The 115,343-nt window shown below is 45.6% G+C and carries 90 protein-coding genes and 2 pseudogenes (1 of these 92 only partly in view); 61 read left to right on the top strand and 31 right to left on the bottom strand.

The features are described from left to right. The 4 genes from pgi to HG547_RS13640 form a co-directional block, all read right to left on the bottom strand. Positions 1–469, bottom strand: the beginning of a protein-coding gene (pgi, locus tag HG547_RS13655) for a glucose-6-phosphate isomerase (protein WP_037429612.1). It extends 1,169 nt beyond the left edge of the window; the window shows 469 of its 1,638 coding nt (coding positions 1–469); the start codon lies at positions 467–469; the stop codon falls past the left edge of the window. A gap of 20 nt (positions 470–489) precedes the next feature. After that, entirely contained in the window at positions 490–1,446 is a 957-nt protein-coding gene (gene tal / locus HG547_RS13650) for a transaldolase (RefSeq protein WP_037421238.1), read from the bottom strand. Positions 1,447–1,694: 248 nt separating this feature from the next. After that, on the bottom strand, positions 1,695–2,819 hold the full coding sequence (locus HG547_RS13645; protein WP_169548118.1) for an OmpA family protein: 1,125 nt from the start codon (positions 2,817–2,819) through the stop codon (positions 1,695–1,697). 239 nt (positions 2,820–3,058) lie between these two features. Further along, on the bottom strand, positions 3,059–5,425 hold the full coding sequence (locus HG547_RS13640) for a phosphoketolase family protein (protein ID WP_169548117.1): 2,367 nt from the start codon (positions 5,423–5,425) through the stop codon (positions 3,059–3,061). Between the two features lie 430 nt (positions 5,426–5,855). Between HG547_RS13640 and HG547_RS13635 the strand changes: the two genes are divergently transcribed. Further along, the gene (locus HG547_RS13635) at positions 5,856–7,322 is read left to right on the top strand and encodes an alanine/glycine:cation symporter family protein (RefSeq protein ID WP_037421222.1); all 1,467 of its coding nucleotides are present in this window, start codon (positions 5,856–5,858) and stop codon (positions 7,320–7,322) included. A 109-nt stretch (positions 7,323–7,431) separates the two neighbouring features. After that, positions 7,432–8,205 carry a peroxide stress protein YaaA gene (gene yaaA / locus HG547_RS13630; RefSeq protein ID WP_169548116.1) on the top strand — a complete coding sequence of 258 codons (774 nt, stop codon included), beginning with the start codon at positions 7,432–7,434 and terminating at the stop codon, positions 8,203–8,205. A gap of 101 nt (positions 8,206–8,306) precedes the next feature. On the opposite strand, the gene HG547_RS13625 is transcribed toward yaaA, so the two are convergent. Further along, entirely contained in the window at positions 8,307–9,713 is a 1,407-nt protein-coding gene (locus tag HG547_RS13625) for a M28 family metallopeptidase (protein ID WP_037421215.1), read from the bottom strand. Positions 9,714–9,848: 135 nt separating this feature from the next. On the opposite strand from HG547_RS13625, the gene HG547_RS13620 reads away from it, so the two are divergent. Further along, positions 9,849–10,145 (top strand): metalloregulator ArsR/SmtB family transcription factor, encoded by a 297-nt coding sequence (locus tag HG547_RS13620; protein WP_006084975.1) that lies wholly within the window; start codon positions 9,849–9,851, stop codon positions 10,143–10,145. A gap of 60 nt (positions 10,146–10,205) precedes the next feature. Here HG547_RS13620 and rpsT read toward each other — a convergent pair whose 3' ends face one another. Then, positions 10,206–10,472 (bottom strand): 30S ribosomal protein S20, encoded by a 267-nt coding sequence (gene rpsT / locus HG547_RS13615; RefSeq protein WP_037421209.1) that lies wholly within the window; start codon positions 10,470–10,472, stop codon positions 10,206–10,208. 252 nt (positions 10,473–10,724) lie between these two features. On the opposite strand from rpsT, the gene murJ reads away from it, so the two are divergent. From murJ to HG547_RS13555, 12 genes are all read left to right on the top strand, one after another. Continuing rightward, a complete protein-coding gene (murJ, locus tag HG547_RS13610; RefSeq protein WP_047536861.1) occupies positions 10,725–12,284 on the top strand; it encodes a murein biosynthesis integral membrane protein MurJ in 1,560 nt (519 codons plus the stop codon). Positions 12,285–12,349: 65 nt separating this feature from the next. Then, the gene (ribF, locus tag HG547_RS13605) at positions 12,350–13,285 is read left to right on the top strand and encodes a bifunctional riboflavin kinase/FAD synthetase (RefSeq protein ID WP_169548133.1); all 936 of its coding nucleotides are present in this window, start codon (positions 12,350–12,352) and stop codon (positions 13,283–13,285) included. Between the two features lie 32 nt (positions 13,286–13,317). Beyond that, a complete protein-coding gene (gene ileS / locus HG547_RS13600; RefSeq protein WP_169548115.1) occupies positions 13,318–16,140 on the top strand; it encodes an isoleucine--tRNA ligase in 2,823 nt (940 codons plus the stop codon). A 9-nt stretch (positions 16,141–16,149) separates the two neighbouring features. Next, complete coding sequence (gene lspA / locus HG547_RS13595; RefSeq protein ID WP_037421196.1) at positions 16,150–16,662, top strand: signal peptidase II; 513 nt, start codon at positions 16,150–16,152, stop codon at positions 16,660–16,662. Then, positions 16,662–17,084 carry an FKBP-type peptidyl-prolyl cis-trans isomerase gene (gene fkpB / locus HG547_RS13590; RefSeq protein WP_169548114.1) on the top strand — a complete coding sequence of 141 codons (423 nt, stop codon included), beginning with the start codon at positions 16,662–16,664 and terminating at the stop codon, positions 17,082–17,084. Before lspA ends, fkpB begins: the two co-directional genes overlap by 1 nt. A gap of 1 nt (position 17,085) precedes the next feature. Continuing rightward, complete coding sequence (ispH, locus tag HG547_RS13585) at positions 17,086–18,042, top strand: 4-hydroxy-3-methylbut-2-enyl diphosphate reductase (protein WP_037421194.1); 957 nt, start codon at positions 17,086–17,088, stop codon at positions 18,040–18,042. 192 nt (positions 18,043–18,234) lie between these two features. After that, positions 18,235–18,822 carry a type IV pilus modification protein PilV gene (gene pilV / locus HG547_RS13580; protein WP_169548132.1) on the top strand — a complete coding sequence of 196 codons (588 nt, stop codon included), beginning with the start codon at positions 18,235–18,237 and terminating at the stop codon, positions 18,820–18,822. Positions 18,823–18,834: 12 nt separating this feature from the next. Next, on the top strand, positions 18,835–19,794 hold the full coding sequence (locus tag HG547_RS13575; protein ID WP_169548113.1) for a PilW family protein: 960 nt from the start codon (positions 18,835–18,837) through the stop codon (positions 19,792–19,794). Between the two features lie 11 nt (positions 19,795–19,805). Further along, positions 19,806–20,234, top strand: a complete 429-nt coding sequence (locus HG547_RS13570) for a pilus assembly PilX N-terminal domain-containing protein (RefSeq protein WP_169548112.1) — start codon at positions 19,806–19,808, stop codon at positions 20,232–20,234. A gap of 13 nt (positions 20,235–20,247) precedes the next feature. Next, positions 20,248–23,733: a PilC/PilY family type IV pilus protein gene (locus HG547_RS13565; RefSeq protein ID WP_169548111.1), complete on the top strand. Its 3,486-nt coding sequence runs from the start codon at positions 20,248–20,250 to the stop codon at positions 23,731–23,733. 6 nt (positions 23,734–23,739) lie between these two features. Further along, positions 23,740–24,132 carry a type IV pilin protein gene (locus tag HG547_RS13560; protein ID WP_047540417.1) on the top strand — a complete coding sequence of 131 codons (393 nt, stop codon included), beginning with the start codon at positions 23,740–23,742 and terminating at the stop codon, positions 24,130–24,132. Continuing rightward, positions 24,129–24,434 carry a TapY2 family type IVa secretion system protein gene (locus HG547_RS13555; RefSeq protein ID WP_169548110.1) on the top strand — a complete coding sequence of 102 codons (306 nt, stop codon included), beginning with the start codon at positions 24,129–24,131 and terminating at the stop codon, positions 24,432–24,434. The genes HG547_RS13560 and HG547_RS13555 overlap by 4 nt, the downstream gene beginning before the upstream one ends. Positions 24,435–24,584: 150 nt before the next feature. Here HG547_RS13555 and HG547_RS13550 read toward each other — a convergent pair whose 3' ends face one another. Together HG547_RS13550 and HG547_RS13545 are read right to left on the bottom strand one after the other, a co-directional pair. Beyond that, a complete protein-coding gene (locus HG547_RS13550) occupies positions 24,585–25,079 on the bottom strand; it encodes a GspH/FimT family pseudopilin (protein WP_144346248.1) in 495 nt (164 codons plus the stop codon). Between the two features lie 275 nt (positions 25,080–25,354). Then, positions 25,355–25,867 carry a GspH/FimT family pseudopilin gene (locus tag HG547_RS13545; protein ID WP_169548109.1) on the bottom strand — a complete coding sequence of 171 codons (513 nt, stop codon included), beginning with the start codon at positions 25,865–25,867 and terminating at the stop codon, positions 25,355–25,357. 244 nt (positions 25,868–26,111) lie between these two features. On the opposite strand from HG547_RS13545, the gene glnB reads away from it, so the two are divergent. Together glnB and HG547_RS13535 are read left to right on the top strand one after the other, a co-directional pair. Then, positions 26,112–26,450, top strand: a complete 339-nt coding sequence (gene glnB, locus HG547_RS13540) for a nitrogen regulatory protein P-II (protein ID WP_011073353.1) — start codon at positions 26,112–26,114, stop codon at positions 26,448–26,450. Positions 26,451–26,642: 192 nt separating this feature from the next. After that, entirely contained in the window at positions 26,643–27,932 is a 1,290-nt protein-coding gene (locus HG547_RS13535) for an NAD(P)/FAD-dependent oxidoreductase (RefSeq protein ID WP_037421015.1), read from the top strand. Positions 27,933–28,097: 165 nt separating this feature from the next. Here HG547_RS13535 and HG547_RS13530 read toward each other — a convergent pair whose 3' ends face one another. After that, positions 28,098–29,114, bottom strand: a complete 1,017-nt coding sequence (locus HG547_RS13530) for a LacI family DNA-binding transcriptional regulator (protein ID WP_037421020.1) — start codon at positions 29,112–29,114, stop codon at positions 28,098–28,100. A 426-nt stretch (positions 29,115–29,540) separates the two neighbouring features. Between HG547_RS13530 and HG547_RS13525 the strand changes: the two genes are divergently transcribed. The 3 genes from HG547_RS13525 to HG547_RS13515 all read left to right on the top strand — a co-directional run bounded on the left by HG547_RS13525 (position 29,541) and on the right by HG547_RS13515 (position 34,510). Further along, positions 29,541–32,165 carry a TonB-dependent receptor gene (locus HG547_RS13525; protein ID WP_037421023.1) on the top strand — a complete coding sequence of 875 codons (2,625 nt, stop codon included), beginning with the start codon at positions 29,541–29,543 and terminating at the stop codon, positions 32,163–32,165. A gap of 96 nt (positions 32,166–32,261) precedes the next feature. Next, complete coding sequence (locus HG547_RS13520; RefSeq protein WP_169548108.1) at positions 32,262–33,785, top strand: tryptophan halogenase family protein; 1,524 nt, start codon at positions 32,262–32,264, stop codon at positions 33,783–33,785. A 35-nt stretch (positions 33,786–33,820) separates the two neighbouring features. After that, entirely contained in the window at positions 33,821–34,510 is a 690-nt protein-coding gene (locus HG547_RS13515) for a SapC family protein (RefSeq protein ID WP_169548107.1), read from the top strand. A 60-nt stretch (positions 34,511–34,570) separates the two neighbouring features. On the opposite strand, the gene HG547_RS13510 is transcribed toward HG547_RS13515, so the two are convergent. Further along, positions 34,571–35,479, bottom strand: coding sequence for a sulfite exporter TauE/SafE family protein (locus HG547_RS13510; RefSeq protein ID WP_169548106.1), 909 nt, complete (start codon positions 35,477–35,479; stop codon positions 34,571–34,573). A 490-nt stretch (positions 35,480–35,969) separates the two neighbouring features. Between HG547_RS13510 and HG547_RS13505 the strand changes: the two genes are divergently transcribed. The 8 genes from HG547_RS13505 (at position 35,970) to HG547_RS13470 (ending at position 47,505) form a co-directional block, all read left to right on the top strand. Continuing rightward, positions 35,970–36,959, top strand: a complete 990-nt coding sequence (locus HG547_RS13505; protein ID WP_169548105.1) for a transporter substrate-binding domain-containing protein — start codon at positions 35,970–35,972, stop codon at positions 36,957–36,959. Continuing rightward, complete coding sequence (locus HG547_RS13500; RefSeq protein ID WP_169548104.1) at positions 36,959–38,446, top strand: methyl-accepting chemotaxis protein; 1,488 nt, start codon at positions 36,959–36,961, stop codon at positions 38,444–38,446. Before HG547_RS13505 ends, HG547_RS13500 begins: the two co-directional genes overlap by 1 nt. Before the next feature lie 28 nt (positions 38,447–38,474). Next, positions 38,475–41,165, top strand: a complete 2,691-nt coding sequence (locus tag HG547_RS13495; RefSeq protein WP_169548103.1) for a family 20 glycosylhydrolase — start codon at positions 38,475–38,477, stop codon at positions 41,163–41,165. A gap of 222 nt (positions 41,166–41,387) precedes the next feature. Then, the gene (locus HG547_RS13490) at positions 41,388–42,296 is read left to right on the top strand and encodes a BadF/BadG/BcrA/BcrD ATPase family protein (RefSeq protein ID WP_169548102.1); all 909 of its coding nucleotides are present in this window, start codon (positions 41,388–41,390) and stop codon (positions 42,294–42,296) included. A 58-nt stretch (positions 42,297–42,354) separates the two neighbouring features. After that, a complete protein-coding gene (locus HG547_RS13485; protein WP_169548101.1) occupies positions 42,355–43,353 on the top strand; it encodes an SIS domain-containing protein in 999 nt (332 codons plus the stop codon). Between the two features lie 42 nt (positions 43,354–43,395). After that, positions 43,396–44,532, top strand: a complete 1,137-nt coding sequence (nagA, locus tag HG547_RS13480; RefSeq protein ID WP_169548100.1) for an N-acetylglucosamine-6-phosphate deacetylase — start codon at positions 43,396–43,398, stop codon at positions 44,530–44,532. A gap of 138 nt (positions 44,533–44,670) precedes the next feature. Beyond that, the gene (locus tag HG547_RS13475) at positions 44,671–45,858 is read left to right on the top strand and encodes a DUF5009 domain-containing protein (RefSeq protein WP_211164648.1); all 1,188 of its coding nucleotides are present in this window, start codon (positions 44,671–44,673) and stop codon (positions 45,856–45,858) included. Between the two features lie 339 nt (positions 45,859–46,197). Further along, entirely contained in the window at positions 46,198–47,505 is a 1,308-nt protein-coding gene (locus HG547_RS13470; protein ID WP_169548130.1) for a sugar MFS transporter, read from the top strand. Positions 47,506–47,597: 92 nt separating this feature from the next. Here the strand turns inward: HG547_RS13470 and HG547_RS13465 are convergent, their stop codons facing one another. The 4 genes from HG547_RS13465 to HG547_RS13450 all read right to left on the bottom strand — a co-directional run bounded on the left by HG547_RS13465 (position 47,598) and on the right by HG547_RS13450 (position 51,767). After that, entirely contained in the window at positions 47,598–48,320 is a 723-nt protein-coding gene (locus HG547_RS13465; RefSeq protein ID WP_055648319.1) for a TorF family putative porin, read from the bottom strand. A 179-nt stretch (positions 48,321–48,499) separates the two neighbouring features. Next, positions 48,500–48,871, bottom strand: a complete 372-nt coding sequence (locus HG547_RS13460) for a cupin domain-containing protein (RefSeq protein WP_055648318.1) — start codon at positions 48,869–48,871, stop codon at positions 48,500–48,502. 13 nt (positions 48,872–48,884) lie between these two features. Next, on the bottom strand, positions 48,885–50,375 hold the full coding sequence (locus HG547_RS13455) for a CoA-acylating methylmalonate-semialdehyde dehydrogenase (RefSeq protein ID WP_169548099.1): 1,491 nt from the start codon (positions 50,373–50,375) through the stop codon (positions 48,885–48,887). 51 nt (positions 50,376–50,426) lie between these two features. After that, positions 50,427–51,767 (bottom strand): aspartate aminotransferase family protein, encoded by a 1,341-nt coding sequence (locus HG547_RS13450; RefSeq protein WP_169548098.1) that lies wholly within the window; start codon positions 51,765–51,767, stop codon positions 50,427–50,429. 281 nt (positions 51,768–52,048) lie between these two features. Here HG547_RS13450 and HG547_RS13445 point away from each other — a divergent pair, with 281 nt between their 5' ends. Both HG547_RS13445 and HG547_RS13440 read left to right on the top strand, forming a co-directional pair. After that, positions 52,049–53,545: an aldehyde dehydrogenase gene (locus HG547_RS13445; RefSeq protein ID WP_169548097.1), complete on the top strand. Its 1,497-nt coding sequence runs from the start codon at positions 52,049–52,051 to the stop codon at positions 53,543–53,545. 279 nt (positions 53,546–53,824) lie between these two features. After that, positions 53,825–54,253 (top strand): OsmC family protein, encoded by a 429-nt coding sequence (locus HG547_RS13440; protein WP_169548096.1) that lies wholly within the window; start codon positions 53,825–53,827, stop codon positions 54,251–54,253. A 92-nt stretch (positions 54,254–54,345) separates the two neighbouring features. Here HG547_RS13440 and HG547_RS13435 read toward each other — a convergent pair whose 3' ends face one another. Further along, positions 54,346–54,966 carry a TetR/AcrR family transcriptional regulator gene (locus tag HG547_RS13435; RefSeq protein WP_169548095.1) on the bottom strand — a complete coding sequence of 207 codons (621 nt, stop codon included), beginning with the start codon at positions 54,964–54,966 and terminating at the stop codon, positions 54,346–54,348. A gap of 624 nt (positions 54,967–55,590) precedes the next feature. Between HG547_RS13435 and HG547_RS13430 the strand changes: the two genes are divergently transcribed. The 3 genes from HG547_RS13430 to HG547_RS13420 all read left to right on the top strand — a co-directional run bounded on the left by HG547_RS13430 (position 55,591) and on the right by HG547_RS13420 (position 61,391). Beyond that, the gene (locus HG547_RS13430) at positions 55,591–56,829 is read left to right on the top strand and encodes an efflux RND transporter periplasmic adaptor subunit (protein ID WP_169548094.1); all 1,239 of its coding nucleotides are present in this window, start codon (positions 55,591–55,593) and stop codon (positions 56,827–56,829) included. Positions 56,830–56,842: 13 nt separating this feature from the next. Next, positions 56,843–59,986 carry a multidrug efflux RND transporter permease subunit gene (locus HG547_RS13425; protein ID WP_169548093.1) on the top strand — a complete coding sequence of 1,048 codons (3,144 nt, stop codon included), beginning with the start codon at positions 56,843–56,845 and terminating at the stop codon, positions 59,984–59,986. Between the two features lie 136 nt (positions 59,987–60,122). Beyond that, the gene (locus tag HG547_RS13420; protein ID WP_169548092.1) at positions 60,123–61,391 is read left to right on the top strand and encodes an HD-GYP domain-containing protein; all 1,269 of its coding nucleotides are present in this window, start codon (positions 60,123–60,125) and stop codon (positions 61,389–61,391) included. A 12-nt stretch (positions 61,392–61,403) separates the two neighbouring features. Here the strand turns inward: HG547_RS13420 and HG547_RS13415 are convergent, their stop codons facing one another. The 6 genes and pseudogenes from HG547_RS13415 to HG547_RS13390 all read right to left on the bottom strand — a co-directional run bounded on the left by HG547_RS13415 (position 61,404) and on the right by HG547_RS13390 (position 68,828). Then, complete coding sequence (locus tag HG547_RS13415; protein WP_055648309.1) at positions 61,404–61,877, bottom strand: NYN domain-containing protein; 474 nt, start codon at positions 61,875–61,877, stop codon at positions 61,404–61,406. A gap of 152 nt (positions 61,878–62,029) precedes the next feature. Beyond that, positions 62,030–62,101 (bottom strand): annotated as a pseudogene (locus tag HG547_RS20850) (AraC family transcriptional regulator); the annotation flags it as partial. 155 nt (positions 62,102–62,256) lie between these two features. Next, a complete protein-coding gene (locus HG547_RS13405; RefSeq protein WP_169548091.1) occupies positions 62,257–65,397 on the bottom strand; it encodes a multidrug efflux RND transporter permease subunit in 3,141 nt (1,046 codons plus the stop codon). Continuing rightward, entirely contained in the window at positions 65,397–66,506 is a 1,110-nt protein-coding gene (locus HG547_RS13400; protein ID WP_169548090.1) for an efflux RND transporter periplasmic adaptor subunit, read from the bottom strand. Before HG547_RS13400 ends, HG547_RS13405 begins: the two co-directional genes overlap by 1 nt. A 199-nt stretch (positions 66,507–66,705) precedes the next feature. Beyond that, complete coding sequence (locus HG547_RS13395) at positions 66,706–67,500, bottom strand: transporter substrate-binding domain-containing protein (RefSeq protein ID WP_055648307.1); 795 nt, start codon at positions 67,498–67,500, stop codon at positions 66,706–66,708. A gap of 173 nt (positions 67,501–67,673) precedes the next feature. After that, positions 67,674–68,828 carry a metallophosphoesterase gene (locus tag HG547_RS13390; protein WP_169548089.1) on the bottom strand — a complete coding sequence of 385 codons (1,155 nt, stop codon included), beginning with the start codon at positions 68,826–68,828 and terminating at the stop codon, positions 67,674–67,676. A gap of 542 nt (positions 68,829–69,370) precedes the next feature. Here HG547_RS13390 and HG547_RS13385 point away from each other — a divergent pair. Both HG547_RS13385 and HG547_RS13380 read left to right on the top strand, forming a co-directional pair. Next, the gene (locus tag HG547_RS13385; protein ID WP_248278747.1) at positions 69,371–73,003 is read left to right on the top strand and encodes a PilC/PilY family type IV pilus protein; all 3,633 of its coding nucleotides are present in this window, start codon (positions 69,371–69,373) and stop codon (positions 73,001–73,003) included. Positions 73,004–73,025: 22 nt separating this feature from the next. After that, a complete protein-coding gene (locus HG547_RS13380; RefSeq protein WP_169548087.1) occupies positions 73,026–73,361 on the top strand; it encodes a TapY2 family type IVa secretion system protein in 336 nt (111 codons plus the stop codon). Between the two features lie 154 nt (positions 73,362–73,515). Here HG547_RS13380 and HG547_RS13375 read toward each other — a convergent pair whose 3' ends face one another. Both HG547_RS13375 and HG547_RS13370 read right to left on the bottom strand, forming a co-directional pair. Further along, positions 73,516–74,169, bottom strand: coding sequence for a DsbA family protein (locus tag HG547_RS13375; RefSeq protein ID WP_169548086.1), 654 nt, complete (start codon positions 74,167–74,169; stop codon positions 73,516–73,518). A gap of 97 nt (positions 74,170–74,266) precedes the next feature. Then, a complete protein-coding gene (locus tag HG547_RS13370; RefSeq protein ID WP_169548085.1) occupies positions 74,267–75,166 on the bottom strand; it encodes an MBL fold metallo-hydrolase in 900 nt (299 codons plus the stop codon). A gap of 190 nt (positions 75,167–75,356) precedes the next feature. Here HG547_RS13370 and HG547_RS13365 point away from each other — a divergent pair, with 190 nt between their 5' ends. Continuing rightward, a complete protein-coding gene (locus HG547_RS13365) occupies positions 75,357–76,295 on the top strand; it encodes a LysR family transcriptional regulator (RefSeq protein WP_037421102.1) in 939 nt (312 codons plus the stop codon). A 114-nt stretch (positions 76,296–76,409) separates the two neighbouring features. Here HG547_RS13365 and ettA read toward each other — a convergent pair whose 3' ends face one another. After that, positions 76,410–78,077 (bottom strand): energy-dependent translational throttle protein EttA, encoded by a 1,668-nt coding sequence (ettA, locus tag HG547_RS13360; RefSeq protein WP_169548084.1) that lies wholly within the window; start codon positions 78,075–78,077, stop codon positions 76,410–76,412. Positions 78,078–78,267: 190 nt separating this feature from the next. Here ettA and glyA point away from each other — a divergent pair, with 190 nt between their 5' ends. The 9 genes from glyA (at position 78,268) to HG547_RS13315 (ending at position 85,813) form a co-directional block, all read left to right on the top strand. Then, positions 78,268–79,521: a serine hydroxymethyltransferase gene (glyA, locus tag HG547_RS13355; protein ID WP_169548083.1), complete on the top strand. Its 1,254-nt coding sequence runs from the start codon at positions 78,268–78,270 to the stop codon at positions 79,519–79,521. 210 nt (positions 79,522–79,731) lie between these two features. Further along, positions 79,732–80,181 (top strand): transcriptional regulator NrdR, encoded by a 450-nt coding sequence (gene nrdR, locus HG547_RS13350; protein WP_011073317.1) that lies wholly within the window; start codon positions 79,732–79,734, stop codon positions 80,179–80,181. Positions 80,182–80,267: 86 nt separating this feature from the next. Further along, entirely contained in the window at positions 80,268–81,413 is a 1,146-nt protein-coding gene (gene ribD / locus HG547_RS13345) for a bifunctional diaminohydroxyphosphoribosylaminopyrimidine deaminase/5-amino-6-(5-phosphoribosylamino)uracil reductase RibD (protein WP_169548082.1), read from the top strand. A gap of 7 nt (positions 81,414–81,420) precedes the next feature. Continuing rightward, positions 81,421–82,077: a riboflavin synthase gene (locus HG547_RS13340; protein ID WP_011716201.1), complete on the top strand. Its 657-nt coding sequence runs from the start codon at positions 81,421–81,423 to the stop codon at positions 82,075–82,077. 67 nt (positions 82,078–82,144) lie between these two features. After that, on the top strand, positions 82,145–83,248 hold the full coding sequence (ribBA, locus tag HG547_RS13335) for a bifunctional 3,4-dihydroxy-2-butanone-4-phosphate synthase/GTP cyclohydrolase II (RefSeq protein WP_047534781.1): 1,104 nt from the start codon (positions 82,145–82,147) through the stop codon (positions 83,246–83,248). Between the two features lie 140 nt (positions 83,249–83,388). Further along, positions 83,389–83,865 carry a 6,7-dimethyl-8-ribityllumazine synthase gene (gene ribE, locus HG547_RS13330; protein WP_011073313.1) on the top strand — a complete coding sequence of 159 codons (477 nt, stop codon included), beginning with the start codon at positions 83,389–83,391 and terminating at the stop codon, positions 83,863–83,865. 14 nt (positions 83,866–83,879) lie between these two features. Further along, complete coding sequence (nusB, locus tag HG547_RS13325; RefSeq protein ID WP_011073312.1) at positions 83,880–84,284, top strand: transcription antitermination factor NusB; 405 nt, start codon at positions 83,880–83,882, stop codon at positions 84,282–84,284. A 78-nt stretch (positions 84,285–84,362) separates the two neighbouring features. Beyond that, a complete protein-coding gene (gene thiL, locus HG547_RS13320) occupies positions 84,363–85,319 on the top strand; it encodes a thiamine-phosphate kinase (protein ID WP_169548081.1) in 957 nt (318 codons plus the stop codon). After that, on the top strand, positions 85,319–85,813 hold the full coding sequence (locus tag HG547_RS13315) for a phosphatidylglycerophosphatase A (protein WP_047534787.1): 495 nt from the start codon (positions 85,319–85,321) through the stop codon (positions 85,811–85,813). The genes thiL and HG547_RS13315 overlap by 1 nt, the downstream gene beginning before the upstream one ends. Before the next feature lie 116 nt (positions 85,814–85,929). Here HG547_RS13315 and recN read toward each other — a convergent pair whose 3' ends face one another. Next, on the bottom strand, positions 85,930–87,588 hold the full coding sequence (recN, locus tag HG547_RS13310) for a DNA repair protein RecN (protein WP_037421122.1): 1,659 nt from the start codon (positions 87,586–87,588) through the stop codon (positions 85,930–85,932). 129 nt (positions 87,589–87,717) lie between these two features. Beyond that, a complete protein-coding gene (locus HG547_RS13305) occupies positions 87,718–88,680 on the bottom strand; it encodes an AEC family transporter (protein WP_169548080.1) in 963 nt (320 codons plus the stop codon). Positions 88,681–88,932: 252 nt separating this feature from the next. Between HG547_RS13305 and lldR the strand changes: the two genes are divergently transcribed. Next, entirely contained in the window at positions 88,933–89,832 is a 900-nt protein-coding gene (gene lldR / locus HG547_RS13300) for a LysR family transcriptional regulator LldR (protein WP_037426242.1), read from the top strand. Between the two features lie 2 nt (positions 89,833–89,834). Here the strand turns inward: lldR and HG547_RS13295 are convergent, their stop codons facing one another. The 3 genes from HG547_RS13295 to barA all read right to left on the bottom strand — a co-directional run bounded on the left by HG547_RS13295 (position 89,835) and on the right by barA (position 93,592). Next, positions 89,835–90,068, bottom strand: a complete 234-nt coding sequence (locus HG547_RS13295) for a DUF3319 domain-containing protein (RefSeq protein ID WP_037421131.1) — start codon at positions 90,066–90,068, stop codon at positions 89,835–89,837. Between the two features lie 142 nt (positions 90,069–90,210). After that, a complete protein-coding gene (locus HG547_RS13290) occupies positions 90,211–90,810 on the bottom strand; it encodes a YjaG family protein (RefSeq protein WP_144344791.1) in 600 nt (199 codons plus the stop codon). Next, complete coding sequence (gene barA, locus HG547_RS13285) at positions 90,785–93,592, bottom strand: two-component sensor histidine kinase BarA (protein WP_169548079.1); 2,808 nt, start codon at positions 93,590–93,592, stop codon at positions 90,785–90,787. The genes HG547_RS13290 and barA overlap by 26 nt, the downstream gene beginning before the upstream one ends. A gap of 101 nt (positions 93,593–93,693) precedes the next feature. Between barA and rlmD the strand changes: the two genes are divergently transcribed. The 3 genes and pseudogenes from rlmD (at position 93,694) to HG547_RS13270 (ending at position 98,801) form a co-directional block, all read left to right on the top strand. Further along, the gene (rlmD, locus tag HG547_RS13280) at positions 93,694–95,043 is read left to right on the top strand and encodes a 23S rRNA (uracil(1939)-C(5))-methyltransferase RlmD (RefSeq protein WP_169548078.1); all 1,350 of its coding nucleotides are present in this window, start codon (positions 93,694–93,696) and stop codon (positions 95,041–95,043) included. Positions 95,044–95,232: 189 nt separating this feature from the next. Further along, positions 95,233–97,440 (top strand): GTP diphosphokinase, encoded by a 2,208-nt coding sequence (gene relA, locus HG547_RS13275; RefSeq protein ID WP_037421144.1) that lies wholly within the window; start codon positions 95,233–95,235, stop codon positions 97,438–97,440. A gap of 358 nt (positions 97,441–97,798) precedes the next feature. Then, positions 97,799–98,801, top strand: a pseudogene (locus HG547_RS13270) (IS110 family transposase). 509 nt (positions 98,802–99,310) lie between these two features. Here HG547_RS13270 and HG547_RS13265 read toward each other — a convergent pair. Beyond that, positions 99,311–100,150, bottom strand: a complete 840-nt coding sequence (locus tag HG547_RS13265) for a hypothetical protein (RefSeq protein ID WP_169548077.1) — start codon at positions 100,148–100,150, stop codon at positions 99,311–99,313. A gap of 581 nt (positions 100,151–100,731) precedes the next feature. Between HG547_RS13265 and mazG the strand changes: the two genes are divergently transcribed. From mazG to rpoS, 11 genes are all read left to right on the top strand, one after another. After that, positions 100,732–101,667, top strand: coding sequence for a nucleoside triphosphate pyrophosphohydrolase (mazG, locus tag HG547_RS13260; RefSeq protein WP_169548076.1), 936 nt, complete (start codon positions 100,732–100,734; stop codon positions 101,665–101,667). A 116-nt stretch (positions 101,668–101,783) separates the two neighbouring features. After that, positions 101,784–103,424 carry a CTP synthase gene (locus tag HG547_RS13255; protein ID WP_169548075.1) on the top strand — a complete coding sequence of 547 codons (1,641 nt, stop codon included), beginning with the start codon at positions 101,784–101,786 and terminating at the stop codon, positions 103,422–103,424. 213 nt (positions 103,425–103,637) lie between these two features. Further along, on the top strand, positions 103,638–104,933 hold the full coding sequence (eno, locus tag HG547_RS13250) for a phosphopyruvate hydratase (RefSeq protein WP_011621904.1): 1,296 nt from the start codon (positions 103,638–103,640) through the stop codon (positions 104,931–104,933). Positions 104,934–105,033: 100 nt separating this feature from the next. Continuing rightward, positions 105,034–105,333 carry a cell division protein FtsB gene (gene ftsB / locus HG547_RS13245; protein WP_086023979.1) on the top strand — a complete coding sequence of 100 codons (300 nt, stop codon included), beginning with the start codon at positions 105,034–105,036 and terminating at the stop codon, positions 105,331–105,333. Positions 105,334–105,343: 10 nt separating this feature from the next. Next, positions 105,344–106,093 (top strand): 2-C-methyl-D-erythritol 4-phosphate cytidylyltransferase, encoded by a 750-nt coding sequence (ispD, locus tag HG547_RS13240; RefSeq protein ID WP_037426221.1) that lies wholly within the window; start codon positions 105,344–105,346, stop codon positions 106,091–106,093. 51 nt (positions 106,094–106,144) lie between these two features. Next, the gene (gene ispF / locus HG547_RS13235; protein WP_037421163.1) at positions 106,145–106,624 is read left to right on the top strand and encodes a 2-C-methyl-D-erythritol 2,4-cyclodiphosphate synthase; all 480 of its coding nucleotides are present in this window, start codon (positions 106,145–106,147) and stop codon (positions 106,622–106,624) included. 29 nt (positions 106,625–106,653) lie between these two features. Then, entirely contained in the window at positions 106,654–107,781 is a 1,128-nt protein-coding gene (locus HG547_RS13230) for a tRNA pseudouridine(13) synthase TruD (protein WP_169548073.1), read from the top strand. Next, on the top strand, positions 107,778–108,527 hold the full coding sequence (gene surE, locus HG547_RS13225) for a 5'/3'-nucleotidase SurE (protein WP_037426213.1): 750 nt from the start codon (positions 107,778–107,780) through the stop codon (positions 108,525–108,527). The genes HG547_RS13230 and surE overlap by 4 nt, the downstream gene beginning before the upstream one ends. Then, on the top strand, positions 108,524–109,159 hold the full coding sequence (locus HG547_RS13220; protein WP_169548072.1) for a protein-L-isoaspartate(D-aspartate) O-methyltransferase: 636 nt from the start codon (positions 108,524–108,526) through the stop codon (positions 109,157–109,159). The genes surE and HG547_RS13220 overlap by 4 nt, the downstream gene beginning before the upstream one ends. Before the next feature lie 59 nt (positions 109,160–109,218). Next, on the top strand, positions 109,219–110,115 hold the full coding sequence (locus HG547_RS13215; protein ID WP_169548071.1) for a peptidoglycan DD-metalloendopeptidase family protein: 897 nt from the start codon (positions 109,219–109,221) through the stop codon (positions 110,113–110,115). Between the two features lie 81 nt (positions 110,116–110,196). Beyond that, entirely contained in the window at positions 110,197–111,177 is a 981-nt protein-coding gene (rpoS, locus tag HG547_RS13210) for an RNA polymerase sigma factor RpoS (RefSeq protein ID WP_037421178.1), read from the top strand. An 83-nt stretch (positions 111,178–111,260) separates the two neighbouring features. On the opposite strand, the gene mutS is transcribed toward rpoS, so the two are convergent. Beyond that, positions 111,261–113,831: a DNA mismatch repair protein MutS gene (gene mutS, locus HG547_RS13205; protein ID WP_169548070.1), complete on the bottom strand. Its 2,571-nt coding sequence runs from the start codon at positions 113,829–113,831 to the stop codon at positions 111,261–111,263. A gap of 382 nt (positions 113,832–114,213) precedes the next feature. Here mutS and recA point away from each other — a divergent pair, with 382 nt between their 5' ends. Continuing rightward, positions 114,214–115,287, top strand: a complete 1,074-nt coding sequence (recA, locus tag HG547_RS13200; protein WP_037420979.1) for a recombinase RecA — start codon at positions 114,214–114,216, stop codon at positions 115,285–115,287. Positions 115,288–115,343 lie beyond the last annotated feature (56 nt).

Below are 115,343 nucleotides of genomic sequence, written 5' to 3'. Positions count from 1 at the left end.
GGCCAAGGAATGAACCACCGATACCGATACTGACAATATCGGTAATGGCTTTGCCTGTGTAGCCTTTCCACTGTCCTGAGGTGACTGAAGTGACAAACTGTTGCATCTTGTTCAGCGTTTGCTGTACTTCAGGAACGATATCTTGACCTTCGGCAATGATGGATTGGTCCGCGGTGCTGCGCAGTGCGGTATGCAAAACGGCACGTTTTTCGGTGGTGTTAATGATATCACCGGCAAACATCGCCTTGATTTTAGCGTCAAGCTTGGCTTCTTGCGCCAGTGTCAGCAGCAAGTTGAGAGTCTCAGGTGTTGCTCTATTTTTTGAATAATCTAAAAATAAGCCACAGGTAGAAAGCGACATGTTGCTAAAGCGTGCAGGATCGCCTGCAAAGAGTTCTCGCATATGCGGGATCTGCTGGCTATGGGCTGCTAACGCCTTCCAGGTTGTGCTTTGGGTCAAGATAGTCATCGAATCGTCTCCGAAGATACTTAGTTTGCCAGTTTAGCCTTGAGCATGACTTCGAGTTTGCCTTGGTCGATGGCGAAGTTACGGATGCCTTCTGCTAGCTTGTCAACGGCCATAGGATCTTGGTTGAAGTCCCAGCGGAATTGCGCTTCGGTTAAAGGCTCACCCGCAGCAACTGTAGTGCTGGCAGGAATGAGTTTAGGTTGAATAGCGACTTGAGAGTTTGCTAGCTCTTCGAGTAATGAAGGACCAATAGTCAGGCGGTCACAACCCGCTAATTCGATGATTTCACCGATATTACGGAAACTTGCCCCCATGACTACCGTGTTATAGCCATGCTGCTTGTAGTAGTTGTAAATTTCGGTTACAGAAACGACACCAGGATCATTTACTGCGTCATAGTCTTTACCTGTGTCTTTTTTGTACCAATCTAGGATGCGGCCAACGAATGGAGAAATTAAGTACACGCCAGCTTCAGCACAGGCACGTGCTTGAGCGAAGCTAAATAATAGGGTTAAGTTACAGTTGATGCCTTCTTGCTCTAACTCTTTGGCGGCACAAATGCCTTCCCAAGTTGAGGCTAATTTGATCAAAATGCGAGATTTATCTATTCCAGCTTCTTGATATAGACGAACAAGCTTATGCGCTTTTGCAATGGATTTTTCTTTATCGAAGGATAAGCGGGCATCCACTTCGGTTGAAATTCGGCCTGGAACCAGTTTCAGAATTTCCACGCCAATGTTCACTGCAAGTTTATCGCTGGCATCATCAATCTGTTGCTCAATATCAGCACTTTGTAATTTAGCCCATGCAATAGCATTGTCGATTAGAGCGCTATACTCAGGGATTTGAGCGGCTTTTAGAATGAGTGATGGGTTAGTGGTTGCGTCTTCTGGTTGATAGCGCTTAATTGCTTCAATATCGCCAGTATCGGCCACAATAGTAGTGTATGACTTGAGTTGCTCTAATGTATTTGCCATGAAAAACATCCTTCTCAGATAGCGGTCAAAACTCAGAAATGAACTGATGACTATTAGAAGCGATTTTGCCAACTTTTCCAACCATCAATGTAAAAAAATTACAAAAATGGTAAAACTATATCGTTTCTTGCTGAACATAGTGGTGAATGCGACTTAATCAGTCTTAGCGCCATCAGGTTAGGTAGTGTAGATGCCTTAAAAACAAAAAGTCGCTGCAAGCAGCGACTTTTTTATTCTTAACAGTGCAATTACTTCAGAACAGGTTGTTTTTCAGTAGTTGTCACGATGGCTTCGATGCGGCGGTTAGCTGCATGAGCTTCTTTCGAGTCACCAGCCACTAATGGCTTAGTGATACCGTAACCGTTAGAAGTTACGCGGCTTTGGCTGATGCCATATTTTTCAACAAGGATCTTAGCAACAGCGTCAGCACGCTTGTCAGACAGAACCATGTTGTATTCTGGTTTACCTACGTTAGAAGCGTGACCCGCGATTTCAACAGTGAATTCTGGGTTCTTGTTCAGGTAGTTAGCCAGTCTTTCGATGTCTTTGTAGTACTCTTTCTTCACTACTGCAGAATCGTTAGCAAACTGGATAGAACCTACATCTTCTTGCTTTTTAACGTTTTCATAGATAGTACAGCCAACAGAGTCAACTTTGTGAGTTGCAGGCGTTGCTGGGCACTGATCTTTATCGTCGTATACACCATCGTTGTCTGAGTCAACTGGTGCTGCTGCAACAACGGCGGCAGCTACAGGCGCCGCGGCTGCTGGAGTACCAAAACGGTAGCTTAATTCTAAGCCCCAATAGTTGCTGTCAACATTTACTGGAACGATAGCGTTAGCGCCAGCGTTATCATCTAAGTTTTCATAGCGACGGTATTTAGCTTGTAACTTCAGGTTATCAGTGAAGTTATAGCCAACACCAGCACCGAAATATGGTGCGAAGTCGTTTTCGCTGTAAGAAGTTGATACGTTACCAGCGCGTTGGTTGTTTTCTAAGGTGTAGTACATTGCGCCAGCTTCAGCAGACAGGCTCCAACGGTTACCTAGTGGCCATACGCCAACTAGGCCAAGAGTTGCACCTTTTACATCTGCATCATTGCTAATGCCTGCATAGGTCCAATCTGCACTACCTAGATCACGATAGCCGATTTCTGCACCAAAGTAGTCATTAAACATATAGCCTGCGAAAATATCCCATGCGTATGGGTTATCATCGCCGTTATCAGTTGCAATGTGTTCATAGTTATTAACGCCTAAACCTGCACCAACATACCAAGGAGTTAACTCTTGAGATGCACTGGCAGCAAGTGGAAGCATTGATGTAAGTAAAACTACTTTTAATGTATTCTTCATCATTTTTTCTAAGTCCATTGTTTATGATTCTCCACCAATATGCTTTGCGGGTTTTAAGCAAAACATTGCTAGCACTTAGTGTGGGGATCCTTTGGTATTGTAGCCAGCGGTTAATTATCACTGCATTTGTTAAAATTTTCCAGTGCTTAGTCTGAAGTTTTTTTATGGGACTCCATCTTGTAATTAACTTGAGATGTTAAAAAGGCATCCTTTCGGATGCCTTTAAATTGTATTTATTTTGTTAATTTAATTAACTGCTAGCGAGTCCAAACCCAATTTTCGATTTCAGTTGGGTCAACACCATGTGCTTTAATATAGTTACGGTGATCAACAAGTCTTTGCAACATATCTGTTGTGATTGAAACGTGTTTAGTCTCATCAATGACGCCTTGTTGGAATAGTTTATAAGCCATATCAATAACAAGGTGGTAGCGAGAGGTTCCATTACGCACACCCATATCAAATGGTGTAGTTGTTGAGCCTTCTTCTTCATAACCTTTAATTCTAAAACGGCGGCTTCCTTTGTAATCAAAAATTAACTTTTTGATTGTATTTGGATAACCGTGATAGTTAAATACTACTCCTTTATCTTGAGTAAATATTTCATCCATCATCCATGGTTTTTCTTTAAATTTACGGCTACCTAAACCATCACTGCTTAATTCGGTGACGCTCACAAAACGGATTCTGACTCGAGGCAGCATTTCCCGAATGATCACTAAAGAGGCCATACATTCTTGAGTGACATAATCACCACAGCCAGCAAGGACGATATCTGGATTTTCATCTGAAGCAAAATCCCACACCATGACGCCATCTTTGGCTTGTTTACGTGCTTCATCTAAGCTTAGCCATTGTGGCAGCTCTTTTTTACCTGCGACTAGGATGTTCAGTTTGTCACGATCCGCAAAAGCACGTTCGGTATACACTAAGGTGCTGTTTGCATCAGCTGGTAAATAAGCAGAGATAATCTTTGGATGTTTTTCTAACATCGCACCTAGGAACGATGGGTTTTGATGCGAGTAACCGTTGTGATCCTGACGCTCTAATAATGAAGAAAGTACTACGTTGCATGCTGGTAAAGGTTTACGGAAATGCACCCCTTGACTGGCATAAACATACTTACAATATTGGTCGGCCATGGATGAAACTACTTGCGAGAATGACTCGTAGGTTGGGAACATGCCGTGGCGACCCGTTACTGTGTAGCCATGTAACATACCAAATAGTAAGTTCTCAGAAAGGAGTTCTAGTACACGGCCATCGCGAGACATATCTTCATCCCAGCTTTCAATTGGCCATTGCCATGCACGGTCGGTTTCTTCAAATACCGCTTGCAGTTGGTTTGAATAGGTTTCATCAGGGCTGAAAATGCGTAAATTGCGTTGATCACGATTCAGTTTGAATGCGTCACGCATCCATTCACCCATTTTCAGCATGGAGTAACCGCGGTGTCCGCGTGGTACTTCTGGACCGTAGTTGAGTTTTTCTAGATCTGGATTGGATAAAGCTCTAACAACTTCACCACCATAAGTGAGATGTTGGCGACCACAAGCTAAGTGTTTTGGTGGGATTAAGGAGCTAATATCCGCATCAAAAATCAGTTCACCTTGAGCATTGATTTGATAGAGATCTTGGAACTGGTAGCTAGCTAACCAGTTATCCAATGCGGCTAGATGGCCTTTATCGGTCGCGCATTTGTTAACAATCACTTGGTGTGATTCGCAGTTGCCTTCTAACTTCTTACCATTATATTCGCTTACGCCTGTCCAACCTTTGGCTGTGCGCATTAAAATCACTGGCCAGCGAGGTTTTACAATATCTTCGCCTTTACGTGCTCGAGCTTGGATGTCATTAATCATGCTATAAGCGGTATCCATGGCGGTTGCCATTTGAACGTAGATATCTTCTTCCGCTTCGCTATCCACTATAATGGGGTGGTAGCCAAGACCGCGGAATTCAAGATCTAATTCTTCATGGCTCATGCGTCCCATACGGGTTGGGCCAGAAATTTTATAGCCGTTAATATGGACGATAGGTAGCACAGCACCGTTGGTGGCGGGTGATACCAATCGGTTTGCATACCAAGATGCGGCTAATGGGCCTGTTTCTGATTCTCCATCACCTATTAATACCGTCGCGATAAGATCGGGGTTATCAAGCACTGCGCCCCAGCCAACGGATAATGAATAACCTAATTCTCCACCCTCCAGAATTTGTCCTGGTGCTTCAGGATTAGCATGTGAAGGATAACCATATGCTGCTGAGAACTTTTTACAAATATCCTCAATGCCCGTTTCATTATAAGGAATGGTTTCTGGATAGTAGTGGCTTAGAGAGCCTTCAATGAATAAGTTAGCTTGTACGGCAGGGAAGCCGTGTCCTGGACCAACTAAGTAAATAAAGGGACGATTGTGTTTTACAATGAGTCGGTTAACGTTCGCGTAGACAAAGTTGATACCAGGACAGGTTCCCCAGTGACCGAGCAAGCGAGGCTTAATGTCCGAGTGCGCTAGTGGGCGCTTATGAAGTACGTTTTGCTTTAAGTAAATCTGGGAGGTGGCGAGGAAGTTAGTGGCTCTTACGTATTTTTTAAGAGCATTTATCTCATGTGTTGTCGTCATATTAAGCCTCACTAGAGCAGACGGAAGTGAATAATGTTTTCTTGGAGTTACTATATTTGTAATTTTATTACAAAAATGTGCCCTACATCCAAATTTTAAAACTTGTGTTTGTCGTTAACGCATGTGAATGAAGTTTGTTAAATTGTTAATTTAATATTAACAGTAACTTATCTAAGCTTTATGAACGTGAGCTTGTAGCTATTTAACAATGTAAACCTAGGCTTGATCACATGAGTAATTTCGAATACTGTGCTATTTTGCTGCGTTGAATTCGGTAGCCGTGATGTTGTAAATTCACGGAAGGATAATTTGAAAGAATAAATCTACCGATATTCTTACCTTTATTTGGAAGGATTCATTCACCACAAATGTTGCACCTCGCTAAGTATAGGTGGGGGAGGGCATTTGCTACGGGAAGAAGTAAAATAATATGTTAGAAACGATTGTAAACTTTTTGAACGCACTGCTCTGGGGCAAATTGCTCGTTTACGGACTGGTGGGTGCGGGGCTCTATTTCACCTTACGACTTGTATTTATTCAACTTACACACTTCAAACACTCTCTAAAAGTCATGACCATGAGCCGCCAAGGCTGTGAAAGTGGTTTGTCTTCATTCCAAGTATTCTGTACGAGTATGGCTGCCCGAGTGGGTGCCGGAAACATGGCGGGTGTAGCGGTGGCCATTGGCTCCGCCGGACCTGGCGCTGTCTTTTGGATGTGGTTAATTGCCATGTTGGGTATGGCAACGGCTATGGTAGAGTCCACTCTTGCGCAGGTTTATAAGGTGCGTGATACCAACGGCCAATTTCGTGGTGGCCCTTCTTATTATATGGAGAAGGGACTTGGTCAGAGATGGATGGGGGTGTTGTTCGCTTTCTTCCTGATCATCGCTTTTGGTTTGGTGTTTAACGCGGTGCAAGCCAATACCATTACGGGGGCGATGGAGCGCGTGTTTGGCTTCGATCCGACCTATGTCGGTATCGGCTTAGTGTTAGCCAGTGGTTTTGTTATCGTCGGCGGCTTACGTAAAGTTGCGCGAGTATCTGAGTTTATCGTGCCAATTATGGCGTTGGCTTATATTCTGATCGCTTTCATTATTGTGTTGTTCAATTTGGAGCAATTACCCGCAGTTATTAGCCTGATTGTAAAAAGTGCTTTCGGTTGGCAAGAGGCTGCAGCAGGTGGCGTTGCTTATACAGTCGCTCAAGCGATGCAAGCAGGTATTGCCCGTGGTTTGTTCTCAAATGAGGCGGGGATGGGCAGCGCAGCAAACGTGGCGGCGAGTGCCTCACCTAATCCTAATCATCCAGCATCTCAGGGCTTTGTGCAGATGATGGGAGTTTTTGTTGATACTATTGTTATTTGTACCGCAACGGCTGCCATTATCTTGTTGTCTGGTGACATAGGTTCTAGTGATGATGGTATTCGTCTTACTATTAATGCGATGTCGAATCATGTTGGTGATTGGGGCGGTGCCTTTATTGCGATAGCGATTTTTCTATTCTGCTTTACCTCAATCATTGCTAATTATTCCTACGCCGAAACCAATGTGATGTTCTTAACGGGTAACAGTACTAAGGCGTTACCGTTATTTCGCCTGTGCGTATTGGGCATGGTGATGTTTGGTGCCGTAGCCAAAATCAGCTTAGTGTGGAACTTAGCCGATGTGTCAATGGGGCTAATGGCAACGGTCAATATCGTCGCATTGTTGCTGTTATCTGGCTTGGCGATACGGGTTATCAACGATTACTGTGAACAATTAAAGAGTGGCAAAATGCCTGAGTTTGACCGCAGTAAGTTCCCCGAATTGATGGAACAACTTGATGATGGCATTTGGCAGGACAATAGTGCCAATGAGTTGGCGAAATCGCGTACTGAATCTGCGGTTAGTCGTTAAGCTTCAAGTTCACTGATTAGCGCTATCGGAAAAACCACGTCATCCGTACGTGGTTTTTTTATGCTTGTTCAGTATCATAGTGGCGTATTTTATTTGTTGGAGTGTGTTAATGTTGATTTTGGTTTCACCGGCGAAAACCCTAGATTTTGAGCAACCTCCCTTGACTCAAACCCATACTCGGCCCGATTTTTTAGCTTATAGCCAAGAGCTCATTCAAGTTTGCCAACGGTTAACCCCCAGTGACATAGCAACATTAATGAAGGTCAGCGATAACATTGCGGGCTTAAATGCGGCACGTTTTGGCGAGTGGACACCCGATTACAGTATTGATAATGCTAAGCAAGCTATTTTCGCTTTTAGAGGCGATGTTTACATCGGTTTTGATGCTGATACCCTGACACCTGAACAGCTTGAACGTAGTCAGTCGCAGTTGCGCATTTTATCTGGGCTATATGGGTTACTGCGGCCATTGGATTTAATTTTACCTTATCGCTTAGAAATGGGGACGGCCCTTGCCAATCCTAAAGGTAAGAATCTTTACGATTTTTGGGGCAACACTCTCACCGAAGCGGTCAATAATGCCGTCGCTGCGCAGGGGGATGAGATCATTATCAACCTTGCATCCAATGAATATTTTAAGGCGATAAAGCCAAAGCAATTAGCAGGAAAATTAATCACTCCTGTTTTTAAAGACTTTAAAAATGGTCAATACAAAGTCATTAGTTTCTTTGCGAAAAAAGCGCGGGGAATGATGGCAAGATATATTATTGCTCAGCAAGTGAGTTCGATTGATGAATTAAAAGCATTTGATGTGGCAGGTTATTACTACAGTGAAGAATTGAGTAAACCGAATGAGCCAACATTCTTACGTGAAGCGCAATAACGTATTACGGCTTAAATAAAAAGAGTTGCTTAGGCTTAATGCCAGTCAGTTAAGCTGACTGGCATTTTTCTTTTTATGGGTGAATGATTTACTTATGAGGCTTATTTCGATTCAGTGCTAATGGGCGTTAACACTAAATTTGAGTTTGCCATGATATAAGCAAATTGAGCATATGCCGCCACATTTTGTGCCAGAGCCTTAGGATTGATTTTATCTAAGGTATCGTTAGGTGTGTGGTGATAATCGAAGTAATCGTGGCCATCCTGTCTTAATGATGCAACAGGTACGCCTAATGCGGGTAGCATAGAGACATCAGGCCCACCAGATGCTTGGTTATTGCCGAGGGCAACACCGTTGTATGTCATTGGTTTAATGCTCTCTTGAACTTGGGCGAAAACGTTGTCACTTACCTTAGTGTCGATTTGATAAATGGGGCCTGCGCCAAAGTCCGATTCGGCAGCAATATAATGCAGAGGTAGCTCGGCTTTGTGTGCTTCAGCATAAGCCTTACCCCCCACTAAGCCAATTTCTTCAGCGGCATATAGTACTACTCGCACTGTACGAGCGGGCTTTTGTGGAAGATCTTGAATATGTTTTGCTGCCGCTGTCACAATCGCAACGCCAGCGCCATCATCAATTGCACCTGTACCTTCATCCCATGAATCTAAATGGGCACCAATCAGCACGATTTCGTTAGGCTTACTACTGCCAGTGACTTCTGCAATAACGTTGTAAGAGGTATTTGTACCTAAATCCTTCGGTGACATATGCAGCTCGAGCACCGCATTCGGATCGCGTTTTAACATGGCATCGACTAAGTCTGCATCGGGATTAGACATCGCCGCAGCAGGGATTTTAGTCACACCATCTTGATAACGCATCACGCCAGTGTGTGCCATGCGGTCATGGTCGGTTCCTATTGAGCGAATGACGATTGCTACGGCTCCCTTTTGTGCTGCTGCGACAGCGCCCTTCGAGCGGCCGCCGACACTTTTTCCGTAACCTTCACCAGTTATATGACGCTCCGTTTTTTGATCGATAAAGGCAATTTTACCTTTTACATCATCAGGGTTGGCTTGTTGTAATGCTTCTAGGCTATCAAAGCGAGCTATTCTAGCCCTAATTCCCGTTACTGGCGTTGCAATGCTGCCACCCAATGCAGTAATCACCAAAGGTTGCTCTACCGGAGAGATAATCTTGGCTTTGGCTTCTCCACGTTCCCAAATAGGAACCTGTACTGGCTCTTTATAAACCTTATCAAACCCGAGGCTGGTTAACTTATTCATTGCCCAGTTCACGGCAATAATGTCTTTTGGACTACCAGCAAGGCGCGGTCCTACTTCTACCGTAAGAGATTCGACAATGTCATATCCAATCGAAGAGGCTAAAGCGGTTTGTTGTAATTGAGAAGGGATATCTGTTTTGACTGGTGTTTCGATATGAGTTTGGCAAGCGCTCAAACCACTAATAAAAAGGCCTGTTATCAACGTTGTTTGGTAGGGTTTCATAGGTTTCCTTTGTTTTTATTAAGCATGTCCCACTTTTGAAAACAATCTAGCAAAAAGTGTGCTTTATGTCCCGACTATATCTGTAAGGCAACGCTATATTAGCGCAGGGGTTAGTTTTAGGAGAAAATGTGCGTAATGAATATTGAATTAATGCAGGAGCGAGCCGATCATGCCGTGGTGCTATTAAAGGCACTCGCAAACGAACGCCGTTTATTTATCCTTTGTTATTTACTGAATGAAGGAGAAATGTGCGTTGGCGAAATGAATAAAAAATTAGGCTTAAGTCAATCGGCACTATCACAACACCTTGCTTGGTTACGCAAAGATAATTTAGTAACCACACGCAAAGAAGCGCAGACCGTATTTTATTCACTGAAGAGTGATGAAGTGCGTGAGATGATCCATTTACTAAACAATATTTATTGTCATTAATGGTTTTCAGCAGATATAAAAAAACCGGCAATTGCCGGTTTTTTTTATTTACTAAGATAATTAAGCAACAAGCGCTTTGATCTTAGCGTTCAAACGAGCCTTATGACGAGCAGCTTTATTCTTGTGAATAAGGCCTTTAGTCGCCATACGGTCAACGATTGGTTGTGCAGCAGCGAAAGCTTCGGTTGCTGTTTTGTGATCACCAGCTTTGATAGCTGCGATAACTTTTTTAACGTATGTACGTAACATTGAGCGACGGCTGGCGTTATGCTGACGACGCTTTTCAGATTGAAGCGCGCGCTTCTTTGCAGACTTGCTATTAGCCAAGGTGCAACTCCTAAAAACTGGATTTGATACTTTTAAAGGCCGAGGAATATGCCTGCATTTAGTCACTTTGTCAATGACTATGATTGAATAATCATCATAAAGATAAATTAATTCAACCTGCCTTGGCTATCTTCAACCCAACTCGTGTAATATGTGGCGCAATTCTAGCAGCTATTACCGCAGTGTGACAGAGCCTGAGTCGATTTTTTGAGATGAATCACCTAATCCATTCGATATAGGTCTGGGGGACGTTTGAGTAAAAAATTATTGAAGTCAGGCATGATTGTTAGTGCTATGACATTGATTTCCCGTGTTTTAGGTTTGGTTAGAGATGTTGTCGTTGCCAATTTAATGGGTGCAGGGACAAGCGCTGATGTTTTTTTCTTCGCGAATAAAATTCCTAACTTTTTACGTCGATTATTCGCCGAGGGCGCCTTTGCACAGGCATTTGTTCCTGTACTGACCGAATATCAAGAAAAGCATACCTCGGACGAAACTCGCGAGTTACTCAGTAAGGTGGCGGGGACCTTAGGGCTCTTAGTGACGATTGTCACGCTTGTCGGTGTGATTGCATCTCCTGTGTTGTCAGCCTTATTTGGTGGCGGCTGGTTTATGGCCTGGCTGAATAACGAACCTGATGGCGCTAAGTTTGAGTTAGCAACGGTCGTACTAAAAATCACTTTTCCTTATCTGTGGTTTATTACCTTTACTGCTTTAGCGGGCTCAATCTTAAATACTCGAGGACGCTTTGCTGTATCGGCTTTTACGCCTGTGTTTCTAAATGTGGCCATTATTGCGGCGGCAATGTTTTTCGCGCCGACGTCTTCTCAGCCCGAAATTACCTTGGGATGGGGAGTATTTTGCGGTGGTTTAATTCAGTTTTTATTCCAAATTCCGTTTCTGCTCCGAGAGAAAGCGTTAGTAAAACCTTCGTGGGGTTGGCAACATCCCGGGGTTGTGAAGATTAGAACTTTGATGATCCCTGCATTGTTTGGGGTTTCCGTCTCACAAATCAACTTGTTATTTGATACCTTTATCGCCAGCTTCTTGATGACTGGTTCTATTAGTTGGCTCTATTATTCAGACCGATTATTAGAGTTTCCACTTGGTTTATTTGGTATTGCTATTGCAACCGTGATTTTACCCGCGTTATCGCGAAATCATGTGAATGCAGAAGGAGATGGCTTTGGTAACACCATGGATTGGGGAATTAAAGCGATTTTATTACTCGGTTTGCCTGCGATGATGGGGTTGATAGTGCTCGCGCAGCCTATGTTAATGGTACTGTTTATGCGCGGCGCCTTTACTATCAATGATGTGCAAATGGCCTCTTACAGTTTGATGGCTTACGGAAGCGGTTTACTGAGTTTTATGTTAATCAAGGTGTTAGCGCCAGGATATTATTCTCGCCAGGATACTAAAACCCCCGTACGCTATGGCATCATCGCTATGATCACCAATATGGGCTTTAACTTAATATTTGCAATCCCATTTGGTTATGTGGGTTTGGCGATTGCTACATCCATGTCAGCCTTGCTTAATGCCACATTACTTTATCGCGGCCTGCATAAAGCAGGGGTTTATCGTATTACCAAACCGACTATGGTGTTTTTCCTTAAAGCCGTGGTCTCTACGGCATTGATGGTGGTAGTCTTGTACTATTTATTACCCACGCAATCTCAATGGGTAGAATGGCATTTAGCTTTACGAGCTAAGGCTTTGATTGGTTTGATTGCTGTTGGGACTATCACGTATTTACTTGGGTTACTGGCGTTGGGAATTCGTCCTTGGTCAATGAAACGGGGAGTTTGATTGCTGATTCTTATCGTTAGCTGTTATATAATCAGCCGATTTGCGCTTGGCAGTTGTCTAAAGTTATGGAATTAATCCGTGGTACACATAACATTTTGTCATCTCACCATGGCTGTGTGCTGACGATAGGTAATTTTGATGGCGTGCATCGCGGCCATGCACAGGTGATTGCTAATCTGGTGCAAAAGGCCAAACAGCTGTCGTTACCGCCAACAGTGATGACATTTGAGCCTCAGCCACAGGAGTTATTCCGAGGTGAGAATGCCCCCGCGCGTTTGAGCTTACTGCGGGATAAAATAATCCTATTGGATGAGTTAGGCGTTGAGCGGTTAGTGTGTGTTAACTTCAATCGCGCCTTTGCTGATCAACCAGCTGAGCATTTCATCGAAGAATTGCTGGTGCGCAAGCTCGGAGTGAAGTATCTCGTCGTGGGCGATGACTTTTGTTTTGGACAAGGTCGAAGAGGCAACTTCGAAATGCTGCTGCAAGCCGGAGTCCGTTACGGCTTTACCGTGGTCAGCACCCAGAGCTTTATGGTGGGCTCGCAACGCGTGAGTTCGACCGCGGTAAGAGAACAATTGGCTAAAGGAAACCTAGAGCAGGCAAGGCGTCTACTCGGTCATCCTTTTACCTTAAGCGGCCGCGTGGCCCATGGCCAAAAAATTGGCCGAACCATAGGTTTTCCCACCGCCAATATCGCCCTCAAGCGCAATGTTGTGCCGGTGCGCGGGGTGTTTGCGGTGAAACTCTATTGGGAAGATAGCGATATTTATGAAGGGGTTGCCAACATTGGTTTCCGCCCGACCGTAAATGGTCAAGTTTGTCAGCTTGAGGTGCATCTTTTTGATTTTGAAGGTGACATTTATGGCAAGCATGTTGAGGTTGAGTTAGTGGCAAAACTTCGCGATGAACAACCTTTTGATTCATTGGATGCACTAAAACAACAAATTTTGAATGATGCAAATGAGGCCAGAGCTTTATTTGGTAATGATGCAGGCTGATATTTATCAGTTTAATTAACGGTATAGGATCAATGAGCGACTATAAATTTACTTTGAATTTGCCGGAAACTGAGTTTCCGATGCGTGGTAATTTGGCAAATCGCGAGCCAGAGATGTTAGAGCGCTGGACGAAAGACGGTCTGTATCAGCAGATCCGTGATAGCCGAATTGGCCGCACACCTTTTATTTTGCATGACGGCCCACCGTATGCGAACGGCAGCATTCATATTGGTCACTCAGTCAACAAAATTCTTAAGGACATTATTGTTAAGTCAAAAACTATGTCAGGTTTTGACGCGCCTTATGTGCCGGGTTGGGATTGCCACGGTCTGCCAATTGAACTGAAAGTTGAGCAAAAAGTCGGTAAGCCTGGTCAAAAAATTTCTGCGGCCGAATTCCGTGAAGAATGCCGTAAATATGCTGCCGAGCAAGTCGATGGCCAACGCGAAGATTTTATTCGTTTAGGCGTGTTAGGCGATTGGCAAAAACCTTATCTAACAATGGATTTTGCCACCGAAGCCAATATTGTTCGCTCTTTATCAAAAGTGATTGAAAACGGTCACTTACATAAAGGTGTTAAACCTGTTCACTGGTGTACAGACTGTGGTTCTGCCCTTGCTGAAGCCGAAGTGGAATACGAGGATAAAACCTCTCCCGCTATCGATGTGGCCTTTACTGCAACTGACAGCAAAGCCGTTGCCGCTCAGTTTGGTGTAAGCGATTACTCACATCCAGTCGCTATGGTGATTTGGACAACCACACCTTGGACGCTGCCTGCGAACCGCGCGTTATCTATCAGCCCTGAGCTGGATTACAGCTTGGTTGAGTTTGTCAAAGAGGGCGCGACTCACGCGGTTATTCTGGCCGACGTGCTAGTTGAAGCTTGTATGACGCGTTACGGCGCCGAGAGCCATAGCGTGTTAGGTAAAATTAAAGGTGTAGCGCTTGAATTGGTTCGCTTTAAGCATCCATTCTTAGCCTTTGACGTACCTGCAATTTTAGGTGACCACGTGACGACTGACGCGGGTACGGGTGTGGTTCACACAGCACCTGGCCATGGTCAAGACGACTTCGTGGTAGGTCAAAAATACGGTTTAGAAGTGGCAAACCCAGTTGGCGATAACGGTATTTACAAGCCAGAGACTGAGTTCTTTGCCGGTCAACACGTATTTAAAGCAAACGACAATGTGGTTGCATTGCTGAAGGAAAAAGGCGCGCTATTACACCATGTTGCGTACCGTCACAGCTATCCACACTGCTGGCGCCATAAGACACCCATTATCTTCCGCGCAACGCCACAATGGTTTATCTCTATGGATAACCATAACCTGCGCAAGCAAGCATTAAGCGAAATTGAGCAGACTCAGTGGATCCCTGACTGGGGACAAAGCCGCATCGAGAAGATGGTTGAGAATCGCCCAGATTGGTGTATCTCCCGTCAACGTACTTGGGGCGTACCAATTACATTATTCGTACACCGCGAAACTGAAGAGCTGCACCCTGACAGCGTTTCGTTAATGGCACGTGTAGCCAACCGCATTGAGCAGGAAGGCATTCAAGCTTGGTGGGATCTCGATGCTGCCGAATTACTGGGTGAAGAAGCCGAACAATACCGTAAAGTGACCGATACCTTAGACGTATGGTACGACTCAGGTTCAACCTTTGCTTCTGTGGTTGGTGCGCGTCCAGAGTTTCATGGTCATGGCGTCGATTTATACCTCGAAGGTAGCGACCAACACCGTGGCTGGTTTATGTCATCACTGATGATTTCTACCGCCATGACTGGTAAAGCACCTTACAAACAAGTGCTGACCCACGGCTTTACCGTTGATGGTAAAGGTCGCAAGATGTCGAAATCTATCGGTAACGTCATTGCGCCGCAGCAAGTCACCAACAAGTTAGGTGCGGACATTCTGCGTCTTTGGGTTGCTGCGACCGACTACAGCGGTGAAATGACGGTATCGGATGAAATCTTAAACCGTAGCGCCGATGCTTATCGCCGTATTCGTAACACCGCTCGCTTCTTACTAGCGAACCTTAATGGCTTCGATCCAGCTAAGGACTTAGTGGCAGTAGAAGATATGGTGGCGTTAGATCGTTGGGCTGTGCGCCGCGCGGCTGCTCTGCAACAAGAAATCATTGAAGCTTACGAGCAATATAACTTCCATATTGTGACGCAAAAGCTGATGCAGTTCTGCTCGGTTGAGCTAGGTAGCTTCTACTTAGACATCATCAAAGACCGTCAGTACACCGCCAAGCAAGAGGGCCATGCCCGCCGTAGCTGCCAATCAGCACTGTTCCACATTGCTGAGGCCATGGTGCGTTGGATTGCGCCAATCCTGAGCTTTACTGCCGATGAAGTGTGGCAATTACTGCCAGGTCAACGTGATGCTTACGTGTTTACCCAAGAATGGTATCAAGGTCTGCAATCTATCACTTTAGATACTGATTTAAGCGATGCGTACTGGGAAAATCTGCTGACTGTACGTAACGAAGTCAACAAGGTCATCGAGCAAGCGCGCCGTGATAAACGTATTGGTGGCTCCTTAGAAGCCGAAGTCACACTGTTTGCTGATGCGGCTTTAACTGAACAGTTAACACACATTGGTGATGAGCTGCGTTTCGTCCTGTTAACTTCAGAAGCCAAAGTATTGCCATTGGCAGATGCGACAAGCGATGCCGTTGAAACTGAGCTGGCGTCATTGAAGTTAGTGGTAAATGCAACAACAGCAGAAAAATGCGAACGTTGTTGGCACCACAGGGAAGAAGTGGGCACGATTGAGGCTCATCCAACGTTGTGCCATCGCTGCGTAACCAATATTGAAGGTGACGGCGAAGTTCGTCTGTTTGCGTAAAGGATCTGTATGCCATTAACTTGGAAAGACAGTGGCTTACGTTGGTATTGGGTAGTTGTATTGGTGTTTTTGGCCGATCAACTATCCAAACAATGGGTCTTAGCCAATTTTGATTTGTTCGAATCGGTGCAGTTATTACCTTTTTTTAATTTCACCTATGTACGTAACTATGGCGCCGCATTTAGCTTTTTAAGTGAAGCAGGCGGTTGGCAACGTTGGTTATTTACCTTAGTGGCCGTTGGTTTTAGTACCTTGTTGACTGTGTGGCTGCGCAAGCAAGCGGCATCCCTCTGGAAGTTAAATTTGGCTTACACTTTAGTGATTGGTGGCGCCCTAGGTAACTTAATCGATCGATTGATGCATGGTTTTGTGGTGGATTTTATCGATTTTTATTGGGGTAAGAGCCATTATCCCGCCTTTAATATCGCCGATTCCGCGATTTTTATCGGCGCAGTGCTGATCATTTGGGATTCGTTTTTTAACAGCAAATCCGAACAAGATAAAACCGAAGAGGTGAAGTAGTGACTGTGACACGTTCGTTATTGTGCCATATGAATATTGTGCTTGAAGATGGTTCGACCGCCGATAGCACTAAAGCCTCGGGGAAGCCAGCACGCCTAAACATAGGTGATGGCACTTTAAGCCCAGCATTTGAAGCGCAGCTTGCTTCCTTAAATGAAGGCGATAAGCACAGCTTTACGCTTGAAGCGGTTGATGCGTTTGGTGAGTCAAATCCCGATGTGATTCATTATATGGATAGAACCCGCTTCCCTGCTGATATGGAATTAGAAGTGGGTGTTATCGTCAGTTTCGCTGGTCCTGGCGGCAGTGAGATACCTGGAATTGTGCGTGAGGTTGCAGGTGATTCGATTACCGTCGATCTCAATCACCCCCTAGCGGGACGCAAAGTCACATTTGAACTCGACGTGGTGAAGGTACTGTAAGATGAAATTAGATCCTACCAGCCCAAGTTTAAATATTATGCTGGCTAATCCTCGCGGCTTTTGTGCTGGTGTGGATCGCGCCATTAGCATCGTTGAGCGTGCGCTCGAGTTATTTTCGCCACCGATTTATGTTCGCCATGAAGTCGTGCATAACCGCTATGTGGTGCAAAATTTGAAAGACCGCGGTGCTGTTTTTGTCGAAGAGTTAGACCAAGTACCTGATAACAATATTGTTATCTTTAGTGCTCATGGGGTTTCTCAGGCGGTACGTGCCGAAGCTAAAGCGCGTGGATTGCGAGTATTCGATGCAACTTGTCCATTAGTCACCAAAGTGCATTTGCAGGTCACTCGAGCAAGTCGCAAGGGTATTGAATGTATTTTGATTGGCCATGCGGGACATCCTGAAGTTGAAGGCACCATGGGACAATATGATAACCCTAATGGTGGCGTTTATCTGATTGAATCCCCGGCAGATGTCGAGACTTTAGAAGTTCGCGATCCTAATAATCTCTGCTTCGTGACTCAAACGACCCTCTCGGTAGATGATACTCTCGATATCATCAGCGCCTTATTAAAGCGTTTCCCGTCCATTGAAGGCCCTCGTAAGGATGATATTTGCTACGCGACGCAAAACCGTCAAGATGCGGTGCGTAACTTATCTGCCGATGTTGATTTGTTAATTGTGGTCGGTTCGAAAAACAGTTCTAACTCTAATCGCTTACGTGAATTAGCATTAAAAACGGGTACAGAGTCTTATCTGGTTGATACTGCAGATGATATTGATTCATCTTGGTTTGAAGGTGTAACTAAAGTTGCTGTAACTGCTGGCGCGTCTGCACCAGAGGTTCTTGTACAGCAAGTGGTTCAAGCCATAGCGAAATTAGCGCCAAGTGTAGTGACTGAAGTCGAAGGACGAAAAGAAGATACTGTCTTTGCCGTACCCGCTGAACTACGCTAATTAATGTAGAAAATAGTAGTCAATTGAAAGAGGCCAATGGCCTCTTTTTTATTGTCTAAGTATGACTAAATTCAAACAAAGCATAATGAGATTGCAGCTTATATGCTATTGTTACTGGCCACTTACATTTTACTCATCTATTATTAACTGTTAGCAATAGTTTTATCGTAAGATTAAGATTTAAAAGGGTAAATAGCTGAAAAGCATGTCAAAAATATGACTAAATTCGAACGATTGACACATCAAGGATTTCAACGAGGCTTCTCACTAATTGAAGTGCTTGTTGCATTAGTGATCTTAGTGATTGGCCTGATCGGTATTTTTAATTTACACATAGTGGCTAAGCGCGGCAGCTTTGAATCTTTTCAGCAGACGCAGGCTTCTTACTATGCCAACGATATTATTAACCGTATGAAGCTTAATCGAACGCAATTAGCTAATTATGGTGGTGAATATACTGGAGAGCTAAGTAAACCAAACAAAGTGTGTGATGTAGCAGTTGGCGCAATTAGTTTGTGTTCGCCTGCCGAAACTGAAGCTTGGGATCTTTATCAGTGGGAGCAGAGTTTTATCGGTGCAGCTGAAACTGTTGGTGGACAGAATGTGGGAGGGTTAGATTCTCCAACGGCTTGTATTGATATTAATGGGTCAATTGTTACTGTTGCTGTAGCGTGGAGAGGCATTCGCGAAGGCGCTGGAACGACTTACTCGGGAAATGAGTGTGGTAAGGATCTTGGCTTGCGTAGACGTATATTTGTTGTATCGACAGTGATTATTTAGGTCAGAAAATAGATGAAAAATTGCCAGAAGGGGATGTCTTTAGTTGAGTTAATGGTTTCAATGCTTATTGGACTGTTTCTCACGCTTGGACTTTTTGCCATGTTTAGTATGTCATCTTCTAACGTCGTAACCACCAGCCAATTCAATCAATTACAAGAAAATGGACGCATTGCTCTTGCTCTTATGGAAAGAGATATTAGCCAGCTGGGCTTTATGGGTGATATCACTGGAACCGATTTTGTACTTGGCACCAATATGACATTAAGAGATGGCATCGCGAATGATTGTATTGGAGCTGGGATAAATAATGGCACATTGCCCAATAATGAACCTGCACACTTTAGAAGACTGTGGGGATATGAAGCAGGTAAAAGTGCTGTGGAGTTAACGTGCTTAAATGGTGTTAATGCAAATACGGATGTGATCCAAATAAAAAGGCTGATCGGGCCTCCAGTTACAAATCCCAACGGAGAGCGCTATTACATGGCAGCAAATTCTAGTCAAGCGGTGTTATTTAAAGGGGGGAATCCTCCGAATCCTGCGCTTGAAAATGCACGATTTTGGGAATATCAACATCATATTTATTTTATTAAGAATGATGGTTTAGTACCGGTGTTAAGACGTAAAACGTTAACAAAAAACAATGGTATGAACAATGAAGAACAATTAGTCGAAGGCATAGAAAATATGCGTATTCTCTATGGTTTTGATAATGATGGCGATGATACCGCTGATAGTTTTATGCCTGCTGAAAATGTTACACCTTTAATGTGGGATAACGAATTATTTCAGCGTTTAGTTGCTGTTAGAGTTTATTTATTAGTTAGAGCAATCGATGAAGATAAAAGCTATACAAATGATACGACTTACACTTTAGGTGACAAGGAAATCAAAGGATTAAATGACCACTTTAGACGAAAAGTGGTTTCAACCACTATGGTGCTTGCTAATCCTGTGTTAATTCGCAATTAGAGGACGAATAGATGAGAAAGCAGAAAGGGATAGTATTATTTTTCGCACTCATTGTACTGCTTTTAATGACAATAATAGGTGTCGCCTTAGCCGTCAATTCAACTCAATCCATACGTATGTCTGGAGCCGGAGCTGAGCGGATTGAAGCTAAATCAATTGCTGATGGTGGGCTACAGCAAGTGATACTAAAATATGAAGGCATGCTATTGGCGAATCTAAATGTTGCTACTACGGAAAAACTTTTTAATGGTGTACAGCAACTTACTCCATACCCCCTTACAGGAGTTAGAAATGTAGCCTGTCAGCGAACAGCAAACGCAACTGGTGCTAATTTAGTGAATTGTCGCCGAGTGGAAATTAGTAGTACAAGAACATTTGGTCGAGATGACTTAGGTCAACTAACCGTTGTATCAGGTGTAGAGCAGCAAGTCTTGCCTTAATAGGATTAATATCATGTTAAACAAATTGCTCATTGGAATATTTATAGTTATCACTTTTTCAGCAGGCTTGACGTTTGCTGATGATACTGAACTCTATTTGGTGGATTCAACAGTTAGAACAGGCAAACGCCCGCAGGTACTCTTTATTTTTGATAATTCCGGCAGTATGTCCACCGTGGAAGAAAATGCTGTAACTTCTTATTGCTCTGAGGCAGATAAAAATGCAGGAGTTTGTACTTATCCTGATGGATTTGGAACTTTTTTGGAGAATTACTCAGGTTATATTAACGACAAGGGAACCTACTGGAATGCAGGGGGAATTGATAATACTAGTAATATGCCTACTCCCGATAAGCCTAATGATGGGAGACGATTTTATAAAGATAATAATAACTGCAATACAGCTGCAAAGGCTTTAGTTTCTAAAGGACGTTATACTGGTTATTTAAGAGAGTTTAGTAGCAACAGAAATACATGGAATAATCTTGCTGATAATAATGGTTTTAATCAAAATGATATTGTTGATTGCTATGAAGATATTTTAAATGCTGATCCTGTTAATCCGGGTAAATTGAAAGGTAACTCTTTTGCAAATGGTTATCCCATAAACAATAAATCGATGTATACAACCAGCGCTACCGAAACCGACCGCTTAAATAGTTTAAAAAACACTCAGTTTGGCTCAGGGCAACCAGTGACGCTTTATACTGCTCATTATCTAGTCTGGCACAAATGGGTTACGACAACTAAAGAAGGACAAGAGAGTGGTGGTGTTGGTACTCGTCTTGATGTTGCCAAGAAAGCATTAATTTCTGCTTTAGACTCACTTGCTGTACCAATTGATGCTAGTCTGGCTGTATTTAATCTTAATTTTCCTGATGAATCTAATGCTGATGGTGGCCGAGTTGTTTATGACTTGGCTGAAATGAATTCAGTGAATAAAACAAGTTTAACCAATTTAATCAAAGGTATGCCGGCGCAAACAAATACGCCATTATGTGAAACTCTTTATGAGGCTTACATGTACTTTAGTGGTGGTCCAGTAACCTTTGGAAATAAAGATACTGATTATAAGTCTTTAAATTATAAAAAAAATACACCGCCAAGCATTCTAATGACAGGAAATTATTCAACTCCTTTTAAAAAATGTCCTGATACAGCTTATGTTATTTATATTACTGATGGTGCACCAACAGTTGATAAGTCAGCTGATTTACTAATTAAAAATTTAACTTCGACAGCTAAAAATAAAGATGCTGATTATACTATATTTAACTTTAAAAATCCTCAGAATGAAAATGATACTAGTTACATGCCGGCTTTAGCTGCCTATATGTACAACAATGATGTAGTTATCGGAAATAAAGATTCTATGGGAGTTGATAACAAACAAAATATTCGTATTTTTACTATTGGTTTTTCGGACGGTGCTGATGCGGCAGCAGATTTATTGGAAGAAACAGCTTTTAGAGGTGGAAATCCGCGCAATAGTGATGGTATTTCTAAAGGATACTATGTCGCAAAAAATGGTCTTGATTTAGTAACGGCTTTGGACGATGCGTTAAAATCAATTTTAACGATTGACTCTACGTTTACATCTCCAAGTATTGCCAGTAATAATTTTGATAAAACTCAAACCTATAATGCCGCATATTATGCTATGTTTCTGCCTGGAAATGGTCCGCGTTGGAGTGGTAACCTTAAAAAGCTAAAGGTGAACTCAGCAGGGGAGATTGTCGGTCCTGGCGGTAGCGCTAATGCTATTGATACAAATGGTAACATTTCTATTGATACATGTACCTATTGGAATGCTTGTTCCGGTGTAAACGATGGAAATAAGGTGCTGTCTGGTGGGGTATTACCGACATTAAGAAGCCAGCTTAAAAATCGCAAAATTTATACTAATAGCGGTACCAATCTAGTGAATTTGGCAACGTCTTCCTTCGTTTCTAGCTATTCACAAACTGATTTGGATTGGTTGTATGGTGTGGATGTCGATGATGATGATAATGACGATAGCACTTCAGATCCTAGGGAGGATATGATGGGCGATCCTCTGCACTCTAAACCTTTAGCAATTAATTTTGGATCTGCTACCACTATGGATGTGAGGATTATTCTTAGTACTAACCAAGGTTTAGTGCATATGTTTAAGGACTCCGATTTGGGTAGTGCAGATTATTCTGTGGGTTCAGTTTCTGAATCCTGGGCATTTATCCCTAATGAGCTTTGGGGCAATATTCCTAAACTAAGAAATAATCCTGCAACGGGTGTGCATTCTGTTTATGGGATGGATTTATCCCCAGTGGCTTACACAAAAACAGATAGTACGGGCAAAGTAAAAGATGCTTGGCTTTACTTAGGTATGCGTAGTGGTGGTACATCTTATTATGCTTTAGATATTTCAAAACCAGATTCACCAACATTTAAATGGATGATTAATTCTGATTCAACTGGCTTTGAAGATTTGGGCCAAACTTGGTCAGAGCCTGTTGTTACATTTTTAAAAGGAATTAGTGATCCTGTATTAATTTTTGGTGGAGGTATGGCATCGGCTCAAGGTTCTGGACAAGCGGTTTATATCGTAAATGCAAAGGATGGCACGCTTATCACAAAATTTACCGATACAGGTATGGGGAGTGTTGTTGCTAAAGTTGCTATACTCGATAGCGATAATGATGGTAATACCGACCGCATATACTCTAGTGATATTTCAGGCAATGTTTGGCGTATGGATTTATTTGGCACAGACAAGGATAAGTGGACAGTATTTAAGTTCGCATCCATTGCCGGGCCTGCACCGGATAATCGTATGTTTTTTGCGGGTCCAGTGGTTGCTCAGACTGAATTTAATAATGTGCATTCAGATGGCGCAACTTTAAGTTATCAAAAAATTCCTTATGATGCTGTGACGATTGGTTCGGGTAATCGTGATAACCCACTAGGCTTAAGTATTAAAGATAAATTTTATGTATTCCAAGACCGTAACGTTGTAACGCAAAATTTTACTACAAAGCCTGTAACATTGACTTCTATGGATCTTTATGATGTCACCAATTCAGCTCCTAGTGATAAAGATGGTGATATTGCATTTGGAAAAATGAAAGGCTGGCAGTACAGCTTTACAGCTATTGGAGAAAAGAGTTTATCAGCATCACTAATTTTTAATGGTAAAGTCTATTTTACCTCTTTTGTACCGCCAACTAATCAATCAGTTGATTTGGATTCAGGTGTGTGTGGTTTTTCAGGGCAAGGTAGGTTGTACGTGTTCGATTTGCATAAGGGGACTCGTTCTTATAGCCAAGTTTATTACGAGGTAGGTGAGCGGGTACCTGATACTCCCCAAATAGTTATTCCTAAGCCTAAAGATGGAGAAACAGCTGAAGCGTATATTATTGGTGTAGGAAAAGGGGAGTGTGAGAATGGCGAATGTAAAGGAACCATTGGATTGGGTGGTGGTTTAAATACCAATAAAATTTATTATCATATAAATGAATAAGTAAATATGAAGATTAAAGATAACGGTTTTACATTAATTGAAGTGATGATAGTTGTTGTTATCATCGGTATTTTATCGGCAATCGCATATCCTTCTTATACTCGATACGTGGCGCAAAGTACGAGAGCTGAAGGTTTGTCGGCGTTGATGAGATTAGCCAATTTACAAGAACAGTATTACTTAGATAATCGTAAGTATGCTACTGATTTAACTAAGCTGATAGGCGCAGATCCCTATATTACTGAACATGGTAATTATTCTGTGACATCAAGTGGTACTACATCATTTACGCTAAAAGCAGTCGCAAAAGGAGTACAGGCAAGCAGAGATTCATCCTGTACACCTTTAACCATTACAGATACCGGGGCTAAAGGTCCAAGTACGGAGTGTTGGAAATGAAACGAGTCATTCTCTCCACGATTTTGGTGTTGATGTCGAGTAAAGTTTGGGCTGACAGCGGAAATCCACAGGTCGAACAGGATTTTAAATGTTATATTACGTTTAAAAATAATGCTGAAATTGCTTTTTATCGTTGGAAAATGAGTGAAATGCCATTGAGAATGGCAAATCTTGTTGGGACTCTTCGTCAGTCGAGTGATGGTAAAAAGTCTTACATCAATGCAGTAGAAGAATGCGTTGAGCTTAATGCTTCTTTCAATAGCCTTAAGGCTCAAGAATTGGATAAGTTGACACCTAGATAAACACTTTTAGTGATTCATTTTAAGCTTAATAAAAACTTAGCGCCCAAACGATGGTTTTAAACTCAGCATTAAAAATGCCAAATCGTTTCATTTGATTTGGCATTTTTGAAATTGAATATAGTGATAATTTGTAAGTGGATGCTCAGTCAGTTATAAGCAATTTTGGTTATCACTTCCCTCTTTAATTAATCCTGATGTACTAATGTTTATGCTTTTAGAACCATCACTTTCTCCACTTGGGCAATATATAATCGATGTTTCAGTAGAGACTAGGCCATCAGAAGTAAAGTTCACGGTTTTATCTGTCGGGCCAGTTAGTGAAATAGTATCTTTAGAGTTAAATCCATCTATTACCTTTAGGACTTTTTTTGAACCATTTTTTTCAATATACACACTAAACCCCTTACTCCAGTCATTACCACAGGGGGAGGCTGCATAGGGGCATACTGTGACTGTAGAACCGTAATTCACCGCTTGATTTCGCGCAAAGGCAAAAAGGTCATTAATTTTTTGTATTTCATTTGCGCTACGAGTCGCTTCATACATTGCAGTAAAAGAGGGGACGCCAATAGAAAGAAGTAAAGCCGCAATTGCGATAGTGACCATTAGTTCAACTAAAGTAAAACCTTTTGAGAGAGTAAACATTGAATAATCCTCGCGTTAACTCGGTTAAGTATATGCGAGAGAGCCTACAAGATCAGTAACTATCTAAGATATTCAATATAACCAATAAGTTGTTTTACAGTGTCGTTTATAATTAGCACAGCCAATACACTAGGTTTAAATGGTTTTAGTTATGTACGAGTAATTTATATTCAGTATAGAGAAAGCTGATGCTCTGCATCTCAATACTGTGGCAGTGCATTAACAACTTAGCTGCATTCAATGGGTCGTGTACTAGCATATTTATCAATATGCATTTATTTACAGTCAATATTTTTTGCGGTAGATAAGCGAACTCGTCCCGCTTGATTGACCACTATTGCTTTAGAATTTTTGTTATCTATTGTTCGTGGGCAATATTTAAAGGTTCCGTTACTGCCTGATGCAAGCCCATCTGGCTGAAATCTTACAGAGCTACGGTTGTACTTTATAAAATCTTTGCTATCGAACTCATCAATAGTCATTATCACTTTATCATTTAAATCAAGTGTTTCAGCTGCACCTGAGTCAGTAAAAACTGAGATACCTTGCTGCCAGTTATCAGTGCACTGTCCATTAACGAGAGGACAAGCAGTTACCCTATATCCGTAGTTTATTGCGGTGTTACGTGCAAATGCGAATGTTTGTTGAACAGTTTTTATATTCGAATCTGCTCTAAAATGGTCAGTTATGTCAGTATACGCTGGAGCCCCAATCGTAAGGAGAAGTGTTGATATGGATAAAGTGGTGAATAGTTCTATCAGGCTAAAACCATTTTGATGGGTTTTCATAACAGTTCCTTTGTCATAAGTGTCCCGCGTCCAGCAGGGGTTTAAACATCAACAGCTAACTCCAAGTATAAATGTCAGGCTAGGATCTGCGATGTAATTTTTAGATTTTTATGTGCTAAGAACCGTTTTATAGAAACTGTGTTTTATGAGTAAAGCGATGCCAATGCTTCAATAATGCCTTAACCACGTGTAAGCTAGTGTTATTCTGTTTGATTATCTGTAAGCAAGTGCTGAGGAATGTTTGATGAAGAAAGTTGAAGCCATTATTAAGCCTTTTAAATTAGATGATGTGCGCGAGTCACTTGCTGAGATTGGGATCACGGGAATGACTGTGCTCGAAGTCAAAGGTTTCGGTCGTCAGAAAGGACATACGGAGCTTTATCGTGGTGCTGAGTATATGGTTGATTTTTTGCCAAAAGTAAAAATTGAGCTTGTGATCCAAGATGATCTCGTTGATCAAGCTATAGATGTGATTGTTGAAACTGCACGTACTGGTAAGATTGGTGATGGCAAAATTTTTGTGACAGATGTTGAGCGGGTTATCCGGATTCGAACTGGGGAAGAAAACGAAGAAGCGGTTTAAATCTATTCTTTTAAAATTAGGGCCTGAGGGCCCTTTTTTGTTGCCTAAATTTTATCATGTAGCTCATTAAGTCGTTCGATTTCTGAAATATCTTTAATGTAAAATGGTCTGCTTAGTTAGACTAAAGTAGTTATCTCTTATCTGTTCCATGGTATAACTTAGCCACTTAAATGAGCTTGTGAGGTTGTTATTTTGGCTACGAAACGAATCGTGATTGTGGGCGGTGGAGCTGCAGGTTTAGCGCTGGCCTCAAAATTAGGCCGTAAGTTGGGCGGTGGTGATGTCGTCGATGTCTGCTTAATTGATAAAAGCCCTATTCATATCTGGAAGCCAAAATTACACGAAGTTGCTGTGGGGGTTATCGATCAGTCGATTGAGGGATTACTTTACAGAGATCATGGCCTTAAAAATGGATATCGTTATATTCGTGGTGAAATTGAGCAGTGTGAACCAGATGCAAAGACTATTCAGCTTGCTGCTGTATATAGTGATTCAGGAGAATTATTGCTTGAACCTCGTCAGATTGAATATGATTATTTAGTTCTGGCCTTAGGTGGAGTATCCAATAGCTTTAATACCCTAGGAGCGGAGCAACATTGTATTTTTCTCGATAGTTTAGATAACGCTAACTTATTTCATCAAAAGCTCTTGGATGCCTTGTTACAACTCAATGAAACACAAGAGAAAGTCAGTATAGGCATTGTTGGCGCTGGCGCAACAGGCGTTGAGTTAGCCGCTGAACTTCATCATGTGATTGAATCAGTTAAAGAATATGGTTACCTTAATATCTCAAAACATCATCTTGATGTGCATCTTATTGAAGCCTCTCCCAAAATTCTTCCCCAACTACCAGAGCGTGTAAGTGCTAGAGCCCAAGCCGTACTTGATAAAATCGGTATTCGTTTACACATCGGGGTGCAGGTAAAGGAAGTGACGCGTGATGGCTTCATCACTCAAGATGGTGATGTGATTGAGGCGGGCCTAAAGGTTTGGGCGGCTGGCGTTAAAGGTCCAAAAGCCTTCCGAAATTTTTCTAAACTGCCTATTACGCCGCGAAACCAAGTCGAAGTTGATGCCTGTATGCGCGTGAAAGGCCATCAAGATATTTATGCCATTGGGGATTGCGCCCTATTAATTCTCGAGTCTGGTCAACCTGTTCCGCCACGCGCTCAAGCCGCCGCTCAGATGGCAGATACGCTATATGAGAATATTGTGAACCGGCTACAAAATAAGGCTGAAAAGGCTTTTGTCTATAAAGATTATGGTTCCTTAGTTTCATTAAGCCGCTTTTCGGCCGTGGGTAATTTAATGGGGAATCTGCGCTCTGGTACTTTCTTCGTTGAAGGCCATATCGCAAGGCTGATGTACATCTCTTTATATCAAAGGCATTTAGCGAGCCTATATGGCTGGTTCTCTGCGATTATTTATCGCATCGCACAAAAGCTACTCAAGTGGCAAAGACCAAAGCTGAAATTACACTAATGGTATAAACACGAGTGAGCTATGCTTTCTCGTGTTTTTAGTATGGCATTTTTCGATATTGGATTTGATATTACTGCTACTAGAGAATCCGTTTACGTACTACGACGACAATGCGCCACTTTTGCATCACACACTACGAATATAAGTCTAAAATATCAATATATCCTAGTGTTTAGGTGAGGCAGAAGAATCGCGGATAACTGGCTCTGGGGTAAATGTTTTTGCAAATTTAGCATCTAGCTCACGACGTTTATCGATTAACAGTTCTGTCGCAACTTGGGCAATTTCAGAATTGGGTTGATGAACTGTGGTAAGCTTCGGCCAAGTTTGGCGTGAAAATGGGCTATCTTCGAATCCTACAATCGACAAGTCACCAGGAATATCAAGCCCTGCTAAACGTGCGGCAAAAAGTGCTCCAGCTGCAATTTCGTCGTTACAAGCAACAATCGCAGTAGGACGATTTTTAAGTTTAATCAGGATATTTGCGCCTTCGACCCCCGATTCAAATGAGTATTTCCCTTCAATTATGTAATCCTCATTCAGAATTAGATGGTTTTTTGTTAATGCTTGTTTATAGCCAAGTAATCGTTCTTTCGTGGATTCGTGGTGCAAATCACCACTTATAAAAGCGATATTTTTATGGCCCAAATCAATCAAATGCTGGGTTATTTCAACCGCCCCCGACTTGTCATTCACTAAAATGGTGAGCCCATCTGGCTCTTTAACTCCTTCCCCTGCAATAATGCGGACATAATTTGCATCGATCTCGTTGAGAGATTTCAGTACTTTTGGATCTTCTGAAAGTGGCGGTGTTAACACTAAACCTGCAAGCCTCGAATGTTTAACAAGCTGAGTCAGCTCATCACAAATTGTGTCAGATTTAGCATTACAAGGGTGGATAACAAGCTCGTAGCCTTTATCTTTACATGCCGATAAAATCCCATTTTGCATATCAATAATGTAATACGCATTAGGATTATCATAAATAAAACCAATAGCATAGGATTTTGTCCCTGCCAGATTTCTTGCGGCAAGATTGGGCTGATAATTTAATGCTTTAATGGCCTCGTTCACTTTATCAATCGTGGCTTGTTTCACCGATGGCTCATTATTGGTTACGCGGGAAACTGTCTTGATTGACACTCCAGCATATTTAGCGACGTCGTTGATAGTGACTTTCATTGATCTAAAAACTCTTTATTCGAATTTGCGAAGGGCTAGCAGATTGATGAACCTCAATCCTTTAAGCGTAATTTACAAGCCGACAGTGTTGTCAGTTAACTTTTTATTATGTTGCTTATAGTGCGAGCATTTATGCCGTATAGCAATGCTCATTTGTTACAAACTGCGGCATTTTTCAACTGTTAACACTCGGTTATAAGTTGTAATTTTACATCAAATTATTTAAGTGATTATTTTTGCTTAAATATATTCAGATTCTATCCTGCCAAAGTCAGTGTTATGACTTTTTTTTTCGTCCAGAGTTATTTTGTTGTGGCAAGGCTGTTAATTATTGTGTAATGTTTGCTCTAGACATGACAGCGTTGTCATTCCATCGGAATGGTTATGAATACTAAAACGATAATAAAGTTATGGAAGGGAAACGAGATGCGACCATCATCCTTTAAGAAAAGTGTACTAGCTACAAACATTGCTATCCTCCTCGGCAGCGCGGTTTCAATCAGTGCTGTCGCTGCAGAAGCAGCTGCAACTGCTGCCGCTCCTGAAAATATTGAAAAAATTGAAGTGCGTGGTATGAGAGCTTCAATGAAAGCTTCTGTTAACGACAAACGTTTTTCTGACGCTGTTGTTGATGCTGTGACCGCTGAAGATATTGGTAAATTTCCTGACGGTGACGTGGGGGAGTCTTTAGGCCGTATTCCTGGTGTTGCGGTAAACCGTCAGTTTGGCCAGGGTCAACAAGTTTCTATTCGAGGTGCTTCTAGCCAACTTACTAGCACATTATTAAATGGGCATTCTGTCGCCTCAACAGGATGGTTTGATCAACAAGCCATTGATCGCAGTTTTAATTACAGCTTACTTCCTCCCGAATTAGTTGGTGGTATAGAGGTCAAGAAATCTTCTCAGGCTGATGTTGCAGAGGGCGGTATTGGCGGCACAGTGTTAGTTAAGACTCGTAAGCCGCTTGATTTAGAAGCTAATTCTGTATTTTTAAGTGCAAAAGGTGATTACGGTACTGTTTCTGAAGCGACAGATCCGCAGACCTCAGGTTTATATAGCTGGAAAACTGAAGACGAAAAATTTGGCTTTTTAGTTGCTGGTTCATTAGATAAAACTGAATACCAACGTAATGGTATTGAGTCGTTACTTGGTTGGGGGGAAATTGTTCCAACAACTTTCCAACAAGACCGTGAACGCACTGCTGTTAATGCTGCTTTCCAATACAGACCAACAGATAGCCTTGAGTTCGGTCTAAATGTTATGAGTTTGCAGCTTGATGCAAACAATGCCAATACGTCAATTTTCTTATTCCCGACCCAACAGGGTGAAAACAAGTGTCTTAAGAAAAATGCCGCAGGTGTTTGTACTTTAGTTGAGCATACCGATAAAGGTGGTTTTGCATGGGCACAAACTTGGGCTCGTAAGGCAAGCATGTCCTCTGATACAGTGGACCTCGATTTTGCATATCAAGCTGATGCCTATAAGTTAGAAGGCCGTATCGGTAAGACTAAAGCTGAGGGTGGTACCGATTTGACATCCAACTATGGTCAGTCTATTGGTAAAGCGGCAGATTTTGCGGGTATTTACGATGCAACTGGTGATGTTATCAAAATTGACATCGCTAATAATGCTTTCGATGCCAGTGATTTCAATGGCAAGTTGGAAACTGCGGGTTGGGCACTGAAAAAACAACCTAATACTGATGAAGAGTCATTTGCGACCTTTGATATAACCGTTCCAGTTGAGTTTGGTGTTATTACCTCAATTAAATCAGGTATTAGCTATGCGGATCATGACGTAACTCAAACGACTGAAGCAGCGCAATCATCAAATATTACTGCAAAAGACGCCTCTGAATATTACTCAGGAACTATATCATCAGGTGCAGGTTTTACCTTACCTAAGCCTATCTTTGACAATATGATCAGAGATGCTTACGCCGCCATTGATGGCTTTACTTTAGACAAATCTGGTTATGGTACGCTTCAAGAGAAAAACTTAGCTCTATACACTATGGCCACATTTGCTGGTGAAGGTGTACGGGGTAATTTCGGTTTAAGATATATCTCTACCGATGTTGAATCGGATTATTACGCATTCAGCACAAAAGGTACTTATGCCGATGATTTAAGTACAGATAAGGCAAGCTATAATGATGTTTTACCAAGCGTAAACATTGCATTTGATTTAGCAAGCGATTTAATTTTAAGAGCATCAGCAGCACAAGTTATGTCTCGCCCTAACTACGCAGATCTTTTTGCGACTTCTAAATTACCTGGTTTTAACGACGGTACTCCAGGTAACGAAAAGAAAGTAACTGGGAGTGTGAATCTGTTGCCATTTAAAGCCTCTCAAGCAGATTTAAGCTTAGAGTGGTATTTCAGCGGCGAAGGTTTATTTGCAGCAACTTACTTTATTAAAGATGTTAGTTCATTTATTTCAACCCGTGAAAAATTAAATCAACAAATTGGTATTGAAGATCCAAACTTAGTGAGTCAAGGTGGTAGCTCCTGTGGTGCAGGTATATATGACTGTTGGACAGTGAGTGAAAACTATAATGCTACAGGTGGTTCAATCGATGGTATTGAACTGCAATTACTAGATTCATTCGATAACGGTTTTGGTTACTCCGCTAACTACACCTTTGCCGATGCAACCTCACCTGCTGAAAATTATGCTGATCGTGTAGGAGTGTTCTCAGACTCATCTAAGCACACTGTAAACTTAGTCGGTTACTACGAGATGGATGATTTCTCTGCTCGTATAGCATATAACTGGCGTTCAGAGTATATGATGCGTGAATTACCTGGTTTCTACGGTAACCGCGAGCATCAAGCTTATGGCACAGTAGATTTAAGTGCTAACTATAATGTGACAGATTATCTATCTGTAACATTTGAAGTCGTTAACTTACTTGAAGAAGACAGTATTCAGAAAGGTGTTTCACCTGTTGATGCAGAAGGTGTTATTAGTGAATTTAAAGATAACTACCCAGTATGGAGCTTCGATGGTGAAGCTCGCTACAAGCTTGGTGTAGCGTTACGCTTCTAATTCAATTTAATCACGAAAAAGCCTAGCATTCGCTAGGCTTTTTATTATCAATAAATTTAATAATAAACTTAGGTTTCTCCAATTTAGAGGCTCGTGATGACAATCAGAAAAATAGCTATTATAGGTGGCGGTACTTCAGGTTGGTTAGCGGCGAACCACTTAGGCCGAGCATTGAAGGGGCGTTCTGGGTTATCTATTTCAGTGATTGAATCTCCTGATATTCCTATTATTGGTGTCGGGGAAGGTACAGTGCCTTCGATTAGAAAATCATTACAGAGTTTTGGTATTAGTGAGTCAGAATTTATTCGAACATGCGATGTCACGTTTAAACAGTCTATTAAATTTGTGAACTGGTTAGATAAATCGCGTCACGGTAAGCATAATTTTTATCATCATCTATTCGATATCATTAATTTACACCAAGGTGACGCTGTATCGACGTGGTTGGCCGAACAAAGCGGACATTTTGCCGATTTTGTTTCCCCACAGCATTTAGCTTGCGAAGCGGCTAAAGCACCAAAGCTCATTACTACGCCAGAATATGCTGGTGTTTTAGGCTATGCCTATCACCTCAATGCAGCAAAGTTTGCCAAATTACTCGCTAAAAATGCCATTGAGAAATTTAATGTAGAGCATATTTTAACGACGGTACACGACGTGTGCTTAGGTGTAGATGGCGCTATCGAGTCATTGCAGACTGAGCAGGGGAATCTATCTTTTGATTTCTATATTGATTGCAGTGGCTTTGAATCTATTTTGTTAGCTAAGGCATTAAAAGTGCCATTTATCAGTAAAGCGCAGCAACTTTTTATTGATACGGCATTAGTTGCGCAAATTCCGACTCAGCCTGCTGATGTTATTCCTCCTTATACTAAAGCAACAGCACATCAAGCCGGGTGGATTTGGGATATTGCGCTTACCCAGCGCCGCGGTACAGGATTTGTATATTCATCAGCGCATATGAATCAAACTGAAGCTGAACAAAAGTTTGACCGTTATCTTGGTGGTAAACTTGCCGATATTCCCCATCGCAAAATCCCTATGACGGTAGGCTATCGTCAACAATTTTGGGTCAAAAACTGCGTTGCATTAGGGCTGGCACAGGGCTTTTTAGAACCCATAGAAGCGACTTCAATTTTATTAACGGACTTTTCTGCTCGATTTCTTGCTGAACGTTTCCCTGCTAATAAAGATGAGGTGGATTACTTATCAATGCGTTTTAATCGCACTGTTAACCACGCATGGGAAAGGGTCGTCGAATTTGCCAAATTGCATTATTGTTTGTCAGATAGAAATGACTCGGCATTTTGGCTTGATAATCAGCGTGAAGAGACAATTCCTGAGCCGTTAAAAGAGCGGCTTAACATGTGGAAGTCATTTAGCCCTATTGCAGAGGATTTCCCCTCAAAGTTTGAGGTGTTTAACTTAGATAATTACTTATATGTTCTTTATGGGATGAAATATCCGACTCAACCGCATGATAGAGGTTTAGTCGCAAAAGCTAATTTGAATGCTTATATGAGTAACATGTCTAATGTGAAGCGCCAAATGTTTGAGGGGTTACCAGAACATAGAGAATTGATTGATAAGATTTGTACTTATGGCTTGCAAGCTATCTAAGCGCTTTATTTTAATGTGTAAAAAGGAAAAATAAAATGAAAACACAATTTGTACCTTTAAATGACGCAAGTCATAAAAATTTAGCGATTGGGGATAAGGTTGATTACAGCCTTTTTGAGACTATGCATATGCTCCCTCTTCAGGTTCAAGAGTTTATGTCTGCTGCGACCAGTTTCCCTATCGTGTTTACAAAAAACGCTCAAACTGGTGAGTTCCTCTCCATTGCGATTACTGCACTTAAGCCTAATACTAATAAGTTGCTCAAAAACGGTCAGTGGCAATGTCGCTATTTACCTATTCAAGTTCAATTGTATCCATTTGGAATGAGTTATATAGATAACGACAACATTATCTTGGGTGTCGATGTCAATAATTCATCAGTGGCAGAACATGAAGCGCATCGTTTATTTGATGATTCAGGCAATCAAACGGTCTATTTATCAAAAAAACTTGAATTGGCGAGTTTACAGGCTAGTTATCATGAGATGACAAAGTACTTTATCAAAGTGTTACTCAATCATGGACTGTTGCAACCACGTACATTAACAGTGACTACACTTGATGGCACTAAAACCAATATTGATGGAATATATACCATTGATGAAGGAAAACTGCAGCAGCTAGACGATACGACATTGCTTGATTTTGCTAAACGAGGTTTCTATTCGGCTATTTACGCGCATCTTTGCTCATTAAATTTAATTGATTTAGTGATGGAAAAATAAACTCAATTTTATATAGTTCGTTTTAATAATATTAAAGCGAACTATTGTAATTGGGGTTATTTAGTTTGCTAGCATCACACTCCCAGTCAAAATAATCCAACTTGCAAAAAACAGCTTTAAGGTTTTGACTGGGAGAAATAACGCCAGCTTGCGGGCTAATAATCCTCCGATAATCGCACCAGGTCCTGCAAATAGCACTAATTCATATAAAGCGTGACTGTGGTCGGAAAACACATGTATTGGGCTTGCCGACCAAACGGTTATGGCTGATACCACAACGCCAACCGCGACGGCCATCTTGGCGCAGATACCTCGTAACATCAGATAGATTACAATCAGTTCACCTACACCAACAGACAACCAAGCGGTGATGATCCCACCGAAGTAACCAATGACCGCTAAACAAAAATAGTCTATGGATTTAAGACTTTTACTTTGCAAATAGCGGTGTTTACTGCTGAAAATGATTGCTATCCCAAGCGCGATAGAGAAAAGACTAAAACTGGTGTGGAGCGAAGAGGGCGAAGTCAGTTGCCATAACTCGCTGCTCCAAAGGCCAAGTACTGAAAAGCATGCACAAAGCAAGATACATGGAATAAAACCACACCAGGTTTTATCCATATGGTGATGTTGTTGATAGTATCTTGCCCATGAAATTGCGCCAGCAGTCATGCCAAAACACTGGATCATAAAAGACGTTGAAACGCTTTGAGTTTCGGTAAAATCTAAACTAGAGAACACTGGGATGAAAATAACGCCTCCGCCCGCTCCTGTTGAATTAGCAAAGATAGCTCCAGTTATCCCTAAAAATATAAACTTGCCATATTCTTTAATTAACTCAAATGGTTGTGCGAATTGGATAAACCAAACTATCCATGTGCTTAACAGAGTGAGCAGTACCGTTAACGACCGATAATATTGGCCGCTGAAGGTGTTTTTACGCTTAAAGGTAGGGATATATGTGAGCATCTTTTTAAGATAACTGAGTGTGGCGTTTGAGTTGTTGCGCCTATGTTATCAGTCAAAGACAGCGTTGTCACATAGGTTGGCAAATATAGATTTTAATTTAACCAATTGAAATTTAATGAATAAATTTATTTTACTTAAAAATATAAAGCTAATTGTCAAAAAAATGTAGAAATCCTGTTCTTTCTTGTGTAATTTAATTAATGACAACGCTGTCATCTGCTTGTGTGATGCGTTGTTTAGTAAGGTCTGCATGAAGAGGATGAGGTCTCCTTATTCATGTGTTTGGCAGAAGTATTGCTGGTCGGGCGGCGGTACGTTTGTCTTTAATATTTGATAGTCTCTCCCCAGAAACTAGCGTTGGCTGGGTACTGTAAGCAGTGCCCAGCCATTTTTTTAGGTAGAGCGACCTTGCTTAGGATAAGCAAACAAGTTAGCGGCATTAATAAATAAAACTCGCTGGATTTTCCAGTTATAAAAGAGGCTGCGATTCATGGTTATTCATATTGCTACATTGCTTTGCAGCGTAGTGACAACTCTGGCTAAGCGTTTGTTGATGTCCATCTTGGGACTCTGGCCGAGCGTTATGCTGTGTGCGTTGAGTTTCACCGCGATAGCCGCTGTGGAGCAAATGTCGTTCACGCTTACTAATGCTGCTTTTGCGGCTGGCACTTCTTCGGCAAGCAATCCCACTCCTATCAAGATAGTGACTACCATCCAACAGCAATGGCAGTTTAATCTGCTTAAAGAGGCGCTGCGCCGCTCCGGCAAGCCGTATCAAGTAGAACAAATGTCGACGCAGATGAACCAAAAACGCAATGCAGAAGAAGCACTTGCCGGCACTGTTGACGTATTTTGGAGCATGACTTCCAAAGAGCTTGAGGAAACCATGCTGCCCGTACGGATCCCACTGTTTAAGGGATTGCTTGGTAACAGATTATTAATTATCCGTAAGAGTGATGAGGCTAAGTTTGCCAACGTAAAAACACTGGCGGATTTTAAACAATTAACCGCTGGGCAAAACCGTTATTGGCCCGATGCGAGCATTCTCGAAGCCAATGGTGTGCCGTTGGTAACGAGCTATCAGTACACCAATCTATACCCTATGTTAGAAGGTGGACGGTTCGACTACCTTGCGCTTGGCGCACAGGAAATCGGCGATGAACTTGCGAGCCACCCCGATCCCGCACTTAAGATTGATAGCCATATCCTGCTGCAATATCGCTCTCCGGCCTATTTTTTTGTCTCACCAAAACGCCCCGAGTTAGCTGAGGCAATCTTAGCGGGGCTTGAACACATGATTAGCGACGGTAGCTTCGATGAAATGTTTAATCGTGAACTTAAGATTGAGCAGCTCTACCGTGATGCGCAGTTTGAGCGGCGCGTGATTATCCGCTTAGATACGCCAGATTTACATCCCTTAACGCCGATTGAACGCCAGGAGCTGTGGTTAGATCTATTTAGTATGCAAGGTGCAACATAATGAAAAATTTAGCCTTAAAAGTACAAATTGGGCTAGCTGCGGCGATATTTATGATAGTGAGCGCCTTGTTTGGGGCGTCCTATTGGTTGGCGAGCAATAAGTTAATGAGCAGCGAAATGGCCTTTGAAGACAATACGGTCGCTAATCTGCAAGTCACAATGGCACAGCCGATTTTTACCTACGATTACGAACAGATCCGGGCTGTATTATCCGTCATGTTAAAGTCTGAACAAATTTATCAAATTACTGTTGTGGATCATCGCGGTAAGCTGCTCGCAGAGGATAAACAAGCCGAGGCAGTTGCCGTCAACTATCTACAAACAAGAGAGTTACAGTTTAGCGACCAAGGTAATCCTACCGGACGCTTAACCATTACTTTTTCCATTTTGCCCGTAAAAGCGCAGTTATCCGAGTTGTTGCTGAGCTACTTTATACAGGCTTTGTTGATTTTAGCGGGCAGCCTCTTCGTTATTTTCATTATTTTAAAGCGTTTAGTGATCACCCCATTAGATAAGGTTGTCACCGCGTTAGAAGAGATTGCTAATGGTGATGGCGATTTAAGTCATCGATTACCCGTTGAAACTGAAGATGAAATTGGCAAACTCGCCAATGCTTTCAACGGCTTTGTCGAACACATTCACGGCACGATTTCAAGGGTGCATGAAACCTCGGGTCTGCTATTGGGCGATGCTAAAGCGCTGGGCACGTTGTCGCAAAGCAACAATCAAAGGGTGCAAGCTCAGCTTAAAGAAACCGAAGCCGCAGTCACGGCTGTGACTCAATTGAGTGCCAGTGCAAATGAAGTGGCCATCAATGCTAAACGTACAGCCGATGCGGCAACCCAAGCCGATAGAGCGGTTGACGATGGTCAGCGTCAGTTTGACTCGGGCTTAGCCATTACTCGCCAACTTGCGGCTGAGTTAGCACGTTCGGCTCAGTCGGTGTCGCAGTTACAACAGGAAACGCAGCGTATTGATGAAGTTGTGGTGGTGATCAACAGCATTGCCGAACAGACTAATCTACTCGCCCTAAATGCCGCCATCGAGGCTGCCAGAGCGGGTGAGCAGGGGCGTGGTTTTGCCGTTGTTGCCGATGAAGTGCGCTCTTTAGCGAGTCGCACCCAACAGGCGACGGGTGAAATCCAAAAAATGATCCAACAGGTGCAAAGCCGAGTTGCCGAAACCGTGAATGTGATGCAATCGAGTCAGACTCTCTCCAATCAAGGGGTCAACCGTTCGGAAGAAATTAAGCTCGTTCTATCTAAAGTGACTGATTTAGTTTCAAATATCAGTAATATGAATATCGAAGTTTCCCATGCGGCGCAGGAGCAAACCTGTGTCACCGAAGCGATTTCTCGTACATTAAATGATCTTGCCAATGTCTCAGGTTCAGCCTCCCTCGATAGTCAGCATCTAGCACAATCGAGTGAGCGACTGTTTCACCAAGGGGAAAGACTGCGGACGTTAGTAACTTCCTTCAGATTGTAGCCATTTCTGAAGCTAGAAAAGGAATATCATGAATAAAACGATTGCCGCCACCGCCATTTTATTTGCATTAGGTTTAAGTGCCTGTAGCCAAGCGCCTAAAACAGTGAATGTGCCAGTGCCAAGCTCAGCCGAGCTCGCCACGCCTGCGTCATTAACCCAAGCACAATTGCAGCAGTTTGGGGATACCTTGGGCGTGAGTTATCGCGTGCTCACCAACCGACCCGATAATAACTGTGATAAAGCCGCCGCTGAAGGTCGTTGTTTTGTGGCTGAGATTGATTTTGTCCCTGGCGTTGATCTCGAAGGTCACGACTGGGCGATTTATTTTAGCCAGATGCGTCCGGTGCAATCGGTTGAAGGCAAAGAGTTCTCCATCACTCATATCAAGGGCGATCTTTATCGGATAACGCCTACTGAGGCATTCAGCGGTTTTAACAAAGGGGTTAAAAAGACCTTAAGGTTCCGTGGTGAGCTTTGGCAACTGTCTGAAACCGATGCCATGCCAAACTACTACATCGTTGCTGGGGATTTATCGCCAGTGGTGATTGCCAGCACGAAAGTGCAGCAAGATCCTGAGACTCGAATGGAAGTGCGTCCCTATGTTGAGCCGTTCACCGATATGGTGAAACAGTATCGCCGTACTGATGCGGATAAATTAGCGCCTGCGACGCCTGCGCATTTGTTTAGCAATAATCAACAGGTCAGTGCAGATTCCAGCTTAGCGGTCAATACCATTATTCCTTCGCCGCAAAAAGTGACGATCCATTCTCACGATAAAGCGGTATCACTCACCTCTGGCATTAAATTGGATGTCGCGTCAGTATTGAGTCCATCCGCTGAAAATCAGTCTTTTAAAACCGAGCAAGTGGCTGCGGCGCTTGAACGCTTAGCACGTTTGGGCGTTAAAGAGTCAGAACAAGGCTTAGTGGTGAAACTGAGCTGGCGCCAAGGCGCAGAGAGCAGTTATCTGCTGGATATCAAACCTGATGGTATCAAGGTTGCCGCAGGTGATGCGGCAGGATTTTCCTATGCGTTATCATCGCTTGCCAGTTTGATTGATGTGCAGGATTTGCGCGTAAATGCGATGACTATTGAAGATAGCCCAAGATATCCATTCCGCGGTATGCATATCGATGTGGCCCGTAATTTCCACAGTAAGGCGATGATTTTTGCACTGATAGATCAAATGGCGGCTTACAAACTCAACAAATTACATCTGCATATGGCCGATGATGAAGGTTGGCGCTTAGAGATTGATGGCCTGCCTGAACTGACCGATATTGGTAGTAAGCGTTGCCACGATCTTGAGGAAACTACCTGTTTGTTACCGCAGCTTGGCAGTGGTCCTGTTGCGGAGTCGAGTGTTAATGGTTTCTATAGCAAACAAGACTATATCGATATTCTCAAATACGCCGATGCGCGCCAAATTCAAGTGATCCCTTCGATGGATATGCCAGGCCATAGCCGCGCGGCGATAAAATCCATGGAGGCGCGTTATCGTAAATTACTCGCCCAAGGTAAGCCTACTGAGGCGAAAACCTATTTGTTGTCGGATGCGGCTGATACAACTGTGTATTCTTCGGTGCAGTATTACAACGACAACACTTTGAACGTCTGTATGGAATCGACCTATCAGTTTGTCGATAAAGTGATTGATGAAATTGCCAAATTACACCAAGCCGCGGGTCAACCATTAACTCGATACCATATCGGCGCCGACGAAACCGCTGGGGCGTGGAAGAAATCTCCGGAGTGTTTATCCTTTGTAGCCAATAACGATAAAGGCGTTAAATCTATCGAGGATTTAGGCGCTTACTTTATTGAGCGGATATCGAATCAACTGGCGGAAAAAGGCATCGAAGCCGCAGGTTGGAGTGATGGCATGAGCCATGTTCGCCCAAGCTATATGCCTGCGAAAGTCCAATCCAATATTTGGGATGTGATTGCCTATAAAGGATATGAGCATGCCAATCAGCAAGTGAACAACGGTTGGGATGTGGTGCTCTCGAATCCTGAAGTGCTTTATTTTGATTTTCCCTACGAAGCCGATCCTAAAGAGCATGGCTATTATTGGGCAAGCCGCGCCACCAACGCGCACAAAGTGTTTAGCTTTATGCCGGATAACTTAGTGGCGAATGCGGAGCAGTGGACCGACTTGCAAAATCTGCCTTTCGAAGCCGACGATAGGGCAAGAATCGATGAGAAAGGCAAAAAATCTGGACCACGGGAGCAAGGTAAAAACTTTGCTGGTTTACAGGGGCAGTTGTGGAGTGAAACCATTCGCAGCAACGATACCGTTGAGTACATGATTTTCCCTCGTTTATTGATGCTGGCTGAGCGTGCTTGGCATCAAGCAGAGTGGGAAGTGCCTTACCAATATCAAGGTGCATTGTATAACCAAAGCACTGGACACTTTACTGCGGCAATGCGTGACGCGCAGGCACAATCTTGGCAGCAAATGGCCAATACCTTAGGGCATAAGGAGTTTATTAAACTCGATAAAGCGGGTATCGATTACCGAGTGCCGACTGTCGGCGCCGAGATCCGTGACGGTAAACTGTTTGCCAACGTGGCTTATCCAGGACTTAAGATTGAGTGGCGGCAAGCGAGTGGGCAATGGCAATCCTATCAAGCAGGGCAGGCGGTAACTGCGCCTGTTGAGATCCGTGCTATTGCTGCTGATGGTATCCGCAAAGGCAGAAGCTTAATCGTTAATTAATCTGTTATTTATCTGGCTGTATTTTAAAAGAAAAATACAGCCTTTTTCTTTTTCACTTTCAGTCAATTCTTTCGCCTGACATTTGATTAGAAATTGCTTCAAAAAGTAAATGACAACGCTGTCATTTTTGCTGTAACATTGAGTTAACTAAAGTTGAGTGTCGTATTAACGGCATAAGTATAAGCAACGGTAGCGCTGCATTAAGAGATGAAGAGGGATGTCATGGGGTTAGTCCAGACAAAAGATCAACAACTGTTTATCGGTGTTGATGGGGGCGGCAGTAAGTGCCGAGCCACTATCTATACTGCGGACGGTACCGTTTTAGGGACAGGTGTTGCTGGGCGAGCTAATCCGCTGCATGGTCTTGCACAAACATTTGCATCTATTGAAGCATCGACTCGCCAAGCTTTGCTTGATGCGGGCATGAAGGAAACCGATAGCCATTTACTCGTCGCGGGCTTAGGGCTGGCAGGAGTCAATGTGCCGCGCCTGTATCAGGATGTAATCAGCTGGCAGCATCCGTTTGCCGCCATGTATGTCACTACGGATCTTCATACCGCTTGTATCGGTGCACACCGCGGCGCGGATGGTGCGGTGATCATTACGGGCACAGGCTCCTGCGGTTATGCCCATGTAGGTGATGACAGCTTAAGTATTGGCGGACACGGTTTTGCGCTGGGCGATAAGGGCAGTGGGGCTTGGTTAGGGCTCAAAGCCGCCGAGCATGTGTTACTCGCCCTCGATGGCTTTGCCGCGCCGACTGCTTTAACCAAGATGCTGTTAAACCATTTTGGGGTAAGTGATGCCTTGGGCATCGTCGAGCATCTCGCCGGTAAGTCTTCGAGTTGCTATGCCGAATTAGCCAGAAGCGTACTCGATTGTGCAAACGCTGGTGATGAAGTCGCTCGCGGGATTGTGCAGGAAGGGGCCGATTACATCAGTGAAATGGCACGCAAGCTGTTTAGCCTCAATCCGGTGCGTTTCTCGATGATCGGTGGCCTTGCCGAACCTTTACAGGCGTGGCTTGGCAGCGATGTGGTGGCCAAGATTTCTGAAACCTTAGCGCCGCCAGAATTGGGTGCCATGTACTTCGCTCAGCAGCAATTTAACTCAGTCAACATTAATGAATAAGCCGTTTTAGCGCATCAGTGCTAAAGCAATACCCGTATTGATTTGTAAGGTAAATAACATGACAAACACTATTATGGAGCAAGAAGCTCGCACCGCGCCGCAGAAGATTGCGGGTCAGTTAGCCGCTAACGCCGATTTAATGCAGCAGTTAGGTGAAAAACTGCGTGCTTTCGATCCCCGTTTTGTGATGATTGTGGGCCGTGGTTCATCGGACCATGCGGGTGTATTTGCTAAATATCTTTTTGAAATCGAAGCGGGTGTCCCCACCTTTGCCGCCGCGCCTTCAGTGGCTAGCGTTTACGGTAAGAGCTTGAAGTTAGAAGGCGGATTAGTGATTGTGATTTCGCAATCTGGCCGCAGCCCTGATATTTTAGCCCAAGCGCGTATGGCGAAAAATGCAGGCGCGTTTTGTGTGGCGTTAGTAAACGATGAAACCGCGCCTATCAAGGATATCGTCGATGTCGTGGTGCCACTACGTGCAGGCGAAGAGAAAGCCGTTGCCGCAACTAAGAGCTACCTTGCAACCCTGTCGGCGATTTTACAATTAGCCTCGGCGTGGACGCAGAGCGAATCCCTCGCCGCCGCAGTTAACTCCTTACCGCAAGCACTGCAAACTGCGGTGGATACGGAACCACAATTGACTCCAGCATCGGTTGAAAACGTGAAAAACTTAGTCGTACTAGGCCGTGGTTTAGGTTATGCCGTGTCTAAGGAAATCGCACTTAAGTTAAAAGAAGTGTGTTCTATCCATGCCGAAGCCTTTAGTAGCGCTGAGTTCCTCCATGGTCCTGTGACCTTAGTGGAGAAAAAACTCACGATTGTGGATGTCTGCATTGGCGATGAGTCGTACGCTAGCCATATCGAACAGATTGAAAATGTGAGTCAACGTGGCGCAGATTTAGTGCATTTAAACCAAACATCGACGGATATTCACCCACGTGTTGCGCCGTTAGCCTTGCTACAACGTTTTTATATTGACGTGGCAGCAGTCGCGATTGCCCGTGGTATTGACCCTGACCAACCCGCTGGGCTGAAAAAAGTCACTCAAACGCTGTAATGGATGGCCGTTGTGCCGCAGTAATTTGAAAAGAGGTTTGGGATGAAATTCACCTTAATTGCCAAGCAACTGTTTGATGGTGAAGCCTTCCATCGGGATGTGCCTGTCACCATTGAAGATGGTCTGATAGCCAGCTTAGACACCGCATCGGGTGCTAAGGAAATTCGCTATCCAGGCACCCTAGTGCCAGGTTTTATCGATGTGCAAGTTAACGGCGGTGGCGGCGCGTTATTCAATAGCAGCCCAACGGTTGCTTGCATTGAAACCATAGGTAAGGCACATGCTCGCTTTGGTACCACTGGCTTTTTACCTACGCTTATCACCGATGATGTGCAGGTAATGGCCAAGGCTGCCGATGCGGTTGCCAGTGCGGTCGCGCAAAAGAGTGCTGGCGTATTAGGCGTACATTTTGAAGGCCCGCATCTTTCGGTACCTAAAAAAGGCGTGCATCCACAAGGTTTTATCCGTGAGATCACCGAGGCTGAATTGGCGATTTTTTGCCGTCAGGATTTAGGGATTCGAGTGGTGACCTTAGCGCCTGAAAATGTCTCCCCCGAGGTGATCCGCCTGTTGGTGGAGTCTGGCGTTAAAGTGTGTTTGGGCCACTCCAATGCGGACTACGATACCGTTGTCGCGGCATTAGCGGCGGGGGCGACAGGCTTCACTCACCTCTACAATGCCATGTCACCCTTAGGTTCCCGTGAGCCTGGCGTGGTGGGCGCGGCGATTGAGAGTGAAACCGCTTGGTGTGGTTTGATTGTCGATGGCCACCATGTGCATCCAGCTGCCGCAAGGGTCGCCCTGCGCGCTAAACCCCGTGGCAAAGTGATGCTGGTGACCGATGCCATGCCGCCAGTAGGCATGGATGATGAAACCAGCTTTGAGCTGTTTGGTACTCAGGTACTGCGTGTCGGCGATAGATTAAATGCGGTGACGGGTGAACTGGCGGGCTGTGTGTTAGACATGGCGACCGCGGTTGAGAACAGTGTGAAGATGCTTGGTTTACCGCTTGGTGAGGCCTTGAGAATGGCGTCTTTGTATCCTGCCGAGTTCCTTGGCATTGCCGAGAGCGTCGGTCGATTAGCCGTAGGGCAGCGTGCCGATTTAGTGCTGCTAGATAATCAACACAAAGTGCTGGCCAACTATATTGCTGGAAATGCGGTTTATGTTCGCCCTTAGTCTGGGGTGAGTCAGTAAAGCGTTAACCTTGGCCCTTGTCGTATTTTGATGACAGGGGCTAAGTTTTTTTATTGTACAGTCTGCATTTTGCTCAAAAGTTATAAAATAATTTAAATAACAATAATAAAGGATAATGGTATGAGTACGACTGCGCCGGGATCTATCGCCAATACGGGCGTTAATGCTCAGGAGGCTGCCGCGAAAAAGAGTCAGTCAAAACCGCGGTTGATGTCCCTTGATGCCCTGCGTGGCTTTGATATGTTTTGGATTTTAGGTGGCGAAGCCCTATTTGGCGCCTTGCTTATGTTGACTGGCTGGGCGGGCTGGCAATGGGGTGATACCCAAATGCACCATAGTGAGTGGCATGGGTTTCGCTTCTATGATTTGATTTTTCCGCTGTTTATTTTCCTCTCCGGTGTTGCCCTTGGATTATCGCCAAAACGCTTAGATAAACTGCCGATGCATGAGCGTATGCCTGTGTATCGCCACGGGATTAAGCGGCTGTTTCTTCTTTTATTGCTTGGGATTCTTTATAACCATGGTTGGGGAACTGGGGCGCCTGCCGATCCTGAAAAAGTCCGTTATGCCAGCGTATTAGGTCGAATTGCCTTTGCGTGGTTTTTTGCCGCCTTGCTGGTGTGGCATACCAGTTTACGGACCCAAGTGTTGGTGGCCTTGGGCATATTAGTGGCCTATGGCGCGATGCAGCTCTGGTTGCCGTTTCCTGGTGGACAGGCGGGTGTGTTATCACCGACTGACTCTATCAATGCTTATGTGGATAGCCTATTGCTGCCGGGTGTGAGCTATCAAGGACGAACGCCCGATCCTGAAGGCGTGTTATCGACGCTGCCTGCCGTAGTCAACGCCTTAGCGGGTGTGTTTGTCGGTCATTTTATTGTGAAATCCCATCCTAAAGGGGAGTGGGCTAAGGTTGGCCTATTGAGCGTTGCCGGTGGTGTTTGTTTAGCCCTAGGCTGGTTGCTGGATGGGGTTATTCCCGTCAATAAAGAACTGTGGACCAGCTCTTTTGTGTTGGTCACAACTGGTTGGAGCATGCTGCTGTTAGCGCTGTTTTATGCCCTAGTGGATGTGCTGAAATGGCAAAAGCTCGCCTTTATTTTTGTGGTGATAGGCACTAACGCCATCATTATTTATCTGGCCTCCAGCCTAGTGGATTGGAAGTATATCGCCCTGAGTGTGTTCGGTGGCGTTATCGCGGCATTGCCGGAAAATGCTCAGCCCTTAGGAGCTGTGATTGGCTTGCTCACCGTTCAATGGTTAGTGCTGTATTGGATGTATCGTCGCAATATTTTTGTGCGGATTTAATCTTTCGTTATTTTGTGCTTTCAACAGGCCGCAGAGTAAACTCTGCGGCTTTTTTATTTCACATGAGTTATTCGTCATATGTGTCTTTTGCTTTAAATCAGTAGTGAGTGAAAGTTTAGGAGCCACAGTGGCGCTTAACGCGATATTTTAGGATTAAATCGTAAATGACAGCGTTGTCTTTTTGTGTTGTTTGTTTTAACATCACTGAAACAATGGTGGGTTCGAATGATAACATTAGCCATTGCAGATGAGTTGCAATAGGGATGTGTGCAATACTCAGCGGATTTTTGTCCCGCAATCACCTTAAAATTAATTACTATAAGAAGCAGGTTTATGGAAATGACACTCGATAAAAGCCAGCAGAAAAGCAGTTTTATCCCCATGGCGATAGTGGCAGCACTCTTTTTCATCCTCGGGTTTGCAACTTGGTTGAATGGTTCTTTAATGCCCTATTTAAAACAAATTTTGCAACTCAATCCCTTCCAAGCTTCATTAATCCTGTTTTCTTTCTATATCGCGGTGACCTTTACTGCACTGCCCTCGGCGTGGCTTATCCGTAAAGTGGGCTACAAAAATGGGATGGCCTTGGGCATGGGCGTGATGATGCTCGCGGGTTTACTGTTCATTCCAGCGGCGAAGACTCAAATCTTCGCCCTATTTTTATTTGCCCAATTAGTTATGGGGGCGGGGCAGACGTTACTGCAAACCGCAGTAAATCCTTATGTTGTTCGTCTTGGGCCTGAAGAGTCTGCGGCGGCGCGTGTTAGCGTGATGGGTATTTTGAACAAAGGTGCGGGGGTGATTGCACCGTTAGTGTTCTCTGCGTTGATTTTAGATAGTTTTAAAGACCGTATCGGCACAACATTAACGCAAGTACAAATTGATGAAATGGCCAATAGTTTGGTTTTTCCTTACTTAGGCATGGCGGTGTTTATCGGTGTTTTAGCCTTGGCGGTGAAAAAATCCCCATTACCAGAATTATCTAATGAAGATGAAGTCGCTGAGCATACAGATAAAAGCCAGATTAAAGCGGCGTTGTCTCACCCTAACTTAGCATTTGGTGTGTTGGCATTGTTTGTGTACGTAGCGGTAGAGGTGATCGCTGGCGATACTATAGGTACCTTTGCGTTATCTTTAGGCGTTGAGCATTACGGGGTCATGACCTCATACACTATGGTTTGCATGGTGCTGGGTTATACGCTGGGGATTATCCTTATCCCTCGCATTATTTCTCAACCGACAGCGCTGATGATTTCCGCAATTTTAGGCATATTACTCACCTTAGGCATTCTGTTTGGGGATAACAATTCCTACGCTATTGCTAACACTTTGTTGGTGCCTTTTGGGGGCGTAGCTTTACCTGATACCTTGCTATTGATTGCTTTCTTAGGATTAGCCAATGCGATTGTGTGGCCTGCCGTATGGCCTCTTGCTTTGTCGGGCATGGGCAAATTGACGAGTACGGGTTCTGCGCTCCTTATCATGGGGATTGCCGGCGGTGCGTTTGGTCCAGTGTCTTGGGGGTTAATGAGTTCGGCAACCGAAATGGGGCAGCAGGGCGGGTATATGGTGATGTTACCTTGTTATCTGTTTATTCTCTTCTATGCAGTCAAAGGCCATAAGATGCGCAGTTGGTCTTCAAATTAATAATACATTCATGACAAAAATAACTAAGCCCTCGAAAGAGGGCTTTTTAATGACTTTTGTACTAGGGTGTTTTGTCTAATGAGATAACCCTATTAGAAAGCGTAACTAACGCTCGCGAGGACGGTATCGTCGTTTTGGTATACACCGTCAGAGACTTTTTGATCGCCACTTAAATCTGTGCCAAGCCAAGCAAGTGAAAGGCCAAATCCCATTAATTCCGTGGAGACACCAACAGAATAGTCGGAGTAACTATCGAAGCCTTCACCATCATCTAATGCATCGCCAACGTTGTAGCCGTAATGCAGATCGAGATTCCAGTTTTCGACAAACTCATAGGAATAATTGACTTCACCGTAGTGGTAATCTAAATCAGTGCCACCGTAGTCATTGGTATACCAATAGGCTACGCGAAATCCGCTAAACTCGACGCCAGCCGTTACTTCGAAATAGCCAAGATCACTCTCGCCCGAATAGTTATAGCGGTTCAGTGTTACGTCGTAGCTGACGTTATCATTGATATCACCACCGTAGGCAACATAGAAGTCATACTCAACATCTGGGCCATTATAACCAGGTTCATCAAAGTCGACGTTACTGGCCCAGGCGCCGACGGAAAATCCTGATTCAAAACTCCAGTCTATTCCACCTTGTACAGCGGGATCTCCAGCGGTTTGCGAGACACCGCGGAAGCGATAATCGTTAGTTAAGCTAATCTCACCAGACACTTCTGCACTGGCTATGCTGGAAAATAAGCTGGTAGTAAGCGCGAGTCCAGCAAGTTGTGCTAGCCGTTTTTTCTGTAGGTTGTTATTCACGGTATTTCTCCCATTTTCTTGATTGACACGGATGCACAAGCTTCTTTTATGTTTTAAAACAGGTTGGTACATCCGATAATTTGCCAAACAACAGCCAAGGAAACTCCGTTGCTGTGACCTCATGGCGGTAAAGCTAACTCACTTTAACTTTGTTCATTGAGGCAAAATGCACCTCTGTATTACTGTGAGTTTTGTTCGAAGATGACATACACCTTGCGACAGGGGGTGACGACTTGCCACACACCTTGAAATCCCGCTGGAATAATAAAGCGATCACCTACGCTAAAGGTTTGAGATTGTCCCTCAAGATCGGTAATCACACTGGTTCCTTCGAGAATTTCACAATACTCATATTCAGTGTAGTTGATTTTCCAAGCGCCTGATTCACTTTGCCAAATTCCACTATGGAATTGATTACAAGGGCTGGAGTAGTGGTTTTGCAATTGCTGAGTTGGATTGCCTGCAATACGCTTTTCAGGGGCGACTTGATAGCTCTCCACTGGCGATTGTGCGCTGGCAAAGCGAATGATTGATGTGACGCTCACTGTCATAAATGGCTCCGGATTATTTCATGGTGGGCATAACAAACTCAGCTTGAGTCTGTTTGCCTACAGGCCAGCGAGCGGTAATGGCTTTGCGTTTGGTATAAAAACGAACACCATCAGGGCCATGCATATGCAAAGGTCCAAAGAGTGAGCGTTTCCAGCCGCCAAAGCTATGGAAAGCCATCGGTACGGGGATTGGCACGTTAACGCCGACCATACCCACCTGCACATGGTGACAAAAATGACGGGCAGCCTCACCGCTTTGGGTGAAAATGGCGGTGCCGTTGCCAAATTCATGTTGGTTGATAAGTGTAAGTGCACTGGGATAATCGTTGACTCGAACAATAGATAGCACAGGGCCAAAGATTTCTTCGCGATAGATCCGCATATCCGGCGTGACATGGTCGAATAAACACGCCCCTAAGAAGTAACCTTGTTGATGATCGGCAACGGTTAATTGTCGGCCGTCTACCAGTAAGGTTGCTCCTTCCTGAACTCCAGTTTCTACATAGTCAGTGACTTTGGCTAAGTGTTGTTTAGAAATAAGGGGGCCCATTTCCATCTCTGGCGTGAGGCCATTGCCCACTTTTAATTGTTGGATTTGTGGTAATAACTTGTCGACCAGTTTATCGCCCACATCGCCCACAGCCAACACCACCGATATCGCCATACAACGCTCGCCCGCACTGCCGTAGGCCGCGCCCATCAGTGCGCTTACCGCTTGATCTAAATCCGCGTCTGGCATCAGCAGCATATGGTTTTTGGCACCGCCTAAGGCTTGTACCCGTTTACCGTGTTTGGATGCGGTGCTGTAGATATACTCAGCGATTGGAGTGGAACCAACAAAGCTTATGGCTTGCACATCTGGATGAGTGAGCAGGGTATCGACGGCCTCTTTGTCGCCATTGATCACGTTAAACACTCCATCAGGTAAGCCAGCTTGTTTGAGCAACTCGGCAATCCGCATCACTGAACTTGGATCTTTTTCTGAGGGTTTCATAATAAAGGTGTTGCCGCAGGCAATGGCGATTGGGAACATCCACATGGGAACCATCACGGGGAAGTTAAAGGGCGCTATGCCAGCGACAACACCTAAAGCTTGATTAACGGACCAGGAATCTACACCACCACCAACCTGCTGCGTGTGCTCCCCTTTGAGTAAGTGCGGGATACCACAGGCAAATTCAACGACTTCGAGGCCGCGGATAAGCTCTCCTTTGGCATCATCGAGCACTTTGCCGTGCTCTAGGGTGATGAGCTGCGCCAGTTCATCCATATGTTGTTCGACTAACGCTTTGAATTTAAAAAGCACACGGGCGCGATTAAGGGGCGTTACCTGTGACCAAGTCTCAAAGGCTGCTTTGGCGATGGCAATAGCGGCAGCGACTTCATCGCTGCTGGCGAGGGATACTTGACCTCGGCATTCGCCGGTGGCAGGTTCAAAAATATCTTGGCTTCTTGTACTCGCTGGAGTGTGTTGGCCATTCACATAGTGGGTAATCTTAAGCATAGCTAACCTTTCTTTTCCCTAATTTCTGGGCGTGTGATTGAAAATGGTGCATCATCCAACGGCATAAATAGCATCGCTGAGACTATTTACCATTTGGTCAATTTGATGTTTCTCAACAATGAGTGGTGGGGACATGGCGATAATATCGCCTGTTGCCCGCACGAGCGTGCCTTGATGAAAACAGCGCTCGAACACCCGATAACCGCGTTTGCCAACGCCTTCGTTATTAGGTGCAAGCTGGAAACCCGCAACTAATCCGGTGTTGCGAATATCAATCACATTGGGTAACCCCTTGAGGCTATGAACAGCCTCTTCAAAATAACGTTCAAGCTCGAAACTACGTTCAAACAACTGCTCATTTTCATAGATGGAGAGCGTGGCGAGTGCTGCAGCGGCAGCGACTGGATGGCCCGAGTAGGTATAACCGTGGAAAAATTCAATCAGTTCGGTTGGCCCTTGCATGCAAGTATCGTGGATATAATCCTGCACAAACACGGCGCCCATGGGGATGGCACCATTATTAATGGCTTTGGCTGTGGTGATTATGTCGGGGATAACGCCCCAGCGCTGACTAGCGAATGCGGCACCTACACGGCCAAATGCGGTAATAACTTCATCAAAAATCAACAGAATGCCGTATTTTTGGGTAATTTCGCGTAGGCGCTTTAAGTAACCTTGTGGCGGTAAAATCACCCCTGCCGAACCCGACATAGGTTCAACAATAACGGCAGCAATATTTTCGGCGCCATGGAGTGTGACTAATTGCTCTAACACTTCGGCTTTTTCTGCCCCAAGGTTAGGTAAGCCACGGCTAAAGGCTGAATTTTGAATATCTAAAGTGTGAGGCAGGTGATCCACGCCTTGCAATAGCTGGCCGCTGAAGGCTTTGCGATTATTGCTTAAACCACCCACGGAGATCCCACCAAATCCTACGCCATGGTAACCCATTTCTCGGCCAATAAAGCGGGTGCGTGACGCTTGGCCATTAGCTCTGTGGTAGCAAAGTGCCATTTTAAGGGCGGTATCTACCGACTCAGAGCCTGAGTTGGTAAAGAATACTTTGTTGAGTCCTTCTGGACTCAGTTCGGTTAAACGCTCTGCCAATTCAAAAGCGATGGGATGGCCCATTTGGAAGGAGGGGGCGTAATCCATCTCGCGGATTTGTTTGCTGACGGCCTCACTTATCTCACGTCGACCATGGCCCGCATTACAACACCATAATCCCGCGGTTGAGTCTAATACCTTGTTGCCATTGATATCGGTGTAATACATGCCTTCAGCTTTGGCGAGTAATCGAGGGCTCGCTTTAAATTGGCGATTGGCGGTAAAAGGCATCCAATAGTGTTCAAGTGAAGGATGCTCGTGGGCGAGATTGTTGGGTGAGTCGGGCATAGATGTTTACCTTGTCCTTTTCCTTGTTAAATGGGGGCAGGTCTTCGTTAAGGGTGGCTAATATTTGCTATGCTATGTTAGAAATAATGAACATGGAAGAGGCGTGTGCAGTTATTTGTGGCAAAAATGCTATTTTTGTAAAAAATATTGAATTTTGATGTCTTAAAAGCGTAATCTAGGCTGCAGTTACAGCCTTAGGTCATCTTTGGCAGTTGTTAGTCGAGATAGCCCTTATCCTAATAAAGATAAAATAAACGAATACAAACGATTAAGAGGTCATCATGAGTACACCTAAAACACGGAGCGATTGGGAAAACCTCGCTGCAAGCCTAACAATCAATGGCAAGGGTTTTATTAACGGCGAGTATCGGGATGCGGCATCAGGCAAAACCTTTGATTGCATCAGTCCAATCGATGGTCGTTTATTAGCACAAGTTGCCAGTTGCGATTTGATGGACGCCAATATCGCCGTGGCTAATGCTCGTGAGGTTTTTGAGTCTGGGGTATGGTCAAAGGCTACGCCTGTTAAACGTAAACAAGTGATGATCCGCTTTGCCGAGTTATTGGAAGAAAATGCCAATGAACTCGCTCTGTTAGAAACGTTGGATATGGGTAAACCGATACGTTTTTCAAAGGCGGTAGATATTGCGGGCGCTGCCCGTGCTATTCGTTGGTCGGGGGAAGCCATTGATAAACTCTACGATGAGCTGGCGCCGACGGCACATAATGAAATCGGCATGATTACTCGCGAACCCGTGGGCGTGGTGGCAGCGATTGTGCCTTGGAATTTCCCGCTGCTAATGGCCTGTTGGAAGTTAGGCCCAGCACTCGTGACGGGGAACAGTGTTATCCTTAAACCCTCTGAAAAATCACCGCTCACCGCCATTCGTATTGCCGAACTTGCCGTTCAAGCTGGGATCCCTAAAGGTGTACTAAACGTGCTCCCCGGTTATGGTCATACCGTCGGCAAAGCACTGGCGCTGCATATGGACGTGGATACCTTAGTCTTTACTGGCTCAACAAAAATCGCTAAGCAATTAATGATTTATGCGGGCGAGTCGAATATGAAGCGCGTGTGGTTAGAGGCGGGCGGTAAAAGCCCGAACATCGTATTTAACGATGCGCCCGATCTTAAAGCAGCGGCTGTGGCTGCCGCTGAAGCCATTGCTTTTAACCAGGGTGAAGTTTGTACTGCGGGCTCACGCTTGCTGGTGGAAACTGGTGTTAAAGATCAGCTGATTGCACTTATAGCAGAAGAGCTCGCCTCGTGGCAGCCTGGGCATCCACTGGATCCTGCTACCGTTAGCGGCGCAGTGGTCGATAAGCAGCAATTAGATACCATCTTAAGCTATATCAAGGCGGGCCAAGATGAGGGCGCGAGCTTAGTGCATGGTGGACAACAAGTGCTGGCCGAAACGGGCGGTGTGTATGTGCAGCCAACGGTATTTTCAAATGTGAAAAACCAAATGAAAATTGCCAGTGAGGAAATCTTTGGCCCTGTATTATCTGTCATTGAATTCAATGGTATGGAGGAGGCGATAGCGATCGCTAACGATACCATTTACGGTTTAGCGGCAGGTGTTTGGACAGCTGATATCAGCAAGGCGCATAAAACGGCTAAAGCATTGCGTAGTGGTATGGTGTGGATTAACCATTATGATGGCGGTGATATGACGGCACCTTTCGGTGGATATAAGCAATCGGGTAATGGCCGAGATAAATCTCTACACTCCTTTGATAAATACACTGAAATCAAGGCAACGTGGATAGTGCTATAAGTGGATAGTGCTATAACGCATACTTGGGCCTCTTTCAATGTTATTGGAAGGGGCCTTTTATTGCCTTTTTTACTTCGATGTTTTGGATTTTCATTGGTTTGCTGTGCAGAATAACTGACATTTATCGCGATTTTATTAAAACCTTACACTCTAGATATCTAGGTTAAACCCATACACCGACTTCCTAACCTGACTTTATAAACTGTGATCTTCGCTTGTGACTTTTCATGTTAACACTATTAGAATAATCTGATTGAAAAAAAACTAATGGAGTTTGTTATGGCTGAAAAAGTTGTTGAAGTCACCACACATATGGGAAGCGGTTGGAAGGTTACAGCGCAGGTGCGGGAGCATTTGCTGGTTATTGATCAACCCAGCGCTACCAATGAAGGAGCTAACCCCTTAGAGACCTTTTTATTCTCGCTTGGTGGCTGTATTTCGGCGATAGCTAAGATGGTTGCGCGTGAACGTAATATCACTATTCACCGGTTTGATGTGCATGTGAGAGCCGTGATGAATTCGGCGGGATTATTAGGCCAACCCTCGGACGATCCTGTTGGATTTAAAGAAATCGCCATCAATGCCAGCATAGACGCCGACTTAACCGATGCAGAAAAGAATGAGTTTTTAGATACTGTGTGTAATCGTTGTCCCGTCCATGACAATCTGCTGCGTCCAAGTCTGGTCACTCATCAAGTCCAGTGTTAACTCGATACTCATCTCGATTTTTTTAGCGTCTTAAAAGCATAAACCCCAGTGTTCACTGGGGTTTATGTCAATCGTTATATGCTAATCGCCTATCAGGCGTTATTTTTCGGAAAGTTAGCTAACACTAACTCCGCCACTTTACGTAATTCATTGGGGCAAATGCCATTGGTTGCTTGTACGGCCATGCCTTGTAGCACTGTGCCAATATACCGAGACAGCAGCAGCGGATCGGCATCTTCGGGGAGATCGCCCTCATCCTTTGCTCGTTGCAGGCGTTCGCATAATGCTTGCTCACCATCACGGCGACGGGTGATTAGGGTTTCTTTAATGGCTTGTCCAGCTTCACTACAGGCGAGAGCGCCTTGCACAATTAAACAACCATGGGGTTGGTTTTCATCCACTAAGGAAGATGCTGCGCCATAGAGCATGGACTCAACCACTTGATAGGCTGTTTCTTTTTCAAGCGAAGGATAGAAAAAGGCACAGGGACGCTGCTCGTATAACTCGATCGCTTTCAGAAACAACTGCTCTTTGTTACCAAAGGCGGCATATAGGCTGGGTTTGTTGATGCCCATGGCCTGAGTGAGATCGGTTAACGATGTACCTTCAAAACCTTTTCGCCAGAAGACTTCTAAGGCTTTGGCTAATGCATCGTCGGCATCGAAGGCTCGTGGGCGACCTACGCAGGGCGTCTGGGTGACGGTTGACATCATTAGGCTCCTCAATTCTCAATTGCCCCTAGGATAGACATGGGTTTAGCTCATGTCCAGCCACTCTTGCCTGCTGTCTGCGGGTTAGGTGCGTAACTCACCAAAATATATCGTCCATTCAAGCTCACATAGCACGTTCGCTGTGGCTAGGGCGTGTTGACGTTTCAGGGTTATTTTTGCAGCAATTTGGCTGACTTTTATGCAAGGCAAAGTCCGTGCAGTGTAGTTATTCTACATAAACGGACGATAACGCGGCAGAAAAGCCAGCCAAATGCTGCCCGAAGGGTTCGTATGGCAAGCCCTTGCTCTTTGTCACTCGTCATTTGAGTAGAATAACTACACATCATTCCTCGTTTCGCGAGCACGAGCTTGCCAGAACGAACAAAATCTAATCTCGAAACGTCAACACGCCCTAATTACCTCAAAGGCTTAACTGCATGGTTTCAAGCTGGCACAAAATTAAATACCTGTCGGTACAAAAATAAGTTGACAGGGTCATTTTACACTATATATTACCGCTCAGTACATAATATTTTTTACCAGTCGGTATTTATTGGTGTTGACCGAGTGTCCATCACTGATGTCTGTCTTAAACGAGATAAATGCCTGCCACATGAGGATTGTAAAATGAAAAGTAACCCATCTTTACGGATATTGATGTTGACTGCCGTGGCGGCGTTTGTCCTTTCGGCCTGTGGTGAACCAGCTGCACAGCAAAGCCCAGCTCAAGGTGCTCCTAAGGTCGATGTTGCGCAGGTATTGCATGAGCGCGTTACCGAGTGGGATGAATTTACCGGCCGTTTGCAGGCGCCAGAAAGTGTGACCTTAGTGCCACGCGTGTCTGGTTATATCGCGTCGGTAAACTTTAAAGAAGGCGCTTTAGTGAAAAAAGGCGATGTGCTATTCCGTATCGATGCGAGTGTGTTCGAAGCGGAAGTGGCCCGGTTAAAAGCAGATCTTGCTAGCGCGCTCTCTGCTGAGCAACTGGCCACTAACGACTTAGAACGTGCTCGCAAGCTCTTTGCCCAAAAGGCGGTATCTGCAGAATTACTCGATACCCGTGAGTCTAACAAACGTCAAACCACGGCGGCCGTGGCCTCTGTGAAAGCGGCGCTGCTGCGCGCCGAGTTGGACTTAGATTACACCCAAGTGCGCGCGCCGATTGATGGCCGAGCCTCCTACGCCAATGTCACTGCGGGTAACTATGTGTCTGCGGGGCAGAGTGTGTTAACCAGCTTAGTGTCGACCGCCAGCATGTATGCCTACTTCGATGTGGATGAGCAAACCTATCTGAAATACGTCAAGTTAACTGCCGAGAAAAAGCGTAAAGACCCTCGTGCCGGCGACAATCCCGTGTATATGGCGCTGGCTAACGAACGCGAATATCAACACATAGGTCTAGTGGACTTTGTCGATAACTCGATGGACAGACAGACGGGCACTATTCGAGTACGTGCCACGTTTAGCAATGAAGACAACAGCTTGCTCCCTGGTCTGTTCGCCAGATTACGTACCGCAGGTAGTGGCGCCTACGACGGCATCTTAATTGACGATAAAGCCGTAGGCACGGATCTGAACAACAAGTTCGTCTTAGTGGTGGCAAACGATGGCACCGTGGAGTATCGCGGTGTCACCCTAGGTGAAAAAGTTCAAGGTTTACGCATTGTTAAGCAAGGTTTAGCGGCAGACGACAAAATCGTCGTCAATGGCATGCAAAGGGTTCGTCCTAAGATGCAAATTGAGCCACACCTGGTTGATATGGCCGACAGCGAACAGCTAGAGGCGCTTCGTCAAGCTCAATTACTGCTTGATAAACATCAAGAAAATATCACCACTCCAGACGTTGAAGTAGCGAGCCGCGGTTAAGGAATCCAACAGAATGTTGTCGCAGTTTTTTATTAAAAGACCGATATTTGCAGCCGTTCTCTCGCTGCTGTTTTTTATCACAGGGGCGATTGCCGTCTGGCAATTACCCATTACCGAATACCCTGAAGTGGTGCCACCAACGGTCGTGGTCACCGCCAATTACCCTGGCGCTAACCCTAAAGTCATCGCCGAAACGGTTGCCTCGCCCTTAGAGCAGGAAATTAACGGCGTCGAAGACATGCTGTATATGTCATCGCAGGCGACGTCCGATGGACGCATGACCTTAACCATCACCTTTGCGATTGGCACCGATGTGGACAGAGCGCAAACCCAAGTACAGAGCCGGGTAGACCGTGCTATGCCGCGTTTGCCGCAGGAGGTTCAACGCCTCGGGATTGTGACAGAAAAATCATCGCCAGACTTAACCATGGTGGTGCATTTACTGTCGCCAGATAACCGTTATGACATGCTGTATTTGTCTAACTACGCGGCGCTCAACGTAAAAGATGAGTTAGCACGCATCAAAGGCGTGGGCGCGGTGCGTTTATTCGGTGCGGGCGAATATAGTCTGCGGATCTGGCTTGACCCGAATAAAGTCTCGGCGCTTGGCATGTCGCCAACTGAAATTATCGCCGCCGTACGTGAGCAAAATCAGCAAGCGGCAGCGGGCAGTTTAGGGGCGCAGCCTAGCGGTAATGCCGACTTCCAACTCTTGATTAACGTTAAGGGGCGTCTGACTGAACTGTCAGAATTCGAAGATATTATCATCAAGGTTGGTCAAAACGGTGAGGTGATCCGTCTTAAGGATGTGGCGCGTGTCGAACTCGGTGCAACGAGTTATGCGCTGCGTTCATTGCTGGATAACAAGGATGCGGTAGCGATCCCGGTGTTCCAAGCATCAGGCTCGAATGCGATTCAAATCTCCGACGATGTGCGCGCCGAAATGGCAAGACTGGCGAAGTCATTCCCCGAAGGGCTGCAATACGAAATTGTGTACGATCCGACCGTGTTTGTGCGTGGTTCTATCCAAGCGGTGGTGAAAACCTTGCTCGAAGCCGTGCTCTTAGTGGTGTTAGTGGTGGTGCTGTTCCTCCAGACTTGGCGCGCTTCGATTATTCCACTGGTGGCCGTGCCTGTGTCTTTGGTGGGAACCTTCGCCTTTATGCACTTGATGGGCTTCTCGCTTAATGCGCTGTCGCTGTTTGGTCTGGTGCTGGCCATCGGGATTGTGGTCGACGATGCCATTGTGGTGGTAGAAAACGTCGAGCGAAATATCGCTTCGGGTTTAAGCCCATTTGCCGCAACACAAAAAGCCATGAAGGAAGTGACTGGGCCGATTGTGGCAACCACTTTAGTGTTGGCCGCGGTGTTTATTCCTACCGCCTTTATGAGCGGATTAACGGGGCAGTTCTATAAACAGTTTGCGCTAACTATCACGATTTCGACCTTTATCTCGGCCATTAACTCGCTTACCCTGAGCCCCGCGTTATCGGCGCTGTTACTCAAGAGCCATAATGCGCCAAAGGATAGTTTAACTCGTCTAATGGACAAGTTGTTCGGTGCTTGGTTGTTCACGCCTTTTAACCGCTTATTCAACCGTGCATCAGAGGGTTATGGCTATTTAGTGCGTAAGGTGATCCGTTTTGGCGGCATTATCGGACTGGTGTATCTGGGCATGGTTGCGCTGACGGGTGTGCAATTTGTGAATACTCCAACGGGTTATGTGCCAGGACAGGATAAACAGTATTTAGTGGCATTTGCCCAATTACCGGATGCGGCCTCACTCGAGCGTACCGATGCGGTGATCAAGAAAATGTCCGACATCGCCTTAAATCACCCCGGTGTGGCGCACTCTATTGCCTTCCCCGGCTTGAGTATCAACGGTTTTACCAATAGTCCTAACTCGGGTGTCGTGTTTGTTGCCTTAGATGATTTTGAGTTACGTAAGCGTCCTGAACTGTCGGCGAATGCGATTGCCGGCCAATTAAATCAGCAATTTGCTGGTATTCAGGATGCGTTTATTGCCATCTTCCCGCCGCCACCTGTGCAAGGCCTCGGCACTATTGGAGGGTTCCGTCTGCAAATTCAAGACAGAGCCAACCTTGGTTATGAGGCCTTGTATCAGGTGACCCAACAAGTAATGTACAAGGCGTGGGCCGATCCACAATTAGCGGGGATTTTCTCTAGCTATCAAGTGAACGTGCCACAACTTGAACTGGATATCGATCGGACTAAAGCGAAACAGCAGGCAGTGTCGCTCGATCAAATTTTCCAGACATTACAAACCTATATGGGCTCGACCTATGTCAACGACTTTAATCGTTTCGGTCGAACCTATCAGGTGAATATGCAGGCCGACGAAGCATTCCGTCAAAGCCCGCAGCAGATTAGTCAGCTAAAAGTGCCGAATGTGAATGGCGATATGATCCCACTCGGCTCCTTTATCAATGTGAGCCAGAGTGCGGGGCCCGATCGTGTGATGCACTATAACGGTTTCACCACGGCTGAGATTAACGGTGGCCCAGCACCCGGTGTGAGTTCGGGTCAAGCGCAGGCGGCGATTGAGAAAATCCTCGCCGAGACCTTGCCGATAGGCATGACCTACGAGTGGACTGAGCTGACCTATCAGCAAATCCTCGCCGGTAACACAGGTTTGTTAGTGTTCCCTCTGGTGATCCTGCTGGTGTTTATGGTGCTCGCCGCCCAGTATGAGAGTTTGAGTTTGCCATTGGCGATTATCTTAATTATCCCAATGACCTTACTCTCGGCGCTCAGTGGCGTGCTTATCTATGGCGGTGATAATAATATTTTCACCCAGATTGGTCTTATCGTGCTCGTGGGCTTAGCGACCAAGAACGCGATTCTGATTGTCGAATTTGCCAAAGAAAAACAAGACCATGGTATGGAAGTGATGGAGTCGATTCTCGAGGCGGCGCGCTTACGTTTACGCCCCATCTTGATGACCTCTATCGCCTTTATTATGGGCGTGGTGCCCATGGTGTTTTCGACAGGCGCGGGGGCTGAAATGCGTCAAGCCATGGGCGTGGCAGTATTTGCCGGCATGATTGGGGTGACGCTGTTTGGTTTGATCCTTACACCATTGTTTTACTATGCCTTAGCAAAACGCGCCCGTCATAGTACAGCATCAGAGGTCTAACTTGGTTGTGTCATAAGTTCTATTTTATATCGATAAAAAAGGCCTGAAATTTCAGGTCTTTTTTGTATTTTGCAGATAATTATCAAGGTATTGACTATATTTTAGCGAGGAACAAATAATTAATTAGGAATATTCAATGAATGCCTTTCAGCCCCATGACTTCAAAGTCAATATTGATGTAAGGCATGCTTTATTAGCCGTTGCGACGGCATTAGATTTTGTTGGGGTAGACGATTTGCACCACGGACATCGGGTTGGCTATATGGCTTACGAATGTGCGAATGTGCTCGGCTGGTCCGATGAAAAAAAGCAGTTCGCCTATTTTGCCGGACTTATTCATGATTGCGGCGTTTCTTCCTCCGAAGAGCACTTACGTCTGCTCAAATTAATGCAGCCAGAAGATGCCCAGTGCCATAGTCAACGTGGCTATGAGGCATTGCTTAAATGCCCGATTTTAGATGTTTTTGCGCCTGTCGTTCTTTACCACCACACACCTTGGCTTGAGTTGCAATCCCATGAGCTTTCCGTATTTGACCGTGATATTGCAGCACTGATTTTCTTAGCGGATCGTACCGACTTTTTAAGAGCCAGATATACGCATGGTTGTCATGAGGAGCTGATTACATTGCATGAAAGTATGGTAGCTGAAAATTTAATGGCCCACAGCGGAACCTTATTTGAGCCAGAAATGGTCAAGGCGATGTGCCAGTTAGTTAAAAAAGATGGCTTTTGGTACAACATGGATGCCAGCCACATAGAGTTATTAGGTTTAGAATTTGAGGCGAATAATTTTTACGACAAAGAGTTGGATTTAGAAGGGGTAAAGCAATTGGCGCGATTTCTTGCTCGGATTGTCGATGCAAAGAGTCCCTTTACATTTCACCATTCAGAAAAAGTCGCACTGTTAGCAAAATTAGTGGCAAAGGACTGCGGTGTATCAGATACCGATGCTGAATTATTGTACGTTGCTGGATTATTACATGATGTCGGTAAGCTCAAAACGCCTGACCTATTGCTGCATAAAGAAGGCAAATTAACAAAGGAAGAATATTCGATTGTCAAACGTCATACCGTTAATACAGAGCATACTTTACATCGTTTTTTTCCTAAGTCTGTAATAGGCGAATGGGCCTCAAATCACCATGAACGTCTCGATGGTTCAGGCTATCCCTTCAGTAAACAGCAGGAACAATTAGATTTACCTTCGCGTATTCTTGCTGTGGTCGATGTTTTTCAGGCGTTGACTCAAAAGCGACCCTATCGAGGCTCTTTATCGCTATCAGAGATTGGCGACATTATGCAGCCCATGGTCGATAAAGGGCAGTTAGATGCAGGTGTTTACAGCATTTTGTTGGCAGATATAGATAATTTTTATCAATTATCAACCCAAGAATTTTCAGCTTAATATTCATTGTTGTTAGAGCAGTAAAGCATCATCAATCGGATTAAACTGTGTTGCTGCATCCATCAGTGATTTTGCTGTCAGTTGGGGTACGCCATAGACTTCTGTCTTAACGTCATATTTTTGCGTTATTTTCTCAAGCAAGATTGCAAAATCACCATCACCAGAAAGCAGTATTACGGTATCCACATTGGGAGCGGTATCGAGTACATCAATTGTGATCCCCACATCCCAATCTCCCTTTGCTGATCCGTCACTGCGCTGGATAAAGGGCTTAAGTTTTAACTCAAAGCCGATATGTCTCAAAGCATCTTGAAACTTAAGCTGGCCATCATCACCTCGATGAATGGCATAGGCAACAGCACTGACAATATTTCCTTGCGCACTCAAGTGTTGCCAGAGTTTACGATAGTTAAACTGGCGCTGATAGGCCTCACGGCAGGTGTAATAAATGTTTTGCACATCGACAAAGAGGGCGATTCTTTTCAAGGGATAAGTTATGGCTATCAGTTGGAAGACTCTGCGCACTATAGCACAGCAAGGTAGCTAATGGCGCGAGCAGGCAAAAACAGCAATGGATCTAATCGGGAATGGCCGAGTTTAGCTTTGCTTAACGGATTTTTAGTAGGTTAATGGATTGATTATTTAAAGTATTGCGCCGGTGTGGTGCCGGTATATTGCTTAAAAAAGCTGATAAAGGCACTGTCGCTGTTATGCGTCGGACTTGATTTTGCAGATCATGTAGGTTGGGTAAAACATAGAAGGAACTCATCTGAAACCTAAATGAAAAAGCCAAGGGACTGCTCCCTTGGCTTTTATGAGTTAAGCAAACGCATTATTTCACGCCTGTTTACATCATGGCGATAAATTAGGCTTTTGCCGTTTGTTCCTGCTGTTTGGCTGCCTCTTGTGCCGCTAACTCTTGTGCTTTAATGGCCGCTTCGAGTTTTGCTTCAACATAACCTGGTGAATGGGTCGCGGCCGAGATTAAACGGTACATTGCTGGGATGACAAACAGGGTGACAAAGGTCGCAAAGGCCATGCCGAAAAAAACCACAGTCCCCACCGCAATCCGGCTCTCAGAGCCTGCGCCCGTTGAGAAAATCAGCGGTATCGCGCCGACTAAGGTGGTGAAGGCCGTCATCAAAATCGGGCGTAAACGGCGGGTTGAGGCATCGATAATGGCTTTATCTAAGGCTAAACCTCGGTCACGCAGTTGGTTGGCAAACTCGACAATTAAGATCCCGTTTTTGGTCACCATGCCAATCAACATGATCATGCCGATCTGGCTATAAATGTTAATACCTTGACTGGTCACTAACAGGCCGAGGAAACCTCCAAATACTCCCATTGGCACGGTAAACATCACCACTAAGGGGTTGATAAAACTCTCAAATTGCGCAGCGAGTACCAAGTAAGCCACCAGTAGTGCTAAACCGAACACAATAAAAATACTGCTTTGGTTTTCTTTAAAGTCTTTTGATTCACCGGTATAGCCAATGGAAATATCCTTGGGTAATAACTCTATGGACTTGTTTTCCAAGAACGTTAAGGCCTCGCCTAAGGTGTAACCTTTACTGATGTTGGCCTTAAGGGTGATGGATTTTTGTTTATTGGTATGGCTCAATCTTTGCGCTGAGGCCACTTCTTCGATATGGGTGACCGTATCGAGCGTGACTAATTCGCCCTTGGCTGAACGCATATAGATTTGGCTTAAATCGCCGACGTTGTTAAAACTGTTTTCATCACCGCGCAAATACACATCGTACTCTTCGCCGCGATCCACATAGGTGGTTTCTTTACGACCGCCGAGCATCACTTCTAAGGTTTGTGAGACGTCATCGACGCTGATCCCAAGTTCTGCTGCGCGCTCTTTATCAACGCTGACAATCAGTTCTGGTGTGGTTTCGGCGTAATCCAGATCCGCGCCTTCCATCATCGGGCTGGCATTGGCTTGCTCTTTTAACACCTGTGCCCATTTAAAGAGTTCCGCATAATCTGAGCCACCCAGTACAAATTGTACTGGTTCACTCGATTGCCCCCTAAAGCCTGGCATCATAGGGCGAACCATCACATCGGGAATATCTTTCAATGCCTTACTTATAATCCCGAGCGCCTGTTGCGCCGTGACATTGCGATGTTCCCAATCCTCTAGCTGCATGATCACATAGCCAGTTTGATCGCCAGCACGACCACCAAAGGCAGGGGCTTGCACACTGAAAGACCGCAATACACCTTGGCCAAGGAGTGGCATTAATCTGTCTTCGACGATATCCATGTTCGCCGTCATACGGTTATAGCTAGTGCCCTCTGCGCCTTTCACAAAGGCGTAAAGTACACCGCGGTCTTCCTGTGGTGCTAATTGCGAGGGGACTTGCTGCATTAACCATGCGCTACCGCCAATACAGGCGAGAATGACCAGTGGTGCCAGTAATCTAAAGCGGATCGCATGGGTTACACCCACACGGTAAACCCTTTCCATGCGCGCAAAACCACTATCCACAATGCGATTGAAACGGTTAGGTTTTACATTGGCTTTGAGTAATTTGCTACTCAATACTGGCGTTAGCGTGAGGGCAATGAGGGATGAGAACAGTACAGACACTGCCAGCATCACGGAAAACTCGGTAAAGAGTAAACCGACCATGCCATCCATAAATGAAATCGGCAGGAACACCATGACTAACACCGCGGTGGTTGCCACGACCGCAAAGCCGACTTCCCGTGTGCCTTTGTAAGCCGCAAGCAGCGGCTCTTCGCCTTTTTCGATATGGTGGAAAATGTTTTCGACCACCACAATCGCATCGTCGACCACGAGACCAATGGCGAGGATTAATGCCATTAATGTCAGTAGGTTAATTGAATAACCTAGCATGTTGGCGGCAATAAAGGCGGAGATTAATGATACTGGAACCGTTACCGCGGGGATAAGGGTTGCCCTTGCTTGACCGATAAAGATATACAGCACTAACACCACGAGGGCGCCAGTGACATAGAGGGTGTTGTAGACCTCGTTGATTGAGCGGTCAATAAAGACGGTGGAGTCAAAGTCGACTACAAGACTGGTGCCATCGGGTAAAAAATCTTGAATTTTATCGACTTCTTTATGGACTTCCTGAGCGACTACTAATGGGTTTGCATCGGATTGAGTGATCACCCCTAAGCTTAGGTTAACAATACCATCACTTTTGAAGGTGGAGTTTTCATTCTGTGCGCCCACGGCAACATCGGCCACATCTTTTAAATAGATAGGTGTCCCGTCGCTGGCGGTGCGTACGACTAAATAGTCAAAATCCTTTGGGGTGTAATAGAGCCTTTTGGTACGCACCGACATCACTGTGGTATCGTTACGCACTTGGCCGCCAGGGGTTTCGATGTTCTCTTTACGTAGGGCGCTGGTAATATCGGTGACGGTGACGTTGCGCCCCGCCATTTGCTCGGGTCTGAGCTTGATATACATGACCTTATAAAGACCACCCGAAATGCTGATGGAACTCACGCCGCTGATCAGACTGAATCTGTCTTCTAAAACCCGCTGGGCATAATCGGTCAGCTGGGTTCTGTCCATCACGGTTGAACTTAAGTTCACATACACGGACGGTTCGCCTGAGCCATTGTCCTTCGATACTACAGGATCGTTAGCGTCTTCCGGCAGGCGGCGCTGGGCGCGGGCCACGGCATCACGCACATCACTCACCCCTTCGGTTAAGTTCCAACCGAGGAGGAATTTGACCGTGATCCGCGAGCTACCATTACGAGTGGTAGAGGTGATTTCATCGATACCGCTGATCCCCGTGAGTTCATCTTCGAGGGTCTTGGTGATTTGGCTTTCCATAATCGCTGCAGATGCACCGGAATAACTGGTGCTGACTGTCACCACTGGGCTTTCAACATCGGGCATTTCCCGCACTGAAAGTTTAGTAAAGGACACTAAGCCAAACACGCATAGCAGTAAGCTTAAAACAATTGCAACGACGGGGCGTTTAACTGAGACATCAGACAGCCACATTATTTCGTCTCCGCAGTGTTGACGTCTGACTTGGCTGGGCGGTTATTACTATTCTTAGTTTCAAGAGCGACTTCATTGATTTTTAAGCCATCGCGCATATTCACAAGCCCTTGAACCACCACTTTATCGCCAATTTTAAGGCCGCTATCGATAAGCACTTGGTCGCCAACACGGGCACCCAAAATCACTTCGGTGCGATGGGCGATATGATCCTCGCCAACCACATACACATAGCGCTTAGTGCCTGAATATTCTAGGGCTTGCACTGGCACTATGGGGGCCGAAATCGGTGGGAAGGTGATGGTTGATGACATCATCATGCCGGGTTTTAAGCGATTATCGCTGTTTTCAAATTGTACGCGGATCTTCAGGTTTAAGGTTTCTTCATTCACGCGGGGATCGATGGCGACCACTTTGCCGATAAAGGTTTGTCCTGGCCAAGCTCGGCTGGTGGCCGATACTGGCATGCCAATGCTAAGTTGTGACAGAAAATGTTCAGGCACTTGTAAGTCCAATCGCATGCTGGATAAATCATCTAAGGTCATTAACTCTGTGCCAATACTTACCATCTTACCTTCGCTAAAGTTAATCAGCCCGGTTTTACCGGCAAAAGGTGCGATAAGGGAATGATAATGTAAATCTGCCTGCGCAGAGGCTAAGCGTGCTCTGGCAATATCGACACTGGCTTTTTGAGCATCGATTTCGGTTTGAGTGATGGCATTGCGGCTGATAAGTTTTTCAAACTCTCTGAGCTTGCGGGTTTCATCATTTAAAAAGGCATTGGCTTCAGCCACCGCGGCTTGAGCTTTCATATCATCGAGTTCGATTAGCAACTGGCCTTTTTTCACTGTTTGATTCGAAGTCACGGCAATTTGTTTAATTTTGCCGGTGACTTGTGGCGCGATCACCACTGCGCGCTCAGCGGCCAGTTTACCAATCAGTGAAATAGATTGAGCCAGTGGATGTTCAACCACTTCCCCTGTGACAACCGGCACGGTACGCATAAGCTGGGGGGCACTTTCGGGTTTGGCAGCCTGCAATACATCACTAAAGCTCACAGCGGCGGCAACCGCCGCAACTAAGGCAATGGCTATTATGGTTTTTTTCATTGGAATAATTATCTCGCACAAAGACGGTTAACAGGCGTTAGCACTAATGGCGCTATTCTAGTGAATAACCGTCATCAGGTGGGTAAAAGTTTGTAAAGTTAAGCACTCGAAAGTGAAAGAAATTGTGTTTTGTGTCGAGATACCCCATGGCAATCTCATTCGCCCCATTCGAAGTGCATACGATAGCTGAGTTATTCTGCTAAGGATGTGCTTGTGTTCGTATTTTTTCTATCGGATCTACGGCTGATTGAATTTGCGGATACTGGCTTAAAATTGCCTCAAGACGACCATCTTGGCCCATGCTTTCAAGGCCTTTGTTAAATTCGTCGATCAAGGTGGACTGATCCGTTATCGCCAAAGAGACGCCCAGATGGAATACCTCAGTGGCGATGGGGTCTCCCACCTGCTCGAAGGTATCGGCATATTCACTTTGATTTTTCTTGATTAAATATTGAGCAAGATTGTGGCCGATTAACACTAAGTCAATGCGTTTTAGAAACAATTTCTTAAGATTCATTTCGTCGGAATTACCTTCTTCAGTCGTTAGCCCTGTAGCGGCTATTTCGGGTGGATTGGCGTAACCGCGGCCAATGCCGATGGTAAAGGGCTTAAGTTCGCTTAATTGACTAAAACGTAACGGATTATCTTTACGTTTGTAGAAGACAATCTGTACGGCTTGTATCGGTGCAGAATAATGTGCCCATTGCTCACGTTCTTTGCGGTACCAAAGTCCAATAATGCCATCGGCTTGGCCGGTTTTTACCAGTAATGCTGCTCGCGCAAAGGGATAAAACTTAACACTGGCATTGTAGCCTTGGCGTTTAAAGGCCTCTTTAACGACTTGGGCAACGCCACCTTGCTCGGGTAATGAATCGGCATAAAAGGGTGGATAATTGGTCGCAACTAAGTTTAAATCTCGTCCTGCAAAACTGCGGGAAGGCAATCCTAACAACAGCAATACAAGGCTTAAATTTATCAGCAGTTTGAAGTCCATACGCATCCCTAACGTTAAAGCGTTATTCGCTGAGTATAGGGGGGGTTAAGCCGATGAGTTGAATTTTGTATAGAGAGGTAAGTTATCGCTTACTCGATATGGAGTCGACTCGTTATCCTTTTATTGAATAATAAAAAGGGCTTATGGATTAAACCTATTAGCCCTGAATCGATTTAAAGTGCTACTTGCTCACCCTTATATAGCCCGCGGGTGAGTTTATTGTCGTCTATCAGTAATAATTCTCCTGACTGACCATCCTTAATACTACTATCTATTGCAATGATTTTATTATGGTAAAGTCCAAGTACTCGCTCCTGTGAAGTGTGGCCGACGATAATATGATCAACCTTAAAGTAGTTTAGGATTCGGTCGATCTCGGGTTCAGCGAGTGCATCTTTAAAGTAGCCACGGTACCAAGTGGGGCCATTAGTGAAAAACAGGAAATTCAACAGATCGTTTTGTTTTAAATCTTCTTTTTTATCGTCTAAATGTTGACGGAATAACTGATTAGCATCGCTGATATTGAGTTTACGCTCGACCCATTCAGGGCTTATTCCACCGTGCATAAACAGCAGATTATTGATCTTTACTAGAGTGTTTTTACTGCGAAGCCAACGGCCGATTTCGGTGTCTTTGTTGTACAGTGCATCATAGCTGCGATTGAGTAATTCCGCCGAGGTTTGATAACGCTCATTCACATAACGTAAGTCGCCGCGAAACACCATTTGCTCGTGGTTGCCCATAAGTAAATGTAATCGACCACCTGCGGCTTGGGCTTGCTTATCTAACTCATATAAAAACCACAGAACTTCGTTAACTTGGTGACCACGGTCGAACATATCTCCCGTCATGACCATATGGCCGTCACCAAAGGTCCAGTGATTATTTTCATCGATAATCTGATGGGCTTTCAGCAGGTTAATCATCACATCGAATTGCCCATGCACATCGCTTAAGGCCACTATCTTGCCTGTATGAGTGTAGGTATCAGCTTCAACTTTGGGAGCATCGGTATGGCGTCTGGGCTGTGGCAAGTTGCCACAATCATTTGGGCGAGCCAATTGATTGTTTGCGATAGGGGTTTGTTTTAACTGACTCTGGCAGATCCAGTAGGCGGTATTTTGGTTACCTTGGTCGAGGAAAACATAAGGACCATCGGTCACGGATGATGGCGTAAGTTCAGTGCTAAATGCGCCAACAGAAAATAAACTTAGCAAAGTAAACAGTGTAGCCTGAGCCGAAGTGAGTCTCTTCTTCAATGTGAGCGAAGATATATCCTGTGGTTGAGGTGTCGAGTGACCGAAACCATGGCGGAAGAGCGTGTGCATTCAAAGCTCCTGAGTTATGAAACGTGGCTTATGTGGGGTTGGTTAGCATAATGTTAATGACTTGGTAGGGCAAGGGATCCTATGTTGGGATATTTTCATGGTGAGAACGCTTTATCTCTATGTTTGTTGTTCAGCCTGTTTTGTTTTGGCAAGTCAAATTAATGGTATAGCATTTCTTATATTTTTTTGGCAGGTGTTCTCCTTTATTTCCTATAACGTTAATAGCGCATTCTCAATATCATAAGTGTCACTGTTTTTATTTTTTAGCTCATTACTATGATGGTGATATTTTTATTGGTTACATTTTTTATTTATTTGTTGTCAATTCGGTGTGCATAATGGTAATAATTGCTGAAAGTAGCCTAAGTTTATGATTTTACTGTTTTACGTTCGGTTAACTTACTGTTTGTTGTGCGGTTAATTTGGCCTTTTTAAACAATTTAAATCCTAGTTTTGTAAATGCAGGTGCTTTATTATTCCTTAATAACAGATGCGCATACTGTATGAGTCAGTTTTTATTTAAATGTCAGAAAAGCTCGTTGATGAACTTTTCGCTTAATTACGTTTTATTGAAACATATTTGTCAATCTCGCCTTCAAAACGTCCGCCATACGTTAACTTCAATAGTCGCTTTTATTATTTCGAGCCTCGTTGTTGGCGTGGTGAGTTTATTTACCGCGTCAAGCATTGCTGATGATACAGAGCTTTATGTGTTCGAAGCGTCCGCCCGTAATGGCTCGCGCCCGCAGGTGCTGATCATTTTCGATAACTCCGGCAGTATGAGTAATCTTGCCTATGGGGTCGATGCTCCTTACGAGAATAAACGTAATGCTAACTATGCCCAGTCGGGAAAGCTATTTTATAGCCGAGGTTCGGCTGATAATGCTGAGTTACCTAATCCTGCCTCTCAGCGTGAAATGCGTCAGTTTAATGCAGCACTCAATGGCTGTGAAAGCTCGTGGGATTACCTCAATCGGTATGGCACCTTCACTGGTTTCTTTCGTGAGTATGGTTTTTCGGGGGGGACTGGTGCGTGGAAGGAATTTTCTGAACTAAATGGTAGCTCGATAGCTGCTGTCGATTGCTTTGAAGATATCCAAGAGGAAAGACTCGGTAATGCAGCAGGAGAGGCTAACGGTTTACCCGTTGACAGTTTAGGCTCTGCGGCTAAACCCGTTCGGTACACGGCAGTCAATATTCACTCATCCGAGAATGCTAAGGCAAGCGCGAAGGCAAAGGCGCAGAAAACGGGATTTGGCTCCGGCAAAGTGGTCACTGTTTATACCGAAGATTATTTAAAATGGCACCATGGTACTAAAAAGAAGGTCAATAAAACCCGTCTAGAGCTGGCGCAAGATGCGATTGAAAGTGTGGTTTTAACTACGCCGGGTGTAGATTTTGGTTTAGCTATTTTTAATATGAATGGGCCACGTGATGGTGCGCGTGACGGTGGGCGGATTATCTCTGGGATTAAGACTATGTCCGCCCAAGCCAAAATTGATTTATTGAAAAGGGTCAATCTTATTAGTTATGCCCAAAATACGCCGCTATGCGAAACGCTCTACGAAGCCTATCGTTATTTTGGTGGGCAGGAACAGTATTTTGGCGATGATGATAGCGATTATAATTACTACGATAATTGGGGGCGTTACCAAGGTACCTACAACGCCAGTTCTAATCCCTTTACTGACCCAGCTGCGCTTATTATTGGAAGTAATACGTACAATTCGCCGTTTAAGCCTTGCCAAAATGAAGCGTATATCGTCTATATCACCGACGGTGAGCCGACGCTTGATAACGCGGCCGATGGCATTATTGAGCGTTTAACCAATGGTGTAGGTAAGCATACCTCAAACCCGAAAAGTTATCTCAGTGCGCTTTCTGGCTGGATGCGAACTGAGGATGTGAATCCTAATTTAGCCGGAAAACAAACCGTTAGAACCTTTACCATTGGGTTTAGTGAAGGTGCAGCCAGTGCCGAGCACCTACTGAAGCAAACCGCCGATAATGGCGGTGGTAAGTATTTTGATGCCACCGATGCCAGTCAATTACGTTCTTCATTGCAAACGGCTTTAAATAATATCCTCGAAAAAAATGCCAGCTTTACTTCCCCCTCGGTAGCGAGCAATAACTTCAATCGTACTCAAACCTTTGATTCAGCTTATTACTCAATGTTCTTGCCTAATAAGGGACCAAGATGGCTAGGGAATATTAAAAAGTTCAAGGTGACCAGTGACGGTGATGTCGTTGATAGCAAAGGCAAAAATGTGATAGGCGAAGATGGCAATATCAAAGCCGATGCTTGCTCCTATTGGACATCAGCTGAAGAATGCGGAAGCAGCGGTGATGGTAATGATGTTAAGCGTGGTGGGGTGCTAGCCGCGATGCAGCAGGCGACTAGTCGCACTTTATACAGTAATTTTGGCAGTGGATTGAGCGCTTTTACTCTGTCAAATGCAGCTCGAAAAGCTGGGGATAATGTGCGTTTAGCCACCTATATGGGGGTCGATGAAACAGAACTCACTGGGCTATTTGACTGGGCGAAGGGAATCGATGTTGATAACGATAAAAATCAGGACTTAAGTACTGCCAGTGGCGCAACCCCAAATTGGCGCGCCGATATAATGGGAGATGCTCTACATTCCAAGCCCTTAGCACTCAATTTTGGTTCTGAAGCTAAACCTGATATCCGAATTCTTGTCGGGACAAACCATGGGTTCCTGCATATGTTTAAGGATGAAGGTGATAGCGTGTCTGAGACTTGGGGATTTATCCCCTATGAGCTACTGCCGAATTTGCGCGATCTCAAGGCTAACGTGCCGACGGGCGTACACTCGGTATACGGTATTGATGGCTCGCCAGTTGCCTACACCAAAATGCAGGGCAAACGGATTGAAAAGGCATGGGTATTTGTGGGAATGCGCCGAGGCGGCAATGCGTATTACGCCCTCGATGTGACCACACCTGATAACCCCAGTTTTATGTGGAAGATAGATGCCAGTTCACCCGGTATGGGCGAGTTAGGGCAATCTTGGTCGACGCCTGTGGTGACGACAATTCCGAGTGCGACTGGCGATAAGCCTGTATTGATTTTTGGTGGCGGATATTCCCCTTCAACTAAAGATGGCGCTGAGATGGGTACTGATGACAGCAGTGGCCGTGGCGTGTTTATTGTCGATGCGCAAACGGGGGCGTTAATCCATCAATTCGGCGGCAGTGGGGCTAACACGCCATTGCCAGGTATTGCCAACAGTATTCCAAGCAGTGTTGCTGTATTAGACGGCAATGGTGATGGTCATACCGATAGAATCTATGCCACAGATATCCAAGGTAATGTATGGCGGATGGATATGCCCTCCGCGAATGTGTCGACCTGGTCGGGATTTAAATTTGCCGCATTAGGGGATAAGAGTTCAGTGGCAGGAGATAGGCGATTCTTTTCTGGGCCTACAGTGGCCCAGACCTTGATCTCCAATACCTTTGAGCTGACTAAAGTCATTAATGGAACATCGACCAAAGTTGTCACATCACAGAATATTCCTTACGACGCAATTGTTGTCGGGAGTGGCCACAGGGCAAAGCCAAGTGATGTCTCCCGCTCGGATATGTTTTTTGCATTGCAAGATAGAAACATAGTCACTCAATCATTCCAAGGTAAATCAAATCAAAAGCCTGTGCCTAAAACGCTACAGTTAAGTGATTTATATGATGTCAGTTCGGCGGCGCCCAATGATCAGGCCAGTGAAATCGTTTTTAGTCAAAAACGAGGTTGGTACTATAACTTCTCTCGTAAAGGCGAAAAGAGCCTGTCATCTGCGACCATAGTGGGGGGGGAAGTGTACTTCAGCAGTTTTGTGCCTGGTAGTGATGGCTCAGTCAACCAATGTTTGAGTTCGGGTAAGGGCTATCTTTATAAAAAGAATTTGCACAGGGGCACTCGTGGTTACAAAACAGATTATTTGTATGCAGGTGAGTTGGTACTGGATACGCCGCAGTTAGTGATCCCGCCTGCCGAGCAGCCTAAGGACCCGAATGCTAAAGTACCAACGCCAGATATGTTTTTGATTGGTATCGGTAATGCGGTGCCAGATGAGGCGACATGTGAAAGTGGTAACCCTAAGTGTATTGCGGGCGGGCCAACAACGAACAAAATTTATTATTACATCAGTCAATGATGTAAAGAGTTAACGAGTCGAGATGAGTAATAGCCTTATGATGAAATACGGTACCCTTGGTTTGTTGCTGCTAGCGGGATTCCAATGGTCAGCGCTGGCAGCAGAAAATGAGAAGCGACAGGATTACAAATGCTATTTAGAAACTAATCAGGGGTTTAAGCTGATGCGTTTCTCGTGGTTTGAATCTAAAGTCAATGAGTATCTGCTTACCTTGCCCGGGACACAATTACCGCGTTTACCTCGGGATAAGCCGATTCCACTCTATGCGAAAGCAGTACTTGAGTGTGTAAAAATGAGTGAGCCTTTTACGCTCGAACAGGCAAAGCAAGCCGAGCTTGCGCTCGAGAATCAGGGTTAACTTGGCCTGTGGTATCAACATTGAACATGCCGATGGGATAAATCCTATAGTGACTTATCCCATCGTTTAAGGGGGAAACCCCAAACTAAAAAGCCAAGGTTTGAGTCTTCATTCGTAAAACGTAAGACTGGCGCACTTTCAAGAAAGTGTCGTGTTAAGACACTTGTTCATTCAGATACTCAAGCCACTTGCTCGGATGACCGTAAAAACGGCTGTGATTGAGTAAATGCAGATTTCCCTCACTTGTCGTGAGTGCTACTGAAGGGAAACCTTGGGCACCCAGCTGATTCATCAGCGCCCGTGATGCCAAAATGTGCTGGTAAAACGCGTCTTCATTTTGGGCAAATTCCTTCGTAAAGGCAGCGCCATCTATTCCCATTTTTTCGGCCAAAACATGCAGATTATGTTCATCGCTGGCGCTTTTGCCATCGCGATAATGGGCGAGTTGCACTGCATGTAGGTAAGCTAGCTCATTGCCCCTTAAGGCTGCAACGGCAAGCATAGCTCTAATGGGGGGCGCAGAATCCAGTACAATGCTGGTATCACGTAATAAGCCTTCATAATAGTTTTCACCAAAGGCTTGTCCGGTTAACGCGGCAATCCGTTGATCATGGGGCATCACATAATCGCGCCATTGGTTATCTATCTGTTTGCGCCTTGGGCCAGTGAGCATGCCGCCTGCGTGGAGTGCGATGGTAAATCCGGCAGCGGCTGCTGCATCAAACAGCGGTGCGGCCGCGTAACACCAACCGCATAAGGGGTCGATAATGGCATGCAAAACGGCCTTGGGATTTGCTGTGGTATTCATTTATGTGCTTCCTACAAAACAATTTTGTGCTCTGACTCGCGAGTTAATGCACAACCCTTTAAATGAGTGGGGCAGGATTAGCCATGCCCCAATATGGTTACATTGGCCAGCGCATTTCGCCCATGATCACTTTGGCACTGATCTCAAGCCCTGCATCTAAAGGAATTTGTGGGTAGAGCGTGAGCATCTTGGCGATTAAGTCCGCAGAATCTTTTGCTGTTTTGGCTGCCTTTTCAAAGGCATTAATATAATCGCGAGTAAAGGCGATGGCGCGCTTATCAAATCTGGCATCACCGAGATAATGTCCAGGGATAACCTCTTGGGGGGATAAGGCTTCCATCTTTTCTAAATGGGTTAACCAAGCTTTACGCGACTCTACACTTTGAGTATCTGCCATCCAAACGTGTGTTTTATCAAACACTTCAACGCCGCCAGTGATGGTTTTAGCCGACGGTATCCACAGGAAGGTATGCTTAGGGTGAGCATCCTCTAGCCCTTCAATCAGCACTGGTTCACCATCGATACTAAAGCGATTGGTTGTCACCACCTTTGGCAGCACTAATTGACTCGGCGCATTGTCCTTTAAAATCGGTCCCCAGTATGCCTGTTTGCCCTCCATCGAGGCTTTAATATCATCGACCGTAGTTTGAGTGGCGACGATTTCGACCTCGGGGAAGTTTTGTTTAATCACATCCAACCCAAAGTAAAAATCCGGATCGCTATGGCTGATATACACCAAGGTAAGCTTTTTACCGCTGGCTTTAATGGTATCCACTAAGGTTTGGGCATCATTTTTTTGAAATTGTGCATCGACCAGCATCATTTCATGTTCACCGCTGATAAAGCTTGAAGACACCGCAAAAATACTGTTTTCGTCCGGATTAAAATGGCTCACTTGCAAAGGTGCTGCCTGAGCAGTAGCCATTCCCGCCACCAGCATGGTTGCGGCTAACTGGGGTTTCAAAGAGGTTAATTTTAGAGCATTCAATAATGTCATTTCTGTTCTCACTTATTCATTCAAATAGGATTCGGTGATTTGCACTGCTGCAAAAGTGAGCTTAGTTTAGGTTGCAAAAAACGTTAGATAAACACGGATAATTGCGCTTATTTGTTGCATAATTCGGATGAATCAACGTTTGAAACTGATTATTTAGTGCAAGGCAATCAACACAAGGGGCGGATAAACCATGGATAGACTCGAAGCGGCAAAGGTATTTGTGACTATCGTTGAGCGGGGCAGCATGATTGGCGCCGCCGAAGCGTTGGATATGTCTCGCTCTATGGTAACCCGCTATTTAAGTGAGATGGAAGAATGGTCAGGCGCACGCTTACTGCACCGTTCGACAAGACGTTTGAGTCTAACCAGTGCGGGCGAGCAAGTGCTCGATTATTGCCAGCGCTTGCTTGAATTAGCGCAGGAAGTCCCCGCGGTCAGTCATGTACAAAGCGCCCAACCGCGAGGATTGCTGCGGATCAGTTGCTCACAATTTATGGCCCATTTACTCCTTCCCACGGTCGTGCGTCCTTACTTAGCCCAATATCCGCAGGCGAGTGTGAACTTTCATGTTAGCAGCCAAACCGTTGATTTAGTTGCTGAACGTATTGATCTTGCCATACGTATCACTAATGAGCTCGATCCTAGTCTAATCGCCAGACGTTTAGGGGAATGTGAGTCCGTGGTCTGCGCCGCACCGCGTTATCTTGCCACCCATTCACTTATTAGCCATCCCGAGGATTTAACTCGGCATAACTGTTTAACCTATTCCTACTTTGGCGATGTGATGTGGCGGTTTACCCAAATTATTCATCCTGATGGTATCGAGGCGGGGCAGCTTTTTAATATTCCCGTAAGAGGTAACTTAAGTGCCAATGATTCTATGGTGGTACTAAACGCCACCTTGGCCGGCGAGGGGATTGCTATGCAGCCCCTGTGGGCGGTTAAACCGCATCTCGACTCGGGGGCATTAGTGCCACTGCTGCGGGAATTTAAACCTCAATCCTTGGGCGTATATGGGGTGTATCAATCCCGTAAACATATGCAGCCCGCCTTAAGAGTGATGATGGATATGCTGGTGGCCTACTTTGCTAGCATGAACCAGCATGAATATAGTGCCAGCCTGAAATAACGGAAAATCCTCACCCTAAATTCAATGCAATAAAAAGGAGCTTAACCCTTTCGAGTTAACCTCCTCAGATACACGCTTGCCTAGATTCTAGATTCTAGATTCTAGATTCTCGATCTATTTCGTCATGCGCTTGTATTTCAGGCGGTGTGGTTCAACCACATCGGCGCCATAGGTGTTCTTCAACCACGCTGAGTATTCGGTGTAGTTACCTTCGTAGAAGTTAACTTGGCCTTCGTCGCGGTAGTCCAGAATATGAGTCGCGATACGGTCTAAGAACCAACGGTCATGCGAGATCACCATAGCGCAACCAGGGAATTCGAGGATCGCTTCTTCCAGTGCGCGCAGGGTTTCAACGTCTAAGTCGTTGGTCGGTTCGTCGAGGAGCAGTACGTTACCGCCAGCCTGCAACAGTTTAGCTAAGTGAACACGGTTGCGCTCACCGCCCGATAGAGTACCGATAATCTTTTGCTGATCTGCACCACGGAAGTTAAAGCGGCCCACATAGGCGCGACTTGGAATTTCCATGTTGTTGATGCGCATGATGTCTTGACCACCAGAGATTTCTTGCCAAATGGTGTTTTTGTCATTCATCGAATCGCGGAACTGTTCAACCGACGCAAGTTGCACGGTTTCACCTATCTCAATGGTGCCGCTATCGGGTTGCTCGCTGCCTGACAGCATGCGGAACAGGGTCGATTTACCTGCACCGTTGGCACCGATAATACCGACGATCGCGCCCTTAGGAATCGAGAACGACAGGTTATCGATCAGCACGCGGTCACCGTAGGATTTGGTTAAGTTTTTAACCTCAATCACTTTGTCACCTAAACGTGGTCCGGGCGGAATAAACAGCTCGTTGGTTTCGTTACGTTTTTGGTAATCAGTGGTGTTCAGCTCTTCGAAGCGCGCCATACGGGCTTTGCCCTTAGACTGACGGCCTTTCGCGCCTTGGCGAACCCATTCTAATTCTTTCGCAATGGTCTTTTGACGCGCGCTTTCTGCGGCAGATTCCTGCTTCAAGCGAGCATCCTTTTGCTCCAGCCAAGAAGAGTAGTTACCTTCCCATGGGATACCCTCACCACGGTCAAGTTCTAAAATCCAGCCCGCAGCATTGTCGAGGAAGTAACGGTCGTGGGTAATCGCCACAACGGTGCCCGTGTATTCCTGCAGGAAGTGTTCGAGCCACGCGACGGATTCAGCGTCCAAGTGGTTGGTCGGTTCGTCGAGTAGCAGCATTTCTGGTTTTTCCAGCAGCAGACGACAAATTGCTACACGGCGGCGCTCACCACCCGATAAGACTTCAATCTTTTCATCCCAATCAGGCAGACGTAGCGCGTTCGCCGCGCGCTCAAGGATGTTGTCTAGATTGTGAGCGTCCTGCGCCTGAATAATCGCTTCAAGTTCGCCTTGCTCTTTGGCAAGCGCGTCGAAGTCCGCATCGGGTTCTGCATAAGCGGCATAGACTTTGTCTAAGCGTTTGAGGGCATTTTTTGCTTCAGAAACCGCTTCTTCAATCGCTTCACGCACGGTTTGCGTTGGGTCGAGTTTGGGTTCCTGTGGCAGGTAACCAATCTTCAGCCCTGGCATTGGGCGCGCTTCACCCTCAATCTCGGTATCGATACCGGCCATAATGCGCAGTAGGGTGGATTTACCTGAACCGTTAAGACCTAACACACCGATCTTGGCGCCGGGGAAAAAGCTTAAGGAAATGTCTTTAAGGATCTGCTTCTTAGGCGGAACAACCTTGCCCACCCGCAACATGCTGTAAACAAACTGAGCCATTTTTCTGCATCTATAAGTGACTAATGATGCGGCTAATTCTACTCGATTGCGCGCCGAACTCAACTCGGCATTGAGGCGCATTCAAGCTAAAACTGTAGGATTTTCATGTTTCAGAGACTGGGATTGTCGGCTCGTTACGAGTAGAATACCGCGCAACCCTACCTACAAGAATTGGCAGCTGGAGTAAGCAATGCTGAAAAAAGATATGAATATCGCAGATTATGATCCGGAACTGTTTAACGCGATTCAGAACGAAACTCTGCGTCAAGAAGAGCATATTGAGCTGATTGCTTCTGAAAACTACACCAGTCCACGCGTGATGGAAGCGCAAGGTTCACAACTAACCAATAAGTACGCCGAAGGCTATCCAGGCAAGCGTTACTACGGCGGTTGTGAGTATGTGGACGTAGTTGAAACCTTAGCGATTGAGCGTGCAAAACAACTGTTTGGCGCGACTTACGCAAACGTACAACCTCACTCAGGTTCTCAAGCAAACAGCGCCGTTTACATGGCATTGTTAAAACCAGGCGATACCGTTTTAGGTATGAACCTCGCTCACGGTGGTCACTTGACCCACGGTTCACCTGTTAACTTCTCCGGTAGACTGTACAACATCATTCCTTACGGCATCGATGAATCAGGCAAAATTGACTACGACGAAATGGAACGTCTGGCGGTTGAACATAAGCCTAAGATGATGATCGGTGGTTTCTCTGCTTATTCAGGTATCGTTGACTGGGCAAGAATGCGCGAAATCGCAGACAAAATCGGTGCTTATCTGTTTGTCGACATGGCACACGTTGCGGGTCTTATCGCCGCTGGTGTGTATCCAAACCCAGTGCCACACGCGCACGTTGTGACCTCAACCACTCACAAGACCTTAGCCGGTCCTCGTGGCGGTATCATTCTGTCTGCTGCCGATGATGAAGAGTTATACAAAAAGCTGAACTCTGCGGTATTCCCAGGCGGTCAAGGCGGTCCTTTGATGCATGTTATCGCGGGTAAAGCGGTAGCCTTCAAAGAAGCTTTAGAGCCAGAGTTCAAAGCTTACCAACAACAAGTGGTTAAGAACGCTAAAGCTATGGTTGAAGTGTTCTTAGAGCGCGGTTACAAAATCGTTTCTGGCGGTACTGACAACCACTTAATGCTGGTGGACTTAATCGGTCGCGACCTGACGGGTAAAGAAGCCGATGCCGCTTTAGGTAGCGCGAACATCACAGTAAACAAAAACTCTGTGCCTAACGATCCACGTTCTCCATTCGTGACCTCTGGTGTGCGTATCGGTACGCCTGCGATCACTCGCCGTGGCTTTAAAGAAGCTGAAGCGAAAGAGTTAACCGGTTGGATCTGTGACATCCTCGACGATGCCCACAATCCAGCGGTCATCGAGCGCGTAAAAGGCCAAGTATTGGCTCTGTGCGCTCGTTTCCCTGTTTACGGTTAATTCGTTAATTTATCCGAATATATCGGCTAAGTTCACAACAGCTTAGGTCGTTAAGCTTAGGTGGTTAACCTCAGCCGATAAATAGGATAAAATCCCATGGCCGCATTAAGCGGCCATTTTTATTGCTAAAATCGTAGACTTAAACCCGCTCGGTTTAAGCAAGATACAGCGAAAGCCATAGGCTTTATTCCATTCACGGCAGGAGGCTCAATGCATTGTCCATTTTGCAGCGCGACAGATACTAAGGTGATCGATTCCCGATTAGTGGCGGAAGGCCATCAAGTGCGTCGTCGCCGAGAATGCACCGAATGCCACGAACGATTTACCACTTTCGAAGGGGCCGAATTAGTGATGCCACGGGTGATTAAACGTGATGGCACGCGTCAACCCTTTGATGAAGAAAAGCTGCAAGCAGGTATGTTACGCGCGGTCGAAAAGCGCCCCGTGTCCATGGATGAAATCGAGCAGGCCTTAAGTAAAATCAAGTCAACGCTGCGGGCGACTGGCGAGCGTGAAGTGCCATCCGAGATGATAGGCAACTTGATGATGGAACAGTTAATGAGCCTAGACAAGGTTGCCTATATTCGTTTTGCCTCGGTTTATCGCGCCTTTGAAGACGTCTCCGAATTTGGTGAGGCGATTGCGAAACTGCAAAAGTAACGTGGGTTATCTTAGGTTAGTGCTTAGGTTAGTGCCTCGTTTTGCGCCGCATTCGGCACGCTTCCTCAAGATTTCATAGGGTTTATATGAATTGGTCAGAACGCGATAACCAGATGATGAGCCGCGCTATACAACTGGCTCGCAAAGGATTTTATACCACTCGCCCCAATCCCAGTGTAGGCTGCGTTATCGTAAAAGATAATCAGATTGTCGGTGAAGGTTATCATCAAAAAGCTGGCGAGCCCCACGCCGAGGTGCATGCACTGCGCATGGCTGGCGAGCTTGCCCGTGGCGCGACGGCTTATGTCACCTTAGAACCTTGTAGCCATTATGGCCGCACACCGCCGTGCGCCTTAGCGCTGATCAATATCGGTGTTAAACGAGTGGTGGTGGCGGTGGAAGATCCCAATCCTCAGGTCGGTGGCCGCGGTATTCAAATGCTGCGCGATGCGGGTATTGAAGTGGATGTGGGATTACATCGCGATGAGGCCTATGCCTTAAATCTTGGTTTTATGAAGCGTATGGAATTGGGGCTGCCTTGGGTGACGGTCAAACTGGCCGCGAGTCTTGATGGTAAAACTGCGTTATCAAACGGGGTGTCCAAATGGATCACTGGCCCTGAAGCGCGCCGCGATGTGCAGCGTTTACGTTTACGCGCCTGCGCCATAGTGACTGGGATTGAAACCGTATTGGCCGATGATCCTTCGCTCAATGTGAGATACTCAGAGCTTGGTAGTCTTACCTCGCAATTGAGTGAAGCGCAGGTTTTACAACCGCTGCGAGTAGTTTTAGACAGTCGCGCCCGTATGCCGATTACGGCAGCCTTGTTTACAATTGAATCACCGATTTTATTAGTCTCGACAGTGAGCTATTCGTCAGACTTTATGGCGCAATTACCCGCCCATGTGACTTGTCTCCAATTACCAGCCATTGAGAGTCGAATCTCATTGCCTGCACTATTAAGCTATTTAGGCAAAAGCTATAATCAGGTGCTTATCGAAGCGGGCGCGACCTTAGCTGGCGCCTTTATTCGCTCAGGATTAGCCGATGAATTAGTGCTATATCAAGCGATGAAAATCCTTGGCGCACAAGGGCGTAATCTACTCGAATTACCCGATTATCAAATGATGGCCGATATTCCGATCCTCAAACTGGTCGATGAGCGTAAAGTGGGCGCGGATACGCGTTTTACCTTGAGGCTCACGTCCAATCCATCTTTAGCGAATAAGTGAGTTAACCATGTTTACTGGGATTATTGAGGCCGTTGGCACGCTGCGAAAGCTTGAACGCAAAGGCGATGATATTCGTTTGACGGTCGCCAGTGGCAAACTGGATTTAAGCGATGTGCGTTTAGGCGACAGTATCGCCACCAACGGTGTGTGTTTGACTGTGGTGCAACAATTAGCCGATGGCTATGTGGCTGATGTCTCAGCAGAAACCGTCAGCCTTACAGGCTTTGCCAACTATAAAGTGGGCACTAAGGTCAATCTTGAAAAGGCCGTCACCCCAACCACACGTTTAGGCGGCCATATGGTCAGCGGCCATGTGGATGGCATTGCCACCGTAGAGCAGCGTCTTGCTCGTGGTCAAGCAATCGAATTTTGGTTAGCGGCGCCTACTGAGCTTGCTCGCTATATTGCCCATAAAGGTTCTATCACCATCGATGGTGTGAGCCTCACGGTAAACGAAGTCGATGGCCATCGTTTCCGATTAACCATAGTGCCCCATACCGCGGGTGAAACCACGTTGGTGGATTTGAAAGCCGGCGATAAGGTGAATATTGAAGTGGATTTAATCGCCCGCTATTTAGAGCGTTTAATGCGCTTTGATACTAAAGAAACCCAAGGCGGTGGGGTGACCATGGAAATGTTAGCCCGTGCTGGCTTTGTGCGTTAGGGCACTGGCACTTAGCTCACTTAGGTATAGAATTTCATAACAACAGTAAAATCATAAAGGTCCTACAATGGCGCTGCACAGTATAGAAGAGATCATCGAGGATATTCGTCAAGGCAAAATGGTTATTTTGATGGATGACGAAGACAGAGAAAACGAAGGCGACCTGATTATGGCGGCAGAGTTGGTGACGCCAGAAGCGATTAACTTTATGGCGAAATACGGTCGTGGACTCATCTGCCAAACCATGACTAAAGCTCGTTGCCAGCAGCTAAATCTGCCCTTGATGGTAACCAATAACAATGCGCAGTTCTCGACCAACTTTACGGTATCGATTGAAGCTGCCGAAGGCGTAACCACCGGGATTTCGGCCCATGATCGCGCCGTAACGGTAAAAGCGGCCGTGGCTAAAGATGCCAAGGCATCGGATTTAGTCCAGCCTGGGCATATCTTCCCATTAATGGCGCAGGACGGCGGCGTGTTAACCCGCGCTGGCCACACAGAAGCAGGTTGTGATTTAGCCCGCTTAGCGGGGCTTGAGCCGTCGGGCGTGATTGTTGAGATCCTCAATGAAGACGGCACTATGGCCCGTCGTCCTGATTTAGAGATTTTCTCTGAAAAACACGGCGTTAAAATCGGCACTATTGCGGCGCTGATTGAATACCGTAACACCAAAGAAACGACCGTTGTGCGTGAAGCAAAATGCAAACTGCCAACCCGTTTTGGTGAGTTCGATATGGTGACCTTTAGGGATACTATCGACAACCAATTGCACTTTGCCTTAGTGAAGGGCGAGGTGAAACCTGACTGTTTAGTGCGGGTGCATTTACAGAATACGTTTAACGATCTACTCCATTCTGAGCGCGATCAGCAACGCAGCTGGCCGCTCGAAAAAGCGATGGCGCGGATTTCTGCCGAAGGTGGTGTGTTAGTATTGCTTGGCAATCAAGAACATCCCAGTGAAATCCTCGCTAAAGTCAAAGCCTTTGAGGCGGAAGATCAAGGTCAGACGCCCGTGTCAGCCAAATGGCAAGGTACTTCACGCCGTGTCGGTGTAGGTTCACAAATTCTGGCCAGTTTAGGCGTGACCAAAATGCGACTCTTAAGCTCGCCTAAGCGTTACCATTCACTCTCAGGCTTTGGCCTAGAAGTGACAGAGTACGTAGCTGAGTAACAGGCTAAGCTTTTAATAGGTTCCACTAAGGTAAAATTCACCATTTCTATCATTTGCATAAGGCCGTGGGCAATTGACTGTGGTATCATGTCGCCACTTTTCGCCCCGAGCCGGGTGCTTTAGCTAAATTAGGTAAGAAAATGAACGTAGTTCAAGGTAATATCGAAGCGAAGAATGCCAAAGTTGCGATTGTAATTTCGCGTTTTAATAGCTTTTTAGTAGAAAGCCTGCTTGAAGGTGCACTTGACACGCTGAAACGTTTTGGCCAAGTCAGTGATGAAAACATCACTGTCGTCCGTGTACCTGGTGCGGTTGAGTTACCGCTGGCGGCACGTCGTGTTGCTGCAAGTGGTAAGTTTGACGGCATTATTGCACTTGGTGCCGTAATCCGTGGTGGTACCCCTCACTTTGATTTTGTTGCAGGCGAATGTAACAAAGGTCTAGCTCAAATTGCATTAGAGTTCGATCTGCCGGTTGCTTTCGGTGTATTGACTACAGATACCATTGAACAAGCTATTGAGCGTTCAGGTACTAAAGCGGGTAACAAGGGCGGCGAAGCTGCGCTAAGCTTGCTTGAAATGGTCAACGTTCTGCAGCAGCTTGAACAACAGTTGTAATAGTAGGAAAAATAATGAAGCCTTCTGAGCGCCGCAAGGCCCGCCGTTTAGCCGTTCAAGCCATTTATTCATGGCAACTAAGCGGGAATAATATTGCCGATGTCGAGCATGAGTTTTTAACTGAACAGAGTCTCGATGGTGTAGACGTAGCTTATTTTCGTGAGCTATTTGCAGGCGTAGCAACTAAGAAAACCCAATTGGATGAGTTGATCATTCCACACTTAGATCGCCCCATTGATGAGGTGTCTCCAGTGGAGAAAGCCATAGTACGCCTAGCGGCCTATGAGCTGACTTTCCGTAAAGATGTGCCATTTAAAGTTGCCATTAACGAGGCGATTGAATTGGCTAAAGCTTTCGGTGCGGATGAAAGCCATAAGTTTGTTAATGGATTACTCGACAAACTGGTTGCACGTAAGTAATAAGGACAAACGGTATCTTAGGATACCGTTTTTCATTGCTAACAAAGGTGGCCGATGTGAGTCGCGCCAAACTGTACAGTGAAAGAATTCCAGCTTATTGAATGTTATTTCAATCACCGCGGCCCAGCACGCCGTGATGTCAAATTGAGTATTGGCGACGATTGCGCCCTTGTGCAGCCCGCCGAAAACAAGTCGATCGCCATTTCCTGCGATACCTTAGTCGAAAATGTTCACTTCTTCCCCGATATTCCACCTCAAGCCTTAGGTTACAAAGCCTTAGCGGTTAATCTTTCTGATTTAGCGGCAATGGGGGCCGAGCCTGCGTGGATGACGCTTGCACTCACTTTGCCAGAGGTTAACGAGACCTGGCTGAGTGGTTTTAGTGAAGGCCTGTTTGAAGCGGCAGAATATTATGGCATCGCCTTAATAGGTGGTGACACAACTCGCGGACCTAGGGCGATTAATATCACAGTGCACGGGCAAGTCCCTCATGGCAAAGCCTTGACCCGTCATGGCGCTAAGGCCGGTGACTGGATTTATGTAACGGGTACGCTTGGTGATTCTGCGTTAGGGCTGGACTTGATCCGCGGCGTGCAACATGCGCGAGCGGAGCATAAAGAGTTTTTGATTAATCGCCATTATCGACCCACTCCTCGAGTATTGGCTGGGCAATCATTGCGCTCTTTGGCATCCAGTGCCATCGATTTATCCGATGGTTTTATCTCGGATATTGGGCATATCCTCAAGGCATCAAAGGTTGGCGCTGTAGTCGATGTGGGGTCGATTCCTTTGTCGCGCGCGATGCAAGATACCGTGAGCGAAGAACATGCATTAGGCTATGCGCTGACGGGGGGCGAGGATTATGAACTGCTCTTTACCGTGCCTGAGGCACAAAAAGGTGCGTTAGAAACCGCCCTCAGCCATGCTGGTACTAAGTTTGTCCGTGTTGGGCAAATCTGTGCGGGCAGTAAGCTTAAGTTGCAACTTAATGGTGAGCTATTTACGCCACCGTACCACGGTTTTGAGCATTTTTAATGAAGTTGTTATCCGAAGATCAGGCGCTGTCGCGCCTGTCCCTTAAAAATCCTATTCATTTTTTAGCCCTCGGTTTTGGCAGTGGTTTAGCGGCTAAGGCTCCAGGTACTTTTGGTACCTTGGCGGCAGTCCCGCTCTATTTATTATTGGCCCAGTTGCCCTTGAGTTGGTATTTAGCCGTGACCTTAGTGTGCGTACTCGCGGGGATTTATATCTGCGATAAGGCCGCTAAGGACATGGGCGTACATGACCATGGCGCGATTGTATGGGATGAAGTTGCAGGTTTATTGATCACTATGATTGCCGCCCCTGCTGGTATTCTGTGGCTTGCTGTCGGTTTTGTGCTGTTTCGGCTATTCGATATCCTAAAACCTTGGCCGATACGTTGGCTCGACGCCAAAGTTGAAGGTGGTTTCGGCATTATGATAGACGATGTATTAGCAGGATTTTTTGCACTTATTTGTCTGCAAGTGATTGTCTTTATTAGCCAATAATATCTTTAGTTAACCCAAACTAAAGTTCGTTACCCTATAAATGCCAATGCCTTATCTGCTGTAGATAAGGCATTGGCTATCAAGCTTTATTTTCGTTGCGGTGGCTTACTGTATTTTTACTGTAATAGTTCTCGTGCATTGGCGAGAGTGTTAGAAGTAATTGTATCGCCACCAAGAAGTCTGGCTAATTCTTGGATACGTTGCTCCCTATCCAAAGGCATCATAGTGGTTTCTGTACTGCCCGCCTTGTTGAATTTATTCACAAACATATGTTGATGGCCATTACCAGCAACTTGAGGTAAATGGGTTACACAAAGTACTTGAGTCGATTCTCCTAGACTACGCAGCATTCTGCCAACCACAGCAGCGGTCGGGCCTGAAATTCCGACATCGACTTCGTCGAAAATCAGGGTAGGAGTGGCAACCTTTTTCGCGGTAATAACTTGGATGCCTAAACCGATACGCGACAATTCACCGCCTGAGGCAACCCTTGAAATCGGTTGTAAAGGCTGGCCAGGGTTGGTTGTGACCATAAACTCTATATTATCGCTGCCATTTACCGACATAATCTCGGGATTAAAATTCACTTCAATGGTGAACTTACCCTTGGGCATGTTGAGTTCGTGGATAGATTGAGTCACTAACTTATCCAGTTCTTTCGCATAACGGGCGCGGCTCTGGCTCAGTTTTTGTGCGTTCGCTAAGTAAGCGGTTTTACTCGCTTCAACTTGGAGTTGGATTTCCTCTAACTTAGTTTCATCGTCATCGAGGGTTGTGAGTTCCGCTTTGAGCGCCAAATGATGTTCGGCTAATTTGTCAGGGCTAACATGATGCTTACGGGCCAGTTGCATAGCCTTTGAGAGTCGTTCCTCTAAATAGGCAAAATGCGCGGGATCGAGTTCGAGTTTACTCAGGTAATGCTGTAATTCTCCCGCGCTCTCTTGTACTTGAATGAGGGCCTCATTCAACATAGTACTGACATTGGTTAATGCGGGATCATAGCTTTGCAAATTTTCAGCAAGGCTTACAGCCTTGTTAAGCAGTGACTCAATATTGCTCTCTTCGCCATCTGTGAGTAAATATAGGCTGGCTTGGCAGCTATCCACCAGTTCAGTGCCATTGGCGAGGCGTTTATGCTCTTGCTCAATGTCCTCAAATTCACCGACCTTGAGGTCGAATTCATCTAGCTCTTCAACTTGATATTGCACCAGCTGTTTTCGGGCAATACGTTCATGCTGCGAAGCTTCTAATTGTTTGAGTTCGGCTTCGATTTGTTTGCAGCGTTGATAGCTTGCTGCCACTGTGTCTATCAGTAGTCTGTGATTGGCGTAGCTGTCGAGCAAGGTGAGTTGATGCTCACTCTTTAGCATAGCGTGGTGGGCGTGCTGACCATGGATACCGACCAGCAATTGCCCGAGTAATTTCAGTTGAGTTAACGGCACAGGATTGCCATTAATGTAGGCGCGTGAGCGGCCATCACTGCCAATAGTTCGACGTAGAATACATTCATCATCGAGTTCGAGATCGTTATCTTCGAGCCAACGTTTGGCAAGTGGAACATCGTGTAGTGAAAATCGAGCACTGACTTCGGTTTTACTTGCACCAGGGCGAACACTACTGGCATCGGCACGATTACCTAGGCACAAACCTAAGGCGTCGATGGCGATGGATTTACCTGCGCCAGTTTCACCAGTAATGCTGGTCATACCGGGACGAAAATCCAGTTCGAGAAAACGGACGATAGCGAAATTATTGATGCTGAGTTGGCAAAGCATAATGAGTTCCTGTCGAAAAACTTACCAAATCACTGTATTGATAAACAGTATATACTGATTTTATATACAGTAAAGTGGCTTTGGGTAAATATTCGACACATTGCAATAAGCTAGAGTTTAATCGCTTGTTTATGAATAGGTTTTAACAAGTTGCTCTAAAATAGGTAAGCTAAAAAAAGTCACTATAGTGCCAAATAATATCCCCTGCGCACTGGTTGAGGCTTGGGTGTTATAGCGCTGAGCAAGTAAATAGACGCTGGCCGCCGTAGGTAAGGCACTGAGGATTACACCCATCACTAAGTAATCTCCATTAACGCCAACGCTTTTAAGCATGAAGAAAACCAATGCGGGTTGTAGGATTAATTTAAAGAGGTTGATAAGGCTAAGTTCGATAAGATTCGTCAGGCTAAATACCTTGCTATCTTTTTGGTAGCGCATGGCTTTGGCTAATACCATGCCAACGGCAAATAAAGCGCAGGGGCTTGAGGTATTGCCAATTTGTTGGATCATCATCGCTACGCCAGAGGGCAGTGTTATCCCCAATGCCGAAATTGCAATGCCGATAAAGCAGCCGATAACGATGGGATTTTTAACCACAGCTAAACACATGATCACTACGGCGTGGTGTTGTCTGTGGGTATTTGTCGTAAGCTCCAGCGAGACCAAGGCCACGGCAAACATAAGCACGGACAATAAACTGGCTATGGCGGCGGCAACTAGGGCGCTTTGTTGTTCAGGAAATATAATCACCAGCAGCGGAATTCCAATAAATGCGGTATTGCCAAAGGTGGCATTTAAGGCGCGCACGGCGGCAATTGCATGCTGTTTGGGATTGAAAAGTAAGGATATACCAACACAAATCAGATAAATCATCAGCATGGCGGCGCTATAGCCTGCAATAAATCCCCATTGCAGAATTTCTTCAATCGGTTGCTGGGCCAGTGCAATCAGGAGAATGGCAGGAAACGCAATATAGTAGACATATTGATTGAGCACTTGGTCGGTTTCTACTGGGAGAAAACGCAGTTTTTGTACAAGTGTGCCGAGCAGCATGATCCCGAAGACGGCAAACAGAGGGGTTAAAATGGTCATATCCCTCACTCATCCTTTTGTGTTTTTGCTTTCCCGCAAGAAGACGTTGTGGGTGCGCTAGCAGGGAATAATACCTAGGGTAATTGACGATAATCGGTGTTAGCGCAGTAAACTTATTGGCAAAATAGCATAGGATTAACCTTGGAAGCTATTGCGCTATGGTCGTAGAAATGAATAATTCTACGTTTAAAACACAATGAGTTAGTGCCTTATACCTGTGAGCGGCACTCACGCTAAACGATGGGATTGAACATGGCTGATGATGTTGGCGCTGAGCTGCAGTTAATTTATCTGTTTGTGCATTTGGTGAATGCGGGCAGTTTTTCTCAAGCCGCGAAAGTGCTCGATATGCCTATCGCCACCGTGAGCCGTAAGCTGGCCAAGCTTGAAGAAAAACTCGATAAGCAATTGTTTATGCGAAGTACCCGCAAGCTGCGATTAACCGAGGAAGGTTTAGCGTTATTTCAGCGATATCAGAGTGCGATTGCACAGTTCGATGAGCTCAGTGGCATTGGCAGCGATAAACCTGAAGGCACATTGCGGATAGCTGCGCCAATCTCAATTATTTCAATTATCTTTATTCACGCATTAAACGAGTTTGGCCGTTTATATCCCGATATTCGTTTACACATTTCCCAAAGCAATGAGTTAGTGGATTTAATTGATAAAGGGATTGATGTCGCGATTGTCGGTGGTGCACAGCCTGATTCTTCTTGGGTGTCGAGTACTTTAGGTGAGCTTGATTATCGTTTGTTTGCGACGCCGGAATATTTAGCCCATGCCCCTGAATTGATCCATCCCGATGATCTTGAAAACCATCAGTTGATCAAAGTTTGGCCGCTGTTTAATTGGCATTTAAAGCATCCTAATGGCGAGTCTTTCTATTTTAATGGTCCAACAAAACTCACGCTCACGGATCTCCATGGCGCGATTCAGGCGACCTTAGATCATGGTGGTATTCTGTATGGGCCAGAATTATTTGTAAAACAACAGATTAAAGAAGGGCGTTTAAAAGTGCTCTTACCGGAATGGATTGGCGAACAACGTAGAATTTCGATTCTTTATCACCAACGTAGTCAGCAACCGCTGAAAGTGAAGGTGTTTATCGAGTTTATGCAATCCAAAGCGCCCGAACTTTTTTCAATGGCTTAAGATTAACGTTTACGGGGTTTTAAAGTATTTTGGCTCATGGAGTTTTGCGTTTGCTTAGCATCTTGCAGGCTCGCGCGGGTGGCGGGCACAATCCCAAGCTCACGGTAATAATTCACTAAACGGCGTAATTCAAATAGAGAACCAATACGGTTTTGCCCGCCTATGGTGAGTTTCCAGGTATCGGTAAGGCCTTCGCTATTGGTTAAAATAAAACCTTGATAAACAATTTTTTTCATATTGAATGGGTTATAGAGTTAACTCTATCCTCCGGTGATTCAAACCCGTCGCTGATGCTACCTAAGCAGTAAAAATGTTAGGTAACATCGCCGGATTTTCAAGGCAACTGAAGAGATAAACCCTAGACCTTAAACGGGTTTATTACGCGACGCTGATCCCGATATTCGATACACCCGCTTCGATGATCTCTTTGCGTAAACCTTTCACTAATTCGGCAGTAATCTTAGGGTTTTCTTCGATAATTTCCAGCAGGGTATTTTGCAGCGCGCGCTCTTCCTCCATCACTTCATGGGCGAAGACGTAGTCATCTAAGGCATCATCGGTTAACTCTACATCGCTGATAGTCTCAATATAGTTCGCCACAGTGCTTGAGGATAACTTGCTGATATTGGTTATATCTTCCTCAAGGTTGGTTTGAATCGCCCCAAGCAAAGTGGAAAGTGCAACCACGGCATCCATTGCTGGGTATACGCCATAGCTATCAAAATCGACAGGATCTGGGGTGTTATCTTCTAAGCGTTGCAGATGCACATCGATGTTGAATTTCAGCTTATTGTCGTACTGGGATTGCCAAAGAAGCTCGAGCACAGTGCTTAATACCGCAGGATCACCAAACTCACAAACCTCTGAAAACAGTTGATAGTTAGGCAACATTCGTTGGCAAAGGGCAATGGCAAAGAGTTTTTTCTGTGGTAGTTCTAGCGCTTTTAAACGCTTAAAGAAGCCCGTTTTTTTGGTCATCTGTTATTTCCGCTGATAGCTGTGATAGCACTTGTTTTGCCGCCGATTCTACCTTAGTTAGCTCATCAAGTAACTCTAGTATTTCCGGTTCGAGATCTTCGACACGGGCATCACGTTTCAATGCCGATTCAATCTCTTGGCATAATCGCTGTGTGGTCGGCACCCCGCAATAGCAACTGGCGCCATGAAGTTTATGGATAGTGCTGAGCATCGTGGTTTGATCGTTTTGACTCAGTGCCGTCTCTATCGCTGAGACCGTTTGAGGTAACGATTCCAATAACATGCGTAGCATATCTAATGCTAGGTCAGACTTATGGTTAGCTTGGGTTAAGCAAAGATCCCAGTTGAGGGTATGTAAATCAAAGTGAGTGAATTTGGGCCGAGTGATCCAGCGGTTTATCTCTGCTTTAAGTGCGGCTTCATCTATGGGTTTGGGCAAATAACCATCCATGCCACTACCTAAAATTAGCTCACGTTCCTCGGCAATTGCATGGGCGGTCACGGCAATAATCGGCGTATTTCGGTTCATCGACCCTTGGCGAATTTGCTTGGTGGCGCTGATACCATCGGTGCCCGGCATCTGAATATCCATAAAGATAAGGTCGAAGGTGCGGCTCTTGGCTTGTTTGACGGCTTCTTCACCGCTATTGACGGCGATAACGGTAGTGACTAGCTCGTTAAGCAGTGTATCAATCAGTTTTAAATTGGCGAAGTTATCGTCCACTGCTAATACGGTAAGCGATTGGCGCGCCGCTGGAACTGTAATACTTGCGGGCGGTAATAGGTCATACTCCATTGGTGGATAGAGCATATTACGCGCCAGTTGGTGCTCGCTTACTGGCAGAGACAATACCACGTCAGCATTGGGGCGAATAAACTGACTTAACATGTCTTGCTCTTGGCAGTCGAATAGCACGACTAAACAATCTGTTTTTGTCTTGGCTAGATTTAACGTACTCACTAATTGATTGGGATTGCTAAATCCATGGCAACTTAATAACACATAATCAAACGGATGCTCAGTCGTTGATAGGGTTGTCTGCAAACTAGGAATATGTTGATGATGAGTGACCTTAGTATCCCACTGTGTTAGTTGGCGACTAATCACTGAATGGGTGAGCACTCTGGGCTCATAAAAGAGCACGGTTTTATCTTTCAGTTTTTCAAGCGGTAGTGAATCACCAATTTGGAATTGACCAAGGCCCAAAGGCAGCGTAAACCAGAAGTTCGAGCCTTTATCCACTGACGAGGTAAAGCCAATTTGCCCGCCCATTTGGTTGACGAGGCGTTTGGTGATGACTAATCCAAGCCCTGTTCCGCCAAAGCGGCGGGAAATCGAGGAGTCCGCTTGACCAAAGGCTTGGAACAGGAAGTCTTGCTGACTTTCATCAATCCCAATCCCAGTATCGATAACATCACAGCGCAGCACCACTTGTTCATCAGTCTGCGCTTGTAATTCTAATCTAACCAGTACGCTGCCTGAGTCGGTAAACTTGATAGCATTGCCCACTAAATTATTGATAATTTGGCACACCCGCATGGCATCGCCGTTAACATTGTCGGGGACGTTGGGCGCAATATCGACGACCAATTCCAGCCCTTTGGCCTGCGCGCTACCGGAGATTAAAGTGATGGTTTCACCCAAGGTTTCCCTTAGGCCGAATGGCATGTTTTCTAACACCATTTTGCCGGCTTCAAGTTTCGAGAAGTCGAGGATATCGTTGATAATCGCCAGTAGATTAGTCGCGCTGCGCTCAATGGTATTAATGTAATCGACTTGGCTCGAGTGCAGCGGGGTTTTAACGAGTTGGCGCGCAAAACCAATCACACCATTAAGCGGTGTTCGCAGTTCATGGGACATATTCGCCAAAAACTCTGACTTAATGCGGCTAGCTTCTAACGCGCGTTTTTTGGCTAAATCGAGCTCGACGTTTTGGATCTCAATCTGTTCTAAGGTTTCCCGCAGATCCGATGTCGCCTGATCGATATTTTGCTGCATCTCATCGTGGTATTCCGATAACGATCCTGCCATGGCATTAATGCCGCGTTTTAGCAGATCCAGCTCGCCGATAAGATTGCCTTCGAGCCGCGCATCCAGTTTACCCTCACGGATTTTGGCGACCACCCGCACCATTTCGGTAATCGGCTGGGTGACGTTTTTAACCAGACGAAAGGTAAACAACAGGTTCAATTGCACCCCAATCAACACGATAATAAAGGCGGCCACGGCGGCTCTGTGTTGCTCTAGCAAGGCGCGTTCTTTATTGATAATGACCGAAATATAGCCGAGTAACTCGCCATTATCGGTTTGGATATCAAAATTTGCAGGCTCGCCACCCGTAGGCTGAGCGGTGGCAAAGATCGGTGTGCGTAGAATAAGGCTGTCGCCTACATGTTCAATTTCGGTTTTGTGAAGATTGGTTAGCGCCTCTTTGTAGCGCATGATCTCGAAATCTTTATGGTAGTGCGATGTAACAAAGAGTTGATTATGGATATCAAAAATCGCAATCGATTTAACCAGCGTGGATTTATTGAGTTGGGCTGCGGCAAGGAGTCTTTTCGTTGCTTCCCTATCATTACCGACCAGTCCCACTTCGCTGGCAATCGCTAAAGGCTCGATAATATTACTGCCCTGTTCAATCAGCGTATCTTCGAGTTCATAAAAGCGATTTATGGTAAAGTAGCTGCCCAGCAGAATACCGACTAAGATCGTCGGCGCAAGCGCAAGCACCAGAACCCAGGAACGTAAGCTGTATTTGGTCATGTTGTTGACAGGGTTCATAGCCGCAGCGCAGTTTCCTAAGTTCTAGGGACGATATAATTTTATAAGACTGCCAGAAAAAGGGCGGTCTTGACCAGTTTTTTATTGATTTAGAGGCCGAAATGGCACAATTTTTTAAAGCAAAACCAAATAGTTCCAAGCAATTGTCCGCGAAGCAATCCTTTAGCGTGCAACAGCTCGATCACCTTGGGGCAGGTATAGCACAACATCAGGGAAAAGTCGTATTTATCCCCGGGGCCTTGCCCAGTGAAACCGTGCAGGCGCAGCTGACCGAACAAAAGAAAAACTATGCCCGAGCCAAGCTGATTAAAATCGAGACGCCAAGCGCTGAGCGAGTCACGCCGTTATGTCCACACTACCAAAGCTGTGGTGGTTGTGATTTGCAGCATATGTCATTAACGGGGCAGCGTGAGCATAAGTCGGCGGCCTTGATTGATATTATGGCCAAATTTGCCGGCGCCGAAGGCAACTCAGTGCCCGCATTGACCGGCGAAGGCTGGCACTATCGCCGCCGCGCACGCCTTGCAACGTTATTTGATAAAAATACCAAGCAGTTGAGCTTAGGGTTTCGTGCATCGAGCAGCAACCAAGTGGTGCCTATTGATAGCTGTTTAGTCTTGGCTAAGCCCTTAGCTGATTTAATCACGCCCTTTGCTAAGTTACTTAATCAACTTGCGGCCAAATCGAGTCTTGGGCACTTAGAATTGATTGACGCCGACAATGGTCATTTTGCGGTAATTCGAATCACTAAATCCTTAAATGATAAGGACATGGCTAAGCTTGTGCAGTTTGCCGAGCAGCATCAAATCCATATTTGTTTGCAAGACAACAACGGCGAGTTCCATGGGGTGAATGGCACGCTGTTATTGCCCGTCTATCAGCTGCTCGATGATAAAGCCGATGCAACACCTGTGAGCTTAACCTTTACCCCTGGCAACTTTGTGCAAGTCAATGCGCAAATTAACAAGGCCATGGTGGCGCAGGCGTTAGACTGGTTAGCACCGCAGCCGGGTGAGCGCATTCTCGATCTCTTCTGTGGTATGGGGAACTTCAGTTTGCCTTTAGCTAAACTGGGCGCCGAAGTGATTGGGGTTGAAGGGGTGCCAGAAATGGTTAGCCAAGCCCGTGAAAACGCGGCGGCAAATGGCTTAAGCAATTTAACCTTTTACCATGGCGACTTAAGTGCCGATTTATCCTGCGAGCCTTGGATGGGCAAGATTGATAAATTGCTACTCGATCCTGCGCGCGCGGGTGCATTTGAGAGTTTGCAATGGCTTAAGAAAATGAAACCTCGCCGAGTGGTGTATGTGTCTTGTAATCCGGCGAGCTTAGCCCGCGACAGTGCGGTGTTGCTCGAACGTGGCTACAAGTTACAAAAGTTAGGCTTAATCGATATGTTCCCGCAGACACATCATATCGAAGCCATGGCGTTGTTTGAGCTTGCAAAATAAGTCTTGTATGTCGGGCAAGGTTTTCTCATTTGCCCGCGTTATTCGTGTGTAAAGTAAGCAAAGCGTTTGAATAACGTAAAAAATGTGAAGTTTCGTCTCGTTGGGTTTGACAAGTCCGTGCCAATGCTGAAGATAGGAGTGCCGAGGTGGTGCCACTTTTCTTTGAGCACGAATAAGGAAATAAATTAGATGGTCTCTGTTCGCGAAGCGCACTTTAATGATCCCGATTTTCATCTTGAAGAGTGGGTGGCTCGCTATGTTAGTCATGTCGATGAGGCGCAAACCTTACTCGCCCTGATTGAGCAGGTCGATGCTTTACCCGCTAAGAGTCCTGCCGCGAAAAGAGAACTGCTCGAACGTGCCCGCGAGATGATTGAAATCCTCGCGCCGCTGAATATGGACATCGAGACGCTGCAAGCGGCCATCCTGTTTGTGGTGTTTGATGCGGGCTTATTAGACGAAGAAGCGATCAAAGAAAAGTTTGGTGAGCCGCTGGCGCGTTTAGTTGCCAGCGTGGTGACCATGGATGCCATTGGCGCGTTAAAAATCAATCCCAATAGCCGCTCAACCGAGCCGCAAATCGACAATATCCGCCGCATGTTGCTGGCGATGGTCGAAGACGTGCGCGCCGTGGTGATAAAACTGGCCGAGCGTGTTTGTTTGCTGCGCGCCGTGAAAAATGCCGACGAAGAAACCCGCGTCTTGCTGGCCCGCGAAATTGCCGATATCTATGCGCCGCTCGCTAACCGTTTGGGGATTGGTCAGTTAAAGTGGGAATTAGAAGATATTTCCTTCCGTTATCTGCATCCAGATACCTACAAGGACATTGCCAAACAGCTTGATGGTAAGCGGTTAGACCGCGAAGTCTATATCGAAAAATTTGTTGAACAGTTGCAACAACGCCTCGATGAGGATCATATCCGCGCTAAGGTGTATGGTCGTCCAAAACATATCTACAGCATCTGGCGCAAGATGAAGGGCAAACACCTCAAGTTTGATGAGTTGTTTGACGTGCGCGCCGTGCGGATTGTCACAGAGCGTTTGCAGGACTGTTATGGCGCCTTAGGCGTAGTGCACACTCTTTGGCATCATATCCCGCGCGAGTTCGATGACTACGTGGCCAACCCTAAACCTAACGGTTATCAATCCATCCATACGGTTGTGGTGGGGCCTGAGGGTAAAACCGTTGAAATTCAAATTCGTACCCAAGATATGCATGAAGATGCAGAGCTGGGGGTTGCCGCGCACTGGAAATACAAAGAGGGTAATCACTCCGGTAAGCAAAGCGGCTACGAAGAAAAAATCAATTGGCTGCGTAAAATTCTGCAATGGCAGGAGGACGTGGTTGAAAGCGGCAACTTGGTCGAAGAAGTCCGCAGCCAAGTGTTTGAAGACCGAGTCTATGTGTTTACCCCAAGCGGTGAAGTGGTTGACTTGCCACTTGGCTCAACCGTGCTCGACTTTGCCTATTATATTCACTCGCAGGTCGGCCATAAGTGTATCGGTGCTAAGGTCGATGGCCGCATTGTGCCGTTTACTTATCAGGTTGAAACGGGTGAGCGTATCGAGATCATTACCTCGAAGCACCCTAATCCTAAGCGCGATTGGCTCAATCCAAACTTAGGTTATATCCGCACATCGCGGGCGCGCTCGAAAATTCAGCATTGGTTTAAGCAGCAAGACCGCGATAAAAACATTATCGCCGGTAAAGAAATGCTCGAAGCCGAGCTGGCGCGTGTGAGCCTTAAAATCAAAGATGCAGCCATCGCCGTTGAACGTTTTAATATGGCAAGTATGGACGACTTGCTTGCGGCAATCGGTGGCGGTGATGTGCGTTTACATCAGGTTGTTAACCATATCCAGAGTAAGTTGCGCCTCGATGAGGCGAGCGAAGAAGATGCGGTTGAAGAATTAGTTAAGAAGAGCCAACCTAAATCTGGCACTAATAGCCGTGGGCAGGTGGAAGTGAATGGCGTGGGTAACTTACTCAGTCATATCGCCCGTTGCTGCCAGCCCGTGCCAGGGGATGAGATTTTAGGCTTTATCACCAAAGGGCGCGGTATTTCGGTGCATCGCTCCGACTGTGAGCAGGTGAAAGAGTTGATGCGCGTTCACCCAGAGCGTGGCGTCGATGTAGTTTGGGGCGAGAACTATTCAGGCGGTTATCGCATGCGCCTGCGCGTCTTGGCACATGATCGCAGCGGCTTATTGCGGGATCTCACCTCAGTACTCGCCGCCGAAAAGTCCAATGTACTCGCCATGAGCTCGTCATCGGATATTAAGAATCAGACGGCAGCCATTGAGCTGGAATTAGAACTTTATAATCTCGATGGCTTATCGCGGGTGTTATCTAAGCTCTCCCAAGTCGATAGCGTGATAGAAGCGCGCAGATTGTAATTCTCGACTCCATTGGTTATCGGTTGTAAAAGGCGGTAGGGCATAAAGCGCTACCGCTTTTTTGTATTTGGGAGTTTGTAGGGTAAAAACGTTAAAATAGGAGTGCTAATACCTATACGGCTAAATCACTTATTTGGTCAATTGAAAGCTGCGGAAGATTGATGGGGGAGCCATGGCACTTGCTCCCCGACGCGCAGCAAGTCCGTCCTTGGATGCTCGACCGCCCCGTCTGATGTGAATGGATTCACGAATGCCGCGCTGGCATGGATAATGGAATGGACCCATCCACTTTTAATCGGCCTCGCAATGGGCCACGATGTAGTCGCTAAAACTCATCAGAAAGAGGACGGGTCCACCTATGAAGATTACTACAATCGGTTTAGATATCGCAAAGTCTGTTTTTCATTCTGTTGGCGTCGATAAATCAGGTAAGTTAATTAAAAAGAAAATGCTTAGACGCAAAGACTTGCTGCCCTTTGTCGCTCAAATTGAGCCTTGTCTGATTGTGATGGAAGCCTGCAGTGGCGCAAATTACTGGGCCAGAGAATTTGAGCTGTTGGGCCACAGCGTCAAGTTAATTGCTCCTCAATTTGTCGTGCCTTTTCGGCAAGGTAACAAAAATGATTACAACGATGCGCTAGCCATTGCCGAAGCTGCGCAGCGGCCCAACATGCGGTTTGTAAAACCCAAAAGCGTCGAGCAGCAAGATGTGCAACTGCTCCACCGTATGCGCGAACGATTAACTAAGCAATCAACAGCCTTAATCAACCAAGTGCGAGGCATGTTAGCAGAATACGGCATCGTGATAGCCAAAAGTAAATCGGCTTTTAAAGTACAGTTCCCTGAGATTTTAACTAACGAAACCAATGCGCTGACTACCAAAGGTCGGACGATTTTTTATCAGTTATATGAAGAGTTTACAGATATAGAAAGACGGCTTAAGGATTGTGATACCCAAGTACTCACTGAAACGAAAAACAATGTGATTTGCCAGCGTTTAGAGACTATCCCAGGTATTGGTCCAGTCACCGCTACGGCCTTTTATGCGGCTGCTGGAGAGGGTAAAGACTTCAGTAATGGTAGACACTTTTCAGCTTGGTGTGGCTTGGTCCCCAAGCAACACAGCAGCGGAGGTAAAGATAACCTCCTTGGGATAAGCAAGCGGGGAAATGCGTATTTACGTACCCTGTTCATTCACGGCGCCAGAGCGGTGTTGCAACACAGCCAGAATAAGCAAGATAAGTTTACAGTTAGCGGAGCGCCGAGGTTTTAACCGAGCCTGTGTGGCCGTCGCCAATAAACTCGCGAGAATGGCATGGGTTATCGCAGCGCGTGAGGAAGAGTATCGGCTTCCAGTATAGTACTGAATAGATTCAATAAACGTTAAGAATTAACCAACCAGCAAGTTGCTAAGACACTTGATTTGATGATGAGACAGTCAGACTGATCTACTGAAAACCTTAGCTCGGCATAGGCTCATTACGAAGCCGCAGGGATGATAAGGACAGTAGAAGCAGATATCCATCAGGGCCAGAGGAACTCCTCAACAACAGGCCGGATATATGGGTGCAATGAACTCTTCTCAAAATCGTTATCGAATGTCTTGCAAACCGGATGGGTCCATATATGCCAAAGAGCGGCCGTGGAGCGGACGGTCGTCTCGCTAATCTCCATGGCTCACCTTTTTAGTATCGGCGTAACCTGTCGATTTGAAAGAAGGTACGTGTCCCGTTTTGGGACAAAAGCGTGATAGAGCCGTTGCTCTAACTCTTCAGTTTCGGATTAAAATTTTTTAAGGATTTAACGCCTGGCTTTGCGGCGTGCCGGAGCGCAGCGTAGGCACGTCCGACAACAGCCAATTGTTATGAGATTAAGCTGGAACAATTTGGTACACCTTTCCTATCTCCCTAATAATCTCCACCCCTTTAGGGAGCAGTTTCCCTGCTTGATCCGACAGTTGATGGCTTGATAGGCCTGTTATTGCACCCCCATTGATAACATTTTTTTCTACAAGATCGCTAAACTTTTGTATCAACACGTCATCGTTGTCGCCAACGACGCTGGTTGGCGTGATGTGCCGCGTTGCCTCCTTAAGGATTTGGTAACGCCCCGGAGTGATGCCATATTTTTTGACAATAGAGTCACAGTGATCTTTTTCATCGACACCATCAACGGCAACCAAATCAAAATGCTCAATGCCAAACAACTCGCCATTGCACCTCGCATGAGTGACCGCATTCACTAGAAGATCTATCCAGCCATAGTCAAGATTCATAGTGTTGCCAGCACTGATCGAAACGCTAACACCACCGTTAGATATCCCCATATTTCTGTCATTAGCTGGAGAAGTGAACTCTATGTCTTCAGGTAACTCGCCTTCATGGACGAGCTCACATCTGTAGTATTTGTAGAGAATATAAGCAACATCGAGCTGGTTACCTTTAAAGTTCACACTAATACCGCTATTGCCAATATCTGGGCCACCAAAATCGCCGAAAAGAATTTTCCTTATCCGGCCGCCTAGAAATAAAGTGAAGGCTTCGCCATCTCCCATCATTTTTTTCGGATCTTTTATTGATTTAGTTTTGTCTTTCGGAAAGGTTTTTCTGGAAGAGGCAGCAACAGCAAGCATTAAATTGGTTAGCGCACCAAGATGCCTTCCATTTTTCGCTAAAAATAACGCGTCCTCCACCTGCTGTTTAATGCTCATAGTTTTTCCTTCTCATAACATTTTATTCGTGCGCATGCGCGTTTATCACGTTAGACCAGTAAAAATGCGCACAGTTAACTATCTGTATGTAAAGAAGTTATCAGCTTTTTTACAAATACACCATCCGGGAAAACGCGCATGCGCGTTTTCCAAACCTATTAACTAAGCTCAATAGACTTTATCCCATTGATTTAAAGTGACTTTCAATTTTATTTTTTGGAAAAATGCGCACGGATGTTGCTCTCAAAACCCTCAAAAACTAGCGTAATACTATATGACTGTATATCTAACCAGGATTCGGCTGTTATAGAGAAGCACTAAAGTGGAGGGCTAATAGATGAGATTTTGTAGGGTAACTCTTTCGTAAAGTCCAGAACGAATAAACGTGTGCTAACAAGCTTTGGGGCATATCCTCTTCATTAAAACCTAATATCAGACTCAAAATAGCACTTTGAGCTTGGCTACTTTATTATTAGCGTTTTATTGCCCTTATTACGGCCTTAGTTGCGACTCAGCTTGAGTGTATTCCTGTTTACGCATCCTGCACCTGTGTCGACTCTCTTTCTTGAAAGGATATCTGCATGACTTCCCATACCACGCCTTCTACTACTGAGCTTTCAGCAACAGAGCTATCCACAAAAGAACTCTCTTCAAAAGTGCCATCATCAAACAAGCTTCCCGCAGCAGTTTCAGCAACCGATGTTGCGCCGTTACTGAAGATTATGGAGAAGCTGCGCGATCCGCAAACGGGTTGTCCTTGGGATAAGGCGCAGACCTTTCAAACCATAGTGCCTTTTACCCTCGAAGAGGCCTATGAAGTGGCCGACACGATTGAGCGTTTAGCCCTAGATGAACTGCCCGATGAGCTGGGGGATTTATTATTCCAAGTGGTGTTTTATTGCCAGCTTGGCAAAGAGCTGGGCAGGTTTGATTTCAGCACAGTCGTTAATAAAATCACCGACAAACTCACCCGCCGTCATCCCCATGTGTTTGGTGAAGCTACGTTTGAGGCGGATGCTAGTAGTCAGCAGATGAAGGCCAATTGGGAAGCGATCAAAGCTAGCGAGCGTGAACAAAAGGCTCTGGCGGCTGGGGTGACTTCATCAAACGAAGTTTCTGTGCTTGATGATATTCCGCGCGCACAGCCGGCGTTATCCCGTTCAATCAAAATTCAGCAGCGGGTAGCTCGTGTCGGGTTCGATTGGCCAGATCTTGAGCCCGTTGTCGCAAAAATCCATGAAGAAATTGAAGAAGTGCTGGCGGAGGTGAATCAGCCAACGCTTGACCAAGCCAAAGTGCAGGCCGAAATAGGTGACTTATTATTTGCGGTGGTGAATTTGGCGCGTCATTTAAAGGTGGACCCAGAACAAGCGCTGCGCCAGGCCAATGTTAAATTTGAACGCCGTTTTAAAGGTGTTGAGGCATTCGCGAGACAAAATAATAAAGCATTAGAAGAACATAGCTTAGAAGAGTTAGATGCCTACTGGGATAAGGTTAAACAGGGCGAGCCAAGATAAAGGGCAAATTATCCGGATTGGTGTTTGTCGAATGGCAACACCTTTGGTATACTACTGCCCCGTCCTAGTGCTTTCTTACAAGCACGTATTTTCAAACTCATTTTCTCAGGTTCAGCATGACTACAAGGTATATCTTCGTTACTGGTGGTGTGGTTTCATCACTAGGTAAAGGCATTGCAGCCGCTTCATTAGCCGCAATTTTAGAGGCCCGTGGTCTCAATGTAACCATCATGAAACTGGACCCATACATTAACGTTGATCCAGGTACCATGAGCCCAACGCAACATGGTGAAGTGTTTGTGACTGAGGACGGCGCAGAAACAGACCTTGACCTAGGCCACTATGAGCGTTTCATCCGCACTAAGATGAACCGTCGCAACAACTTCACTACGGGTCGTATTTACGAGGAAGTGTTGCGTAAAGAGCGTCGCGGTGACTATTTAGGCGCGACGATTCAGGTGATCCCACACATCACTAACGCGATCAAAGAAAAAGTGATTGCTGGCGGTGAAGGTCACGATGTTGCAATCGTTGAAATCGGCGGTACTGTGGGTGATATCGAATCACTGCCATTCCTTGAGTCTATCCGCCAATTAGGCGTTGAACTGGGCCGCGATCGTACCCTGTTTATGCATTTAACCTTAGTGCCATTCCTAGGCGCCGCGGGTGAAGTGAAAACGAAACCGACTCAACACTCTGTAAAAGAGTTGCGTTCTATCGGTATTGCACCAGACGTATTGATCTGCCGTGGCGACCGTGCGATTCCTGCCAACGAGCGTGCGAAGATTTCGTTATTCTGTAACGTTGAAGAACGTGCAGTTATTTCATTAAAAGACGTCGACAGCATCTACAAGATCCCTGCGCTGCTGCGCTCACAGGGTTTAGATGACTTAGTGGTTAAGCGTTTTGGCTTAGAATGCCGCGAAGCTGACTTGTCTGAGTGGGAAAACGTCATTTACCAAGAAGCCAATCCAAACGGCGAAGTCGTGATTGGTATGGTGGGTAAATACATCGAACTGCCAGACGCCTATAAATCAGTCAACGAAGCGTTAAAACACGCAGGCCTGAAAAACCGCGTATCTGTGACTATCAAGTATATCGACTCACAAACCGTTGAAGCCAAAGGCGATGAAGTCTTACAAGGTTTAGACGGTATCTTAGTCCCAGGGGGCTTCGGTGAGCGCGGTGTGGAAGGTAAGATTCTGGCGGCTAAATTTGCCCGTGAAAACAACCTGCCATACTTTGGTATCTGTTTAGGTATGCAAGTGGCACTGATTGAATTTGCCCGTAACGTTGCTGGCATGGCCGATGCTCACTCAACCGAATTCAATAAAGCAACGCCATTCCCAGTGGTTGGCTTAATCACTGAATGGGTTGACGAAGAAGGTAATGTTGAACAACGCCATGAAGCCTCTGATTTAGGTGGCACTATGCGTTTAGGTGCGCAGTTATGTCACCTACTTGAAGGTTCAAAAGCGGCGCAAGCGTACAAAGGTAACACTTGTGTTGAGCGTCACCGTCACCGTTACGAAGTGAACAACAAGTACAGAGAACGTTTAGAACAAGCGGGTCTGGTATTTAGTGGTTTATCTTCGGACCGTAAACTGGTCGAGATGATTGAGCTTAAAGATCATCCTTGGTTTGTAGCGGGTCAATTCCACCCAGAATTCACTTCGACCCCACGCGATGGTCATCCATTGTTCGAAGGTTTCGTTGCTGCCGCAAGTGCACATCAAAAACGTGATCTGAAGAAATAAATTTTAAGGCCGGACCCGCGACAGTGGGCCCGGCCTTTTGTTACACTCAGGCCGCGTAATCATGAGTCAAAACTCATACCCATGTGTATAAACGACATGCGTATAGACGGAAATAGTAAACGGAATTTAAAGATTTTGGTCGTACTCTACATCTGTTAATTCCCATTGGTATTGGTTTTTTCTTTTCTCTTTTAAACTTAAATCGAGGGTAATATGGCTAAGATTATTAACGTGATTGGTCGCGAGATTATGGATTCTCGTGGTAACCCAACAGTTGAAGCCGAAGTGCATTTAGAAGGTGGTTTTATCGGTATGGCGGCTGCGCCATCTGGTGCTTCTACCGGTAGCCGCGAAGCGCTGGAACTGCGTGATGGCGACAAGAGCCGTTACTTAGGTAAAGGTGTATTGACTGCTGTGGCTAACGTAAATGGCCCTATCCGTGCAGCGTTAATCGGTAAAGATGCGACTGCACAGGCTGAGCTTGATCAAATCATGATCGACTTAGACGGCACTGAAAACAAAGACAAGTTAGGCGCTAACGCGATTCTAGCTGTGTCTTTAGCGGCGGCTAAAGCGGCTGCAGCATTCAAAGGCATGCCTTTATACGCTCACATTGCGGAACTAAACGGCACACCTGGCCAATACGCTATGCCAGTGCCAATGATGAACATCCTTAACGGTGGCGAGCACGCGGATAACAACGTTGATATCCAAGAATTCATGGTTCAACCTGTTGGCGCGAAAAACTTCCGCGAAGCTTTACGTATGGGCGCTGAGATTTTCCACACCCTGAAAAAAGTACTGCACGGTAAAGGTTTAAGCACTTCTGTGGGTGACGAAGGTGGTTTCGCACCTAACCTGTCTTCTAACGCTGATGCATTAGCGGTAATCAAAGAAGCCGTTGAATTAGCAGGTTACAAGCTGGGTACCGACGTGACTCTGGCATTAGACTGCGCGGCTTCTGAGTTCTACAAAGACGGTAAATATGACCTGTCTGGCGAAGGCAAAGTATTCGATTCAAACGGTTTCTCTGACTTCCTGAAATCATTGACTGAACAATATCCAATCGTCTCTATCGAAGACGGTCTGGACGAGTCAGATTGGGATGGTTGGGCATACCAAACTAAGATCATGGGCGACAAGATCCAATTAGTGGGCGACGATTTATTCGTAACTAACACTAAGATCTTAACCCGTGGTATCGAGAACGGCATCGCTAACTCAATCCTGATCAAGTTCAACCAAATCGGTTCATTAACTGAAACCTTAGCGGCTATCCGTATGGCAAAAGCGGCGGGTTACACTGCGGTGATTTCACACCGTAGCGGTGAAACTGAAGACGCTACTATCGCTGATTTAGCGGTAGGTACTGCGGCTGGCCAAATCAAGACCGGTTCACTGTGCCGTTCTGACCGTGTTGCTAAATACAACCAATTGCTGCGTATCGAAGAGCAATTAGGTGAAAAAGCGCCATACCGCGGTTTGAAAGAAATCAAAGGTCAGGCGTAATTTAGTCGTCTGATGTAAAAAGGCCACCACTTGGTGGCCTTTTTTGTTGTACTATCTGCAGTATATTTTTTTAATTCAAGATACTGACGCTAATTCCTCCATGAAATTCTTTGTCATTGCACTCATAGTGCTTCTCGGTTTGCTGCAATATCGGCTGTGGTCGGGCGATAACAGCCTGCCCGAATACTTTGTTCTGCAAAAACAGATTGCTGCTCAGCAAGATGGTAATGCAAAACTCAATGAGCGTAACCAAGTGCTTAAAGAAGAAATTATCGATCTTAAGAGTGGTACAGAAGCGATTGAAGAGCGGGCGCGTAACGAGCTTGGCATGGTGAAAGAAGGCGAGACCTTCTATCGCGTGGTGGGCGGTGACCGTGCAGTATCGAGTCCCTCGCAGTAACGGAGCACAAATGGATATCGTCTTAGAAGCCGCGCCACAGACTGAAACAGAAGTCGCTATTCAGCTGGATCCTTTCTCACCTAATGTGGTTGCGATTGTGCCAGCCGCAGGGATTGGCAGCCGCATGGGCGCGGGTAAACCCAAGCAATATTTAACTTTGTTGGGACAAAGCATTCTGGCTCATACCTTAGACAAGTTATTGTCCCATCCGCAAATTAACCAAGTGATTGTCGCGCTGCATCCTGAGGATACCGAGTTTGCCGCGTTGCCCCAGGCCAAGCATCCCAAGCTGGTGACTGTTATTGGCGGCTCTGAGCGCGCCGACTCAGTGCTGGCGGCACTCGATAAGGCGCCCGACAATGGTTGGGCTTTAGTACACGATGCGGCTAGACCCTGCTTAACGGCGCAAGACATAGATAAATTGCTGGCTTCGCGGGTGCACTTTCCCCAAGGTGCCATTTTGGCGATGCCAGTCCGCGATACCATGAAGCGCGCCAATAGCTTAGGTGAAATTAGCTCGACTGTTTGCCGCGATAATCTCTGGCATGCGTTGACGCCGCAGTTATTTCCAACCTCCTTGTTGCGATTACATTTAAAAGCCGCGCTTGCCGCGGGTGCTGTTGTGACCGATGAAGCCTCAGCGATGGAGTGGGCGGGTATTTCCCCTGGTTTGGTCGCCGGGCGGGCGGATAACATTAAAGTGACCCATCCCGATGATTTGGAGTTAGCAGAACTTTTTTTACTGCGTGCTAAGGCTTGAAGGCAAGCTGAGTGAATTGCGCAATTGATTAAATACGTTAGGAAATAAGTCATGAAAATCCGTATCGGCCATGGTTTTGATGTTCATAAATTTGGTGAACCGCGCCCGTTAATTTTATGCGGGGTCGAAGTACCCTACGAAACTGGGCTGGTAGCTCATTCCGATGGTGATGTAGTCCTGCATGCCATCTCCGATGCCATTTTAGGGGCGATGGCCCTTGGGGATATAGGTAAACATTTCCCTGATACCGATGCCGCCTATAAGGGCGCCGATAGTCGCGTTTTGCTGCGCCATTGTTATGCCTTAGCGCGGGCGAAGGGATTTGAGCTGGGTAATCTGGATGTCACTATTATTGCCCAGGCGCCTAAGATGGCGCCGCATATCGAGGATATGCGCCACGTGCTGGCAGCCGATCTTAATGCTGATATTGCAGATATCAACGTCAAGGCCACTACCACAGAAAAACTCGGATTTACCGGCCGTAAAGAAGGCATCGCGGTCGAAGCCGTCGTATTACTCAGCCGCCAATAGCCTGCAACTTTAAGAGATAAGAAAGACCCATGAGCGAACTACATTACCTGTACGGCAAACCGACGGGCACCGCAGATTTAAGAACCGTTAACAGCGACTTTATCGTCAAAGAGATTTTGCCTTTTAGCCCGTCGGGCGAGGGTGAACATCATTTAGTCCACATTCGTAAGGATGGATTGAACACGGTACAAGTGGCTGAAATGCTGGCGAAGTTCGCTAAGGTTCATCCCAAAGAAGTGACCTATGCAGGACAAAAAGATAAAAATGCCATCACAGAACAGTGGTTTGGCATTCGCATCCCTGGTAAAGAAACCCCTGCGTGGAGCGAGCTAAACAGCGAGCGTTTAACCATATTATCCAGTAGTCGCCACAGCAAAAAATTACGTATTGGCGCGCTCTTGGGCAACCGTTTTATCCTTACCCTGCGCAATGTCACAAACGTGGAAGACATTATCAGCCGCATCGAGAAAGTCAGCCAAATAGGTGTGCCCAATTATTTTGGTGAGCAGCGTTTTGGGCATGATGGTAAAAACCTGGTGCTTGGTCGGCAAATGCTAGCGGGCAAAAAGGTGAAAGACCGTAATAAGCGCAGCATGTATCTGTCTGCGGTGCGCTCCAACCTATTCAATACCGTTGTCTCCTATCGTTTAGCCAATTATGGCACTAAACCCTTAGCGGGGGATTGTGTGATGCTGGCGGGCAGCAAAAGCTTTTTCGTTACGCCTGAATGGGATTTAGTGGTATTAAAGCGTTTGATTGAGAAAGATATTCAACTTTCTGCACCGCTCTGGGGTCGCGGAAAAATGCTGCCGCAGGGCGAAGCCGCCGAGGTTGAAACCCAAGCCATGGCTGAGCTGAGCGACGATTGCTACGGCCTTGAGCACGCAGGTCTTGAGCAGGAACGCCGCCCATTGCTACTGGAACCTCAAGGACTTAAATACGAGCAAACCGCGGATGGATTGGTACTCGAGTTTATTTTACCTGCGGGTAGCTTTGCGACATCGCTGTTAAGAGAGCTGGTTGATTATCAAGATGTGAAAGAGCTGCAATGGCAAGCGACAGTTACGCCGGATACGAATGCTCCTGAGGCAAATACTGCAACTGAAAGCGATGTTGCAGAGGTCAATCTAATCGATAATGGCGAGTCCACTTTATGATCCGCATCCTTGTCAGCAATGATGATGGGGTGAATGCGCCGGGAATAAAAGCCTTAACGGAGGCGCTTGCCGAAATCGCCACTGTGATGACGGTCGCACCTGATCGTAATTGTTCCGGTGCAAGTAACTCTTTAACCTTGACTAATCCATTAAGAATTAATAGGTTAGATAATGGTTATATTTCGGTGTACGGTACACCAACAGATTGCGTCCACTTAGCCATACGGGAGCTCTGTGATGGTGAGCCGGATATGGTGGTATCGGGCATCAATGCTGGCGCGAATATGGGGGATGATACTTTATATTCGGGCACGGTCGCGGCGGCAATGGAAGGGCGTTTTTTAGGCTTTCCCGCAGTAGCGATTTCGCTTAATGGCAAAGCCTTTAAGCATTATCACACTGCCGCCGTTTACGCGCGGCGAATCGTGCAGGGGCTATTAGCGCACCCGATTGCCAGTGATCAGATCCTCAATATCAATGTGCCGGATTTACCGTTGGATGAGATTAAAGGCATAAGAGTGACGCGCCTTGGAGCGCGGCATAAAGCTGAAGGCATTGTGCGTACGCAAGATCCCGCAGGACGAGAAATTTTTTGGCTCGGCCCACCGGGTGTTGAACAAGATGCGAGTGAAGGTACCGATTTCCATGCCATTGCTCATGGTTATGTGTCGATCACTCCGTTAACCGTAGACTTGACCGCGTATAAACAGTTATCGATATTGCAAAATTGGGTAGATAAAATATGACTCGAGTTGCCTTAACATCGGCGGTGAATTTAGCGAAAAAGCTTCAGGATGCAGGAATCAGCAATCCAGCCGTGCTTAAGGCAATATCCTTTACCCCACGCGAATTGTTTCTTGATAATGCGTTAGCCCATAAAGCCTATGAGAATACAGCCTTACCTATTGGCCAAGGGCAAACCATTTCTCAGCCTTATATCGTCGCGCGAATGACTGAGTTACTGCTTCAACATAAACCACATAAGGTGCTTGAAGTAGGAACGGGCTCAGGTTATCAAGCGGCGATTCTCGCCCAATTAGTACCAGAGCTTTGCACTGTGGAACGTATAAAGACGTTACAGATCCAAGCAAGGCAAAGATTAAAGCGGCTCGATCTGCATAATGTTTCCTTTAAGTATGGCGATGGCTGGCAGGGCTGGCAGAATCGTAGTCCCTATAATGGCATTATGGTCACCGCAGCTGCCGCAAAGGTTCCTGAAGCGTTATTATCCCAGTTAGCCGAAGGCGGCGTATTAATTATCCCCGTGGGTGAAGAAACGCAGCAATTGATGCGGATTACGCGTCACTTGGATAGTTTTAGTTCTGAAGTGATAGAGACAGTCAAATTTGTTCCTTTAGTAAATGGTGAGCTTGCATAGCGCGTTTATCGATTTATAAATTACTAAAACAGTAAGATAGCCCCAAAAAGGAGTTTTTATTGTTGAATGCGGGTTTACTTTTAAACCTCAGTTTACTGTTGTTGCTTGCGGGCTGTAGCTTTCAGGCGAGTCGCCCCGCACCTGTCGAAAGTCTTTCCCACAATTATTCAAAGCACAACAAAGGCAATATTAAATCTAATTCATATAAAGTTAAGAAAGGCGACACTCTTTACTCTATTTCTTGGGCTGCAGGCAAAGATTACGCCGAAATTGCTAAAATTAATCAATTAGATAAATCGTATACCATCTATCCTGGTCAGGTTTTGTATTTAACATATGACCATAATCAAAATAGCAAACCTTCTACGACTTTAGGTGGAATTAATTCGGCAAGTAAAGGTGGGTATCAGCATAATAAAAATAAAAAACAATCAGTTAGTGATGATTTTTCTCAGAATTCTGTATCTAGTGAAACACAGAAAAAAACACTTGATCAGAAAGCAAAGCCTGCGTATTCTGCAACAAGTTCCCAACAAAATATTAACCCTTCAATTATTGCTCCGACATCGACACTACCCGATAGTGTAAGCCAGTGGCAATGGCCTGTAAGAGGTAAATTGATAGGAACATACTCTGCTAATGAGCAGGGAAATAAAGGTATTAAGATCGCAGGAAAACGTGGAGATATCATCAAAGCTGCAGCAGATGGGCGGGTGGTATACGCAGGTAGTGCGCTTAGGGGTTATGGTAATTTAGTCATTATTAAGCATAGTGACGATTACCTTAGTGCTTATGCTCATGCGGATCAGATCTTAGTCGACGAAAAGCAACATGTCCTCGCTGGACAGACGATTGCTAAAATGGGTAGTACAGGTACTAATCAAGTAATGTTACGTTTTGAAATTCGTTACCATGGTCAGTCTGTTAACCCACTCAACTACTTACCTAAGCAATGATTGTTTAGGGCCTTGTTTTGGCATGGAGGATAATAAATTGCAGTAATACAAGCAGTTAAATTAGGTTTGGGAGATTCGATCATGAGCCGCATAAATAGCACTGCCGTAGAAGAACTAGTAGATTTTTCCGTTGATGCCGCAGAGTTTGATCTCGATAAAGAGGATATCGCCGCTGATTTAGTTCAAGAACTAGGACTCGAACAACAGGTTCAAGATGACCTGCAAAAAAATCTTGATGCCACACAACTCTATTTAGGTGAAATAGGGTTTTCCCCACTGCTTAGTGCAGAAGAAGAAGTTTATTTTTCCCGTAAAGCCTTAAAAGGCTGCGAAAAATCCCGTAACCGCATGATCGAAAGCAACCTGCGACTCGTGGTTAAAATTGCCCGTCGTTACAATAATCGTGGTCTTGCGCTGCTGGATTTAATCGAAGAAGGTAATCTTGGTTTGATACGTGCTGTCGAGAAATTCGACCCAGAAAGAGGTTTCCGTTTCTCAACCTATGCGACTTGGTGGATCAGACAAACCATCGAACGTGCAATCATGAACCAAACTCGCACAATTCGCTTGCCTATCCATGTAGTAAAAGAGCTTAACGTATATTTACGTACAGCTCGGGAATTAGCACAAAAACTTGACCACGAACCTACGGCAGAAGAAATTGCCGAGAAACTGCAAGTATCCAGTGTTGACGTTAGCCGTATGCTGAAGCTCAACGAGAAGATCACTTCTGTCGATATTCCCTTAGGTGGCGATAACGACAAAGCGTTACTCGATGTGCTTGCTGATGACGATAACGTAGGTCCAGACTTTAAAGTGCAAGACGAAGACATCTCTAACTCAGTTGTTAAGTGGTTAAATGAACTTAATACCAAGCAAAGAGAAGTATTAGCGCGACGCTTTGGGTTATTGGGTTACGAGCCATCAACTCTTGAAGATGTTGGCGCTGAAATTGGTCTCACCCGTGAACGTGTGCGCCAAATCCAAGTGGAAGCCTTAAAACGCATGCGCGATTTGCTAGGGGCGCAAGGGCTATCTGTAGAGGCTTTATTTAGAAACTAATGCTTAAGGTTGTTTAATCAACCCATAAAAAAACGCCCATTTTGTGGGCGTTTTTATTATTAAGTTACGATGAACAAAGCTATTTAACTCGAGCGTTTAAGCTCATAGAGTAAATCCAGTGCCTGTTTGGGGGTCAGGTTATCGGGATTGATGGCTTTTAACTTGCTTACGGCCGGATTTTCCACTGGCTCCGGCAGGGCTAACAGGGTTTGAATCGGTGCCTTTGTGCCCTCTACTTGATGGTCGCGACTCTCAAGCTGATGTAGTTTATGTTTTGCCGCCTTAATCACCCGAGCTGGTACCCCTGCAAGGGCCGCAACTTGTAAACCGTAACTCTTACTGGCCGCACCTTCTTGCACCGCGTGCATAAAGGCGATGGTATCTTCGTGCTCAATCGCATCGAGGTGCACGTTATAGACCCCAGCCATGAGTTCCGGTAATTGTGTCAACTCGAAATAATGGGTCGCAAACAGCGTCATTGCGCCGACTTGCTGTGCTAAATACTCAGCCGCAGACCAGGCTAATGACAGGCCATCGTAGGTTGATGTGCCGCGACCAATTTCATCCATCAAGACTAAACTCTGCGCAGTGGCATTATGGAGAATATTGGCCGTTTCAGTCATTTCCACCATAAAGGTTGAACGGCCTGAGGCGAGATCGTCTGAGGCACCAATACGGGTAAAAATTCGATCGATAGGACCAATAATGGCGCGATCAGCTGGCACAAAGCTGCCAATGTGTGCCATTAGTGTGATCAGTGCAACTTGACGCATATAGGTCGATTTACCGCCCATGTTTGGACCTGTAACAATCAACATCCGGCGTTGATTGTGCAGAGTGACAGGGTTGGCGATAAAAGGCGTTTGACTCACACGCTCAACCACAGGGTGACGACCCGCCTCAATTTTTACTCCGATTTCGCTGCTCAGTTCTGGGCAGGTATAGCCTAAGGTTTCGGCACGTTCGGCAAAGTTACTGAGCACATCGAGTTCGGCGGCTGCTCTAGCAAAGGCTTGTAGCTCATGCAACTTGGGGAGGATTAAATCAAACAATTCGTCCCACAGTTGTTTTTCAAGTGCGAGGGCCTTACCTTGGCTCGACAGCACTTTTTCTTCATATTCCTTAAGCTCGGGCGTGATATAACGCTCCATATTCTTAAGGGTTTGACGGCGTTGGTAATTTAATGGCACTTGCTGTGATTGCAGACGGCTGACTTCAATGTAGTAACCATGGACTCGGTTGTAGCCTACCTTCAGCGTAGCAATGCCAGTGCGTTCTTTTTCCCGCGCTTCGAGTTGTACTAGATAATCGCTGGCACCTTCACTTAAGCCACGCCATTCGTCTAATTCGGCATTGTAGCCTTCACGGATTACGCCGCCATCACGGATAAGCATGGGCGGGTTATCGACAATAGCGCGCTCAAGCAGTTGTTGCTCTTCTGGAAACTCGCCTAAGAGTTGGCCTAGTTTCACTGTATGGGGGGCACTTAACTGTCCTAATGATTGCTGCAATTGAGGCAATAGGTTTAATGCTTGGCGTAGTCGGGCAAAATCCCGTGGACGAGCGGTACGAAGCGCCAGTCTTGCCATGATACGTTCGATATCACCTAGGGCTTTAAGCTGCTCATGCAATGACTCATGGGCCGCGGTCGCGAGCAACTCATTGACCGCAGTTTGGCGAGCAAAAATCTGTGCATGGTCCCTCAACGGCTGATGGATCCAGCGTTGTAACATACGGCTGCCCATGGCTGTGGCAGTATTGTCGAGCACGGCTGCTAGGGTGTTATCCCGACCACCACTCAAATTTTGTGTCAGCTCGAGGTTGCGGCGCGTTGCCGCATCCAAGACAATCGTATCGGTTTGATTAAAACGGGTAATAGCATTGATATGGGGCAAGGCGGTGCGCTGGGTGTCTTTTACGTACTGCATCAAGCAGCCTGCCGCTTGCAGCGATAGGCGAGCATCGGTTATGCCGAAACCGTGTAAATCCTTAGTGCCAAACTGGGCCAACAGCAGTTTGATACTGGTATCGTAATCAAATTCCCACTCAGGGCGGCGACGTTTGCCTTTAAAATGATGCAATAACTCAAGTGCACCAAAATCTTCGCTATAAAGAATTTCGACCGGATTCGTACGTTGCAATTCGGCTTCGAGGGACTCCTTCGTTTCTAATTCGGCAATCACGAAACGGCCAGAAGACACATCAAGAGTCGCATAGCCAAAGCCCACTTTGCCTTGATAAACCGCGGCCAACAGATTGTCTTGCCGCTCCTGCAATAGCGCTTCATCGGTTAAGGTTCCTGGGGTGACAATGCGTACGACTTTACGCTCAACCGGACCTTTTGAGGTGGCAGGATCGCCAATTTGTTCACAAATCGCAACCGATTGGCCAATTTGAACCAATTTTGCGAGATAGCCTTCAACTGCATGGTAAGGGATACCCGCCATCGGGATCGGGTCGCCACCACTTTTGCCTCGGGCCGTAAGGGAAATGCCCAATAATTCAGAGGCTCGTTTGGCGTCATCATAGAAGAGTTCATAGAAGTCACCCATACGATAAAACAGCAGCATGTCGTGATGCTCTGCTTTCATGGTCAAATATTGACGCATCATCGGGGTATTTTTTTCTAAATCATCGGTATCTATAGGATTCATTAAATCGTTATCGTCCGCTATGCCGGCCCTGAAATAGGGAATAAAGTCATACAGTAATGGGAGATAAAATCAGTTGATTTACACTATTACTGTCTAAAATCAATTGGCGCCAATCTTAGCAACAATTTACAGAAAATTGATCCTCAAAGCGTGGATATTCACTGATATCTTGATAAATCTGCAGTATGGGTGGGTAAAAGCTTGTCTAAACGGGAAAATTTTCAGGTATAAAAATAATTCATTCACAGGTATTGATACTGTATGATTGTACAGTATACTAGTCAGCAGATTACGACAAAGAGCCTCGCTTTTTGATCACCCGCTTTATTAAATTGAATATCACTTTTGACAGTACTGATGCTGTCTAGATGAGGGAACAGGAATGAAGGTCGATCCAAACAAAGAGAAAGCACTTGCTGCGGTATTGAGCCAAATTGAGAAGCAATTTGGTAAAGGCTCCATCATGAAGCTGGGCGAAGACCGCTCTATGGATGTTGAGACCATTTCTACTGGTTCTCTTTCCCTTGACGTTGCCCTCGGTGCGGGCGGCCTACCAATGGGCCGTATTGTTGAGATTTATGGCCCTGAATCATCAGGTAAGACAACTCTGACATTAGAAGTGATTGCAGCTGCTCAGCGCGAAGGTAAAACCTGTGCCTTTATCGATGCTGAGCACGCTCTCGATCCTATCTACGCGAAAAAGTTAGGCGTAGATATTGATAACTTATTGTGTTCACAACCCGATACCGGTGAACAAGCTCTTGAGATCTGTGATGCGTTAACCCGTTCTGGCGCGGTAGATGTGATCATCGTTGACTCGGTCGCGGCATTAACACCCAAGGCAGAAATTGAGGGCGAAATCGGTGACTCACATATGGGCTTAGCGGCGCGTATGATGAGCCAAGCGATGCGTAAGTTAGCGGGTAACCTCAAGCAATCGAATACACTGTTAATCTTCATCAACCAAATTCGTATGAAGATTGGTGTGATGTTTGGTAACCCAGAAACCACAACGGGTGGTAATGCTCTGAAATTCTATGCTTCTGTTCGTTTAGATATTCGCCGTACTGGTGCTATCAAAGAAGGCGATGAAGTGGTTGGTAACGAGACTCGTGTCAAAGTGGTTAAAAACAAAGTGGCTGCACCATTTAAGCAAGCTGAGTTTCAAATCCTTTACGGTCAAGGTATCAACCGTACTGGCGAGTTAGTCGATTTAGGGGTAGCCCATAAACTGATTGAGAAAGCTGGTGCTTGGTATAGCTACAAGGGCGATAAAATTGGTCAAGGCCGTGCCAATGCGGGTAAATATTTGACTGAAAACCCAGCCATTGCCGCTGAAATCGATAAGACATTGCGTGAGTTATTATTGAGTAACCCAAGTGCACTGGCATCATCAGCATCCGATGATGATAATATCGAGGGGAATATTGATTTAGAAACAGGCGAAGTATTCTGAGCCAGTCTGCCCGTCAAATTGCGGTCGCGCTGTTAGCGCGCCGCGATTATTCCCGC

Origin of the sequence: Shewanella sp. DNRA4, assembly GCF_012843185.1 — a bacterium.
Classification (GTDB): Bacteria; Pseudomonadota; Gammaproteobacteria; order Enterobacterales; family Shewanellaceae; genus Shewanella; species Shewanella xiamenensis.
This window is presented reverse-complemented; position numbering and strand designations above follow the sequence as displayed.

Excerpts from the sequence above, each read along its gene's own strand:
- HG547_RS13425 (WP_169548093.1), top strand. The coding sequence starts at position 56,843 with ATGTTGTCGCAGTTTTTTATTAAAAGACCGATATTTGCAGCCGTTCTC.
- HG547_RS13265 (WP_169548077.1), bottom strand. The coding sequence starts at position 100,150 with ATGAGCATTAAACAGCAGGTGGAGGACGCGTTATTTTTAGCGAAAAAT.
- HG547_RS13440 (WP_169548096.1), top strand. The coding sequence starts at position 53,825 with ATGGCTGAAAAAGTTGTTGAAGTCACCACACATATGGGAAGCGGTTGG.
- HG547_RS13255 (WP_169548075.1), top strand. The coding sequence starts at position 101,784 with ATGACTACAAGGTATATCTTCGTTACTGGTGGTGTGGTTTCATCACTA.
- HG547_RS13545 (WP_169548109.1), bottom strand. The coding sequence starts at position 25,867 with ATGAAAACCCATCAAAATGGTTTTAGCCTGATAGAACTATTCACCACT.
- ftsB (WP_086023979.1), top strand. The coding sequence starts at position 105,034 with ATGAAATTCTTTGTCATTGCACTCATAGTGCTTCTCGGTTTGCTGCAA.
- ribE (WP_011073313.1), top strand. The coding sequence starts at position 83,389 with ATGAACGTAGTTCAAGGTAATATCGAAGCGAAGAATGCCAAAGTTGCG.
- HG547_RS13420 (WP_169548092.1), top strand. The coding sequence starts at position 60,123 with ATGAATGCCTTTCAGCCCCATGACTTCAAAGTCAATATTGATGTAAGG.
- ispD (WP_037426221.1), top strand. The coding sequence starts at position 105,344 with ATGGATATCGTCTTAGAAGCCGCGCCACAGACTGAAACAGAAGTCGCT.
- HG547_RS13365 (WP_037421102.1), top strand. The coding sequence starts at position 75,357 with ATGGATAGACTCGAAGCGGCAAAGGTATTTGTGACTATCGTTGAGCGG.
- HG547_RS13505 (WP_169548105.1), top strand. The coding sequence starts at position 35,970 with ATGGTTATTCATATTGCTACATTGCTTTGCAGCGTAGTGACAACTCTG.
- HG547_RS13560 (WP_047540417.1), top strand. The coding sequence starts at position 23,740 with ATGAAGATTAAAGATAACGGTTTTACATTAATTGAAGTGATGATAGTT.
- HG547_RS13340 (WP_011716201.1), top strand. The coding sequence starts at position 81,421 with ATGTTTACTGGGATTATTGAGGCCGTTGGCACGCTGCGAAAGCTTGAA.
- HG547_RS13375 (WP_169548086.1), bottom strand. The coding sequence starts at position 74,169 with ATGAATACCACAGCAAATCCCAAGGCCGTTTTGCATGCCATTATCGAC.
- HG547_RS13470 (WP_169548130.1), top strand. The coding sequence starts at position 46,198 with ATGACACTCGATAAAAGCCAGCAGAAAAGCAGTTTTATCCCCATGGCG.
- HG547_RS13230 (WP_169548073.1), top strand. The coding sequence starts at position 106,654 with ATGAGCGAACTACATTACCTGTACGGCAAACCGACGGGCACCGCAGAT.
- ettA (WP_169548084.1), bottom strand. The coding sequence starts at position 78,077 with ATGGCTCAGTTTGTTTACAGCATGTTGCGGGTGGGCAAGGTTGTTCCG.
- HG547_RS13495 (WP_169548103.1), top strand. The coding sequence starts at position 38,475 with ATGAATAAAACGATTGCCGCCACCGCCATTTTATTTGCATTAGGTTTA.
- HG547_RS13450 (WP_169548098.1), bottom strand. The coding sequence starts at position 51,767 with ATGCCCGACTCACCCAACAATCTCGCCCACGAGCATCCTTCACTTGAA.
- HG547_RS13395 (WP_055648307.1), bottom strand. The coding sequence starts at position 67,500 with ATGGACTTCAAACTGCTGATAAATTTAAGCCTTGTATTGCTGTTGTTA.
- HG547_RS13520 (WP_169548108.1), top strand. The coding sequence starts at position 32,262 with ATGACAATCAGAAAAATAGCTATTATAGGTGGCGGTACTTCAGGTTGG.
- HG547_RS13390 (WP_169548089.1), bottom strand. The coding sequence starts at position 68,828 with ATGCACACGCTCTTCCGCCATGGTTTCGGTCACTCGACACCTCAACCA.
- nusB (WP_011073312.1), top strand. The coding sequence starts at position 83,880 with ATGAAGCCTTCTGAGCGCCGCAAGGCCCGCCGTTTAGCCGTTCAAGCC.
- HG547_RS13295 (WP_037421131.1), bottom strand. The coding sequence starts at position 90,068 with ATGAAAAAAATTGTTTATCAAGGTTTTATTTTAACCAATAGCGAAGGC.
- rpoS (WP_037421178.1), top strand. The coding sequence starts at position 110,197 with ATGAGCCGCATAAATAGCACTGCCGTAGAAGAACTAGTAGATTTTTCC.
- ribF (WP_169548133.1), top strand. The coding sequence starts at position 12,350 with ATGGAATTAATCCGTGGTACACATAACATTTTGTCATCTCACCATGGC.
- tal (WP_037421238.1), bottom strand. The coding sequence starts at position 1,446 with ATGGCAAATACATTAGAGCAACTCAAGTCATACACTACTATTGTGGCC.
- HG547_RS13640 (WP_169548117.1), bottom strand. The coding sequence starts at position 5,425 with ATGACGACAACACATGAGATAAATGCTCTTAAAAAATACGTAAGAGCC.
- ispH (WP_037421194.1), top strand. The coding sequence starts at position 17,086 with ATGAAATTAGATCCTACCAGCCCAAGTTTAAATATTATGCTGGCTAAT.
- HG547_RS13550 (WP_144346248.1), bottom strand. The coding sequence starts at position 25,079 with ATGTTTACTCTCTCAAAAGGTTTTACTTTAGTTGAACTAATGGTCACT.
- HG547_RS13500 (WP_169548104.1), top strand. The coding sequence starts at position 36,959 with ATGAAAAATTTAGCCTTAAAAGTACAAATTGGGCTAGCTGCGGCGATA.
- HG547_RS13445 (WP_169548097.1), top strand. The coding sequence starts at position 52,049 with ATGAGTACACCTAAAACACGGAGCGATTGGGAAAACCTCGCTGCAAGC.
- ribBA (WP_047534781.1), top strand. The coding sequence starts at position 82,145 with ATGGCGCTGCACAGTATAGAAGAGATCATCGAGGATATTCGTCAAGGC.
- HG547_RS13405 (WP_169548091.1), bottom strand. The coding sequence starts at position 65,397 with ATGTGGCTGTCTGATGTCTCAGTTAAACGCCCCGTCGTTGCAATTGTT.
- relA (WP_037421144.1), top strand. The coding sequence starts at position 95,233 with ATGGTCTCTGTTCGCGAAGCGCACTTTAATGATCCCGATTTTCATCTT.
- HG547_RS13635 (WP_037421222.1), top strand. The coding sequence starts at position 5,856 with ATGTTAGAAACGATTGTAAACTTTTTGAACGCACTGCTCTGGGGCAAA.
- recA (WP_037420979.1), top strand. The coding sequence starts at position 114,214 with ATGAAGGTCGATCCAAACAAAGAGAAAGCACTTGCTGCGGTATTGAGC.
- HG547_RS13455 (WP_169548099.1), bottom strand. The coding sequence starts at position 50,375 with ATGCTTAAGATTACCCACTATGTGAATGGCCAACACACTCCAGCGAGT.
- HG547_RS13515 (WP_169548107.1), top strand. The coding sequence starts at position 33,821 with ATGAAAACACAATTTGTACCTTTAAATGACGCAAGTCATAAAAATTTA.
- HG547_RS13645 (WP_169548118.1), bottom strand. The coding sequence starts at position 2,819 with ATGGACTTAGAAAAAATGATGAAGAATACATTAAAAGTAGTTTTACTT.
- ileS (WP_169548115.1), top strand. The coding sequence starts at position 13,318 with ATGAGCGACTATAAATTTACTTTGAATTTGCCGGAAACTGAGTTTCCG.
- HG547_RS13305 (WP_169548080.1), bottom strand. The coding sequence starts at position 88,680 with ATGACCATTTTAACCCCTCTGTTTGCCGTCTTCGGGATCATGCTGCTC.
- recN (WP_037421122.1), bottom strand. The coding sequence starts at position 87,588 with ATGCTTTGCCAACTCAGCATCAATAATTTCGCTATCGTCCGTTTTCTC.
- HG547_RS13530 (WP_037421020.1), bottom strand. The coding sequence starts at position 29,114 with ATGAAAGTCACTATCAACGACGTCGCTAAATATGCTGGAGTGTCAATC.
- lspA (WP_037421196.1), top strand. The coding sequence starts at position 16,150 with ATGCCATTAACTTGGAAAGACAGTGGCTTACGTTGGTATTGGGTAGTT.
- HG547_RS13620 (WP_006084975.1), top strand. The coding sequence starts at position 9,849 with ATGAATATTGAATTAATGCAGGAGCGAGCCGATCATGCCGTGGTGCTA.
- lldR (WP_037426242.1), top strand. The coding sequence starts at position 88,933 with ATGGCTGATGATGTTGGCGCTGAGCTGCAGTTAATTTATCTGTTTGTG.
- HG547_RS13570 (WP_169548112.1), top strand. The coding sequence starts at position 19,806 with ATGAGAAAGCAGAAAGGGATAGTATTATTTTTCGCACTCATTGTACTG.
- HG547_RS13435 (WP_169548095.1), bottom strand. The coding sequence starts at position 54,966 with ATGATGTCAACCGTCACCCAGACGCCCTGCGTAGGTCGCCCACGAGCC.
- mutS (WP_169548070.1), bottom strand. The coding sequence starts at position 113,831 with ATGAATCCTATAGATACCGATGATTTAGAAAAAAATACCCCGATGATG.
- HG547_RS13430 (WP_169548094.1), top strand. The coding sequence starts at position 55,591 with ATGAAAAGTAACCCATCTTTACGGATATTGATGTTGACTGCCGTGGCG.
- mazG (WP_169548076.1), top strand. The coding sequence starts at position 100,732 with ATGACTTCCCATACCACGCCTTCTACTACTGAGCTTTCAGCAACAGAG.
- HG547_RS13475 (WP_211164648.1), top strand. The coding sequence starts at position 44,671 with ATGAGTACGACTGCGCCGGGATCTATCGCCAATACGGGCGTTAATGCT.
- barA (WP_169548079.1), bottom strand. The coding sequence starts at position 93,592 with ATGAACCCTGTCAACAACATGACCAAATACAGCTTACGTTCCTGGGTT.
- surE (WP_037426213.1), top strand. The coding sequence starts at position 107,778 with ATGATCCGCATCCTTGTCAGCAATGATGATGGGGTGAATGCGCCGGGA.
- HG547_RS13555 (WP_169548110.1), top strand. The coding sequence starts at position 24,129 with ATGAAACGAGTCATTCTCTCCACGATTTTGGTGTTGATGTCGAGTAAA.
- HG547_RS13625 (WP_037421215.1), bottom strand. The coding sequence starts at position 9,713 with ATGAAACCCTACCAAACAACGTTGATAACAGGCCTTTTTATTAGTGGT.
- HG547_RS13385 (WP_248278747.1), top strand. The coding sequence starts at position 69,371 with ATGAACTTTTCGCTTAATTACGTTTTATTGAAACATATTTGTCAATCT.
- HG547_RS13460 (WP_055648318.1), bottom strand. The coding sequence starts at position 48,871 with ATGACAGTGAGCGTCACATCAATCATTCGCTTTGCCAGCGCACAATCG.
- yaaA (WP_169548116.1), top strand. The coding sequence starts at position 7,432 with ATGTTGATTTTGGTTTCACCGGCGAAAACCCTAGATTTTGAGCAACCT.
- HG547_RS13490 (WP_169548102.1), top strand. The coding sequence starts at position 41,388 with ATGGGGTTAGTCCAGACAAAAGATCAACAACTGTTTATCGGTGTTGAT.
- ispF (WP_037421163.1), top strand. The coding sequence starts at position 106,145 with ATGAAAATCCGTATCGGCCATGGTTTTGATGTTCATAAATTTGGTGAA.
- HG547_RS13315 (WP_047534787.1), top strand. The coding sequence starts at position 85,319 with ATGAAGTTGTTATCCGAAGATCAGGCGCTGTCGCGCCTGTCCCTTAAA.
- eno (WP_011621904.1), top strand. The coding sequence starts at position 103,638 with ATGGCTAAGATTATTAACGTGATTGGTCGCGAGATTATGGATTCTCGT.
- HG547_RS13510 (WP_169548106.1), bottom strand. The coding sequence starts at position 35,479 with ATGCTCACATATATCCCTACCTTTAAGCGTAAAAACACCTTCAGCGGC.
- HG547_RS13485 (WP_169548101.1), top strand. The coding sequence starts at position 42,355 with ATGACAAACACTATTATGGAGCAAGAAGCTCGCACCGCGCCGCAGAAG.
- HG547_RS13565 (WP_169548111.1), top strand. The coding sequence starts at position 20,248 with ATGTTAAACAAATTGCTCATTGGAATATTTATAGTTATCACTTTTTCA.
- HG547_RS13290 (WP_144344791.1), bottom strand. The coding sequence starts at position 90,810 with ATGACCAAAAAAACGGGCTTCTTTAAGCGTTTAAAAGCGCTAGAACTA.
- HG547_RS13380 (WP_169548087.1), top strand. The coding sequence starts at position 73,026 with ATGAGTAATAGCCTTATGATGAAATACGGTACCCTTGGTTTGTTGCTG.
- HG547_RS13370 (WP_169548085.1), bottom strand. The coding sequence starts at position 75,166 with ATGACATTATTGAATGCTCTAAAATTAACCTCTTTGAAACCCCAGTTA.
- HG547_RS13400 (WP_169548090.1), bottom strand. The coding sequence starts at position 66,506 with ATGAAAAAAACCATAATAGCCATTGCCTTAGTTGCGGCGGTTGCCGCC.
- HG547_RS13220 (WP_169548072.1), top strand. The coding sequence starts at position 108,524 with ATGACTCGAGTTGCCTTAACATCGGCGGTGAATTTAGCGAAAAAGCTT.
- nrdR (WP_011073317.1), top strand. The coding sequence starts at position 79,732 with ATGCATTGTCCATTTTGCAGCGCGACAGATACTAAGGTGATCGATTCC.
- rlmD (WP_169548078.1), top strand. The coding sequence starts at position 93,694 with ATGGCACAATTTTTTAAAGCAAAACCAAATAGTTCCAAGCAATTGTCC.
- glnB (WP_011073353.1), top strand. The coding sequence starts at position 26,112 with ATGAAGAAAGTTGAAGCCATTATTAAGCCTTTTAAATTAGATGATGTG.
- HG547_RS13575 (WP_169548113.1), top strand. The coding sequence starts at position 18,835 with ATGAAAAATTGCCAGAAGGGGATGTCTTTAGTTGAGTTAATGGTTTCA.
- glyA (WP_169548083.1), top strand. The coding sequence starts at position 78,268 with ATGCTGAAAAAAGATATGAATATCGCAGATTATGATCCGGAACTGTTT.
- nagA (WP_169548100.1), top strand. The coding sequence starts at position 43,396 with ATGAAATTCACCTTAATTGCCAAGCAACTGTTTGATGGTGAAGCCTTC.
- HG547_RS13525 (WP_037421023.1), top strand. The coding sequence starts at position 29,541 with ATGCGACCATCATCCTTTAAGAAAAGTGTACTAGCTACAAACATTGCT.
- ribD (WP_169548082.1), top strand. The coding sequence starts at position 80,268 with ATGAATTGGTCAGAACGCGATAACCAGATGATGAGCCGCGCTATACAA.